Here is a 115,343-nt window from a genome sequence, read left to right on the forward strand (position 1 = left end):
TGCTGCCACAGCGGTGAGCGCTTCTGCGGGGAGTAGTTCGGGAGCAGGAGCGCACGCGCGGCGCACTCGCGGAAGCGGGACGCGAACAGCGCCGAACCGCCGACCTCCTGGGTGACGAGCGCATCGAGCTCCTCCGGCTCGAAGACGAAGAGCTCCGCGCCCGGTGGCTCACTCTCGGTGTCGGGCAGGCGCACGATGATGCCGTCGTCGCTCGCGACAGCGGAGCCGTCGACACCGAGACGCTCCTGCACGCGCGCGCCGACCGCCAGGGCCCAGGGGGCGTGGACGCGCAGACCGTAGGGCGAGTGGAGGATGACCCGCCAGTCGCCGAGCTCGTCTCGGGAGCGTTCGACGACCAGTGTGGTGTCGTTCGGTACCACGCCCGTCGCCTCGCGTTGCTCGCGGACGTAGGAGATGAGGTTGCCGATGGCCCGTTCGTCGAGGCCCGCGGCCTCGAGCCGTGCGGTGGAGCCGGTGCCGGACGTGTCGAGTTCACGGACGAACGAGCCGATCGCACGCCCGAGCTCCGCCGGTCGGCCGATGCCGTCGCCCTTCCAGAACGGCAGTCTGCCGGGTTGGCCGAACGCCGGTGTGACGAGGACGCGGTCGTGGGTGATCTCCTGGATCCGCCAGCTCGTCGCCCCGAGCGCGAAGACGTCGCCGACCCGGGACTCGTAGACCATCTCCTCGTCGAGCTCGCCGACCCGGGCGCCCGGCCCGGACTCGCCGACCATGAACACCCCGAAGAGGCCGCGGTCGGGGATGGTGCCGCCGCTCGTCACCGCGAGCCGCTGGGCGCCGGGGCGACCCGTGATGACTCCGGCATCGCGGTCCCACACGATGCGCGGGCGCAGTTCGGCGAACTCGTCCGACGGATAGCGGCCGGCGAGGAGGTCGAGGGTCGCCTCGAAGGCGGACCGGGGGAGTGACGCGAAGGGGGCGCTCCGCTTCACCGTCTCGAACCACTCCTCGACGCCCAGCTCGTCGAGCGCGACCGCCGCCACCGTCTGCTGCGCGAGGATGTCGAGCGGGTTGGCGGGCACCTCGATCGCCTCGATGAGCCCAGCCTCCATGCGCTCGGTCGCGACGGTGGTGCTCACGAGGTCTGCGCGGTGCTTCGGGAAGAGGACGCCGCGCGAGACCTCGCCGACCTGGTGGCCCGCACGACCGACACGCTGCAGACCGCTCGCGACGCTCGGCGGCGATTCCACCTGGATGACGAGGTCGACCTCGCCCATGTCGATGCCGAGCTCGAGGCTCGACGTGGCGACGACGCATCGCAGCCGCCCCGACTTCAGATCCTCCTCGATGCCCGCCCGCTGCTCCTTCGAGACGGAGCCGTGATGCGCGCGGGCGAGAAGCGGCACCTCCTCCGCGGCATCGGAGGTGCCGGAGGCTGCGGCAGCCGCGCTCGCCGAACCACGGCTCTGTCCGCTCTGCGCCATGAGCTGAGCCGGTGGGCGTCCTGCGCCCGGCGTCACGAGTTCCGTGTCGCTCAGACGCGCTTCGTTGATCTCGTTGAGACGAGCGGTGAGCCGCTCGGCGAGGCGACGCGAATTCGCGAACACGATCGTGGACCGGTGTGCGAGCACGCGGTCGACGATGGCCTCCTCGACGTGCGGCCAGATGCTCCCTGCGCGGTCCTCACCACCACCGTCGCTGTTCGGGGTGTGCCCGGTGAAGCCACCACCGCTTCCCTCGGCGTCTGCGGCGCCGGGCTGCGCCATGCCGGCGTCGGGGTCGGTCATGTCGTCGACCGGAACCACCACCCGGAGGTCGAAGGTCTTGCTCGCCGGAGGGGAGACGATCTCGACCGGTGCCCGCCCACCGAGGAAGCGGGCGACCTCCTCCGCCGGCCGCACGGTCGCCGACAACCCGATGCGCTGGACGGGGGCGTCGAGCATCGCGTCGAGACGCTCGAGGGAGACGGCGAGGTGCGCGCCGCGTTTGGTGGACGCGACCGCGTGCACCTCGTCGATGATGACGGTGTCGACCTTCGAGAGGGTGTCGCGGGCGGCACTCGTGAGCATGAGGAAGAGCGACTCTGGAGTGGTGATGAGGATGTCGGGCGGGTCTTTGACGAGGGCACGCCGATCCGCCGACGGGGTGTCTCCGGAGCGCACACCGACGCTGATCGTCGGCGGTTCGGTGCCGAGCCTGCGTGCGGCCTGGGCGATGCCGACGAGGGGCGTGCGGAGGTTCCGTTCGACGTCGACCCCGAGGGCCTTGAGCGGGGAGATGTAGAGGACGCGCGTCCCACGGTTCCGCTTGCGTTGCGCTGCCGCAGCCTCCGCCTCATCGGCCTCGAGACCCGTGAGCGGCACGCCCGTGCGCGGGTGCGCCGCGTGCTCGGCGATGGCCTCGGAGAGCAGGCGGTCGATCGACCAGAGGAACGCGGAGAGCGTCTTACCCGAACCGGTGGGCGCGACGACGAGCGCGTTCGCACCCCGGGAGATCGCGTCCCATGCGCCGGCCTGCGCCGGGGTGGGCGCGGCGAACGCCCCCTCGAACCAGTCGCGCGTGGCGGGGGAGAAGCGCTCGAGCACCTCGGTCATGGGTTCCATCATCCTGCACCGCACCGACACTGCGCCCGCTGCGGACGAGGGGCTGACACGAGTGCCCGGTGCGGCTACCGTGGCCGCATGGACCTGCGATTCCGTGGAGCGGTCTGGTACTGGCGCGGACCAGCCCCGTTCCACTTCGTCACCGTGCCGCCCGAGGAGAGCGAGCAGATCGCACAGGTCGCGCCGCTCGTGACCTACGGCTGGGGCATGATCCCCGTCACGGTGCGGATCGGCTCGACCTCGACGACGACGTCGCTGTGGCCCAAGGACGGCGGCTACATCGTTCCGATCAAGAAACTCGTGCAGGTGGCGGAGGGCCTCGACGTGGACGACGTCGTCACCGTCGAGCTGCGCCTCGCCGTCTGAATCGCCTCAGCCTGAACCGGCGGTCGGCCCGATGCGCTAAGAAAGAACCATGAGCGTTCGCACCCCAGACCCCGAGCCTTCGCCCGATCTGCCCGGCAACACGAATCCGGGCTGGCTGTCGGACGTGGAGCTCGAGGAGATCCGCCGGCGCCTGCCACTCCTGTACGTCGAGGCGGTCCCCGTGCGGGTCGACGGCTTCGGTGTCGTGACCGAGGTCGGTGTGCTGCTGCGCGCGACGGCCCTCGGCGAGATGACGCGCACGCTCGTCTCCGGTCGGGTCATGTACGGCGAGACGATCCGCGACGCCCTCTTCCGGCACCTCGAGAAGGACCTCGGTCCGATGGCGTTCCCGCTGCTGCCGGCGTCGCCCGTGCCGTTCCAGGTGGCGGAGTACTTCCCGCTGCCCGGCCTCTCGCCCTACTCCGACGACCGCCAGCACGCCGTCGCACTCGCCTACGTCGTTCCCGTGAGCGGCACCTGCGAGCCGCGTCAGGACGCCCTCGAACTCACCTGGATGACCCCGGAGGAAGCCTCCTCCGACGCTGTCTCGGCCGAGATGGAGGGTGGCCGCGGCACCCTGCTCCGCGCCGCCCTCGCCTCGGTCGGCCGCCTGCGATAGCACGTCCGACAGGCGCAGGGACCGGCCCCGGCCGCCTGCGTCAGCGGGTGAGGCGCACCTCGTCGATGGTCTCGCCGAGGAACGGCTCGGTGCGCGCGGCGCCATCCGGACGGAATCCGTTGCGCTCGTAGAAGCGGTGTGCGCGGGGGTTGTCCGCCGCGACCCACAGGTACGCGGACTGGTCGTCGGGGATCGCCGCGTCGAAGAGCTGCTGGCCGATGCCCGTCCCGTGCCACGCGTCGAGCAGGTAGACGAAGTACAGCTCGCGCTCGCGGGGCATGTCCTCGTCGCGGCCCGGACCGGAACCGGAGAAGCCGACGATCTCGCCGTCGACGAGTGCGGCGAAGTGCGTGTACTCGGGGCCCTGGGCGGCCCAGTGGGTCCACAGCTCGGCCATGCGGCGAGGCGACAGCTTCGCGAGCGTCGCGGAGCTGATGAGGTGGTCGTAGGTCTCGTGCCAGCACGTGGCGTGGACGCGACCCAGGGACTCGGCATCGACATCGCGGATCGGGCGGACGACTGCATTGGCGTTCATGGTGGAACCGTATCCCGCGCAGGCCCGTCCAGGAAATCGGCCGCGGGATCGGGAGTGGCGTGAGTTATCCACACCCCGGTTATCTCGTCGTCTGATGTGAAAACATTTCACCGTGAAGAGTCTCAGGAACATCTCGCCCAGGTCCACCCGTCCTCGCCAAGCCGCCGCCATCAGCGCGTTCTTCTGCTGCCTTGCGGTCGTCTGGACGCTGGCGGCCCCGCCACCACCCGCCGCGGCGGCCAGCGTCGCGTCGGGCACGCATCTCGTCCAGTGCACGAGCGGCAACTTCCGCGGTGAAGCCCGTGTCCGCACGGTGTTCAACGGCGCCGACAGCTGGCATCCGTCTGCGAACAGCTGGACCGTGGCCGTCGAAAGCTATCGCATCTCGCGGTTGAACGGCCAGAGCGGCGGTAACAAGGCAAACCTCAACATGCGGTCGGTCACCCACACCGACGGAGGTTCGTCCACCTCGCAGTGGGATGTCAGCCCGGACAATCTCCGGCAGACGTCGACGTGGACGCCTCTCGAGTCCGTCGCTGTCACCACCCGAGTGGCTCTCGCCAACACCAGATGGCTCGACGCGGAACTGCAGTTCATCTTCGACAAGAGTGGGTCGGATCCGCGCTGCACCGTGAAGTTGGGTGCGGCAGCCGGTGGAACGCTCAGCGGGGTCGTCGAGACGCCGAATGCCATCGACTACGAGAATCCGCTCACGTACTGCATCGCGCTGACCGGCGGGCTCCGCTGCATCATCTCGCAGAACGTCACCACCTCGAGCAGGGTGGAGGTCGCGGGCGGCGTCCGGATCGGCTGGGTCACCGCGAGCCTCGCGAGGTCGTGGGAGGAATCGACCTCGGTCAGCATCGTGTGCACCTCGCCCGAGCTCCAGGCCGGTCAACGCTATTACGCATACCCCACAGGCACGAAGTACCGTTTCCGAACCGGGACGACGTTCTTCGGAGAATCCCTGAATGCCGCTGACGGAAGCGCGTTCCAGGTCGATGGGGGCGTCGCTTGCTCCACCGTCACGCCGGAGCAGGGGCGAGCACTGTGAGCCGCGCCCGACCGTGGTCCCGTGGGATCGCGTTCACCCTCGCCATCGCTTCCCTCGCCATCGTGTCGGCGACGGTCGTGTCCACGCCGCCCGCGCGCGCGGCTGTCGTCAGCTCATCCGGTCTGCGCACGGTCTCGTGCACCCAGGGCAACTTCCGAGGTGAGGCGCAGATCCGACCGACCTTCACCGGGACGAACAGCTGGAGTGGTTCTGGCAACACCTGGCACGCACGCGTCGAGAGCTACCGCATCACCCGGCTGAATGGGCAGAGTGGCGGGAACAAGGCGAACGCCGACGTCGCCACACATCAGGTCTCGAACGGTACACCGAAGTACTCGGCTCTCAAGTACAGCCCCGACAACCTGCGGCAAGACGGTCAATGGCATTCGTTGTCATCCCAGTCCTACACACTGCCGATCGTGATGCTCGACACGTCGTACCTCGAGGCGAGCGTTCGCTTCGTCTTCGACAAGAGTGGGAGCGATCCGCAGTGCACGGCACGGGTAGGCTTGCCCGCCGGCGGACTCGTCGACGGCATCGTCGCGCAGCGTCACGCTGTCGGCTACACGGACCCGATCGCGTACTGCAAGGTGGACACTCCGGGTCAGCGATGCACCATCACGAAGACGGACACCAAGTCCAGCACGGTGGAGGTCTCAGCCGGCGTCTCCGTCGGGTGGGTCACGGGCAGACTCACACATTCGTGGACGAATTCGGCGTCCGTCAGTGTCGGGTGCTGGTCCCAGGAACTGGAAGCGGGCCAGTCGTTCTACGCATATCCCACAGGAACGAGGTACACGTTCCGAACCGCAACGACGTTCTTCGGTGAGGCGCTGAATCCGACATCCGGGACCGCGTTCGAGGTCGACGGCGGTGTCGCCTGCTCGGTGATCACACCAGAGCAGGGCCGCGCGCTGTCCTGACGCCGGACACCACGACGAAACGCCGCCCGACACACGTGTCGGACGGCGTTTCGTCGTGGTTCTGGGTGCTACGAGTTGCTGCTGGACGCGCGACGGTTCGTGCGGGGACGCGCGGACTCGGCGGGAGCGCCGGAGTTCGAGGCGTAACCGGTGCTGTAGTGCGTGCGGCTTCCGCCTGCAGCTGCACCGGCACCGCCGGAGCGACCGCCGCCGGAACGACCTGCACCGGAGCGCTGGCCACCCTGACCGCCGTTGCCGCCGGAGCCACCGGCGGGACGACCGCCACGACGACCGCCGCCGCCCTGGCCGCCTTCGCGCTGGCCGCCCTGACCGCCTTCACGCGAGCCGCCGCGGGCGCCGTCGCGGTCGCGGTGACCGTTGCCGAGGCCGTTGCCGTCACGGGCCGCACGCTTGCGCTGGGCGTTCGCGCCCTGCGAGCGTCCGCCGCCACCCTGCTGCTGCACGGCCGCACGAGGCGCCGGCTTCACATACGCGGCGACCTCGCCGACGAGCGCGACGACCGCGGGAGAGGTCGCGGTGACCGTCTGCGGCGTCACGGTGATCTCCGCCTTGCGGAGGAGTTTCTTGAGGTCGTCCATCTGACCGGGGATCGCGATGGTGACGACGTCGCCCTCGCTGCCAGCCCGTGCCGTGCGGCCCGAGCGGTGCAGGTACGCCTTGTGCTCGGTCGGCGGGTCGACGTGGATGACGAGCTCGACGTTGTCGACGTGCACACCGCGAGCGGCGACGTCGGTGGCGACGAGCACCTTCACATCACCGGCGCCGAAGGCGGCGAGGTTGCGGTCGCGGGCCACCTGCGACAGGTTGCCGTGCAGGTCGACGGCGGGGATACCGGAGTCGGTGAGCTGCTTCGCGAGCTTCTTGGCGTGGTGCTTCGTGCGCATGAAGAGGATGCGGCGACCGGTGCCCGACGCGAGCGCCTGGACGAGGTCCTTCTTCGAGTCGACGGAGGCGGTCGTGAAGACGTGGTGCGTCATCGCGGCGACGGGCGAGTTGGCCTCGTCCACCGAGTGGAGCACCTCGTTCTGCAGGAACTTGCGGACGAGCTTGTCCACGCCGTTGTCGAGCGTCGCGGAGAACAGCAGGCGCTGTCCGCCACGAGGCGTCTTGTCGAGGATGCGCGTGACGACCGGCAGGAAGCCGAGGTCGGCCATGTGGTCTGCCTCGTCGAGGACGGTGATCTCCACGGCGTCGAGGTTCACGAAGCCCTGCTTCATGAGGTCTTCGAGGCGTCCGGGGCAGGCGATGACGATGTCGACGCCGGCCTTGAGGGCCTCTTCCTGGCGCTTCTGCGAGACGCCGCCGAAGATGGTGGTGGTCTTCAGCGAGTACGCGTCGGCGAGGGGCTGCATGACTGCCGCGATCTGCGTGGCGAGCTCACGGGTCGGCGCGAGCACGAGGCCGAGCGGACGGCCGGGACGACGCTTGCCACCGGAGAGCGCGCCGCCGAGGCGGGCCACCATCGGGATGCTGAACGCGAGGGTCTTGCCGGAGCCGGTCTTCCCGCGGCCGAGGACGTCGCGTCCGCCGAGGGTGTCCGGGAGGGTGTCGATCTGGATGGGGAAGGCGCTCGTCTTGCCGTCCTTCGCGAGGGCGGTGACGAGGGGCGCGGGAACACCGAGGGCGTCGAAGGTGACGGTGGCCTCAGTGGTGGGGGTTGCTTCGGTCATGCGGTGTGTGTCTCTTTCAGGCACGGCCACCTGCTTCGATGACGGCTGCCGGGCGCAGTGGTGCTGTGGTGGCGGGCACGGCCTGAGTGGTCACGGTGGTGACACGGCGTGCTTCCGTCGGCGTCGTCGCTGGTGGGAAGTGGCGAAGGCGCAGGTCGCGCATCCGTTCGCCGTATGAAGTGTCATCGACCCTGGAACAGGGGAGAGAGGGAGCGTTCTACGACGCAAGCGAGTGCCGCACCAGGTGGTGCGGATGCCCGCAAGTACCCTCATGCTAGCGCATCAGGCGGGGAAACGGCTGTGGAGGGTGTGTCGAGGGCTCAGAGCGCGCCCTCGGCCGTCGCCCCGACCTCGTCCTCGTCGGCACCCGGCAGGGGCGGGTCGAACGCCCAGGTCGGTGCGAGTGACTTGATCCGCGCACCCCGCCACTGCCACGTCGCCCAGAGCGGATACCAGTACAGCGGGGCGATGGCGCCGCTGATGACCAGTCGGTCGCGGTAGAGGGTCTTCGTCGGGTCGCGCTTGTCGCGGGACACCGCCATCTGGTGGTCCCAGCCGGCGAGTTTGCTGAGGGGACCGCTGATCGGGTCGCCCTGGTCGTGGAGGATGCGGGTGCCGTCGCGCCGCTCGATGAACTCGAGGTCGATGACCTGGTCGCCGATCGGGATCGCACCTGCGGCCTTGACACGGACCCGGTGGGCACCCGGCTCCCAGATCGTCGGGAAGCCGCCGGCGTCGAGGGCGTCGAGGCCCATGACCGGGCTGTACAACTCGCGGAGCACTGCGGGGGAGCGGAGCGCCCGCCAGGCCACATCGACGTCGCAGTCCAGGACGAGTTTCAGCATCACGCGCATGCCTCAGTGTCGCATGCGCGGCGTGGACGCGGCAGGGGTCGCGTGGGTAGGGAAGACTGTGCGTATGGCGATCAGGTACTGGCTCGGCGTGATCCAGCGCGACCACGTGGTCCTCGGTGTCCGCCAGGGGTTCGTCCAGGTGAACCATGGGCAGCGCGGCGGGCTCGATCAGATGCGGGAGTCGGACGGGATCGTCTACTACTCGCCGCGCGTCAGCACACCGGACGGTGAACCGCTCAAAGCGTTCACCGCGATCGGTCGGATCGCTGACGACACGATCTACCAGGCGGCTGTCCCACGTCCCGACGGTGCTGACTGGAAGCCGTGGCGTCGCCGTGTCGACTGGTTCCCCGACGCGGTCGAGACGCCGATCCGTCCGATGCTCGCGCTCCTCGACTTCACGAGCTTCACTCGGAACTGGGGCGTGCAGCTGCGTCGCGGACTCCTCGAACTCAACCGGCACGACTTCGAACTCATCCGTGAACAGATGCGGCCGCCGCACCCCGACGACCGTCGCTTCCCCTCTCCCTCACGCTGATCCTCCGTGCTGCCAGCGCGATGCGCTGGACCGGCAGCGGGTCACCGCCGCGAGCGCGGCCCTCCGGAGGCCCGCGCTCGCGCCAATGCCCCGCGCTCGGCCCGGCTTGGCCTGGCCTGGCCTGCCCGCGCTCGCGTGAGCGCCAGGTGTCGCGCAACGCAACACTCGCGGAGTGCACGCGCGCGTCTGGATACGATGAAGACGTGACCACCGCACCCACCGCGCAGCCGCCCGTCCACCCGCCGTTCGCGCAGACGAAGTACCAGGTCCGGTTCGACTGGGGCGTCACCGGTGCCGGCCGTATCGACGCGGCAGACGTCGCGGTCGTCGTCGACGTCCTCCATGCGACCACCTCGCTCGAGCAGCGGGTGTCCGCCGGTGATCGAGTGGCGCTCGCCGACATCGACGAACGCGGCGAGACGGCGCAGATCGCGGAACTGCTCGCAGGCACCGGGGCGACCGTGGTCGCAGGCTGCCTCCGCAACCGCTCGGCCGTCGCCGACTGGGTCATCGCGAAGCAGGCAGAGCTCGGTCGACGGACGAGCATCGTCGTGATCGCCGTCGGTGAGCTCGACGACGCGGCCGAGACGCGGTTCGCCGTCGAGGACCTCTTCGGGGCCGGTGCGGTCATCGAGGCACTCGGTCTCCGCGGGATCGACTTCACCTCACCTGAGGCGGCCGCTGCGGCAGCGGCGTACGAAGGGCTCCGCAACGGCGTCGGCCACCTGTTGTCAGCCTCGTCCACCGCCCAGCAGCTCGCCCAAGCGGGGAGCCCGCAGCATGTGCAGACGGCACGGGAGGTCGACGTGTCAAGCGTCGTCCCCGTCCTGGACGGCGGGGTCTTCCGAGCGTAGTCTCGGCGCATGCGCGCACTCCTCGGAACCACCGTCCTCGCCGAAGCACCCGAAGCAGAGCTGGTCAAGATCGAGGGCAACTGGTACTTCCCGCCCTCCAGTCTCAACCGTGAGCTGTTCGTCGAGTCCAACACCCCGTACACCTGCCCGTGGAAGGGCGAGGCCCAGTACTGGAACGCGAAGGTCGGCGACGAGGTCACGACCGACGTCGCCTGGTCCTACCCGAACCCCTATCCCACGGCGTTCGACCGTGTGGGCAAGGACTTCGCCGGATACGTCGCGTTCGGGAACGAGGTCGAGGTCGGCGCCTGATGGCCGACTGGGCTGACCGGCCGCAACCGCCCGAGCGTGGTGGCGAGCGGGAGACGATCGAGGGCTTCCTGGACTTCCAGCGGGCCTCCATCGTGTGGAAGGCGCGCGGTCTGAGCGACGAGCTCGCTGCGAAGCCGTTGCTGGCGAGCATCACGACGGTGTCGGGCATCATCCGGCACCTCGCCGATGTCGAGCGCAGCTGGTTCCGGACGGACATGGACGGTGAGGTCGACGTCCCGGCCCGCTGGACGGAGGAGGACCCCGACGGTGAGTGGCGGGTGAGCGCCGCCGACAGCCTCGACGGCATCATCGCCGACTACGAGGCCGCCTGCCAGGAATCGCGCGACGTCGCGGCCCGCTACGACCTCGACGACGTGTGCCGGGGGAACGGGCAGCGCTTCACGCTCCGCTGGATCGAGTTGCACATGACCGAGGAGACGGCTCGCCATCTCGGTCACATCGACATCCTCCGAGAGCTCCTCGACGGCCGAACCGGCGAGTGACGTTCCCTGGGCCAGCGCACCGCGCTGGCCAACGGTCGGTTCAGGCAGGACAGGCGGCGGGTCAGGGGAGGAGCTTGCGGAGGGTCCGCAGGTTTCGCGTGGTGACGTGGGGTTTGAATCGAGCCTTCGCGGACTGCTTGGCGAACGCCGTGTCGACGCTCGAGCCCTTCGGGACCTCCCAGTAGAGGACGGCGTCGCCTGCAGCCACCCGGTCGGGCTCATCGTGCAGGCCGTGGGCGTAGGCCAGCAGCTCGTCGAGCGACGACTGCTCGGAGGAGAACATGACGTACGGCTGCAGCTCCGCTTCCTCCGACCACGGGTAGGCGTCGACGATCTCGGAGAGCGCACGCTGGGTGGTCAAGACGATCCACGCCTCGTAGCCGAACGCGGAACCGAGCGCCTGCTCGATGCGCCCCTTCAGCGCGGAACGGTCGGCCCTCGACGCCGTCGCGGGAGCGAGCTCGGGATCGGCGAACACGACGTTCCCGCTCGCGAGGACCGTCCGCACCTCGGTGAGCCCGAGAGCCCGGAACGCGGCGGCGAGCTCCGACGAACGGATGGTGATCCCGCCGACGTTCACACCCCGGAGCAGGGCGACCCAGCGTCCGTCCTCACTCACGAGCCGACCGCAGCGCCGCCGCCGACCGGACCGCTGCCGTCGAACGCAGCCGCCCGCCGGCGCATGGCCGGGGTGACCTCGCGGTGTATCCAGCTGAGGACGAAGCGCTGGTCGAAGGAGCGCGAGCACTTGCCGCACGAGGTGGTGCGACTCGGCCGACGGTGCCGGTACAGCACGTGACCTGACGGGCAGGTGCCGACCCAGGGTGCCAGCTCGTCGGCCGTCTGCCCGTCGTGGAGGCGCGAACCCTCGTATCCGAGGTCAGCGGCGATGCGTCGCCACTTGGGCCCGTGGCCTGCCCGCGACCCCGCGAGTGCGTGGGCGACCTCGTGCAGGAGGATCTGGTGGATCTCGTCGTCGTCGTACCGGGCGGCCAGGTAGCGCGAGACCGTGATGCGCTTCGTCGTGAAGTTGCAGAGCCCTGCTCGCCGCTTCGCGTTGTCGAAGCCGAAGCTCCACACCGCCGGATCGAGGTGCAGCACGATGAGCGCCTGTGCCCATGCGGTGACCCGGCTGAGTTCTGCCATGACGCGATGGTACCCCCGGCCACCGACAATCCCCGGTGCCCCCGCAGCGCGCCGGAGGTCGAGCATCCGCTCAGCGAGGCGGCAGCGGCGCGACCGGCAGTTCCACGATGCGGTCGTCGTCGGCGCCCGGTGTGCCTCGGCCGTCGGTGTTGTTCGTGAGGATCCACACGGTCCCCGGCGGCCCGGCGATCACGTCTCGGATGCGCCCGAACACTCCGACGAGGTATGGCACGGCGTCGATGGTGTCGACGAGTGCGCTGCTGCCGGCCGGGACGTGCACCCCGTCCGTGATGCCGTAGAGGCGCTCGCCGCGGAGGGAGGCCATGAAGATCGTGTCGTCGACGATCGCGAGGCCGCTCGGGCTGGCGTCGTCGGTCGTCCACTGCGCCACGGGGTCGATCATGCCGGGGAGGCCCGCGATGCCCTCGGCGACCGGCCAGCCGTAGTTCCCGCCGGCCTCGATGCGGTTGAGTTCGTCCCAGGTGTCCTGTCCGAATTCGCTCGCCCAGAGTCCACCATCGCGATCCCAGGCGATCCCCTGAGGGTTCCGGTGTCCGAAGGAGTACACGACCGAACCGGGGAACGGGTTGTCGGCGGGCACGGCGCCCTCGGGCGTCATGCGGAGGATCTTGCCACCGAGGCTGTCGCCGCGCTGCGCGAGTGTCCGCTCTCCGGCATCACCGGCGGTCGCGTACAGCAGGCCGTCGGGACCGAACGCGATGCGGCCGCCGTTGTGGTTCCCGGCTCGGGGGATGCCGGTGAGGACGTCCTCGAGCGGCCCGAGGGCGTATGAGCCGGGGCCGCCGGTGAGTGGGAAGCGCACGATCCGGTTGTCGGTGGCCGTCGTGAGGTAGGCGTACAGCCAGGCCTCGCCGACCGTCGCCTCATCCGGTGTCAGCACCGCGATGCCGAGGAGCCCGCCTTCACCGCCTGCGGCGACACCCGGCACGACGCCGAGCTGTCGGACGACGCCGCCGCTCACGACCTCGATCACGTCCCCAGCGTCGCGCTGGCTCACGAGTGTGCTCCCGGAATCGAGGCGCACCATCGACCACGGCGCGTCGAGTCCGGTGGCGACGGTGGTCGACGCGCCTGTCGGTGCGACCGGACCGACCGTGCCGGCGGGTGAAGCAGCGGGGCTCCGGGGCGGCGACGGCGAGACGGTCGCCGTCGTGAGCGTGTTCGGTGACGCGTCCGTGCAGGACGCGAGGAGGAGCGCCGCGAGCACGGACAGTGCCGAGCCGGTCAGGCGCGCACGCAGGCCGCGTCTCATCGTTGCCTGCGTGGTCGTCATGGTCAGCCCTTGGTCTGGAAGATGCCCTGGCCGGGGTTCGGGGACGGCACCGCGGTGTCGTCGGTCACCACCTGGGCGCCGGCGACGAACGCGCGGAGCTCCTGGCCGGCGACGGCCTTCGCGGGGTGCGGGCCCGCGGCGAGGAGCCGGGGGAGGAAGTCGAGTGGCAACGGGGTGTTCGAGCCGACGAGGACGACGTTGCCGAACCGACGACCCTTGAGGATCTGTGTCTCCGCGAGCGCGGCGACGTGCGCGACCGAGGCTGCGAGCGTCGCCGCCTGGCCGCGCGCGAAGGCCAGGCCGCGACCGTCCGCGACGTTCACGACGATGATCCCGGTCGGCGACAGCAGCTCCACCGCCGAAGCGTAGAACTCGGTGCTCGTGACATGCGCTGGCGTGTTCGCGCCGCTGAAGATGTCGACGACGACGAGGTCGACGGTCCCGCGGAGTCCGGGCGGCAGCTTCGCCACGATCTCCCGGGCATCGCCGTAGCGCACGCGGATCTGGGCGCGCTTCGACCACGGCAGGTGTTCGCGGACGAGGTCGATGAGTTCGCGTTCGAGTTCGACGACCTGCTGACGGGAACCGGGCCGCGTCGCCTCGACGTAGCGCGGAAGCGTCAGTGCGCCGGCGCCGAGGTGCACGGCGGTGATCGGCTGACCGGGATCGCCGATCTCGTCGATGATGTGCCCGATGCGCTGGACGTACTCGAAGAACAGTTCGTCGGGGGCGTCGAGGTTCACATGCGACTGGGGGGTGCCGTCGACGACGAGCTGATACGTGCCCGGCACGAAGCGGTCGGCCTCGATCTTCGCCAGGTACCCGCTGACCCCGAGTCGTACCTGTGCCTCGTCCATGCCCCCAGCCTAGACTTCCCGAGGCGGGACAAGCCCGCGCAGGCGCCGTGGTGGCTGCCGGGCCACAGCCTGACGACAGTCGGAGGACGGGACGTGATCGTGATGGACGCTGCGGCGGACGGCGCCGTCCGGGTCGACCTCAACAGCGACCTCGGCGAGGTGTGGCGAGGGACGCCGATGGCCGATGACGATGCGATGTTCGGCATCGTCACGAGCGCGAACGTCGCGTGCGGGTTCCACGCGGGCGACGCTGCGTCGATGCGCACCGCCGTGCGCCGAGCCGCCGAGAACGGGGTGTCCCTCGGTGCGCATCCCTCCTACCGTGATGAGGAGGGCTTCGGTCGTCGTGCCCGCGACGTCGACTCCGACGAGCTCGAAGCCGACGTCCTCGAGCAGGTGCTCGCGCTCCAGGCGGCGGTGACGGAGCTCGCACAGGCTGGCGGACGGACGGCACCGGTCGCCTATGTGAAGCCGCACGGCGCCCTCTACAACCGCATCGCCGTCGACGCCGTGCAGGCGGGCGCGGTGGTGCGTGCGGTGCTCGAGGCATCCGGACGCATCGGGCGAGAGCTGCCGATCCTCGGACTCGCGGGGACCGTGGTCGAGGAGCGCACCCGTGCTGCCGGTCTCCGCTTCGTCTCCGAGGCCTTCGTCGATCGCGCGTATCGGAGGGACGGCTCGCTCGTGCCGCGCGGCGAGCCTGGATCGGTCGTCGACGACCGGGCGCAGGCGGTCGAGCGGGCCGTCCGGATGGTCACCGGGCACCAGGTCGTCGCCGTCGACGGTACGGTCCTCGACCTCGCACCGGACTCCCTGTGCGTCCACGGCGACACCGCGGGAGCGGTCCAGCTCGCCGGAGCCGTGCGAGCGGCGCTGATCGACGCCGGCGTCCGACTCGCACCACCGTGGTGAGCGGCCGCCAGGGCGCAGTGCTCCGTCCGATGGGGGAGCACGCCGTCCTCCTCGAACTCGCCTCCCTCGACGAGGTGCTGCGCGTCCACCGGGCGCTCGACGAGTCCAGGCCGCGCGGCCTCGTCGACCTCGTGCCAGCAGCTGCCACCGTGCTCGCGGTCTCCGGCCCGGACGGGCCTGCACTCGCCGCCATCGGTTCATGGCTGCTCACGACGGCGGAACAGGTGCTCGCAGCACACGCAGAGGCCCCGCCTGTGGCGTCGGACGACGACGTCGTGATCCCCGTGCGATACGACGGTCAAGACCTCGACGACACCGCGGAGCTCCTCGGCCTCGGGGTCGACGCGCTCGTCGCCCTCCACACCTCGTCCGTGTGGACGGTCGGCTTCAGCGGCTTCGCCCCGGGCTTCGGCTACCTCGTCACCGACCACGAACGCCTCGTCGTGCCGCGCCTGCGTGTGCCGCGCACGGTCGTCCCGGCCGGCTCAGTGGCGCTCGCCGGAGCGTTCAGCGGCGTGTACCCGCGTGCGTCGCCGGGTGGATGGCGGCTCATCGGCACCACGGACGCCGTCCTGTGGGACGCCGCTGCCGAACGACCCGCCCTCCTCGCCCCTGGCCTCCGGGTCCGCTTCGAGGCGGTCGCCGGATGATGGGCGGTGGCCTGCTCGTGCTCACGGCGGGGCCCGCGACGACGATCCAGGACCTCGGCCGCCCGGGCTCCGCGGCGATCGGGGTCAGCCCGTCCGGGACGCTCGACCGGGGTGCGCTGCGGCTGGCCAACCGCCTCGTCGGCAACCCGGAGTCGCGGGCGGGACTCGAGATCGTGCTCGGGGGCTTCGCCGCCGTCCCGGAGGTCGACCTGTGGATCGCTGTGACCGGTGCGTGGGGGACGATCACGGTGGACGGCCGCGTGGTCGACGGCCATCGAGCCGTGCTGGTACCCGCCGGAGCCACGATCGAGATCGGCCAGGCGTGCAGCGGCCTCCGCTACCTCCTCGCAGTGCGCGGCGGGCTGGACGCCCCGGTCCTCCTCGGCTCGCGCGCCACCGACACGCTCTCGGGGCTCGGCCCGGCTGCCGTCGCCGACGGGGACCTGCTCACCGTGCTGCCGACGCCCCGGCGGCGGGTGCCGGCCCTCGACATCTTCCCGTGGACGCCGCCGAGCGCCGCCGAGCAGGTTGTGGCGATCACGCCGGGACCCCGGGTCGATTGGTTCGACGAGACCTCGCGCCGGCGGTTCCTCGAGGAGCCGTGGACGGTCTCCGCCGACAGTGACCGGATCGGCATGCGCCTGGTCGGCGAACCCCTCCTTCGCGTGGACGGGGCGCGGGAGCTGCCGAGCGAGGGCATGGTCGCCGGCGCCGTGCAGGTGCCGCCGAGCGGGCTGCCCACGATCCTCCTCGCAGACCACCCGGTCACCGGCGGCTACCCCGTGATCGCGGTCGTCCGGACGGCAGCGCTCGACCGGTTGGCGCAGATGCGGCCTGGGCAGCGGCTGCGATTCGGTCGGATCTGACGGGAAGATCCGAGACCGACGCGTGGTTATACCGGAAAGTTGAAAACTCGTCAAGGAAAGACTGGACACGGCGCGTCCTCCGGCATATAGTTGTTCTTTGCGCTCCCAGAATCTCTATGCCTTCATATTGCGGTCGGCTGGTGTGTGCGGGTCCAACCCGCCACGTACTCCTTTCTGGTGAGTAACTCCACTGACGACCAGTAACTCGGCCCCCAACAGGCCTCCGGAGGTTATCCCCTTGGCTGCTGCGCGCAACGCAACCACCAACTCACCCAAGAACGGCCGCGGAGCATCCCGCCTCTCGTTCGCGAAGATCACCGACACGCTGACGGTTCCAGACCTCCTGGCTCTGCAGACCGAAAGCTTCGACTGGCTGGTCGGCAACGACGTGTGGAAGGCACGCGTCGCAGAAGCCACCCAGGCCGGCCGACAGGACCTGCCCACGAAGAGCGGCCTCGACGAGATCTTCGAGGAGATCTCACCCATCGAGGACCTCGGCGAGACGATGCAGCTGTCCTTCGCCAACCCGTACCTCGAGCCCGAGAAGTACTCGATCGACGAGTGCAAGGAGCGCGGCAAGACGTACGCGGCCCCGCTCTACGTCGAGGCCGAGTTCATGAACCACCTCACCGGTGAGATCAAGACGCAGACGGTCTTCATGGGCGACTTCCCGCTCATGACCGAGCGCGGTACCTTCATCATCAACGGCACCGAGCGTGTCGTCGTCTCGCAGCTCGTCCGCAGCCCGGGCGTGTACTTCGAGTCGGCTCAGGAGAAGACCTCCGACAAGGACATCTTCTCCGCTCGCGTCATCCCGAGCCGCGGTGCCTGGCTCGAGTTCGAGATCGACAAGCGCGACCAGGTCGGTGTCCGCATCGACCGCAAGCGCAAGCAGTCCGTCACCGTGTTCCTCAAGGCACTCGGCATGACGAGCGAGGAGATCCTCGAGGAGTTCAAGGGCTACGAGTCGATCGAGCTCACCCTCGAGAAGGACACGATCCTCACGAAGGAAGATGCGCTCCGCGACATCTACCGCAAGCTCCGTCCGGGCGAGCAGGTCGCTGCCGAGGCTGCGCGTGCGCTCCTCGACAACTTCTACTTCAACTCCAAGCGCTACGACCTCGCGAAGGTCGGCCGCTACAAGATCAACAACAAGCTCGGCCTCGACAAGCCGCTGAACGACTCGGTCCTGACCGTCGACGACATCGTCGCCACGATCAAGTACCTCGTCGCGCTGCACCGTGGCACCACCACCCTCCCGGGTGTGCGCAACGGCAAGCCCGTCGACCTCCGTCTCGACACGGACGACATCGACAACTTCGGCAACCGTCGTATCCGCGCCGTCGGCGAGCTCATCCAAAACCAGGTCCGCACCGGTCTGTCCCGCATGGAGCGCGTCGTCCGCGAGCGCATGACCACGCAGGACATCGAGGCGATCACGCCGCAGACCCTGATTAACGTGCGTCCCGTCGTCGCCGCGATCAAGGAGTTCTTCGGAACCTCGCAGCTGTCGCAGTTCATGGACCAGAACAACCCGCTCGCGGGTCTGACCCACAAGCGTCGTCTGTCGGCGCTCGGCCCCGGTGGTCTGTCGCGTGAGCGTGCAGGCGTCGAGGTGCGAGACGTCCACCCCTCGCACTACGGCCGCATGTGCCCGATCGAGACCCCGGAAGGCCCGAACATCGGCCTGATCGGTTCGCTCGCATCGTTCGCGCGGATCAACTCGTTCGGGTTCATCGAGACCCCGTACCGTCGCGTCGTCGACGGCCGGGTCACCGAGGACATCGACTACCTCACGGCGATGGAAGAGGACAACTACATCGTCGCGCAGGCCAACGCTCCGCTGAAGAGCGACGGCCACTTCCAGGAGGACCGCGTCCTCGCTCGGAAGAAGGGCGGCGAGGTCGACCTGATCCCCGCCGAGGAGATCGGCTACATGGACGTCTCCCCGCGCCAGATGGTGTCGGTCGCGACGTCGCTCATCCCGTTCCTCGAGCACGACGACGCGAACCGCGCACTCATGGGTGCGAACATGCAGCGTCAGGCCGTCCCGCTCCTCATGTCGGACTCGCCGCTCGTCGGTACCGGCATGGAGGGCTATGCAGCCATCGACGCCGGTGACGTGGTCACGGCCGACAAGGCCGGCGTCGTGCAGGAGGTGTCGGCAGAGTCCGTCACCGTCCAGCTCGACGAGGGCGGCACGCAGACCTACTACCTGCGCAAGTTCGACCGCTCCAACCAGGGCACGAGCTACAACAACCGCGTCATCGTCTCCGAGGGCGAGCGCATCGAGGCCGGCGAGGTCATCGCAGACGGCCCCGCCACGGAGAACGGCGAGCTCGCGCTCGGCAAGAACCTCCTCGTCGCCTTCATGACGTGGGAGGGTCACAACTTCGAGGACGCGATCATCCTCAGCCAGAACCTGGTGAAGGACGACGTCCTCTCCTCGATCCACATCGAGGAGTACGAGGTCGACGCGCGCGACACCAAGCTCGGCAAGGAGGAGATCACCCGCGATCTCCCGAACGTCAGCCCGGAGCTGCTCAAGGACCTCGACGAGCGCGGCATCATCCGCATCGGTGCCGAGGTCCGCCCCGGCGACATCCTCGTCGGCAAGGTCACGCCGAAGGGTGAGACCGAGCTCTCCGCCGAGGAGCGCCTGCTCCGCGCGATCTTCAACGAGAAGAGCCGCGAAGTGCGCGACACCTCGCTGAAGGTTCCCCACGGTGAAGCCGGCACGATCATCGCCGTCAAGGTGTTCGACGCACAGGACGGCGACGACGAGCTCGGCTCAGGCGTCAACCAGCGTGTGGTCGTCTACATCGCCCAGAAGCGCAAGATCACCGAGGGCGACAAGCTCGCCGGCCGTCACGGCAACAAGGGTGTCATCGCGAAGATCCTGCCCGTCGAGGACATGCCGTTCCTCGAGGACGGCACGCCGGTCGACGTCATCCTCAACCCGCTCGGTATCCCCGGTCGAATGAACTTCGGTCAGGTCCTGGAGATCCACCTCGGTTGGATCGCCAAGCAGGGCTGGAACGTCGAGGGCAAGCCCAGCTGGGCCAAGAAGCTCCCGGCTGCCGCGCACTCGGCTGAGCCGAACACCAAGGTCGCGACCCCGGTGTTCGACGGCGCCTCCGAGGAGGAGATCGCCGGTCTGCTCGACTCGACCACGGTCACGCGCGACGGCGACCGCCTCATCGGGTCCTCCGGTAAGGCACGTCTGTTCGACGGCCGCTCCGGCGAGCCGTTCCCGGCGCCCGTCTCGGTCGGCTACATGTACATCCTCAAGCTGCACCACCTGGTGGACGACAAGATCCACGCGCGTTCGACGGGTCCGTACTCGATGATCACGCAGCAGCCGCTCGGTGGTAAGGCTCAGTTCGGTGGACAGCGCTTCGGTGAGATGGAGGTGTGGGCCCTCGAGGCCTACGGTGCGGCATACGCCCTCCAGGAACTCCTCACGATCAAGTCCGACGACATCCTCGGCCGCGTCAAGGTGTACGAGGCGATCGTCAAGGGCGAGAACATCCAGGAGCCGGGCATCCCCGAGAGCTTCAAGGTGCTCATCAAGGAAATGCAGTCGCTGTGCTTGAACGTCGAGGTCCTCTCGGCCGACGGCACCGCGGTGAGCCTGCGCGACACCGACGACGACGCGTTCCGCGCCGCCGAGGAGCTCGGGATCAACATTTCCTCCAGGTTCGAGTCGTCGTCGATCGACGAGATCTAAGCCTGACCACTGTAGAGACTGACGAAACCTTTCATAGGAGATACATTGCTCGACGTCACAACTTTTGACGAGCTTCGCATTGGTCTGGCCACCGCAGACGACATCCGTGCCTGGTCGCACGGAGAGGTCAAGAAGCCCGAGACCATCAACTACCGCACCCTCAAGCCCGAGAAGGACGGTCTGTTCGGTGAGCAGATCTTCGGTCCATCGCGGGACTGGGAGTGTGCCTGCGGCAAGTACAAGCGTGTCCGCTTCAAGGGCATCGTGTGCGAGCGCTGCGGTGTCGAGGTCACGAAGTCGTCGGTGCGCCGTGAGCGCATGGGCCACATCGAACTCGCCGCCCCGGTCACGCACATCTGGTACTTCAAGGGTGTCCCCTCGCGCCTCGGCTACCTGCTGGACATGGCGCCCAAGGACCTCGAGAAGGTCATCTACTTCGCGGCCTACATGGTCATCGACGTGGACGAGGACGCACGCCACCAGGACATGCCCGGCCTTGAGAACGAGCTCCGCCTCGAGATCAAGACGCTCGGCGACCAGCGCGACTCGCGCATCGCAGACCGCCTGAAGAAGCTCGAGGACGACCTCGTCGCCCTCGAAGAGGAAGGCGCGAAGAGCGAGCAGAAGCGTCGCACCAAGGACGCCGCTGAGAAGGAGATGAGCCAGACCCGCAAGTCCTACGACGAGCAGATCGCTCACCTCGAGCGCGTCTGGGAGGACTTCCGCAACCTCAAGGTCGGCGACCTGAAGCCCGAGGACTCCGTGTTCCACGAGCTGCAGGACCGCTTCGGCCTGTACTTCGAGGCCTACATGGGTGCCGAGGCGGTCAAGAAGCGCCTCGAGTCCTTCGACCTCGCCGCCGAGTCCGAGCTGCTCCACCACCAGATCGCGGAGGGCAAGGGTCAGAAGAAGATCCGCGCCATCAAGCGTCTGCGCGTGGTCAACTCGTTCCTCATCACCGGCAACTCGCCGGCCGCGATGGTGCTCGACGTGGTCCCCGTGATCCCGCCGGAACTCCGCCCGATGGTGCAGCTCGACGGTGGCCGCTTCGCGACCTCCGACCTCAACGACCTCTACCGTCGTGTGATCAACCGCAACAACCGTCTGCGTCGTCTGCTCGACCTCGGTGCTCCCGAGATCATCGTCAACAACGAGAAGCGGATGCTGCAGGAGGCCGTCGACGCACTGTTCGACAACGGTCGTCGTGGTCGCCCCGTCACGGGTACCGGCAACCGGGCTCTGAAGTCCCTCAGCGACATGCTGAAGGGAAAGCAGGGTCGTTTCCGCCAGAACCTGCTCGGAAAGCGCGTCGACTACTCCGGCCGTTCGGTCATCATCGTCGGCCCGCAGCTGAAGCTGCACCAGTGTGGTCTGCCCAAGCAGATGGCGCTGGAACTCTTCAAGCCGTTCGTCATCAAGCGCCTGATCGACCTGAGCCACGCTCAGAACATCAAGGCCGCGAAGCGCATGGTCGAGCGCAGCCGCCCCGAGGTCTGGGACGTGCTCGAGGAGATCATCCGTGAGCGCCCCGTGCTGCTGAACCGTGCACCAACCCTGCACCGTCTCGGCATCCAGGCGTTCGAGCCTCAGCTCGTCGAGGGCAAGGCCATCCAGCTGCACCCGCTCGTGTGTGCTGCGTTCAACGCAGACTTCGACGGCGACCAGATGGCTGTCCACCTGCCGCTGTCCGTCGAGGCCCAGGCCGAGGCGCGCATCCTGATGCTCGCGTCGAACAACATCCTGAAGCCCTCCGACGGTCGCCCGGTCACCCTGCCCACGCAGGACATGATCATCGGCCTCCACCACCTCACCACCCTCAAGGAGGGTGTCGAGGGTGAGGGTCGTGCCTTCTCCTCCGTCGCCGAGGCGATCCTCGCGAAGGACCAGGGCACGCTCGACCTCAACGCCAAGGTGCGCATCCGTCTCCACGACGTGACGTTCGCCGAGGGTACGGGTCCCGAGGGCTACGAGGGTTCCGGCGTCGCGCTGGTCTCGACCACGCTCGGTCGCGCACTCTTCAACGAGGCGCTGCCGGCGGACTACCCCTACGTCGAGGACGTGGCGGACAAGGGCAAGCTGTCCTCGATCGTCAACGACCTCGCGGAGCGGTACCCGAAGACGGTCGTGGCCGCCACGCTCGACAACATCAAGGACGCCGGTTTCCACTGGGCGACCCGTTCCGGTGTGACCGTCGCGCTCAGCGACGTCCTCACGCCGCCGAACAAGCGCGAGATCGTCGCCGGCTACGAGAAGCAGGCCGCGAAGGTCCAGGGCCAGTTCGACAAGGGTCTGACCACGGACGCCGAGCGTCGCCAGGAGCTCATCAAGATCTGGACGGAGGCCACCGAGAAGGTTGCAGAGGCCATGCGTGCGAACTTCCCGGCGGACAACACCATCAACCGCATGGTGTCCTCGGGTGCTCGTGGTAACTGGCTGCAGATCCGCAACATCGCGGGTATGCGAGGCCTGGTGAACAACCCGAAGGGTGAGATCATCCCTCGCCCGATCATCTCGTCCTACCGCGAGGGCCTGTCGGTCGCCGAGTACTTCATCGCGACCCACGGTGCCCGTAAGGGTCTGGCCGACACCGCTCTGCGTACCGCAGACTCCGGGTACCTCACGCGTCGTCTCGTCGACGTCTCGCAGGATGTCATCATCCGCGAAGACGACTGCGGCACGACCAAGGGTCTCGAGCTCGCGATCGCGAACGTCGACAGCTCTGGCGAGCTCGTGCGCGACCCGAACGTGGAGAACTCCGTGTTCGCCCGTTCGCTCGCTGCCGCCGCGGTGAACCCGCAGGGCACCGTCGTGGCCGAGGCCGGTGAGGACGTCGGTGACGTGCTCATCGACAAGCTCGTCTCCGCGGGCGTCGAGAACATCAAGGTGCGCTCGGTCCTCACCTGCGAGTCCACCGTCGGTGTGTGTGCAGCCTGCTACGGCCGCTCGCTCGCCACGGGCAAGCTCGTCGACATCGGCGAGGCCGTCGGCATCATCGCGGCCCAGTCGATCGGTGAGCCCGGTACCCAGCTGACGATGCGTACCTTCCACACCGGTGGTTCCGCGTCTGCAGACGACATCACGCAGGGTCTTCCCCGCGTGCAGGAGCTGTTCGAGGCCCGTACCCCCAAGGGTGCGACCCCGATCGCCGAGGCCGCCGGTCGCATCACGATCGACGAGAACGACAAGGCTCGCAAGGTCATCCTGACGCCGGACAACGGCGACGAGCCGGTCATCTACCCGGTGCTGAAGCGTGCGGTCCTCCTCGTCGAGGACGGTCAGCACGTGGAGCTCGGTCAGAAGATCCACGTCGGTGCTGTCGACCCGAAGGAGGTCCTGCGCGTGCAGGGTGTCCGTGAGGTTCAGAAGCACCTCGTCGGCGGCGTCCAGGGCGTCTACCGCTCGCAGGGTGTCCCGATCCACGACAAGCACATCGAGGTCATCGTGCGCCAGATGCTGCGGAAGGTGACCGTCGTCGACCACGGCGACACCGACCTGCTGCCCGGCGAGCTCGTCGACCGCCTGCGCTACGCCGAGCTCAACCGCTCGGCCGTGTCGGAGGGTCGTCGCACCGCGTCTGCTCGCCAGGAGGTCATGGGTATCACCAAGGCGTCCCTCGCGACCGAGTCGTGGCTGTCGGCCGCTTCCTTCCAGGAGACCACGCGTGTGCTCACGCAGGCCGCCATGGAAGGCAAGAGCGACCCGCTGGTCGGCCTCAAGGAGAACGTCATCATCGGTAAGCTCATCCCGGCCGGTACCGGCCTGGCGCGCTACCGCAACGTGACGGTCGAGGCGACCGAGGAGGCGAAGGCGGAGCGTTACCCGAACCGCATCTTCGGTGAGGACGGCGCGTTCAACGAGTCCGACCTGAGCTTCGTCGACTTCGACAGCTTCAGCTCCGACGACTTCACCCCCGGGAACTACAACTAGGGCTGAACGACTCACCCGGAAGGCCCGTCCTGCACACGCAGGGCGGGCCTTCCGCATACCCGTCGCCGTGGAGAGTTGTGCAGCGACCCGACTGGCGACATCCTGGGGGAATGACCGATCAGCCCGGCGGACCGACAGACCCGCGACAGCAGCCCGAACAGCCGTCCGGGCAGTTCCAGCCGCTGCAGCCGGGAGCCGTTCCCGCGGATCCCGCGTATCCGCCGCCTCCGCAGCCGCAGGCGAGGGTCCAGTACGGGCCGCCCGCTGCGAAGCGGAAGCGGAACCCGACGGTCATCTGGCTGAGTGTCGTCGCCGGTCTCCTCGCGATCGCGTTGATCGTCGTCATCGGTCTGCTGGCGTTCGGTTCCGGTGGCGCGCCGTCGGCAGGACCGAGCGCGTCCGCGAGTGCGACGTCCACCCCGACTCCATCGGCGTCAGGGCCACCCGCCACGAGTGCGCCGACACAGGCGCCCCCGGTGCGTCCAGCCGATTGCGCCGCGCTGTTCCCGCCCGGATACATCGATTCGCTGACCGACGGCGGAATTCTGGCGTTGAACCCGAGCTGGACCGACGACACGATCGACACGGAGTTCATCGGTTCGAACGACGGCGTGCTGCAGGACTTCCTCGCGATGTCGGAGGACCGGCTGAACTGTGCGCTCGTGAAGGCGAGTGGCGGGGGCGACCTCGGGATCATCACGAACGTCGCGTGGGTCGACGCGGATCGGCAGTCGGCCGCGATCGCGCGGATGAACGAGGCGGGGTTCACCTGCTCGGAGGAGTCGGGCGGCACGATGTGCTTCACCGAGTCGAGCACGGATGCCGGCGACTCCGGCGAGCGTCACTTCCTGAGGGACGGGACCTGGGTGGCGACCCGCTGGGCCAACACGGCGATCACGGGCTGGACCCAGACGATCGTCGCGACCCTGTTCCCTGCCTAGTCGGTTCGCACGTCAGGACGCCTGGGCCGTGTTCCGCCTGCGGACGCGCGGACCGGGATGTCGCGCCGGGCGTCCCCTGACGTGTGAACGTCCTGGATGGTGAACCGTGGAGGGCTAGGCGATGCTCCAGTAGTACACGGAGGCACCCGGGTGGATGACGGTGATGGCCTCGTCCACCGTCCGGTAGTCGGTGTCGTCGGTGTGGCCGGCGTAGGAGATCACGATGCCCGCGTCCGTCTGCTCCACCTTCGACACGATGCCGGTGTGGTCCCGATCCCCGCTGTTGTCCCAGTCGAACTGGACGATGTCGCCGACCTTCACCTGGGCGCGCTGGGTGTCGTCGAGGGCGGTGGCGAGCTCGGGGTGATCCTCGGCGTAGGACATGAAGTACGTGGAACTCACCCACGCCTTCGAGAAGTCGAAGGCGTCACCCGTGCCCTCGGCCCACCAATCGTCTGTCATGGTCCAGCCGCGGGCGAGCAGGCTCTGGCTGGCGAAGTTCGCGCAGTCGGTGTCGTAGAGCGAACCGAACTCGTCGAGGTTGTAGTCGTTCCAGTGCTCGAACACGTAGGCCATCTGGGCATCGACCGGGCTCACGATGTCGTAGCTGTAGCTGAGGGCGGCGTCGTCGACGCGGAGGTCGTCCGCGAACACCGAGACACCGACCTGAGCAGGCGAGAAGCTCGTCGCGGGCGGCACGGCGACCGTGAGCTCGGTGCTCGTCGCGGACACGATCTGGGCGTCCTGCTCGCCGAACACCACCCTCGTTACGTTGTCGACGTCGACTCCGCTGACCGTGAGGGTCGTCCCACCGGCCACGGAGCCCGCTGCGGACGACAGGGACGTGACGGCGGTCGCGTTCACCGTCGACTGTGTGGTCGTCGTGGGCGTCGGCGTCGCTGCCTGCGCGGCCGGCTCGGATCCGGCCGCGTCGGCCGCGTTCACGACGACTGGAGTCACGACACCCACGACCAGCAGCAGTGCGGCACCGGCGGCGACACCGCCGATCATGCGCCGACGCGCGAGGGGCAACCCGCGGAAGCGACGCGAGAGCCTCCCGAGAGGTCCGGGATCCCGTCGATGGTTCGGGGTGCGCGGCGCAGCGGGGGTCTCGTGCGGGCTGGAATCGAAGAGGTGCTGAGGCAAGGGGGCCTTTCCGGGGGTTCCGCCGTCGGGGGAGCGGCGTCGCGGGATCGGCTGTGATCCAACAGATGTCGTTGTGTGGTCTCCACTCAAGCGGTCAGAGCTGGGGGGACCGTTTCGTTCTTCTATGAATCGGATAAGAATGCGGGTGCACGGATGCGAGCGACGCGTCGGACTGCTAGCCGCAGAGTCCACGGTTCCCGGCGAGGTTGCCGAGGTTCCGGGCAGTGGCTTGCTAGCGTGACCAGCGGAGTGTCGAGCGGACACTCCTCGACAGGCTGCCGCCGAAGGAGCACGCGATGAGCACCCAGAACCCTGAGCACGGATCGACCACCGACCCGAGCGTTCCGGCGGATGCCCCCTCCGTTCCCGAGCAGAGCGCGTCCACCGCGTCGACTCCCGCCGCTGAGCCGGACCACGTCGTCCTCGAGCGCGACATCCTCAGCGAGGACACCGTGCAGCAGGCGACGGTGACCTCGGCGGCCGACCCCGCGCCGGCCGTGTCGCGCGAGGTCCCGGTCGTCGCAGACACCGCCACCGAGCAGCCGACCCGCAGCTACGCACCGCACACGCCGCAGCGTGCCTACTCCGCCGTCGACGAGGACACCACCGGTGTCGTGCAGCAGCAGGCCGACACCGGAGCGCACCCGTACCCGGCGGCCGCGTACGCCCCCGTCGGCCTCGAGACCGCCACGGCGACCGCCCCCGAGCAGCAGCAGGCGGCCTTCCCGCTCTACATCCAGGCTCCGTCCGCACCCGATGTCCGTGGCAACCGCGGCTTCGGCATCCTCATCGGTCTGCTCGGGACGATCATCTTCGCCGCACTGTACGCGGCAGCGGTCGCCGGGCTCCAGCTGCTCTTCGAGGACGACGGCACCTTCGTCGAGAACATCATCCAGATCTCGACGAGCTGGCCCTTCATCCTCGCGACGACCGGGTTCTTCCTGGCCTGGGTGGTCACCGCGACCATCGTGAACCGTTCAGGCTGGGTGCACTGGGTCCTCGGTGGTTTCATCATCGGCCTCGTCGCCTTCCTCGCCTGGGTCGGCGGCTTCCTCATCCAGGAGCGCGCCTGGACCCTCAGCGTCGACGAGATCCTCGCCGAGGCCACGGGTGTCGCCTTCACCTTCGGTCCCGTGCTCGCCTTCGTGGTCGCCCGCGAGATCCCGGTGTGGCTCGGCGGCTGGATCGCCTCCCGTGGTCGCAAGGTGCGCGACGCGAACCTCGAGGCGCAGGCCGAGTACGAGCGCGTGCTCGAGGCCGGCCCGACCACCGCGCGCTGACGATGAGCGAGCGGCCGGACGAGGGCCGTGGCCCCTGGTGGGTCGCTCCGTTCGCCGCGGTCACCTATGTCGCACTCGTCGTGTGCGCGTTCGGCTTCATCAGTCTGTTCGCCGACCTCGATGTCGTCGCCGACCCGGAGGCCGGTCCGCTCACCGGACCGCTCATGGTCGTGGTGGCGACGATCGTGGTGGCATGGGTGATCGTCCGCGAGACACGACGGCTGCCGCTGCGGGTGTCGATCGGAACCGCCCTGCTCGCCGGGCTCCTCGCCTGGTTCGGGTACGGGGTGAGCGGCGGGGTGTTCGCCGCGATCGCGGCTCGTGACCTGGCAGGGGCCGCCGTGTTCGCCGCGTCGACCCTCGTCGCTCCGTTCTCGATCACGGCGGGTCTGCTCGCGGTGGCGGTCGTCCTCGGCGCGTCGACCGTCGCTGCGTCATCGCTCGGGCATCCGTCCCGACCGCGCTGGCCGTGGGAGCGCGACGAATCGTGAGGCGCGATCGGCGACACGCGCTCGCGGGCGACGGGACCGTGCGGGATAATCGTGCGGACGCCGCTCGCGCTCCCGGACGACGGCGTCGGGGGAGGAACGACCGATGAGAGCCAGCGACCCGACGGACACCGGACTCGAGCTCGATGTCGCGGGTAGCGCAGACGACGTCGTCGCGCTCATCCAGCGTGCCGTCGAGCGGTCGGGTGCGGAGGCCGGGACCACACGGCACTATGTGGCGATCGACGGTGGCACGAGCGCCGACATCCGGCTGCGGGTCGCCTCCATCGACGACCAGGCGCCGCTCCTGTCGTTCGCCATCACGACCGCGAGGTCGGCGAAGGGCACCGCTGCGGCGTCGTTCATCCTCCAGCACAGCCTGACGGGCCGTCGACGCCAGCGCGCGCTCGTCGGCGAGGAGCACTTCGTCGCGTTCCTCCGCTCACTCGCCGGGATCGCAGTTGATGACGACCCTGCCGCGGTCGCGACGCTGCGGGTCCAGGGCGCGCGCACGCTGCTCGGGCCGCAGGGTGCCGCGACCGCTCCGCCGGTCGAATCCGCGCCACGGGCCGAGCAGGCTCCCTCCCTCGAGCCCCAGCTCGTGGCTCAGCCGCAGCCGGTGCCGTCGGAGCCGACCGTGCCGTCCGGTATCGCCGCGCAGGGCACGCCACCAGTGCCGGCGACGGTGCCCGAGACCCCACCCACCGCGCCGGCCGCGTCCAACCTCCAGGCTCCTGGGCACACCCCTGCCCTCCCCGTCGTCTCCGCAGCCCCGGTGGTCCCCGTGGCGGTCGACCGTCCGACCGTGGTCGCGGCTCCGGCGGCGAGCACGCCGACAGCGGCGCCTCCGGTGGTCCCCGCACCCCCGGCTTCGTCCGCGGTCGGCCCGGAGTTGCAGATCACCGTGCCACCTGGGCTGATCGCCGCGCAGCCCGACGCCGATCCGGCCGCCTCGGCGCCACAGCACACTGCAGCGCCGGCTCCCGCCCCGCACCCCACCCCGTCGACGGAACCCACCCGTCACGCCGCGGTGGACGCGACGGTGCTCTCCGGCGCGCTCCGTGACGTCGAACACTCGCTCGAACTGCCCGGTGGCGAGCAGATCCCGTTGCGAGGCGCAGTGCTCCTCGGTCGCAACCCGGCAGCTCGTCCGGAGCATGCCGGCGCGGAACTGCGTGCCATCGTCGACCCACGGATGTCGGTGTCCAAGACGCACACGGCGATCGTCCCCGGCCGCCGAACGATCCGCGTCACCGACCTGCACTCGACGAACGGCACCACCGTCACGGATACGTCGGGCGCCGTCACCGTCTGCGTGCCCGGCGAGAGTTACACCGTCGAGGCCGGATGGACGATCGGCATCGGCGATTTCCCGATCCGTGTGGTGCGTTGAGCCGGGAGGAACGGGATGGGGACTGCTCCCCATCGTCCCTCCGAAGCGCCTCGGATACGCTGAACGACTGACGGGTGCGGAAGCATCCTGGACGAGCCGGCCGCCCCACGCGGTCGGATGAAGGGGAGTCATGAGCGAGCAATCACTCGTCGTCAACGGCGATCAGATCCTGGCGTTGTCGGCGCCGGTCGGGACGAGCGGCGCAGGGCTGCCGCAGAACGTCCCGCTCGACTTCTCAGGCAGCTGCAGCAGCACCGTCACCGCCGCGGCCGAGAGCTTCGCGATGTGGGTGTCGGTGCACGTCGCGCTCGCGGGCGGTGCGATGGTCGCGGCCGGTCAAGCCGCCAGCGACACCGTCTCGACGTGGGAAGCGACGGATGCGGCGATGCAGGCGGCGCAGAGCTGATGGCGAACTGGACAGCCGAGGACCCCGGGCGCATCGAGTCGGGTTCCCTCGCGACGACGGCGAGCGGGATGCAGACCACGGAGACGGCCCTCACCGATGCGGCGACCGTCGCGCTCGCCGCGCAGCAGGGCGTGACGGCGGACGTGTGGACCGGCGACGCGGCGACGGCGTGGACGATGTCGCTCTCGACGCCCATCGGGAAGATCAACGCGGTCGTGCCCGAGATGACCGCTGTGCGCACGGCCATCGAGACCTACACGACGACGGTCGACGGCATCCGCAGCCGTGCAGCGACGTACACGGAACTCATCTTCCAGGCGAACCTCACCGCCAACCAGAGCTACCTGGATCCGGCAGGCGGCCCGGACCCGCAGGAACAGCAGCGACGCGACATCGTGCACCAGAACGCGATCTCCGACCGCAGCTCCGCGCAGAGCTCGCTCGACGCCCTCTCGGAGGAGCGCGAGCAGGCCGATGCGGCCCTCGCTTCGGCCCTGTCGTCGCCCGGCGGTGACGCTTGGGACCGCCAGCAGGCGGCGCTCGCGGCCATCGGTATCACCTCGGCCGGCGACCTCACGCCCACGGCGATCGCCCAGGGCATGGCCGAAATGGCACGGGAGCTCGGGCAGGGCGGCTTCGAGACCGATCTCGCGGCCCAACTGCAGTCGCTCTACGGGCTGTACGGTGACGACCCGACCGTCATGGCACAGATGAACCTCGCACTCGGCGGCGAAGACCTCATGGCGCTCATCAGCCGGATCGATGACGCCGGCGCCAACGGGTGGCTGGACGCGGGAGCCGCGCTCCTGCTCGCGCAGTCCGTCCGAGGCGGTCTGTCGACCGGTTCGCAGCGCTGGACGTGGGCGACGGGTCAGAACTTCGCGAAGGAACTGTGGAGTGGCTCGGCGAAGGAGTACGGCACCGGGAGCTGGACCGGCCTGGCGTTCCTCTTCGGCGACGAACAGGACAATCCGATCGGTGAGTCGACCGCGGTCGGCATGGCAGACCTCGCGGACGAGTACGAGCGGGGCCTGCCGGGCATCACGGGCGAGTACCCGGGGCCCGGCCAGGGCATCCTCGGCCCCGACGGGTTCCTGGCGATGGCCGAGGCCGATCAGGCCGGCTACGACATCAACCGCCTGGGCGACTGGACTGCGCGGGTGTTCTCGACGCTCGGCGAGTACCCGGAAGCGGCGATGGACTGGCTCACGTCGACCCGGGACGACCCGTACCGGGACGCGCCGATGTACCCCGACGAGCCGTACGCCTCGGACGAGCTCGGTGCGAACCGTATCGAGTACTGGTTCGGCCGACGCGACTCGAGCATCGAAGGTTTCGAGGGTGTCCTGGCGCTCTGGGAGGGTGCCCAGTCGATCCCCGGCGGTCCGACCGACGGGAACTTCTACCTCCCCGAGGCCTGGGATCAGGCGTCGACGCTCAGCCACGACGTCATCTACCGGTTGATCGGCGAGCCGCGGACGAGCGAGGACGCCGCGGAATTCGTCGCCGGCAACGAGCACTTCTCGAGCGACAGCATCAGCGAGCTCGGCAGCGTCAAGCTGGTGCAGGCACTCGCCCCACAGCTGCCGGGCCTCGTCGAGCACCCCATGGTGGCGCTCACCGGTGACGCGCCGTCCACGGCGGATCCGACCGCTCCGATCAACCCCTTCGGAATCGAGGGAGACCCGCGTGTCTATGCGAACCTGTCGCCGGAGTCGGTGGCGCGGATCCTTGGAATAGCAGGGAGCAGCAGCGGAGGTGCCGAGGCGCTCCAGTCGGTCGTCACCGACTACCAGAACACCGTCCTCGGAGCGGCGGAGCTCGGGCTGTACAACCCGGCCGACGCAGCGACCCGAGTGGCGATCCTCCAGTCCGTGCTCGACGGCAGCACTGCGGGCGTCGACCTCGGCGCTGCGACCAGGCACGATGAGGCCGTCGAAGCGGCGATCGGCGTCGTCGAGACCGGCGTCGGCATGCTCCCGATCCCAGGGCTCGACAAGCTGGTCGGGACCCTCGGCGACGCGGTGATGGAGAAGATCGCGGATGAGGGCATCGGATACATCCGAGGCCAGCTCACGGACGCCGCCACCGGGGCGGCAGGAGACACCTGGGCCGGTTCGCACGACGGGCTGCTCGCAGAGCTCGAGAACGGCGGGGAAGCACGGGTGCGGGCGACACAGATCAACGTCGCTCAGATGCTCATGGAGCTCTCACCGCCTGAAGGGCTGGAACCGCCGGCGACGGACGACGCTGACGCCTGGTGGGACTGGATCCAGACGAACCGCGATGCGATCGATGACATCATCGATCCTTCGCCGGGGAGCACCCGGACCCTCGCGGGCCTCAGCACGCAGGCTTCGAACGCCTTCGACGCGTACCAGGTGGATGCCGAGGGGTGACCGGAGGGCGGTCGCCTCGATCGCCCTCGCACTGACGGTCCTTCTGACGGCCTCGGCGTGTGCGCCGCAGGAACCGGAGCAGCCGACGCCCGTACCGACGGCCGTCTGGGCGTCCGGCGCACCCACCGGACCGCTCGAGAGCGATGCGTGGGTGATCGCGACACGCGCCTCCCTCGAAGCGCAGGCGAATGCGATGAACCGGAACGACTTCGCGCTGCCCGAGCTCGGGGAGACGACGGGTTACGACCTTCGGACACGGCTGTTCGGGGCGGCTCGCGACCGCGTCCTGAACGCCGGCAGCACGCAGGTGTCCGCAGGACCGCTGCCCTTCGCGCCGATCGAGGTGGAGGAGGCGCCGGCCGGGGACTCCGCATCGGTGCGCGGTTGCGTGGCGACGGAGTGGGCGAGCGAAGACGGCTCCGCGCCGAACCCGCTGTCTGGTCGGGGGATCGAGTACCGCCTGGAGATCGACGGCGACGCGACCCGCGTGACATCGACCCTCAACCTTCCCGACCTCGACTGCTCTTCGGTCAGCCTGCCCGTGGCCCTGTTCGATCCCGCACCGACCGCCTCGACGGTGACCGAACCGTCCGAGATCATCCGTCCGGTGCAGGACGGCGGCGACTGAACGTCGCTCGTCGGTAGGCTGATCGCGGTCGCGTCCAGCGGCCGGACTGACCAAGGGGATCCATGCGCATCAAGCTGACGTTGACCAGGCCCTCCGGGACAGCGTCCGACATCGTCGTGACGACGGACGCCGCGGCGAGCATCGCCGAGGTCGCTTCGACGATCGCGCGGGTCGACCCGCAGGGCCCGGACTCCGCGAACGCGGAGTTCACGCTGCACGCCCGACTGCCCGGATCGAACGAGACCCTCCCGCTGCCCCCGGAGGCGCCGATCGGCGAAGCCTGGGTGGGCTCCGGCGCGGTCATCGAGCTCGCGGACGCCGGCGTCTACTATCGCTCCGCCCGCACCGGCCAGGCGCCGGCGGTCGCGGTCGTGCGGGTGCTCCAGGGTGCTGACGCGGGACGCGAGTTCACCCTCCCGATCGGCAGCTGGACGATCGGTCGAGAGGCTGATTGCGACGTGGTCCTCAGCGACCCGCTCGTCTCGAAGCGCCACGCGCGGCTCGAGGTCGGCGCCGAGCTCGAACTGGTCGACCTGGGAGCCGCGAACGGCATCGTGGTCGACGGCGGCCTCGTTCCACGACTGAAGATCACCCAGCGCGAACGGGTCCTCATCGGCGACACCGAGGTCGAGATCGGTTACGCGGACTCCGTCGGACGCGCCGGAGTCGTCCCGAAGGCCGGCCCCGTGTTCTTCAACCGGTCGCCGCGAGTCGAGCACCGGTACGCGGGACAGACGTTCCCCGCCCCTGAGCCGCCGTCCGAGAAGGAGGCCCAGCCCTTCCCGCTCCTCGCGATGCTGACGCCGGTGCTCCTCGGCGGTGCGATGTACACGATCACCCACAACCCGATCTCGCTCCTGTTCATCGCGATGACCCCGCTCATGCTCATCGGCAACTACTTCACGGGCCGTGGACGAAACAAGCGCATGCTCAAGAAGCAGATCGCGCTCTTCGACGAGCGCCTCGAATCGCTCGGCACCCTGCTCGCCGCCGAACGCGAGATCGAGCACGACGTGCGCATGCGAGAGGCTCCCTCCACCTCCGAGGCGCTGCAGCAGGCCCTCACCCGTGGTCCGCTGCTCTGGACGAGACGTCCCGAGCACTGGTCGTTCCTCAACCTCCGCCTGGGCGTCGGCACCATGCCGTCCCGCAACGAGGTCTCCGGCAAGGAACGCGACGGCTTCCTCCCGGAGTTCCAGGAACGGCTCGACGCACTCAAGGAGCAGTACGCGACCGTCGCCGACGTCCCGATCATCGACAACCTCTACGACGCTGGTGCGCTCGGGATCGCCGGCTCGCCCGAGACGGCGGGTGGCGCGGTCAACGGCATCCTCGTGCAGTTGACGGCCCTGCACTCGCCCTCGGAACTCGTGCTCGCGTCGATCGTGTCGCCCGCCTGGTCGAACGCCCTGTCCTGGGTGAAGTGGCTGCCGCACGCCTCCTCGCCCGACAGCCCGCTCGACGTCGGCCACCTCGCCGACAGCGTCTCGAGCGGCAATCTGCTGCTCTCCGCGATCGAGGAGCTCGTGCAGACGCGCCTCGCCGCAGCCCGCGCTGGAGCGTCTCGTCGTGGTGCCCTCGCCGAGAAGCAGGCGGCACTCGAGCGTGGCGCGGAAGTCGGGACGAAGTCCACGAACGACACCGGCACGAAATCGCCGATCCCAGCCGTGGTGCTCGTCATCTCGGACGACGTCGGCGTCGACCGTGCACGTCTCGTGCAGCTGGCCGAGATCGCTGCCGACGCCGGCGTGTTCCCGATCTGGATCGGCCGAGACGTCACGGCTCTGCCCGCAGCCTGCCGGACCTTCCTCCAGGTGCCCGAGCTCGGCTCGGGGGTCGACGCCCCGGCCACCGTCGGCATGGTCCGACTGGGCTACGCGATCGAGGACGCCCGCCCGGAGTTCGTGGACCCGTCAACCGCGCTCGACTACGCCAGACGCATGGCCTCGGTGATCGATGCCGGTGCGCTCGTCGCCGACTCGAGCGACCTGCCGCGGTCGGTCTCCATGATCACCCTCCTGGGTTCCGAACTCGCCACGTCGAGCGACGCCGTCGTGGACCGCTGGCGGCAGAACTCCTCGATCCACGACCGCACGCCGGGTCTCACGCCGAAGCCCCGCCGCGCCGGTCAACTGCGTGCGACCGTGGGGTCCGGCGGTGTCGACGCGATGCACCTCGACCTCCGAGCACAGGGTCCGCACGCGCTCGTCGGTGGGACGACCGGTGCCGGGAAGAGCGAGTTCCTGCAGGCCTGGGTCCTCGGCATGGCCGCCGAGTACAGCCCCGACCGGGTCTCGTTCCTGTTCGTCGACTACAAGGGAGGCTCCGCCTTCGCCGACTGCGTGACCCTGCCGCACTGCGTCGGCCTCGTGACCGACCTCAGCCCGCACCTCGTGCGTCGTGCGCTCACGAGCCTGCGCGCCGAGCTGCACTTCCGCGAGCACCTCCTCAATCGCAAGAAGGCCAAGGATCTGCTCGAACTCGAGAAGCGCGGAGACCCCGACTCCCCGCCGGCACTGGTGCTCGTGATCGACGAGTTCGCGGCGCTCGTCGGAGAGGTCCCGGAGTTCGTCGACGGCGTCGTCGACATCGCGCAGCGCGGCCGTTCGCTCGGGATCCACCTCATCATGGCGACCCAGCGCCCCGCCGGTGTCATCAAGGACAACCTGCGCGCGAACACGAACCTCCGGGTGGCGCTCCGTATGGCCGACGAGTCGGACAGCCAGGACGTGGTCGGCGTGAAGGACGCGGCGCACTTCGACCCGGCGGTCCCCGGTCGAGGCATCGCGAAGACCGGACCGGGCCGTCTGAGCGTGTTCCAGTCCGGCTACGCGGGTGGGTGGACGAGCGACGAGCCCGAGCGGAGCGACATCGAGGTGCGCGAACTGCGCTTCGGCGGCGAGACCCGCTGGGAGGAACCGCGTGCTGCAGACGCCGCGGAGGAGCGCGATCCCGGACCGACGGACCAGCAGCGGCTCGTCACGAGCATCATCGCTGCAGCCGAACGTGCCTCGATCCCGGCCCCTCGCCGACCGTGGCTCGACGAGCTCGCCCCCGTCTACGACCTCAGTCGTCTGCGGCAGCGCACCGACGCAGAGCTGTTGATCGGCGTCGCAGACCTCCCCGACTCGCAGGAGCAGCGCCCGGTGTACTTCAGGCCGGACGTCGACGGGCACATCGCCGTGTTCGGCACCGGCGGCTCCGGCAAGAGCACCGTCCTCCGCACGCTCGCCACCGCCGCAGGCATCACCCCGCGAGGTGGCCCGGTGGAGGTGTACGGCCTCGACTTCGGTGCGGGGAGCCTCCGCATGCTCGAAGCGCTCCCGCACGTCGGGTCGATCATCCCCGGTGACGATCAGGAGCGCGTCATCCGCCTGCTGCGCCGCCTGAAGGACCTCATCGACGAGCGCAGCGTCCGCTACGCCGAGGCCAACGCCTCGTCGATCACCGACTACCGTCGCGTCACGGGGGCCACGGACGAACGTCGGGTCCTCCTCCTCGTCGACGGATTCCAGTCCTTCCGCCAGGAGTACGAGACGACGCTCGGCCTGTCGACCTGGTACACGCTCTTCCAGCAGCTCATCACCGACGGTCGGCAGCTGGGCCTGAACATCGCGTTCTCCGCGGACCGCCCGGGTTCCGTGCCCACGAACATCAGCTCGGGCGTGCAGCGCCGCGTCGTGCTGCGCTTGGCGGACGAGGCGAGCTACCAACTGCTGGGAGTCCCGAAGGACATCCTCGGGCCGGAATCGGTCCCCGGTCGGGCGATCGTCGACGGCCTCGAGGTGCAGGTCGCGATCCTCGGCGGGACGACCGTGCTCGCCGAGCAGTCCGCGGCCACCGTCCGCCTCGCCGAGGCGATGTCACGGGCAGGGGCGACCGTCGTGGCACCGCCTGTCGGTGCACTGCCCAAGGAGATCACCGCCGCAGAGCTCCCCGATCGCGTCGGGGAGCGTCCGACCCTCGGGATCGGCGACACCGACCTCGAAGCGATCGGCTTCGACCCGTCCGGTGCGTTCCTCGTCGGTGGCCCTCCCGGGAGCGGGCGGACGAACGCGGTGGCCGCCCTCGTCGGGGCGATGCGACGGTTCGACCCCACGACGCGCTTCATCTACTTCGGCTCGAAGCGCTCGGACCTCCTGCGCGAGCTACGGTTCGACGAGTCCGCCGTCACTCCGGAGACGATCGCCGAGCAGGCCAAGGCGCTCTCGGCGGCCATCGCCGCCGAGACGGTGCCAGCGCGGACCGTCGTCGTCATCGAGACCATCTCGGACTACCTCAACGGCATCGCCGATCCGCCGCTCGTGGAACTCATCAAGGCGATCAAGCGCAGCGACCACCTGGTCATCGCCGAGAACGAGGTGTCCGGCTGGGCATCGTCGTGGCCCCTGATGGGTGAGATGAAGAGCGCCCGGCGCGGCCTCCTGCTGCAGCCGGAGCAGATGGAGGGCGACCTCGTGCTGCGCACCACCTTCCCGAGGCTCGCGCGCAAGGACTTCCCGCCGGGACGCGGCATGTACGCGGCTCGCGGGGCCCTCACGAGGGTTCAGCTCCCCATCGCACCAGAGTTCCCGATCGACTGATCCACGGCTCGCGCGACCCGTCTCCACACGGGTCCGGCCGGTCATGGGGACTGCTCCCCATGGGCAGCCCGCCACCCGTGTGGTTACCATGATGACGGCACCGACGGTGCCGGTGTCGACTACGAAGGAGCACGAGCAATGGCAAACATCAACGTCAACTACAGCGAGATCAAGCAGGCCGCCGTCAACCTGACGACCGGCAAGAGCGAGGTCGAGACGACCCTCAACCGTCTGCAGACCCTCATCAACAACCTCGTCTCCTCCGGGTTCCAGACCGACACCGCGTCCGGCACCTTCAACGAGACGTACACGGCCTTCACGCAGAGCGCGACCGTGACCATCGGTCACCTCGACAAGCTCTCGGGCTACCTCAACAACGCCGTCTCCACGCTCGAGCAGACCGACGCTGCGCTCGCAGCCGGCGCCGGCCAGTAGTCCCCGTTCCCAGATCGCGCCCGGGCGCCGATCGTGCCGCGCGCACGACGGCTTCCCGGGCGGACCGGGTGAACCGGGCAGTGCCGCCCGCGGCGGATGACGAAGGACGCAGGTCAGCATGCACGTGATCGACACGGCGCGGTCGACGCACACCCTGCGCAGCGAGGGCCGGACCGACACCGGACGGATCCGGCGCCTCAACGAGGACTCCTACTACGCGGGCGCCCCGGCGTTCGTCGTGGCCGACGGGATGGGCGGGCACGAGCGGGGCGACGTCGCCAGCCGTGAACTGTCCACCGCCATCGCGCGTGGCATCCCCCTCGACACACCGACGACGACCGAGGCCGTCGTGACGACGATCGTCGCCGCGAACGCCGCCATCAGGAGCGTCCCCACCCAGGGTGGGATCATCGGGACCACCGTCGCCGGTCTCGCGCTCGTGGCGCTCAGCCCGCAGACGGACCTGCACTGGATGGTGTTCAACGTGGGCGACTCGCGGGTCTACACGTGGACGGACGGGGTGCTGCGCCGCATCACCGTCGACCACTCCGCGGTGCAGGAGCTGATCGATGCCGGTGAGATCACCGAGCTCGAGGCGAGGGACCACCCCGAACGCAACATCGTGACGAAGGCCATCGGCGTCGAGGCCGACATCGACCCCGACGTCTGGCTCCTGCCCGCGGTCGGGCGACAGCGCTTCCTCCTCTGCTCCGACGGCCTGACCGGTGAGCTGTCCGACGATGGCATCGCGCAGGTGCTCTCCGAGGGCTTCGAGGGCGCCGCCGACCGCCTGGTCGACCTCGCGCTCCTCGCGGGAGGACGCGACAACGTGACGGCGTTGGTCGTCGACGCCGTGTCCACGTCGCTCATGTCCGCCGGACCCGGATACGATGACGCGGGGCATCTCGGGTATCTTGAAGAGACGTTGCCGCGAGGCTAGGAGGGTGGCCGTGTACTCGTACGAAACGGAACCGGCCGAGGTCCGACGCTGGCTCGCCATCGCGGCACCGGGCAGACTCGTCCTCGTCGACGCCCAGGGCGACGAGGTCGCCGCCGCAGCCTTCGCCGCCGCGCTGCCGGCCGACGCACCGCTCTCGGTCGTCCTCGACCGGCTCGCCGCCGGTGGTCTCGCGAGCACGCCCGCCTTCGCGGCCGCCTCGTGGGACGATTCCGGACTCACGGTCATCGTGCGCGGGCTCGCTGCCGCGGTCGTGTCATCCGCACAGGGTTCGAGCACCGTCGCCGGCGCGCGCGCCACCACCTGGGTGGAGGAGCACCACGCGGCGGCTGAGACCGTCACGCTGCGGAGCGATCACCCGAATCCCACGGGTGTCCGGCTCCCCATCGTCGCCGGCGCGGTCTGGACCACCTCCATCAGCGCGTCGCTCGATGCCACGACGGCACTGCCCGGGCCCACCTCTTCGTCCGCGGTTCCGGCCGCGGTGGATCCGTCGCTCCCGACGATCGCTCCGACGGCCGCGGAGCAGCTCGCCGCGCCGCCGATCGCGGCCCCGGTGGCGACCGCCTCGAGCGAGGCCGGTGAAGCGGACGAGCCCGCCGCACCCATCCCGTTGCCATCGGTGCTCGACACCCAGTTCTTCCACGACGAGGACGACCAGGCGGTCGAACAGGACGTCGTCACCGAACCCGCCGCCGACGAGGGCTACGACTTCCTCTTCGGACAGACCGTGCTCCGCCCGGTCGGCGCCGCTGCGGTCGAGGAGCCAGGCGACGACGAGGAGTCGTCGGCGCCCGCGGTCGGCGTCCGGACGGCGACCGAAGCCCCGGCGCCAGCGCTCGATTCCGCCGACGACGCGCTCGACGACCTCGGTGACCACGACGGCCACACGATCTTCGCGGAGGACCTCGCGGCCCTTCGCGCGCGTCGTGAGGCCGAGGGCCGACCGGCACCCGTCGCCACACCGAAGGCGGCTCCGCTGCTCTTCCTCGAACTGCCCGGCGGCACCCGTCAGTCGCTCGCCTCACCCGTTGTCCTCGGGCGTGCGCCGACGGTGTCGCAGGTTCCCGCTTCCGTCGTACCGACGCTCGTGACCCTCACCGGCGACGACATCTCCCGCAGCCACATCCGCGTCGCGGTCGAGGGTGGCACGGTCGTCGTCACGGACCTGCACTCGCGCAACGGAACCCAGGTCGTGCTGCCCGGTCAGGCACCGCAGACGCTCCGCGCAGGCGAGCCGACGCCGGTGATCGTCGGGACCGTGATCGATCTCGGCGGCGATGTCGCGCTCCGCGTGCGAGAGGGCTGACGTGCGTCGAGCCCCATCCGTGCCGCCCGCCATCCCGGGGCTGCGTTTCGAGCGCCAGCTGGGGGCAGGCGGGTTCTCCGACGTCTTCCTCTACGAGCAGCAGCTGCCCAGGCGTCGAGTCGCGGTGAAGGTCCTCCTCGCCGAGCACCTCAGCGAGCAGACGCGCGAGGCGTTCGTCGCCGAGGCGAACCTCATGGCGCAGCTGTCCGCGCACCCGTACATCGTCACGATCTACACGGCCGACGTCGCGCCCGACGGCCGCCCCTACCTCGCGATGGAGTACTGCGAGGGCCCGAGCCTGGCCGAGCAGGCCAAGCTCCGGACCTTCGCGGTCGCCGACGCGCTCCGCACAGGGGTGCGACTCGCGAGCGCGGTGGGTACCGCGCACGCCGCGGGCATCCTGCACCGCGACATCAAGCCGGCGAACGTCCTGACGAACGCCTACGGTTGGCCGGCGCTCACCGACTTCGGCATCTCGCAGGCCGTCGAGCTCGACGTCGCTCCGTCGGCGGCAGCCGGCGAGGCCTCCGAGGTGGGGACGACCGGCGCCTCGGGCACGCAGACGGTCGGGCTGTCGATCCCGTGGTCGCCTCCCGAGATGTTCGAGGACGAACCGCGGCCCGACGTCCGATCGGACGTGTTCTCGCTCGCTGCGACCGTCTACACGCTGCTCGCCGGTCGCACGCCGTTCGAGATCCCCGGACAGTCCAACGGCGCCGCAGACCTCATCAGCAGGATCGAGCGCGGTACCGTCACCCCGCTCGGCCGGGACGACGTCCCGGCCTCCCTGGTGGCGACGCTGCAGAAGGGGCTCGCGAAGGACCGTGCGAGTCGCTTCGACTCCGCGGTCGACTTCGCGCGGGCACTGCAGCGCGTCGAGATGGAGCTCGCCTACGCACCGACGCCCATCGACCTCCCGAACCTCGCTCAGCCGCAGCGACGCGAGACGCCGTCGAGCGCCTCCGAGGAGACGCGTGTCCGTCAGGTGACGACCGTCGACGCGCAACCGGCTCAGCTCGCCCCCGTCGCCGGGCCGTCGGCGGACGAGACCGTCGTCCGCCAGCCCATCCAGACGGTCCAGCCGAGCTCGGCGGACTCCTCGGCGACGATCCGCCGGGAGCTGCCGAAGCCGGCGGTCGTCACAGCCCCGACCACACCGTCGACCGCACCGGACACGGACGCCGGCAGGAAGCGTCGGCGCCGACTCACCGCCGTGCTCGTCGCGTGCGCTGCGGTCCTCGTCGTCGGTGGCGGCGTGACCGCGGGCATCCTCTTGCAGGGGGCCGACCCGACGTCGACCCCGACGACGGCGTCGACGGGCGCACCCATCCAGCTCGACCAGGTGCCGACGCCCGAGCCGGTCAGCGTGCAACCGAGCGCGGACGGCACCTCCGTCGTCTTCACCTGGCAGAACCCGAAGCCGGCCGACGGCGACCAGTACATCTGGCAACGCACCGACGGCCCGAGCGACGCGCCGAAGGTGCCGACCAACGATCAGGCCGCCTCGGTCGACCTGCCCTCGCCCAGCGCGAACGTCTGCATCTCGGTCGTCGTGCTGCGGGGCGGCGTCACCTCGGCGAAGCCGCTCGAGATGTGCGCGCAGGGGTAATGCGCGAGAGAACACCGCACCATCCGGGGGAGAACATGACAGACGACGAGACGACCGACACCGCGAGCAGCACGGTGGTACGCGTGGAGTTCTGCGGCGAGCAGTACGCAGTGGACGCGACCCAGCCGTTCCTGATCGGGCGCGAGGGCGACCTCGTCGTCGACGAGAACCCGTTCCTGCACCGCACCTTCTTGAGCATCACGTTCGAGGCGGGGCTCTGGTGGCTGACGAACATCGGCAACACCCTCTCAGCCACGGTGACCGACACGACCGGGAACGTCCAGGCGTGGCTGGCGCCCGGAGCGCGCCTGCCGATCGTCTTCCCGGAGCTCCTCGTGCTGTTCAGCGCGGGCGCGACCACCTACGACTTCACGATCACCTCCGACCTCGAGTACTACTCGCCCTCGCAACTGTCGACGACGACGGCCGGGACGACGACGGTCGGCCCGATCCACCTGACCAGCAGCCAGCGGCTCCTCATCGTCGCCCTCGCCGAGGACGTGCTCCGGCAGGCGACGCCCGGCCGAGGGGAGATCCCCGCTTCCGCTGCGGCGGCCGCTCGGCTCGGATGGAGCCAGACGACCTTCAACCGCAAGCTCGACAACGTCTGCGACAAGCTCGACAAGTTCGGCGTGCAGGGTCTCCGGGGTGGTCCCGGGAAGCTCGCCACGGGACGCCGTGCACGGCTCGTCGAGTACGCGGTGTCCACCCGTCTCGTCGACACGAGCGACCTGCCGCTCCTCGACCACGCAGATCAACTCGACGCTGTGGGAGGGTCGCGCCCGGCCTGAGGTCGAGGGTCAACCCTGACAGGGCCACCCCCTGATGCGGGTCAGGTGTTGTGCAAGTTTGTTAGAGTGTCTGCGCGTCGGCGGCCAGTACCACCCGCCGCGCCGAAATCACCTGGGGGATCGTGAGCAACTGGAGCGCCTGGCTGCGGAAACGGAAGACCGCCGCCTCGATCACCGCGCTGTCGGTGCTCGTCGCCGTGCCCGTGACCGCTGCCCTGATCCATCAGGGGTTCCCGGTCACCGAGGTGGACCTGGAATCGCGCGACGTGTGGGTGACGAACGGCGAGTCGCTCCTCGCCGGTCGCCTCAACAAGCAGATCTCCGAACTCGACGGCGCCGTCTCGACCGCGTCGAACAACGCCGACGTGCTCCAGAACGGCGACGACGTCTTCCTGCAGGACAAGGCGCTGTCCTCGCTGGAACGCATCGATCCGGCGTTCACGAGCCTCGTCCAACGCATCACGCTGCCGAGCGGCGCGACCGTGGACTACGGCGGCGACCGTCTCGCCGTCGTCGCGGGCGAGACGGGAAAGCTCTGGTCGCTCGACGCGGCCGGTGAGCTGCGGTTCGACCCGACCGAGACGAAACCGCTCCTGTCGATCGGCAAGACCGGCCAAGCCGTCGTCACCTCGACCGGTACCGTGCTCGCGGTCTCACCGAGCAAGCAACTGCTCTTCCGCATCGCACCCGACGGGAAGACGACCCAGTCGAAACTCCCGAAGCTCGAGGACTACCAGCTGAGCGCCGCGGGCGAGCAGGCCGTCATCCTCGACCTGACGAACGGCGACCTCGTCAAGCAGGACGGGTCCGTCACCGAACTCCCCGGCGAGCCCTTGAAGATCCAGGAGCCCTCTGCGGCCGACGACTCGGTCGTCGTCGCGACGGGGGACTCGCTCGTCCGACTCCCGCTCGGCGGCGGCGATCCGATCGTGCTCGACGCCGACGTCCTGACCGCCGCCGTCTCACCCGACGAGGTCACCGCGCCCGTCTATCTCGACGGCTGCATGCACGGTGCCTGGGCGGGCTCCAGCCGGTACGCCGCGGAGTGCGCCGACGGCAAGCCGATCGTGTCCGACATCACCCCGGAGACGCTCGGCCAGCAGCTGGTCTTCCGGGTGAACCGCTCCGTGATCGCGCTCAACAACATCCAGACCGGTAACGCGTGGCTCGTGCAGGAGAACATGCGCCTCGTCGACAACTGGGACGAGGTGACGCCGCCTCAGGAGGAGGACGGCGAGGAGGGCGACGAGAAGGCGTCCGAGCAGTCGTTCGAGGACACGCTCGCCGAACGCACCGAGGAGAACCGCGTACCCGTGGCCCGCGACGACACCTTCGGGGTCCGTCCCGGCCGCGCGACGGTCCTGCCGCTGCTCGACAACGACTCGGACCCGGACGGCGACGTCCTCACCATCCAGAACTTCACCGACATCGCCGAGGAGTCCGGCACGCTGTCGTACATCGACGGCGGTCGAGCGTTGCAGTTCACACCAGCCGAGGGCTTCGTCGCCGGCACGACGTCGTTCCGCTACTCGGTCAACGACGGCCGCCCGGGTGGTGTCGCCGAGGCATCCGTCAGTATCGCGATCAAGCCGCCGGAGGTGAACGAGCCGCCCACGTCGCATCGAGAGGCGGCGGTCTCCGTCGAAGCGGGGCAGACGGTCACCTACAACGTCCTGGCCGACTGGCGTGACCCCGACGGCGACGACATCTTCCTGCAGTCCGCGTCCCCGGCCTCCGGCGACCTGGTCCGCTTCACCCCCGACGGCTTCGTCACCTTCACGCACGCCTCGCCGGAGATGGGTCCCCGCGACGTCAAGTTCGTGGTCTCGGACGGCACGGCGTCGGCCGAGGGCACGCTCACCGTCGACGTGCAGCCGGCCGGCGCGCTGAGTCCGGTCGGCACGCCCGACTTCGTCTCCACCTTCGTGGGGGAGTCTGCGCTCGTCATGCCGCTCGCCAACGATCAGTCGCCGAGCGGCGCGCCACTCGGCCTGATCGGCGTCGAGGCCTTGCAGGGCGGTCTCGCCACGTCGCCGAGCCTCGAGAAGCAGTCGGTCACGGTGTCGGCGAGCGAGCCGGGCACCTACTACCTGAAGTACACCCTCGGCGCAGGCATCGCGTCGAGCATCGGACTGATCCGCGTCGACGTGCTCGAGAAGCCGGACGCGGTCGTCCCACCGGTCGCCGTCAAGGACAACGGCTACCTGCGTCCCAACGAGACGATCACGATCCCCGTGCTCGCGAACGACGAGTCGCCGAGCGGGCAGGTGCTCGCCGTGCAGTCGATCACCCTCCCGGACGAGTCGGCCTCCCTCTCGGTGGAGATCCTCGACAGCGCCGTCATCCGCGTCTCCTCCTCGGCACCGCTCGAACAACAGCTGCAGTTCACGTACACGGTGTCGGACGGTACCTCGACGGCCGACGCCGCAGTGACGGTCATCCCCGTGCCGCCGTTGCCCAAGCACCAGGCACCCGTCGCGACCGATGACGCGGCGGTCGTCCGCGCCGGCGACATCGCGAACGTGGCCGTGCTCGACAACGACTACCACCCGGACGCCGCGGTCATGCTCGTCGATCGCACGCTCGTCGACGAGCCGACGGCTGGGCTCGCGTTCGTCGACGACGACCAGGTCAGGTTCCAGGCGCCGAACGAACCGGGCACCTACACGACGACCTACCGTGTGTACGACACCTTCGGGGAAGCGGACACCGCGACGGTCACCTTCAACGTGGTCGGCGAGGACAAGAAGAACAACCAACCGCCCGTGCCGCAGCTGCTGACGTCTCGGGTCTTCGCGGGTGCCACCGTGCGCGTCGATGTGCCGCTCGACGGCCTCGACCCGAACGGCGACTCCGTCGTCGTCGACGACATCGCCTCGGCACCGCTGCTCGGTCGGGTGATCGAGCAGGGCAGTACCTGGTTCGTCTACGAGGCGGCACCCGACTCCTCCGGGACCGACATCTTCCAGTACCGGGTGAAGGACACCTACGGTGCGGTCGCCGTCGGAACGATCAAGATCGGCGTCATCGGGCGCCCCGAGGTCGACGGTCAGCCGAATGCGGTCGACGACTACGTGGAGGTGCTCCCGGGCAAGGTCGCCTCGGTGCCGGTGCTCGGGAACGACTCCGACCCGAACGGCTACACGCTGAAGCTCTCACCCAAGCTGCTCTCCGTCGACGACGGCATCACGGCCGAGGTCAGCAAGAGCCGTGTCGTCGTGGAGGCCCCGGATGACGAGGGCTTCTTCGCGGTGCGCTACGGGATCACCAACGGCAAGGGCGGCATCGACAGCGCCTACATCCAGGTGAAGGTCACGAAGGACGCCAAGCCGCAGTACCCGGAGGCCGATGACCACGTGCTCGAGGACGCCGACATCGTCGGCAAGGCCACGGTCGACATCGACGTGTTGGACGGTGCCCAGAACCCCGGCGGTCTCGTCGACGACCTCCAGGCCACCCTCGAGGGAGCGAACGCCGGTTCCGGTGAGGTGCGCGACGGCAACACGATCCGGGTGACGCTGACGGATCGTCGTCAGGCCATCGCCTACCGGCTCACCGACCCGGTCACGCAGCTGAGTGGTGCGGCGTTCATCATCGTGCCGGCCGCGACAGACGGCGAACCGCCGCGGATGAAGAACCCGCTGCCCGAGCAGATCGTGAAGGTCAACGAGACCCGCACCTGGAAGCTCTCGGAGATCGCCGAGGCGCCCTCCGGTAAGCCGGTGACGATCGGCGACAAGGGCAGCGTCGTGAACTTCCGGAGCAACGGGACGTCGAGCTACGTCGACGACGAGACGATCACCTTCACGCCCGCCAAGGACTACCGCGGTCCAGCCTCGGTGAGTTTCGAGGCGACCGACGGCCGGGAGAGCAAGCTCCTCACCCTGCCGATCACCGTCGGCGACCCGGACCTGGAAGACGTCGCGCCCACCTTCACGCCGGTGACCATCCCGATCGAGGCGGGCGAGGCGCCGACCGTCGTCGATCTGCGAGCGTCCAGCGACCACCCGAACCCGAAGATCCTCGCGGCCCTCACCTACCAGGGTCTCGCCGGCACCACCGCTGGCGTCCAGGGCAGCCTGTCCGGGTCGCAACTGACCATCTCCGCCCCGCAGGGCACGCAGCCCGGCACCGCGGCGACGCTCACCTTCACCGTCAACTACAAGGAGTACTCCGTCGCGGGCTCGGTCAACGTGCGCGTGGTCTCATCGACCCGCCCGCTCCCGCGTGCCGTCGACGACCGTGTCGAGGAGGGCCGCAAGAACAAGGCCGAATCGATCAACGTCCTGGCGAACGACTACAACCCGTTCCCCGACACCCCGCTGACCATCCTCGACGCCACGGTGGAGAGCGCTCCGGCCGGTGGGGCGACCGCGACGTTCTCCGGCGGCACGGTGACAGTGACGCCCGGTTCGTCGAAGAGCGGCACCGTGAGTGTGCTCTACACGATCCGGGATGCGACGAAGGACCCGAACCGGCAGGTGCAGGGTCGCATCACCGTCATCGTGAAGGACGTCCCCGATCCACCAGGCAAACCCGGGAGCTCTTTCGGAGACCGCTCGATCACGATCACCGTCAGTGGGTCGCCCGCGAGTAACGGCGCACCGATCGACTTCCACGAGATCCGGTCGAGCGCGGGGGAGACCAAACAGTGCGCACCCGGTTCGGCGTGCACCTTCGCGTCGGAGAACGGTCGTGCTTACACCTTCACGGTCTACGCTCACAACAGCGTCGGGTACAGCGAACCTTCCGAATCGGTGACCGAGACGTCGTACGGCCTGCCGAGCGAGCCACAGGGCCCGTCCCTCTCGAAGGGCGGCGACGCGCCGACGAAGCTCTCCGCCTCCTGGAACCAGCCGGGCAACACGGGCGGACGGATCGACCGCTACGAGTGGCGGATCGTCCACGCCAACACCGACACCAACTACGACAGCGGTTCGACCACGGGAACCTCGGCGAGCAGTGGCGGCGCGCCGGCTGGCGGCTATCAGCTCAAGGTCAAGGCGTGCGGGCCGGTCGGCTGCGGCCCCGAGTCCACGTCGAACGCGGTGACGGTGAACGACCCGCCCCCGCCGAAGCCGAGTGGATCGCTGTTCAAGTCGAACGGTCCGCACGCCTGCCAGAGCGGCGGGACCGGCTGCTACGACGTCGGTGTGCGGTACGACAACGTGCCGAACGGCAACTACGACGTGCAGATCCAGCGCAACGGGTCCGCGGTCGGCTCGACGTCCAACGTCAACGCCAGCGGGTCCGGCAGCTTCACCCACAACAACCACCTGGGCGTCATGCCCGCCGGCGAGACCATCACCGCGTTCTTCCGGAACACCTCCACCGGCGAGACGTTCAGCATCGGCTCGACGTCCGGCGCCGCGTGGAACGCGATGTAACGCGCTGACTCCCTTCCCCTCCGACCCGAAAGCACCCACCCCAATGACTGTCACGCAGGAACAGGCCGACTGGTTCGCCGACGCGTTCGGCAAGCTCGTCGACAACGTCGAGCAGGCGATCCTCGGCAAGGAGCACGTCATCAAGCTCGTCGTCACGGCGATGCTCTCCGAGGGCCACGTGCTCCTCGAGGACTACCCGGGCACGGGCAAGACGGTGCTCGCTAAGGCGCTCGCGAACACGCTCGACGGCACGAGTTCGCGCATCCAGTTCACCCCGGACCTCCTGCCGTCGGACGTCACGGGTGTGACGATCTACGACCAGGGCAAGGGGATCTTCGAGTTCCACAAGGGCCCGATCTTCGCCTCGATCGTCCTCGCCGACGAGATCAACCGCGCCTCGCCGAAGACGCAGTCGGCGCTGCTGGAGGTCATGGAGGAGGGCATCGTCACGATCGACGGTACGAGCTACGAGGCCGGCAAGCCGTTCATGGTGATCGCCACGCAGAACCCGATCGAGCAGGCCGGGACGTACAAGCTGCCCGAGGCGCAGCTCGACCGCTTCCTCATCAAGACGACCCTCGGCTACCCCGACCGCCAGACCTCGGTGAACCTCCTCCTGGACGCCTCGAACCGGGCGCGCGCGACGAAGGTGCACCCGATCATCGCGTCCAGCTCGGTCACGACGATGGCGCAGCTCGCCTCGGAGGTGCACGTCGACGGCAGCATCCTCGAGTACGTGGCGGACGTCGTCGCGGCCACTCGCGACGACAAGGACGTCGCCCTCGGCGTCAGCATGCGCGGAGCCCTCGCCCTCGTGCGGGCGGTCAAGACGTGGGCGATCTCCCAGGGCCGCACCTACGTGACGCCGGACGACGTCGCCGAGCTCGCTCAGGCCGTGCTCGCGCACCGCATCATCATCGACCCCGAGTCGGACTTCGCGGGTGTGACGGCCCAGGACGTCGTCGCCCGCGTCCTCGTCAGCATCGCGCCTCCGGCCTACCGCGCCGCATGAGCGAGACCCTCGAGCAGCGCGCAACGGCAGCGCCGGACGGATCCGAGCAGATCCCGACGGCGCCGTCCGACGTGCGTGCCGAGGGTGATCCAGGCGTCTCGCCCGTCGCGGCGGAGCGCCAACATCCGGTGCGCGCTGCCTGGCAGGGCGTCACAGCGGTCGTCGGGCCGTGGGCGCGGTTCGTCTGGGCCGCCGTCCGTCCCGTCACCGACGTCGTCAGTGCACTCGGCTGGGTCGTCCTCGGGATCGGGGTGCTCGCCACCGTCGCCGGGTTCATCCTCGGCTGGTCGGAGCTCGTCTTCCTGGGGTTCGTACCGCTCGCGGCCATCCTCATCTCCGTCGCCTTCCTGTTCGGGCGTTCGACGTTCCGGATCTCGATCCACCTGAACCCGAGCCGGGTGACCGTGGGGGAGCGGGCGATCGGTCAGGTGCTCATCGCCAACCCGGGCAACCGCGCGACGACGCCGACCCGCCTCGAGGTTCCAGTGGGGTTCGGCCTCGCGGAGTTCGCGCTGCCGGCGATCCCGAAGGACGGCGAGCACGAGGAGCTGTTCGCCGTGCCGACGAACCGTCGCGCGGTCATCCCCGCCGGTCCCGCGGTCTCGGTGCGAGGCGACCAGCTCGGCCTGCTGCGTCGAGAGGTGCGTTGGACGGAACCCGTCGAGCTGTTCGTGCACCCCGAGACGACGCGGCTGCATCCCACGGCCGCCGGGCTCATCCGCGACCTCGAAGGCCTCGTCACGAAGACGATCACGAACAACGACATCTCCTTCCACGCGCTCCGCGGCTACGTCGCGGGTGACGACCGTCGGTACATCCACTGGAAGTCGTCGGCGAAGACCGGACAGCTGATGGTGCGGCAGTTCGAGGAGACGAGACGCTCCCAGCTCACGATGGTGATGACGACCGACTCCCGGTACTACGGAGACGAGGACGAGTTCGAGCTCGCCGTGTCCCTCACCGCCTCGATCGCGACGCAGGTCATCATCGACCAGGTGCCGATCGCGGTGGTCACCGACCGGCTCGCCCTCCGGACGCACACCGTGACCTCCTTCCTCGACGACAGCTGCCGGCTGCAGCTCGCCGAGGGCACCTTCGACACCCCGCGCACCTTCGCCCGCGAGACGACCAAGCGCCTGCCGGCCCCGAGCGTCGTCATCATCGTCGCCGGGTCAGGGCTCGAGGCACAGGAGTACCGGGGCATCCAGCGACTGTTCGGACCCGACGTCAACGTGTTCGGTATCCGGGTGGAGCGCGGAGCGCGCGCCAGCATCAAGGATGTCGCCGGCATGAGCGTCATGACGGTGGGGGCGCTCGGCGACCTCGCCAAGGTCATGTCGAGGGCGCTGTGAGCGGCGGCGGTGTCGACGAACGGACGACCGTCCGTCCTGCACCTGTCGACGGTGCGCGCGCAGCGGCCGACGTCGACGTCCAGGGCATCGTCCCCACCTTCGATGCGCCGTGGCCGTTGCCGGGGCGCTCCTGGATCGACCTCGCGGTCGTCTTCGTGCTCGCCGCCCTCGGGCTCCTGGGCTTCGGCGCCGCACTGAGCGGCACCGGCTTCCTGCTCGCGGGGCTCGGGGGGCTCGCCCTTGGCCTTGCCACCGGGGTCGCGTCGCACGCGCTGCGACTGAACGCGATCCTGACCGGGCTGTCGACTGTCGTCGTCTTCTTCCTCTTCGGCAGCGCGCTCGCGATGCCCTCGGCCGCGACCCTCGGTTTCCTGCCGAACCTGCGGACCCTCGGCGGCATCAGCGTCGGCGCGGTGTTCGGCTGGAAGGACTTCGTCACCCTCCAGACGCCGCTGAGCGCACCGGCTTACATCATGACCCTCCCGTACGTCGCGGGCCTGGTCGTCGGCGTGGTCGCCGCCATCCTCGCCGTCCGCTGGCTGCCGCGTCGTCCGCAGGCGGCCGTTCGCTGCGCCGTCGTGCTGACGGGCCCGATCGTGCTCTACGCCGTCGGCGTGCTGCTCGGCACCTCGACGCCGTTCCTCGCCGCCGTCCGGGGGATCGCGTTCGCGCTCATCGCGCTCCTCTGGCTGGGCTGGCGTCCAGCCGCGGGTCGGGGTGAGAACGCCGCCGCTTCCACCACGGCCGTCCTGCGTCGGAAGAAGCTCGTCGGCACCGCCGTCCTCGCCGCGTTCGCGGTGGTCGCCGGCGGTGGCGCGGCGATCGTCGCGACGCCCGCAGCGGACTCCCGGTTCGTCCTGCGCGAGGTCGTCACGCCGCCGTTCGATCCGTTCGAGTACCCGAGTCCCCTGGCCGGCTTCCGGCAGTACACGAAGGATCTCGACGAGACGAAGCTCTTCACCGCAACGGGGTTGAAGCCCGGCGACCGCATCCGTCTCGCAGCCATGGACAGCTACGACGGGCGCCTCTGGACCGTGTCCGGTCCGTCGACCGCCACCGACGGTTCTGGTGCCTTCGAGCTGGTCGGCGATCAGCTGCCGGCGCCGAAGCTGTTGACCGAGGGGCCGGGGCGCACGGTGTCGATCGACATCACGGGCTACGACGACATCTGGGTGCCGGGGGTCGGCTACCCGTCCGCGCTCAGCTTCGACGGCTCGGCCGCCGAGCGCTCCGAGGACGTCCGCTACAACGCGCAGAGCGGTGCCGCCGTGCTCACGACGGGACTGAGCAGCGGTGACGGCTACGACGAGGTCTCCGTGACCCAGGCCGTTCCCGACGACACGCTCCTGGCGACCACCCCGACGGCCGAGGTCGAGCTGCCGCCGGTCACGAACATCCCCGACATCGTCGTCGCGAAGGCGTCGGAGCTCGTGGGCACCGAGACGACGCCGATGGGGCAGTTGCGCGCCATCGAGCAGACCCTCCGGACAACAGGGTTCCTGAGTCACGGGCTCGCCTCCGACAGCACGCCGTCCCGTGCGGGCCACGGAGCCGACCGGATGGCCGAGCTGTTCACGCGGACGCCGATGGTCGGCGACGAGGAGCAGTACGCCTCGGCGTTCGCCCTGATGGCGCGCTCGCTCGGCTATCCTGCCCGCGTGGTCATGGGCTTCGCCCCGGAGATCACCGCTGGACAGAGCTCGGTCGAGGTGACGGGCCACGACGTGACCGCGTGGGTCGAGGTGCCGTTCGAGGGGTACGGCTGGGTCGCCTTCTCGCCGACGCCGGATGAGACCGAGATCCCGCAGGATCAGGACCCGAAGCCGAAGACCGAGCCGCAGCCGCAGGTCCGTCAGCCCCCGCGGAGCGACAACCTCGACGACAGCCTGCTGACCGAGGCGTCGATCGACGACGGGGACGACGACGACAAGGACGACCAGTTCGTCATCCCCGAGTGGGTCTGGTGGGTGGCCGTCATCGTCGGTGTCCCGCTGTCGCTGTACTTCATCCCGCTCCTCGCGATCGCCGGCGCGAAGCGTCGTCGCGTCGGTCGTCGTCGTGTTGGCAGCGGCGACCATCGCGCCGCAGGGGCATGGGAGGAACTCGTGGACCGCTACGCGGAGTTCGGCTACGAGGTTCCCGCCGCAGCGACGCGCACGCGCACCGCTTCGGCTCTCGACGCACAGCTCGACGGCGCTCCGTCGCAACTGGCCTCACTCGCGGTGCTGGCCGACGACGCCGTGTTCTCCGGGCAGGAGATCGATCGCGAGCGCTCCGAGGAGCTCTGGACGCAGTCGATGGCCGAGTCCGACCGGGCCCGCGGGGCACTCGGATGGTTCGAGCGCCAGCGGAGCCGGTTCCGCTACCGTGCACGCCGTGGGCTCGTGGAGCGACTGCAACCGCCGGCCGCCGCTCGTCCGCGTCGTCCGAAGGGATAGCCTGCCACCCGCAAGAGTCGTCGAGGCGAGCGGTCGGTCCGTGACGCACGAAGCGGTCCGGCGACGGGTCGCGCCGTCGCCGGACCGCTTCAGCCCACGTGATCGCAGCGTGCGATCACCCCTTCGCGGCGTACACGGTCCAGATGGAGTCGTCCAGAGCGGGCAGCTTGCCCAGCTCGGCCTTCGTCTCGGCCGAGAGCGGCAGTTCCCAAGCGGCGAAGTGCGGTGCGAGGTCGTGTCCGGCTTTGGCTGACGCTGCACGGGCGAAGTCGTCGACCGAAGCCGACGCAGCACCCGAGGCGCGGTGCTCCTGGATCAGCTCGGTGACGAAGTCGTCGCCGAAGGCCCAGTCGAGTTGCTCGAACACGAGCCCACCGGTGTTGAGTCCTGCGGAACCACGAACCCAGCTGCTGTACGACGCGTAGGCGTGATAGCTCTCCTTGCGCAGCGTCTCCGCGTTCTTCTGGTGGGACGCGGAGCTGAAGCCGTTGAATCCGGCGGAGCCGTCGAGGGCCGCACCGCTGCGGGCCATTTGGGTGCCGATGGGTGCGTTCCAGGCGAACAGCGACGTGCCGTAGGTGTCGGCGACGGCCGACCACAGCGCGCGGTTCGTCACGGGGTCGAGGAGCTGCGAGTGACCGACGTTGCTGCTCGGCGACTTCAGGTATCCGTCCCAGGCGGCGACCGCACCGTGAGCGGGCGCACCGGCGTGGCTCGGCGCGACGATGTGGACGCGGTGCGCGGTCGCGGCGGCGTCCAGGCCGAAGTACTCGTCGTTCAGGACGACGCCGGCGTCCCAACTCGCGACGCGGGCGTCGAGGTCGATGCCCGCCAGGGCGGCTTCGTTGGAGAAGCTCGAGCCCGCGAAGGAAGCGGCGCGCTGGAAGTCGGCGAGGACGCGGTCACCGACGAGGGTGAACATCGGTGCGTTCCACTCGGCCAGCTGCGCGTCGAACTCGTCGCGGCTGGTTTCGCCGGCGATGAAGGTCGGGACGGGCGACCCGCCCGTGACCGTGACGTCCGCCGTCGTACCCGTGCCGGTGTGCTGGAGGTAGACGAGGCCGTCGTGGGGTGCGACGATCTCGGTGCTGCCGGGTGTGAGCTCGGTCAGCTGCATTCCGACGTCGATGCACCGGTTGATGTCCCAGTAGTTGCCGTGGAGGCCCACGGCAGCCTGGAGTCCGGTGGCGCCCTCGGGGACGACGACGGTGATCCGTTCGCCGGCGGTCACGAACCGTCCGGTCGGCTGGAGGTCGGTGTGCGGGCTCGCGAGGTCGTTCTGCGCGGCGATCGTCCGAGCGTCGCCGAGTGCCTGGACGCTGACGAGCGAGCGGTGCGCGTCGATGGACAGACCGAGGGGCGGCTGCTGAGCGTCGCCGGGGACGTCGACGGGGAGCTCCTCGCCGGCGTCGCCGGCGCCCTGCTCGGAGGCGTCCTCGGAGCCCTCGACGGGAGCCGGGGCGTCGTCGGTCGAGCAGCCGGTGATCGGCTGGCCGTTGACGTCGCACGCCTCGGGGGAGAGGGCGACGGTGCCGTTGCCCGCGATCCCGAAGGAGACGACCGCGCTCGCGCCGACGGCGAGGGGGTGCTGCGAGGACACGACGACCTGGCTGTCGTCGACCGCGGTGTCGGTCATCCAGGCTGCGTTGTTCGCGAAGGTGCCGTTCGGCACGTTCAGCCGGATCGACCAGTCTGACGGCGCATCCGAGTCGTTCGAGACGGTGAAGGAGCCGCTCTGGTACCAGTTGCTCGCGGCATTCATGGTCAGTTCGGCCGAGACGCCGGCCGGAGTCGCGGCCGCAGCGGGGGCGGCGACGAGCCCGCCGACGCCGATGGCGGCGACCGTGGCGGTGAGCAGGCACGTGGTGGAGCGTCGGCGGAATGCCGAGCGTTTGGGAGTTGAGAGGTTCATACCGGGGTCTTTCCTGTTGGACATGGAGCAGACAGGCTAGCATGTGATATATCTGAAGTCCATCATGTGTTGCTCGTCCAACCCGACGCGGATCGGCCGAGACCCGCTACTCTCGGGGAGTATGGAGCGCTCGCTCGAGACGACGGTGGCCCAGGCGGTGGAGTCCTGGCTCCGCTGGTTGCCGCGCTGGCATCCCGCGGCGCATCGCGGCCGGACCCGCGTCTGTCGGCGGTGCATCGGCTCGCCCGTGCTCACTGCCGCAGGCCTCGTGACGGATGTCCCGCATCAGGTGCAGCACGGGCTCGCGACCCGCATGAAGACGATCGTCGACGCCGTCGTCGCGGAGTACACCGAGCAGAACCTCCCGCTGCTCCGAGCAGAACTCCGTGACGCAGAACTCCGTGAAGCGCAGCGCGCGTACCGGCCGGGGGAGGGCCTGGATCCCGAGTTCGACGGTCTCCAGCTCGATCCCGACCCCGATCCCGAGCAGCCGTACCTCTTCACGCTCGCCGAGCTCGGTGACTCGCACGCGAGGGCGGTGCCGCCACCTCCGCCGCTGTCCGAGGAGGCGAAGGAGGCGTTGCGCACCGAGATCGCCCTGGCCGACCAGTGCGCGAACGAGACCGGTCGTCGGATCTGCGAGCTGTTGATCGGGCATCGTCGGGCGATCCACGATGCCGTCGAGCGGTACGTGGAACCCCAGGTCGCCGCGCTCCTCGACGACCTCGCACTCGAACTCGATTCGCCCCGTTCACCCTGGTGAGCGCCGTCGAGCTGCGTCTGGTGGGTTCGGGTTGTCCCCGAACAGGACGGGGAGATGTCCCCATCGTGGTGGACACGGGCCGTCACTATACTTCCAATCAAACACTCGACGCATATTGCATGCTCACCTGGGGGCTTTTCACATGACGAACACCGGCGACCCGAACCAGCAGCCCCAGCAGCCGAATCAGTACGGCCAGCCGACACCCGAGCAGCAGCAGTGGCAGCAGCAGAATCCGGCCGCTCAGCAGCCGACGGGCGAGCAACCGCAGTGGCAGCCGCAGGACACGACCGGGCAGCACGGTCAGAGCCCGACGGGGCAGTACGGCCAGAACCCGACGGGCCAGTACGGTCAGCAGAACCCGTCCGGCCAGCCGGGGCAGCAGCCGTACGGCCAGGCGCCGGATCAGCAGCCCACCGAGCAGTTCGGCCAGCAGCAGACGGGGCCGTACAACCAGCAGACGGGTTCCTACGGACAGCCGCCGGTCGCGCCCTACGCCCAGCAGCCGACCGAGCAGTACGGCCAGGCGCCGACCGCGGCCTACGGTCAGCAGGCCTACGGTCAGGGTCCCTACGCGACGGCGCAGCAGCAGCCGCCCAAGAAGAAGCTCTCGAAGAAGGCGCTCACCGGCATCATCGCCGGTGGCAGCGCCCTCGTCCTCATCATCGTCGGCGGCATCGTCGGTGTGAGCGTCGGCAACGCGCTCCACGCGCCGGAGGTCACGGTGAAGGCCTACCTCGACGCCCTCAAGGCGGGGAAGGCCGAGCAGGCCCTGGCGCTCGCGGGCACCGAGGTGTCCGCCGCTGACGTCCTGCTCACCGACGAGGCCTACGACGCGGCGTCCGGCAAGGTCTCCGGCTACACGATCGGGCGGACCACGACGAGCGGCGACACCGCTACCGTCCAGGCACGTCTGACGCAGGGCGGCGAGAGCATCGATCAGGAGTTCACGCTCACCAAGGTCGGCAAGGACGCCGTGATCTTCGACAAGTGGAAGCTCGAATCACCCGAGCTCAGCACCGTCCAGGTCGACGTCCTGGCCCCCGCGGACGCCGTCGCAACGGTCGGCGGCGTGGAGCTCACGGACGTCGAGCCGATCGCTGAGGGGTCGTACCAGCTGCGCGCCCTGCCAGGAACGTACGACATCGCCCTCAGTGAGAGCGAGTGGTACTCGGCGGAGGAGATGACGGCGACCGCGCTCGGCTTCGGTCAGGCGGCCGAGCCGGCGAGCCTCGCAGTGTCGCTCACCGATGCCGGCACGACCGCGATCGAGGAGGCTGTGAACGCCTACATCGACGGTTGCGGCGCGTCGACCGTCCTCGCTCCGGAGGGCTGCCCGTTCGAGATCCGCAACGACACCGGATACACGCCGTCAGGCGTCACGTGGACGTTCGACACCCGTCCGACCTTCACCGTCGGCGAGTTCTCGGGCGGCACCTGGGCCGTCGACTCCGACACGGTCGGCCGCATGTCGATGACCTGCACGCTCACGGACCCGGCCACCGGCCAGACCGGCCCGGGCTACAGCATCAACCCCGTCGACTTCATCGTCGGCGGCACCGTCGAGGGCTTCACGGACGACGGCGCGACGTTCGTCCCGTTCCCGTAATCGGCACGGCTGGGCGGCCCCGGGGAGCACTGCTCCTCGGGGCCGTCGTCGTTTGACCGCGGGGCACCCAGCGGCTATTCTTGTTTGGGTGTGCGCGCTGTCGTGCCCTCTCGTGCTGTCCAGGTTCTCCGGAGCCAGGTGCGCGGGGCGAATGACAGTCAGCACCACTGGGCCGTCCAGGCCGGGCCTGTCCCGGCAGCGGAGAGCCCCCACGGCATACCCACCACTCACGCACCGCGCATTCGCGCGGCGCCGGTGGGTCCATACGACCTCGTGATCCAGAACACCGGAACACGAATGCTGCAGTACCACTGTCACCGTGCAGTCATCATCAAGGAGCAAGTAGTGCCAACCATTCAGCAGTTGGTTCGGAAGGGCCGCAGCCCCAAGGTCACCAAGACCAAGGCGCCCGCCCTGAAGAGCAACCCCCAGCAGGCAGGTGTGTGCACCCGCGTGTACACCACCACCCCGAAGAAGCCGAACTCGGCGATGCGCAAGGTCGCCCGCGTGAAGCTGCGCAACGGCACCGAGGTCACCGCGTACATCCCCGGTGAGGGTCACAACCTCCAGGAGCACTCGCTGGTCCTGGTCCGTGGCGGTCGTGTGAAGGACCTCCCGGGTGTCCGTTACAAGATCGTCCGTGGCGCCCTCGACACGCAGGCCGTCAAGAACCGCAAGCAGGCTCGCAGCCGCTACGGCGCGAAGATGGAGAAGAAGTAATGCCTCGCAAGGGTCCAGCTCCGAAGCGCCCCGTTGTCGCCGATCCCGTCTACGGCGCCCCCATCGTCAGCCAGCTCGTCAACAAGATCCTGCTGGACGGCAAGAAGGGCCTCGCTGAGCGCATCGTCTACGATGCACTCGAAGGCGTGACCGCCAAGAACCAGCAGGATGCCGTCGTCACGCTCAAGAAGGCGCTCGACAACGTCCGTCCGACCCTCGAGGTGCGTTCGCGCCGCGTCGGTGGTTCCACCTACCAGGTCCCGGTCGAGGTCAAGCCTCACCGTGCCAACACCCTCGCCCTGCGCTGGCTCGTGAGCTACGCGAAGGGTCGCCGCGAGAAGACGATGACCGAGCGTCTCCAGAACGAGATCCTCGACGCATCGAACGGTCTCGGTGCAGCCGTCAAGCGTCGTGAAGACACGCACAAGATGGCCGAGTCGAACAAGGCGTTCGCGCACTACCGCTGGTAGTCGCCGCCTGACGCGAGGGCGGGCCACTCGCCCGCCCTCGCGTCACCGAGTGAACAAGCTCACCTATACCTATCCCCGGAGGACCCCGTGGCACAAGACGTGCTCACCGACCTGAACAAGGTCCGCAACATCGGCATCATGGCCCACATCGATGCCGGCAAGACCACCACCACTGAGCGCATCCTGTTCTACACGGGCGTGAACCACAAGATCGGCGAGACCCACGACGGCGCCTCGACGATGGACTGGATGGCACAGGAGCAGGAGCGTGGTATCACCATCACGTCCGCTGCGACGACCTGCTTCTGGAACAAGAACCAGATCAACATCATCGACACCCCCGGCCACGTCGACTTCACGGTCGAGGTCGAGCGTTCGCTCCGCGTCCTCGACGGCGCTGTCGCCGTCTTCGACGGCAAGGAGGGCGTCGAGCCCCAGTCCGAGACCGTCTGGCGTCAGGCCGACAAGTACGACGTCCCGCGCATCTGTTTCGTCAACAAGATGGACAAGCTCGGCGCCGACTTCTACTTCACGGTCGACACCATCATCAGCCGCCTCGGCGCCAAGCCGCTGGTCATCCAGCTGCCCATCGGTGCGGAGTCCAACTTCGAGGGTGTCGTCGACCTGGTCGAGATGCGCGCACTCACCTGGCGTGGAGACGCCAAGGGTGACGTCGAGATGGGCGCCAAGTACGCCATCGAGGAGATCCCGGAAGACCTCAAGGAGAAGGCTGCAGAGTACCGCACCGCCCTCCTCGAGGCTGTCGCCGAGACCGACGACGCACTCATGGAGAAGTACTTCGGTGGCGAGGAGCTGACCGTCGCCGAGATCAAGGCCGCGATCCGCAAGCTCACCATCACGAGCACCATGTACCCGGTCCTCTGCGGCTCGGCGTTCAAGAACCGCGGCGTGCAGCCCATGCTCGACGCCGTCATCGACTACCTCCCCTCGCCCCTCGACGTCCCCGCCATCGAGGCGCACGACGCTCGCGACGAGGAGAAGGTCGTCGAGCGTCACCCCGACTCCACCGAGCCCTTCACGGCGCTCGCGTTCAAGGTCGCGGTGCACCCGTTCTTCGGTCGTCTCACCTACGTCCGCGTCTACTCGGGTCGTCTCGACTCCGGTGCGCAGATCATCAACTCGACCAAGGGCAAGAAGGAGCGCATCGGGAAGATCTTCCAGATGCACGCCAACAAGGAGAACCCGGTCGACTTCGTCACCGCCGGTCACATCTACGCGGTCATCGGCCTGAAGGACACCACCACCGGTGACACCCTCTCCGACCCGCAGAACCAGGTCGTCCTCGAGTCGATGAGCTTCCCGGAGCCCGTCATCGAGGTCGCGATCGAGCCGAAGACCAAGGCCGACCAGGAGAAGCTGGGCACCGCGATCCAGAAGCTGGCCGAAGAGGACCCGACGTTCCGCACCGAGCAGAACACCGAGACCGGCCAGACCGTCATCAAGGGCATGGGCGAGCTCCACCTCGACATCCTGGTCGACCGCATGAAGCGTGAGTTCAACGTCGAGGCCAACGTGGGCAAGCCCCAGGTCGCGTACCGCGAGACGATCAAGCGCAAGGTCGAGAAGTACGGCTACACGCACAAGAAGCAGACCGGTGGTTCGGGTCAGTTCGCGAAGATCCAGTTCGATCTGGAGCCGATGGACGTCACTCCGGAGACGACCTACGAGTTCGTGAACGCCGTGACCGGTGGTCGTATCCCGCGCGAGTACATCCCGTCGATCGACGCCGGTTTCCAGGACGCCCTGCAGGTCGGTGGCCTCGCCGGCTACCCGGTCGTCGGTGTCAAGGCGATCATCACCGATGGTGCGGCGCACGACGTCGACTCCTCGGAGATGGCGTTCAAGATCGCCGGCTCGATGGGTCTCAAGGAGGCCTACTCGCGTGCCAACCCCGTCCTCCTCGAGCCGCTCATGGCGGTCGAGGTGCGTACTCCTGAGGAGTACATGGGCGACGTCATCGGAGACCTCAACTCGCGCCGCGGACAGATCCAGTCCATGGACGACGCCACCGGCGTCAAGGTCATCCGTGCGAACGTGCCGCTCTCCGAGATGTTCGGTTACATCGGCGACCTCCGGTCGAAGACCTCTGGTCGTGCCGTGTACTCGATGACGTTCGAGAGCTACGCGGAGGTCCCGAAGGCTGTTGCCGACGAGATCATCCAGAAGAACAAGGGCGAGTAGCAACTCACTCTTTCCCGCGGTCCGGCCGGGTGTGCGAACACCCAGCCGGATCGCGTAACATGAATACACATCCCCTGCAGTGCGTCGGCCATCGAATGGTGCCCTGGCGCCCCGCACAACGTCCTGAGGAGGACCCACAGTGGCAAAGGCCAAGTTCGAGCGGACCAAGCCGCACGTCAACATCGGAACGATCGGTCACGTCGACCACGGCAAGACCACGCTCACCGCAGCGATCTCGAAGGTCCTGGCGGACAAGTTCCCGTCCGCGACCAACGTGCAGCGCGACTTCGCGTCGATCGACTCGGCGCCGGAAGAGCGTCAGCGTGGTATCACGATCAACATCTCGCACGTCGAGTACGAGACCCCGAAGCGCCACTACGCGCACGTTGACGCCCCGGGTCACGCCGACTACATCAAGAACATGATCACCGGTGCTGCGCAGATGGACGGCGCGATCCTGGTCGTCGCCGCCACTGACGGCCCGATGGCTCAAACCCGTGAGCACGTCCTGCTCGCCAAGCAGGTCGGCGTGCCGTACCTGCTCGTCGCGCTCAACAAGTCCGACATGGTCGACGACGAGGAGATCCTGGAGCTCGTCGAGCTCGAGGTCTCCGAGCTGCTCGCCTCGCAGGGCTTCGCTGAGGACGCTCCGGTCGTTCGCGTCTCGGGCCTCAAGGCTCTCGAGGGCGACGAGAAGTGGGTGCAGAGCATCCTCGACCTCATGGACGCCGTGGACGCCAACGTCCCCGACCCCGTGCGCGACAAGGACAAGCCCTTCCTCATGCCGATCGAGGACGTCTTCACGATCACCGGTCGTGGAACCGTCGTCACGGGCCGCGCCGAGCGTGGCACGCTCGCGATCAACTCCGAGGTCGAGATCGTCGGCATCCGCCCGACGCAGAAGACCATCGTCACGGGTATCGAGATGTTCCACAAGCAGCTCGACGAGGCATGGGCCGGCGAGAACTGTGGTCTCCTGCTCCGTGGCACGAAGCGCGAGGATGTCGAGCGCGGCCAGGTCGTCGTCAAGCCGGGTTCGGTCACGCCGCACACGAACTTCGAGGGCACCGCGTACATCCTGTCCAAGGATGAGGGTGGGCGTCACAACCCGTTCTACGCGAACTACCGTCCGCAGTTCTACTTCCGCACCACCGACGTCACCGGCGTCATCACGCTGCCCGAGGGCACCGAGATGGTCATGCCCGGCGACACCACCGACATGACCGTTGAGCTGATCCAGCCCATCGCCATGGAGGTCGGCCTCGGCTACGCCATCCGTGAGGGTGGCCGCACCGTCGGCGCCGGTACCGTCACCAAGGTGCTCGCGTAACCAGTTCCTGACCGACTGCTCGCAGTCGATACGGTTCAACTCGAAGGGCCCGGAGCATTGCTCCGGGCCCTTCGTCGTGCGTGGACGCAGGCGATTCACAGGATGAGCAACTAATATTTCACCTGCCTGGATTTCACCAGGCGTCATCCGACCGCTCGATCCGCCCGAGGTGCCCGTGTCCCGTCCTGCTTTCGCCCGAACCGTTGGTCGCGCCCGTCGGCGTCCGCGTGCCCGCGTCGTGATCCCGTGCCTGGTCGGCGGTGCTGCTCTGGCTGCGACCGCGATGCTCACCGTCTCTGCCGTGGCACAGGCACAGGCCGTCCGGACGGAACTCCTGGCCGCTGTGCCGCAGGTCCAGGAGCTCCGGGAGGGCATCGAGACCGGCCAAGGGCTGCGCCCGGTCGATCTCGCCGGGGTGGACGGCCTGGGGGAGGCCACCCGTCGCGCGGTCGACCACACCGCGGGCTTCGACTGGTGGGTCGCCGAGCGCCTCCCCGTCGCGGGGGCGAACTTCGAGGCGGTGCGCACGGCCGCCGAAGCCGCCGATGTCGTCGTCCGTGACGTACTCGCGCCGGTCGTCGCGCTGCCGGTCGACGGTCTCGTCACCGACGGACGTCTCGACGTCTCGAAGGTGGGTACGCACGCGCGCACGGCCGCCACCGCGCTCGAGACGCTCGAAAGCCAGGTCGTGCGGTTGCAGCGCCTGGATCGTTCCGCGCTCCTCCCGCAGGTCGCAGAGGCGCTCACCACCGTCGACGAACCGTTGCAGGAGGCGGCGAGTGCGAGCTCAGCACTCACCCCGCTGCTCCGCGCGCTGCCGGGCATCCTCGGCGAGGACGGCCCTCGCGACGTCGTCGTCCTGTTCCAGAACTCGGCCGAAGCCCGTGGGCTCGGCGGAATCGCCGGCGCATCCGTGCTGATCAGTCTGGAGGATGGTCGGTTGACCGTGGCCCAGACGCTCTCAGGGGCCGACTTCACCGCGCACGCGGACCCGATCGTCCCGCTCCCGGCGGACGCCGATGCGCTCTATCGGAGCGACGGCTACGCGATCGCCGGGACGAGCATCCACGAGGTCACGACACGACCGGACTTCGTCGACGGAGCGCGCGCCGCTGCGGCCCACTGGCAGGAGAGCCAGGGGGTGACTCCGGACGTGGTGCTGGCGGTCGACCCGCGGGCCCTGTCGTCGCTGATGCGCGCGACCGGCCCGGTGACGCTCGCCACTGGTGAGCAGCTCACTGCGGAGACGGTCGTCGACCGACTCGTGAACGGCGTGTACCGCGAATTCGCGGGACTCACCGATGCGGCGAACCAGGCGCAGGACGCGTACTTCGCGGAGGTCGTCGGTGCAGTCGTGTCCAGTGTGCAGAACGGCTCGGTCGACCTCCCAGGCCTGCTCGCGGCGGCGGCGCAGTCCGTCGAGGAGCGACGGTTGCTGGCATGGAGCGCCGACCGGGTCGAGCAGCGTGGTCTGGTCCAGGCGGGCGTGGCGGGCGAGTTGCCCGTCGGCGGTCGAGGGGTCGCGCCATTCGGGCTGTACCTGTCGGACGCGGTGGGATCGAAGCTCGAGTACTACCTGCAGCAGGAGACCACCCTGGCGGCCGGTGCGTGCGCGGTCGACGGATCCCGGGTGGTGTCGTTGGCGTCGCGCCTGCGGAACACCATCGACGCAGAGCCGAACCTCGCCGACGTGGAGTTCGACTACATCACCGGCCTCTATGAGCGGGAGGGGCTCGAGCGCGGCCAGATGCGTCTGCGCGTCATGGTCTACGCGCCGGAGGATTCAGACATCACCTCCGTCCGTGTGGACGGTGTGGAGACGCCGTTCACGCCCGGTTCGGACAGCGGACGCCGAGTGGCGTACGTCGTCGTCTCCGTCGCTCCCGGCGCCGAGCTCCTGCTCGAGGCGGACGCGACCCTGCGCGGATCGAAGGGCGCAGAGCTCCGGTTCGAGGGCACTCCGGGCGTGCATCCGGCGCCGGTGACGGTGACCGCTGCCCCCTGCGACTGACGTGTCTGGAACCCGCCGGGAGCGCTGAAACTGTGCGGATCCTGACCATCGCCGAGGCGCGACACGCCCGGGTTGCACGTACCGTGGATCCGTGGCAAACTAGTCCAGTTCAGTATTTCGGACGAGCGTGCCTTGAGCGTGCTCCGGCGAATCACTGCCAGGCAGTGCATAGGAGCTCCCAGACGCGGCAACGCGACGGGGATCGAGCCTAGGCCGCGGGTAGCAGAACACAATCACTTCATCGCAGTCCAGGTCGTAGCAGTGCTGCGCCCAGCGTCGGCCACAAGCCGAGGCGGAGGCCCGATGGATGACCACGGGGTCGAAACGCCACGTGGTCGTTGACAGCAGAACAGTGGTGCGACACCAGCAGTGCCCAATGCGTGGAGCAACCGAACGTTGCAAAGCGCACGATATGCGTCCAATGCGGAGCGATCCGTACGACGCGAGACAGAGAGTGAGTCACACATGGCGGGACAGAAGATCCGCATCCGACTGAAGTCGTATGACCATGAGGTCATCGACACGTCAGCTCGCAAGATCGTCGACACGGTCACCCGTGCAGGCGCAACCGTCGTCGGCCCCGTGCCGCTTCCGACGGAGAAGAACGTGGTCTGCGTGATCCGTTCGCCTCACAAGTACAAGGACAGCCGGGAGCACTTCGAAATGCGCACCCACAAGCGTCTGATCGACATCATCGACCCGACCCCGAAGGCCGTCGACTCGCTCATGCGTCTCGACCTGCCGGCGGACGTCAACATCGAGATCAAGCTCTGAGCTCGGTAGAGACGGAAGGAAGACATGTCTAACACGAAGACCAGCAAGGGTCTGCTCGGCACCAAGCTCGGCATGACCCAGGTGTGGGATGAGAACAACAAGCTCGTTCCCGTCACCGTCATCGAGATCACGCCCAACGTGGTCACGCAGGTTCGCACCCCCGAGGTCGACGGCTACGACGCCGTGCAGATCGCGTACGGCCAGATCGATCCCCGCAAGGTCAGCAAGCCTGACGCGGGTCACTTCGACAAGGCCGGCGTGACGCCGCGTCGCCACCTCACCGAGGTCCGCACCGCTGACGCATCCGAGTACTCGCTCGGCCAGGAGCTCACCGTCGACGGTGTGTTCGAGGCCGGCCAGAAGGTCGACGTCGTCGGCACTTCGAAGGGTAAGGGTTTCGCCGGTGTCATGAAGCGTCACAACTTCAAGGGTGTCGGCGCATCTCACGGTGCACACCGCAACCACCGCAAGCCGGGCTCCATCGGCGCCTCCTCGACCCCGAGCCGTGTCTTCAAGGGCATGCGCATGGCCGGTCGTATGGGTGGCGAGCGCGTCACCGTGCTGAACCTCCGGGTTCACGCGATCGACGCCGAGAAGGGCCTGCTGCTCGTCAAGGGTGCCGTTCCCGGCGCTCGTGGCCGCATCGTATTCGTCCGCACCGCAGTGAAGGGAGCGTAGTTCCATGGCTACCGCTACTCTCGACGTGCTCGACACCAAGCTCAAGAAGGCCGGCACCGTCGACCTTCCTGCCGAGGTGTTCGACGTTCAGACCAACATCCCGCTCATCCACCAGGTGGTCGTCGCGCAGCTCGCTGCCGCCCGCCAGGGGACGCACAAGACCAAGCGCCGCGGCGAAGTGTCCGGTGCAGGCCGCAAGCCGTTCAAGCAGAAGGGCACCGGTAACGCTCGTCAGGGCTCCATCCGCGCTCCTCAGATGACCGGCGGTGGCATCGTCCACGGTCCAGTGCCCCGCAACTACGCACAGCGCACCCCCAAGAAGATGATCGCCGCGGCTCTGCTCGGTGCCATCTCCGACCGCGCCCGTGGTGCACGCCTCCACGTCGTCGACTCCCTCTCGCTCGGCGAGAAGCCGTCGACGAAGGCCGCGTCCGAGTACCTGACGAACGTCGCTTCCTCGAAGCACGTCCTGATCGTCCTCCAGCGCGACGACGAGGTCAGCCTCCGCAGCGTCCGCAACCTGCAGAACGTGCACGTGCTGTCCTACGACCAGCTGAACGCATACGACGTGCTCGTCTCTGACGACATCGTCTTCACCAAGGCCGCCTTCGAGGCATTCGTCGCCAGCAAGACCGGCGCCAAGGCCGCAACCGAGGAGGTCTCGGCATGACCGCGATCAACAAGGACCCCCGCGACGTCATCTTCGCGCCGGTCGTCTCCGAGAAGAGCTACAGCCTGATCGACGAGGGCAAGTACACCTTCCTCGTCGACCCGCGCTCGAACAAGACCGAGATCAAGCTCGCCATCGAGAAGATCTTCGGTGTCCAGGTCGCTTCGATCAACACCCTGACCCGTCAGGGCAAGACCCGTCGCACCAAGTTCGGCACCGGAAAGCGCAAGGACACCAAGCGCGCGATCGTGACGCTCAAGTCCGGTTCCATCGACATCTTCACGGCTGTTGGCTAAGAGCGCCGGGAACGAAGAGGAATAAGAAATGGCTATTCGTAAGTACAAGCCCACGACTCCTGGTCGTCGCGGTTCGTCTGTCGCGGACTTCGCGGAGATCACGCGCACCACGCCGGAGAAGTCGCTGCTTCGTCCGTTGTCGAAGACCGGTGGTCGGAACAACCAGGGTCGCATCACGACCCGTCACATCGGTGGTGGCCACAAGCGCCAGTACCGCGTGATCGACTTCCGTCGCAACGACAAGGACGGCGTCAACGCCAAGGTCGCTCACATCGAGTACGACCCCAACCGCACCGCTCGTATCGCTCTCCTCCACTTCGTGGACGGAACCAAGCGCTACATCCTGGCTCCCAACAAGCTGAGCCAGGGCGACGTCGTCGAGTCGGGTGCCGGCGCTGACATCAAGCCCGGAAACAACCTGCCGCTGAAGAACATCCCCACCGGTACGGTCATCCACGCGATCGAGCTCCGTCCCGGCGGCGGCGCGAAGATGGCCCGCTCCGCGGGTGCATCGGTGCGTCTCGTCGCAAAGGACGGCCCGTACGCGCAGCTCCGTCTCCCGTCCGGCGAGATCCGCAACGTCGACCTGCGCTGCCGCGCAACGATCGGCGAGGTCGGCAACGCCGAGCAGTCGAACATCAACTGGGGTAAGGCCGGCCGTAAGCGCTGGCTGGGCGTTCGCCCGACCGTCCGTGGTGTCGCGATGAACCCGATCGACCACCCGCACGGTGGTGGTGAGGGCAAGACCTCCGGTGGACGCCACCCGGTCAGCCCGTGGGGCCAGAAGGAAGGCCGCACGCGCCACCCCAACAAGGAAAGCGACAAGCTCATCGTTCGTCGTCGTACCGCCGGCAAGAAGCGTAAGTAGGAGTAAGAGAAGATGCCACGCAGTCTCAAGAAGGGCCCCTTCGTCGACGACCACCTGCTCCGCAAGGTTGTCACGGCGAACGAGGCCAACAACAAGAACGTGATCAAGACCTGGTCGCGTCGATCGATGATCATCCCGGCCATGCTGGGTCACACCATCGCTGTCCACGACGGTCGCAAGCACATCCCGGTGTTCGTCACCGAGACGATGGTCGGGCACAAGCTCGGCGAGTTCGCGCCCACCCGCACCTTCCGTGGACACGTGAAGGACGACAAGAAGGGCCGTCGCCGCTAACGCGGTGACGTGAAGGAGGAAGAGAAATGGTGGAGTCGATCGCCCGCGTGCGACACATCCGCGTCACCCCCCAGAAGGCCCGTCGTGTCGTCGCGCTCATCCGTGGCAAGCAGGCTCAGGAGGCCTTGGCCATCCTGAAGTTCGCACCGCAGAGCGCCAGCGAGCCCATCTACAAGCTCGTTGCCTCGGCCATCGCGAACGCTCGCGTCACGGCCGACAAGGAGAACGTGTTCCTGGACGAGCAGGACCTGTACATCGCGAAGGCGTACGTCGATGAGGGTGCAACCCTCAAGCGTTTCCGTCCGCGTGCCCAGGGCCGCGCGTTCCGCATCCTCAAGCGCACCAGCCACATCACCGTCGAGCTCTCGACGCCTGATGAGACCGCAGGCGCTGCCAAGGCCAAGAAGGTGAGCAAGTAATGGGTCAGAAAGTCAATCCATACGGCTTCCGTCTGGGAATCACGACCGACCACGTGTCGCGTTGGTTCTCCGACAGCACGAAGAAGGGTCAGCGTTACAGCGACTTCGTCGCGGAAGACGTCAAGATCCGTCGTCTGCTGGCGACCTCGCTCGACCGTGCCGGCGTCAGCCGCATCGAGATCGAGCGCACCCGTGACCGCGTCCGCGTCGACATTCACACTGCCCGTCCGGGTATCGTGATCGGTCGTCGTGGCGCCGAGGCCGAGCGCATCCGTGCCGACCTCGAGAAGCTCACGAAGAAGCAGATCCAGCTGAACATCCTCGAGGTCAAGAACCCCGAGGCCGACGCTCAGCTCGTCGCGCAGGGCATCGCCGAGCAGCTCTCCGCACGTGTGGCCTTCCGCCGCGCGATGCGTAAGGGCCTGCAGGGCGCTCAGCGCACGTCCACCGTCAAGGGTGTCCGTATCCAGGTGTCCGGCCGTCTCGGCGGCGCTGAGATGAGCCGTTCCGAGTTCTACCGCGAAGGCCGTGTGCCGCTGCACACGCTCCGCGCGAACATCGACTACGGCTTCTACGAGGCGAAGACCACGTTCGGCCGCATCGGCGTGAAGGTCTGGATCTACAAGGGCGACATCACCAACAAGGAGCTTGCTCGCGAGCAGGCAAACCAGAAGTCGACGCGTCCGGAGCGTCGCGATGGTGGCGACCGCCCCCGTCGTAACGCCGGTTCGAACAGCGCCCCCAAGGCCGCTGTCGAGGCGCCCGCCGCCGCAGGAGTTGAGGCATAACCATGTTGATCCCACGCAGAGTCAAGCACCGGAAGCAGCACCACCCCGGTCGTTCCGGCCAGGCCACCGGTGGCACCAAGGTGTCGTTCGGTGAGTTCGGCATCCAGGCCCTGACGCCCGCTTACGTGACCAACCGTCAGATCGAGTCCGCTCGTATCGCCATGACGCGTCACATCAAGCGTGGCGGCAAGGTGTGGATCAACATCTACCCCGACCGTCCGCTGACCAAGAAGCCCGCCGAAACCCGCATGGGTTCCGGTAAGGGTTCGCCCGAGTGGTGGGTCGCGAACGTCAAGCCGGGTCGTGTGCTGTTCGAGGTCGCCGGTGTCGATGAGACCCTGGCCCGCGAGGCGCTCACCCGTGCAATCCACAAGCTGCCCCTCAAGGCACGCATCATCAAGCGCGAGGAGGGCGACGCATAATGGCGATCGGATCCAAGGAGCTCACCCCCGTCGAGCTCGACACTTTTGAAGACCAGCGCCTCGTCGAGGAGCTCCGCAAGGCCAAGGAAGAGCTGTTCAACCTGCGCTTCCAGTCGGCCACGGGGCAGCTCGAGAACCACGGCCGCCTGCGTGCCGTGAAGCGCGACATCGCTCGCATCTACACGGTCATCCGTGAGCGCGAGCTCGGCATTCGTGCCACGCCGACCGTCGAGGTCGTCGAGGCCAAGGCTGAGAAGAAGACCAAGAAGGCCAAGGCCGCACCGAAGTCCGAGGACACCGCTGCTGCTGACGCTGAGACCACGAAGGAGGCCTAGACATGGCTACCGCTACCGACAAGGCCCCTGAGGGTCACGAGTCGTCCGAGCACGACGTCAAGGACGCCAACGCTCGTGGCTACCGCAAGACCCGCCGTGGTCTGGTGACCAGCGACAAGATGGAGAAGACCATCGTCGTCGAGGTCGAGGACCGCGTGAAGCACCCGCTCTACGGCAAGGTCATCCGCCGCACCTCCAAGGTCAAGGCGCACGACGAGGCGAACTCCGCCGGCATCGGCGACCTCGTCCTCATCAGCGAGACCCGCCCGACCAGCGCCACCAAGCGCTGGCGCCTGGTCGAGATTCTCGAGAAGGCCAAGTAGGCCTCGCGGCTTACTGAGAGGAAGAGCGAACAATGCTTCAGCAAGAATCACGAGTCAAGGTCGCCGACAACACCGGTGCCAAGGAGCTCCTGACCATTCGCGTGCTCGGTGGCTCCGGCCGCCGCTACGCGGGTCTCGGTGACACCATCGTCGCGACCGTCAAGGACGCGATCCCCGGTGGCAACGTCAAGAAGGGCGACGTCGTCAAGGCGGTCATCGTCCGCACCCGCAAGCAGACCCGTCGTTCCGACGGTTCGTACATCAAGTTCGACGAGAACGCCGCTGTTATCCTGAAGGCTGACGGAGACCCCCGTGGTACCCGCATCTTCGGGCCGGTCGGCCGCGAGCTTCGTGACAAGAAGTTCATGAAGATCGTTTCGTTGGCGCCGGAGGTTATCTAAGTCATGGCAAAGATCAAGAAGGGCGACCTGGTTCAGGTCGTCTCAGGCCCGAAGCAGGACCGCGGTGGTTACCGCGGCAAGCAGGGTCGCGTCATCGAGGTCCTGGCGGACAAGAACCGGGTGATCGTGGAGGGCGTCAACTACGTCACGAAGCACACCCGCGTCGGCCAGACCCAGCGTGGAACGAAGACCGGCGGCATCGAGACCGTCGAGGCTTCGATCCACATCTCCAACGTCGCACTTGTCGACCCGGAGACCAAGGGCCCGACCAAGGTCGGCCACCGCAACGAGGAAGTCACGAAGGACGGCGTCACCAAGACGGTCCGCGTTCGTTACGCCAAGAAGTCAGGTAAGGACCTGTAATGACTGACACTGAAGTGGCGACTGGCAAAATCCAGCCCCGTCTCAAGCAGAAGTACCGCGCTGAGATCCTTCCGCAGCTGCAGAAGGACTTCGGCTTCACGAACGTGCACCAGGTGCCCGGACTCGTGAAGATCGTCGTCAACACCGGCGTCGGCGAGGCAGCTCGCGACAGCAAGGTCATCGACGGCGCTGTCTCGGATCTCACCAAGATCACCGGTCAGAAGCCGCAGGTCACCAAGGCACGCAAGTCCATCGCGCAGTTCAAGCTGCGCGAGGGCCAGCCCATCGGCGCTCACGTCACGCTTCGTGGCGACCGCGCCTGGGAGTTCCTGGACCGCCTGCTCAACCTCGCACTGCCCCGTATCCGCGACTTCCGCGGCCTCTCGGACAAGCAGTTCGACGGCAACGGCAACTACACCTTCGGCCTCACGGAGCAGTCCATGTTCCACGAGATCGACCAGGACAAGATCGACCGCGTCCGCGGTTTCGACATCACTGTCGTGACCACGGCCAAGAACGACGACGAAGGTCGCGCGCTCCTCAAGGCGCTCGGCTTCCCGTTCAAGGCGGCTGAGTCCAACTGAACATCCGCCCGGTCCTCGGTGTCATAGCCGAGGACCGGGCTTCCGCCCGTTCGGGGCAACCCTGCTCCGATCGGTTCAACCACCACAGGTCGGCACCCTTGCACAGGATGTCGAAACCTGGTGAACAAAGGAAACACCAGATATGACCATGACAGATCCGGTCGCAGACATGCTGACCAGACTGCGCAATGCGAACTCGGCGCACCACGACACCGTGTCGATGCCGCACTCCAAGCTCAAGGTGAACATCGCCGAGATCCTCAAGTCCGAGGGCTACATCTCCGGCTGGGAGGTCGCAGACGCGACCGTCGGACAGACGCTCAAGCTGAGCCTCAAGTTCGGCCCGAACCGCGAGCGTTCCATCGCCGGCATCAAGCGGGTCTCCAAGCCCGGCCTTCGCGTCTACGCGAAGTCGACGGAGATCCCCAAGGTCCTCGGCGGCCTCGGCGTCGTTATCCTGTCCACCTCCAGCGGCCTCCTCACGGACCGCCAGGCCGAGAAGAAGGGCGTGGGTGGGGAAGTCCTCGCCTACGTGTGGTAGCCAGTCATGTCTCGTATTGGAAGACTCCCCATCGACATCCCGGCCGGAGTGACCATCGACGTCACCGGCCAGGTCGTCTCCGTCAAGGGCCCGAAGGGTGAGCTCTCGCTCACCGTCGCCAGCCCCATCGAGGTCAAGCTCGAAGACGCGCAGCTGCTCGTCACGCGTCCGGACGACGAGCGCAACTCGCGTTCGCTCCACGGCCTGACCCGCACGCTCATCGCGAACCAGATCATCGGCGTCACCCAGGGCTACTCCAAGGGCCTCGAGGTCGTCGGTACCGGTTACCGCGTCGCACAGAAGGGCAGCGCGGTCGAGTTCGCGCTCGGCTTCTCGCACCCCGTCACCGTTGAGCCGCCCGTCGGCATCACGTTGACCGTCGAGGGCAACAACAAGCTCACCGTCGCCGGCATCGACAAGCAGGCCGTCGGCGAGGTCGCTGCCAACATCCGCAAGATCCGCAAGCCTGAGCCGTACAAGGGCAAGGGTGTGCGCTACGCCGGCGAGATCGTGCGTCGCAAGGCCGGAAAGGCTGGTAAGTAACCATGGCTCGTCCAACGAAGACTGCCGCACGTGGCCGCCGTCACCTGCGTCTGCGCAAGAAGATCGAGGGTACCGCGGTCCGTCCGCGTCTCGTCGTGAACCGTTCAGCCCGTCACGTGTTCGTGCAGGTTGTCGATGACACGAAGGGTCACACCCTCGTCTCCGCCTCGACCATGGAGGACACCCTCCGGACGTTCGACGGCGACAAGACCGCCAAGTCGCGCAAGGTCGGCGAGCTCATCGCCGAGCGTGCGAAGGCAGCCGGCATCGAGGATGTCGTATTTGACCGTGGAGGCAACCGCTACGCAGGTCGCGTGGCAGCAATTGCCGATGGTGCTCGAGAGGGCGGATTGAACCTGTGAGCGAAGACAACAAGCAGCAAGAGGCTGTCGCGACCGTTGCGGAGACTCCTGTGGAGACCGCGGCATCGACCGAGCCCTCGACCGACCGCGAGCCCCGCGAGGCTCGTCGTGGCGGCCGTGAGCGCAACCCGAACCGCGACCGCGGCAGCCGGGACAGCGACAAGAGCCAGTTCCTGGAGCGCGTCGTCACCATCAACCGCGTCTCGAAGGTCGTGAAGGGTGGTCGTCGCTTCAGCTTCACCGCCCTCGTGGTCGTCGGTGACGGCAACGGTCTGGTCGGCGTCGGCTACGGCAAGGCTCGCGAGGTTCCTCTCGCGATCTCCAAGGGCGTCGAGGAGGCGAAGAAGAACTTCTTCCGCGTCCCTCGTGTCGGCTCGACCATCCCGCACCCCACCCAGGGTGAGGCAGCAGCCGGTGTGGTGCTCCTGCGCCCCGCTGCCGCTGGTACCGGTGTTATCGCCGGTGGTCCCGTCCGCGCCGTCCTCGAGTGCGCCGGTATCCACGATGTGCTGAGCAAGTCGCTCGGTTCCTCGAACACCATCAACATCGTCCACGCGACCGTCACGGCGCTGAAGCAGCTCGAGGAACCTCGTGCCGTCGCAGCCCGTCGTGGTCTCGAGTTCGACCAGGTCGCTCCGGCCCGTCTGCTCCGTGCAGAGGCTGAGGCTGTTCAGGCGGCCGCCGCTGCAAAGGTAGGTGCCTGATGGGCCAGCTGAAGATCACGCAGATCAAGGGCAGAATTAGTGAGAAGCAGAACCAGCGCGACACGCTTCGCAGCCTGGGTCTCCGTCGCATCGGCGCTGTCGTCGTCCGTCCGGACAACGCTCAGAACCGCGGCTACGTGAACACTGTTGCTCACCTCGTACAGGTTGAGGAGATCGACTAATGGCTGAGAAGAACGAAACCACTGAGGAGAAGGCCCCCAAGGCCGCTGCGAAGGCAGCTCCGAAGACGGCAGCGGCCAAGGCCGAGCCGAAGGCGAAGGCAGCTCCCAAGGCTGCTGCAGCCAAGAAGGTCGCCAAGGAAGAGCCCGCGCCCAAGCGCGAGCAGGTCCTGAAGGTGCACCACCTCCGTCCCGCCGCCGGTGCCAAGAAGGCACGTATGCGCGTGGGTCGCGGTGAGGCGTCCAAGGGTAAGACGGCGGGTCGCGGTACCAAGGGTACGAAGGCTCGTTACCAGGTCAAGGTCGGCTTCGAGGGTGGGCAGATGCCGCTGCACATGCGCACCCCGAAGCTCCGCGGCTTCAAGAACCCCTTCCGCGTCGAGTACCAGGTCGTGAACCTGGAGAAGCTCGCCGAGCTGTACCCGAAGGGTGGCGACGTCACCAAGGTCGACCTCGTCGCCAAGGGTGCCGTCCGGAAGAACGAGAAGGTCAAGGTTCTCGGAAACGGTGACATTGCCGTTAAGCTGAACGTCGCGGTAGACAAGGTCTCCAGCTCGGCAGAGCAGAAGATCGTGGCAGCCGGGGGCAGCATCAAGTAGCCCTCGGCCGGCTCCGCACAGGAGCTCACTCGGGTGGCCGGCTTCACGCCGGTCACCCGGGCCGACCCCGCACCATCTCACAGGAGGCCTCTTTTGTTCAGCGCCATCGGGCGGATCTTCCGTACCCCGGATCTTCGTCGCAAGATCGGGTTCACGCTCGGAATCATCGCCATCTATCGCCTCGGGTCCTTCATCCCCGCTCCGTTCGTGAACTTCCCGAACGTGCAGCAGTGCCTGGCGAACCAGTCGGATAGCGCTTCCGGCCTCTACGAGCTCGTCAACCTCTTCAGCGGTGGCGCGCTCCTCCAACTCTCGATCTTCGCGCTCGGCATCATGCCCTACATCACCGCGTCGATCATCGTGCAGCTCCTCCGCGTGGTCATCCCGCACTTCGAGACGCTGCACAAGGAAGGCCAGTCCGGCCAGGGCAAGCTGACGCAGTACACGCGTTACCTCACGATCTTCCTGGGTGTCCTCCAGTCGACGACCCTCATCACTGTCGCCAAGAGCGGTGCGCTCTTCGGCAACCAGGGCGGCGTCTGCGCCGACCTCATCACCGCCCAGGGCGGGACCTGGTACGGCATGCTGCTCATGGTGATCACCATGACCGCCGGTACCGGCCTCGTCATGTGGATGGCCGAGCTCGTCACCGAGCGTGGCGTCGGCAACGGCATGTCCCTCCTCATCTTCACCTCCATCGCGGCGACCTTCCCCGGTTCGCTCGGCGCGATCTGGACCGCCAAGGGCCCCGAGGTCTTCCTCCTCGTGCTCGGTGTCGGGCTCGTCATCGTCGCGCTCGTCGTGTTCGTCGAGCAGTCGCAGCGGCGCATCCCGGTCCAGTACGCGAAGCGCATGGTCGGTCGTCGCACGTACGGCGGCAACAACACGTACATCCCCATCAAGGTCAACATGGCCGGTGTGGTGCCCGTCATCTTCGCGTCGTCCATCCTGTACCTGCCTGCCCTCATCGCGCAGTTCAACCAGCCGACGACCGGCACGCCGGCACCCTGGGTCCTCTGGATCCAGCAGTACCTCACCAAGGGCGATCACCCGCTCTACATGCTGATGTACTTCCTGCTCATCGTCGGATTCACGTACTTCTACGTCGCCATCACCTTCAACCCTGAAGAGGTCGCCGACAACATGAAGAAGTACGGCGGCTTCATCCCGGGTATCCGTGCCGGGCGCCCGACGGCCGAGTACCTCGACTACGTGCTCACCCGCGTCACGCTGCCGGGATCCATCTACCTCGGTTTGATCGCACTCCTCCCGCTGATAGCGCTCGCGCTCGTCGGTGCGAACGCGAACTTCCCCTTCGGTGGCGCTTCGATCCTCATCATCGTCGGCGTCGGCCTCGAGACGGTCAAGCAGATCGACTCGCAGCTCCAGCAGCGCCACTACGAAGGACTCCTGCGTTGAGCGCCGCCGGACAGCTCGGCACCTCGCTCGGGCGCAAGCCGCGTCTGCTCATCGTCGGTCCTCCAGGATCCGGCAAGGGCACGCAGGCAGCGTTCCTCGCGGAGCGCTTCGACATCCCTGCGATCTCCACGGGAGACATCTTCCGCGCGAACATCAAGGGCGGTACCGCGCTCGGCAAGCAGGTCCAGGCGATCGTCAGCGAGGGCGGCTACGTGCCCGACTCCCTCACGAACGAGATCGTCCGCGATCGACTCCACCAGCCGGACGCCATCGACGGTTTCCTGCTCGACGGCTACCCGCGCACGCCGGACCAGGTCGTCGCTCTCGACGCCCTGCTCGCCGAGAGCGACTCGACGCTGGACGCTGTCGTGCAGCTGCTCGCCGACACGGAAGAGGTCGTCGCCCGCCTGCTGAAGCGTGCTGCCGAGCAGGGGCGCACAGACGACACCGAGGAGATCATCCGCCACCGTCTCGAGCTCTATGCACAGGAGACGGCGCCGCTGATCGAGGTCTTCACGGCGCGCGGACTCGTCCTCGCCGTCGACGGCCTCGGTGACGTCTCCGAGGTCACCGCTCGCATCGATGCCGCCCTCGCAGAGCGTGGCATCATCGTGCCTGCGGTCTGAGCCTGCTGAGCCGCTCCCGGTGTTCCGCAAGTCCATCTACAAGACGCCTGAACAACTCCGGGCGATGATCGCTCCCGGTCTCGCGACGGCGGCGTCGCTCGACGCCGTCCGAACCCTCGTGGCACCGGGCGTGACGACCCTCCAGCTCGACACGGTCGCGGAGGCGGCCATCGTCGCCGCCGGTGGGCACTCGAACTTCAAACTCGTGCCCGGGTACCGGCACACGGTCTGCACCTCGGTGAACGAGGACGTCGTCCACGGCATACCGGGTTCGCGCGTGCTGCAGCCGGGAGACATCGTCTCGATCGACAGCGGCGCGGAGATCGACGGGTGGAACGGTGACTCGGCGATGACGATCGTCCTGCCGGACCCGTCGCGCCCCGAACTCGTCACCGAGCGTGAGCGGCTGTCCGCCGTCACGGAGGGATCGCTCTGGGCCGGGATCGCCGAGCTCGCGACGGCACGCCACCTCAACCAGGTGGGCGCGGCCATCGAGGAGTTCGTCGAAGAGAACTCGCCTGAGGGCCGCACATACGGCATCCTCACCGACTACGTGGGCCACGGCATCGGTCGCACCATGCACGAGGCGCCACCGGTGTTCAACTACCGCGTGCGTCAGCGGGGTCCCGAGGTGAAGCCTGGACTCGTCGTCGCCATCGAGCCGATGGTCGTCGCCGGTGACCCGGCCACCTTCGTCCGCGACGACGAGTGGACGGTCGCCACGCTCGACGGCAGCGCGGCAGCGCACTGGGAGCACAGTGTCGCGGTGCACCGGGACGGCATCTGGGTGCTGACCGCTCACGACGGCGGCGCGGCAGCCCTGGCGGCGTTCGGCGTCACCCCCGTCCGTCCTGCGTGAACGGGTTCGGTCCGTCCCGAGGGTAGAGTGCTCGACATGAGCGACCCGATCGTGTTCCTCCTCGATGCCCTGCCCGCCGACGCCTCCGTCGAGCCCGCGGCGCTGGACGCCTCGATCCATCCCGTGGGTGACGGCAGCGGTGTCCTGAGCGTCTTCGACCAGGGGCCGGCTCGAGGTGACGGCATCTTCGAGACCGTCGGCGTCGTCGGTCGCCATGCGCAGTCGGTCGACGCGCATCTGGAGCGCTTGGCCGCGTCTGCGCTGGCCCTCGACCTCCCGGCGCCGAACCTCTCGCAATGGCGCGCCGCGATCGTCCGTGCACTCGCGGCGCTTCCCGGCACCGGCCAGAGTGCGCTGCGCCTCGTGCTGACCCGGGGGAACGGTGCGTCCGGTGCGCCGACCGCGTGGATCTCCGCGACCCCTGCGACCTCCGGGTTCCCCGAGCGCGAGACGGGAGTGCGTGTGGTGCTCCTCGATCGCGGACTCGCAAGCGACGTGCAGGAGCGTTCGCCGTGGCTGCTCGCCGGCGCGAAGACACTGTCGTACGCGGTGAACATGGCGGCTCTCCGTGAGGCGCACCGTCGCGGTGCGGATGACGTCCTGTTCGTCAGCACTGACGGGTACGTGCTGGAAGGGCCGACGTCGACGCTCGTCGCTCGGTTCGGCGACGTGTTCGTGACGCCTCCGGCCTCGAGCGGGATCCTCGCCGGGACGACGCAGCTCGCACTCTGGGACCATCTCGCCGAGGCGTCGCTCGTGGGGGAGTACCGCATGCTGACGCCGCACGAGCTGCTGCAGGCCGACGCGCTGTGGCTCCTCTCCAGCGTGCGGTTGGCGGCCCCAGTCAGTTCGGTCGACGGCCACGATGTCGAGATCGACGCCGAGTTCACCGCATCGTTCAACCGCGCCCTGCTCGCCCGTCGGGATTGACCGCGGAGTGTCGCGGTCTGAGTTGGCGAAACCGCAGAACATAGCATAGGATTGATCTTTGGTGCTTTCGGCATGCCTTCAGCGAGCCGACATCCGCACCGCAATCCATCCGCACGACCAGTGCGACTCAACCTGAGCGACAGTGAGGCTATGGCCAAAAAAGACGGCGTCATCGAGATCGAGGGCCAAGTGGTCGAGGCTCTGCCCAACGCGATGTTCCGCGTTGAGCTGACCAACGGACACAAGGTACTTGCCCACATTTCGGGCAAAATGCGTCAGCACTACATCCGCATCCTCCCAGAGGACCGCGTGATCGTGGAGCTGACCCCCTACGACCTGACCCGTGGTCGGATCGTCTACCGCTACAAGTAGGTCGCGCTGTAAGTAACGGCCGGGTCCTCCGGCACGATGACAGCGAAAAGAGAGAATCATGAAGGTCAAGCCCAGCGTCAAGAAGATCTGCGACAAGTGCAAGGTCATCCGTCGCAACGGCCGCGTCATGGTCATCTGCGAGAACCCGCGCCACAAGCAGCGCCAGGGTTGATCGCAGAGGCTCATGCAGCCCTGAGCAACACCGCTACACCCCTCTAACGGCAGTTCCAGATCCCGTCCGGCAGTACGCCGGACGGGTGACACCTCGGGTCGGAGGCCCGGGCACCGGAACCGCTCCACACCTCCACAACTCCTAGGAGAAGCCACCATGGCACGTCTCGCCGGCGTAGACATCCCACGCGACAAGCGCGTGGAAGTTGCACTGACGTACATCTACGGTGTTGGCCGCACTCGGTCACTCAAGACCCTCGCCGACACCGGCATCAGCGGAGACATCCGCGTGAAGGACCTCACCGACGACCAGCTGGTCGCCCTCCGCGATTACATCGAGGGCACTTTCAAGGTCGAGGGTGACCTGCGCCGTGAGGTCGCAGCCGACATCCGCCGCAAGGTCGAGATCGGGTCCTACCAGGGCATCCGCCACCGTCGTGGACTTCCCGTCCGCGGTCAGCGCACCAAGACCAACGCGCGCACCCGCAAGGGCCCGAAGCGCACCGTCGCCGGCAAGAAGAAGGCTCGCTAGGCCCCGCCTAGTCGCCTCGTCACAGGACTTAGGAGATATTCATGGCAGCACCAAAGTCGGCCGTTCGGAAGCCGCGCAAGAAGGAAAAGAAGAACGTCGCCGTGGGCCAGGCCCACATCAAGTCGACCTTCAACAACACGATCGTCTCGATCACCGACCCCTCGGGTGCGGTCATCAGCTGGGCTTCGTCCGGTGGCGTCGGCTTCAAGGGTTCGCGCAAGTCGACCCCGTTCGCCGCACAGCTCGCCGCCGAGTCGGCCGCGCGTCAGGCGCAGGAGCACGGCATGAAGAAGGTGGACGTCTTCGTCAAGGGACCGGGTTCCGGTCGCGAGACGGCGATCCGTTCGCTGCAGGCTGCCGGCCTCGAGGTCGGTTCCATCAACGACGTCACGCCTCAGGCGCACAACGGCTGCCGCCCTCCGAAGCGTCGCCGCGTCTAATTCCTTCGGTTCACCAGCCCTGATCCGTCCGCGATGGTCGTCAGACCGTCGCGGACGGATCAGGGCATGGTCCTGGTGATCAGGGCCAGCGAACACAACTCAATACCTCGCCAACGCAAGTGTCATATAGCGGACACTTAGCCGAAAGGAATCCATAGTGCTCATCGCACAGCGCCCTACGCTCACCGAAGAATCGATCTCGGAGTTCCGCAGCCGGTTCATCATCGAGCCGCTCGAGCCAGGCTTCGGGTACACCCTCGGGAACTCCCTCCGTCGCACCCTGCTGTCGTCCATCCCGGGCGCAGCGGTCACCAGCATCCGCATCGACGGCGTGCTGCACGAGTTCAGCACGATCCCCGGTGTCAAGGAGGACGTCACCGAGATCATCCTGAACATCAAGGGTCTCGTCGTCTCCAGCGAGCACGACGAGCCGATCACGGCGTACCTCCGCAAGACCGGCGCAGGCCAGGTCACCGCGGCCGACATCTCGGCTCCGGCCGGTGTCGAGGTGCACAACCCTGATCTCGTCATCGCGACGCTCAACGACAAGGCGAAGTTCGAGCTCGAGCTCACGATCGAGCGTGGCCGCGGCTACGTGTCGGCGACGCAGAACCGCAACGAGTTCAGCGAAGCCGGTCAGATCCCGGTCGACTCGATCTACTCGCCCGTCCTCAAGGTGACCTACCGCGTCGAGGCGACTCGTGCCGGTGAGCGCACCGACTTCGACCGTCTGGTCGTCGACGTGGAGTCGAAGCCGGCGATCACGCCGCGCGACGCCATCGCGTCGGCCGGTCGCACGCTGACCGAGCTGTTCGGCCTGGCCCGCGAGCTCAACACCGCTGCTGAGGGCATCGAGATCGGCCCCGCGCCGGTCGACGCCGTCCTGCCGGGCGAGCTCTCGATCCCGATCGAGGACCTCGACCTCTCCGTGCGCTCGTACAACTGCCTGAAGCGCGAGGGCATCAACAACGTCAGCGAGCTCGTCGCGCTGTCGGAGACGCAGCTCATGAACATCCGCAACTTCGGTCAGAAGTCCGTGGATGAGGTTCGCGACAAGCTCACCGAAATGGGCCTCTCGCTGAAGGACTCGGTCCCCGGGTTCGACGGCGCCCACTTCTACAGCGGCTACGACGACGAGACCGTCTAACGGTTCCGTCCGGCTAGCCCGCGTTCCACCTACGACTTCCAACCTGAAGAGAGACAACAATGCCTACTCCCACCAAGGGACCCCGCCTCGGAGGCGGCCCGGCCCACGAGCGTCTGCTGCTCGCCAACCTCGCTGCTGCGCTGTTCACCCACAAGCGCATCCAGACCACCGAGACCAAGGCGAAGCGCCTGCGTCCGCTCGCTGAGCGCCTGATCACCTTCGCGAAGCGTGGCGACCTGCACGCTCGTCGTCGTGTGCTCGCGACCATCACCGACAAGAGCGTCGTGCACGAGCTCTTCACGGAGATCGCGCCGCTCGTCGCCGACCGTCAGGGTGGCTACACGCGCATCATCAAGACCGGTTACCGGAAGGGCGACAACGCTCCGATGGCCGTGATCGAGCTCGTCCTCGAGCCCGTCACGCCGAAGGCCAAGCCGGCCAAGTCGGCTGCGAAGCACGCTGCGGCTCCGGCCGAAGAGGCTCCGGTCGAGGAGACCGCCGTCGAGGCCGAGACCGAGGCTGCTGAGGCAGTCGAGGCGACCGAGACCGACGACGCCTCGGCCACGGCCGAGGACGCTGCTGAGGCTCCCGCGGAGGAGACCAAGTAGTCCTCCGCACCGTTTCATCGGAACCCCGCTCTCCCCTCGGAGGGCGGGGTTCCATCGTCCCGGCGCGTCTCCGTGGGGTGTTCTAGGCTGGAGACCATGAGCACCAACTCCGTCGTCCCGGCCGGTCAGCCTGCCCTCCCGCAGCATCCCGACATCGCCGTCTGGCGGGCTGCGGACCGGTCCGACATCGATGCACTCGTCGCGCTCTGCCGGGCGATGGATCCATTCGACAACCCGCACCGGGTGACGGGGCGCGACGAGATCGCCGACGAGTTCGACCACGAGTGGATCGACATGGCCTCCGACAGCCTGTTGGCGCTGTCTGCGGAGGGCGAGGTCGTGGCCTTCGCGATGGTGGTGCTCGCGCCGTCTCGCGACGTCTCGGTGTACTCCTACGTCTTCGGTGGCGTCCATCCCGCCTGGCGCGGCCGCGGTATCGGTCGGCTCGTGCTCGGTTGGTCCCTCACCCGATCCGAGCAGCAGCTCGCTTCGGTCGAGGGTTCAGCCCCCACGTCGTCTCGTGCCTACGTCGACGAGCACAACGCGAGTGGCGCGCGACTCTTCGACCGCTTCGGCTTCGAGGTGGCACGGTACTTCACGCTCATGGAGCGCGACCTCCATGCTCCGATCGACGCGATCGAGACGCCGGACGGTGTGCGTCTCGTGCAGTTCGACGAGGCGTTCGCCGAGCGGACCCGTCTGGCTCGAAACGACTCCTTCCGTGACCACTGGGGCAGCCTCGAAACGGTCCCGGCGATGTGGCAGCAGTTCGTCGGCGGCGCGCACTTCCGTGACGAGCTCTCGGTGATCGCGGTGGACGAGACGGACCGTGTCGTGGGGTTCACCCTCGCGGAGGTCGACGAGGAGAGCTGGGGCGCCCAGGGGTTCACGAGCGCGTACATCGCGCTCGTCGGAACGGTGCGTGACTGGCGTGGGCGCCGTCTGGCGCCCGCCTTGCTCGCAGCGGCACTCGAGCGGATCCAGGCCGCCGGGCTCGAGCGCGCGACCCTCGAGGTCGACACCGCGAGCCCGACGGGTGCCCTCGGCCTGTACGAGCGTCAGGGCTTCGTCGCCACGACCCGTGAGCTGGCGTACGTCCGTGAGCGCTGAGACCCTGGCGCCCGTTGCCGCTGATCCGCTGCCGACGCAGCGGTTCCGTCTGGAGATCGCCTACGACGGTACCGATTTCGCCGGGTGGGCGAAGCAGCCGGGGCTCCGCACGGTCGAGGGGGTGCTCGAAGGGGCACTGCGGTTGGTGTTGAGCAAGACCGTGCCGCCGATGCCGCGCTTCGTCGTCGCCGGTCGCACCGACACGGGGGTGCACGCGACCGGGCAGGTGGTGCACCTCGACCTCAACGAACCCCAGCTCGCGAAGATCATGCGGATGCAGGGCAAGGATGCGGAGCTGGGAGAGGAGTCGCCGAAGCTCGCGTCGCCGAGCGAACTGCTCGCGCGCCGGTTGAACGGCGTGCTCGGCATGGAACGCGACGTCGTGATCCATCGTGCGGAGCCTGCGCCAGACGGTTTCGACGCGCGCTTCTCCGCGGTCTGGCGTCACTACCGCTATCGGCTCGCCGATGCCGGTGTGCGGAAGGATCCACTGCTCCGACGGACGACCAGTTGGACGACGTCGGACCTCGACGTCGAGGTGCTCGCGGCCGCCGCCGCCTCGCTCGTCGGACTCCACGACTTCCAGGCGTACTGCAAACCTCGCCCCCGCGCGACGACCATCCGGACGCTGCAGGCGTTCTCCTGGGAACGTGATGAGACGGGCGTGCTCGTCGCGAGTCTCACCGCCGACGCGTTCTGCCACAGCATGGTGCGGTCGCTCGTCGGTGCCTGTGTCGCCGTCGGTGAGGGGCGCATGACGCTCGCCGAGGTCACCCGGCTCCGTGACGGTGGAAAACGGCAGGTCGACTTCCGGGTGATGCCGGCTCGTGGGCTGACCCTCGTGCAGGTCGGCTACCCCGAACTCGGTCTGCTGCAGGCCCGCGCCTCCGAGACCCGACAGCGTCGTCACCACGGGCACGTGGCCGCGGCCGCTGACTGAGCAGCCGCTGAGCTGAATTGACCGAAGGAGAGTCCTCGCGTAGACTCTCCCGTTGGTACCTGCACCTTCTGCGGTGTGGTACCCGAAGTTGAGCCCTCCACCTCGGGCGTTCCGATCGGAACACCCAACAGGAGCGGGATTCACGAACGACCAACTCCGACCAGAAAGCAGCACTATTGTGACGCGCACGTATTCCCCGAAGGCCAGTGAGATCACGCACGACTGGGTCGTCATCGACGCCACCGACGTGGTCCTCGGCCGCCTCGCCAGCCAGGCAGCAGCGCTCCTGCGCGGCAAGCACAAGGCGACCTTCGCACCCCACCTCGACAGTGGCGACTTCGTCATCATCGTCAACGCCGACAAGGTCGCCCTCACCGGCTCCAAGGCGCTCCAGAAGAAGGCCTACCGCCACTCCGGTTACCCGGGCGGCCTCTCGGCGGTCACCTACTCCGAGCTCCTCGAGAAGAACCCGATCCGCGCCGTCGAGAAGGCGATCCGCGGCATGCTGCCGAAGAACACCCTCGGCCGCGACCAGCTGAAGAAGCTCAAGGTCTACACCGGCAGCGAGCACCCTCACGCAGCTCAGCAGCCCAAGCCGTTCACGCTCGACCAGGTCGCCCAGTAAGCACCGGACCAAGAAAAAAGGATTTTACAGTGGCGAACATCGCAGATTCCATCGAAGAGACCCCGCAGAGCTACTCCACCGAGACGCCTGCTGAAGCAGCAGTCACCGCGCCTCGCGCCGTGCTCAGCGTCCCCGGCGCGGCTGTCGGCCGTCGCAAGCAGGCCATCGCCCGCGTGCGCCTCATCCCCGGCAACGGCACCATCACGGTCAACGGCCGCACGCTCGAGGACTACTTCCCCAACAAGCTGCACCAGCAGCTGATCAACGACCCGTTCACGGTCCTCGACCTGGCCGGCGGCTACGACGTCATCGCGCGCATCTCCGGTGGTGGCCCCTCGGGTCAGGCCGGCGCGCTGCGCCTCGGCATCGCTCGTTCGCTCAACCAGATCGACGAAGAGAACAACCGCGCCACCCTGAAGAAGGCCGGCTTCCTCTCCCGCGACGCTCGCGTCAAGGAGCGCAAGAAGGCTGGACTCAAGAAGGCCCGTAAGGCTCCGCAGTTCTCGAAGCGCTAATCGCGCTCGGATCAAGCGAAGCTACATGCCTCAGCTGTTTGGTACCGACGGTGTTCGCGGTCTCGCGAACGCCGACCTGACGGCAGACCTCGCTCTCGGCCTTGCCCAAGCCACCGCAGTGGTGCTTGGGCAAGGCCGTAGTGCTGAGGCCCGCCGTGCCGCCGGGAAGCGTCCCGTCGCCGTGCTCGCACGCGACCCCCGCATCTCCGGCGAGTTCCTGTCCGCCGCCGTCGCGGCGGGCCTGGCGTCCTCTGGCGTCGACGTGCTCGAGGCCGGCGTCCTGCCGACTCCGGCGACCGCCTTCCTCATCGCCGACATCGACGCCGACTTCGGTGTGATGATCTCCGCCTCGCACAACCCCGCCCCCGACAACGGGATCAAGATCTTCGCCCGCGGCGGCACCAAGCTCCCCGACGTCGTGGAGCAGCGCATCGAGGAGTACCTCGACCGCCCCAAGCTCAGCCCCACCGGTGCCGACGTCGGACGCATCCGACGCTTCGCCGACGCCGAGGACCGCTACGTCGTGCACCTGCTCGGCAGTCTGCCGCACCGTCTCGACGGGATCCACGTCGTGCTCGATTGCGCCCACGGTGCAGCGGCCGGCGTCTCACCCGAGACCTTCCGTGACGCAGGAGCCCGGGTCACCATCATCGGCAACGATCCCGATGGCATGAACATCAACGACGGTGTCGGTTCCACGCACCTCGACCAGCTCTCGAAGGCCGTGCTCGAGCACGGTGCCGACCTCGGCATCGCGCACGACGGCGACGCGGACCGCTGCCTCGCGGTCGACGCCGACGGCCGGATCATCGACGGCGACCAGATCATGGCGATCCTCGCCGTCTCGATGCAGGAGCGGGGCAAACTCAAGGACGACACCCTCGTCGCCACGGTGATGAGCAACCTCGGACTCCATGTCGCCATGCGCGAGCACGGGATCCGGGTCATCCAGACGAGTGTCGGCGACCGCTACGTGCTCGAGTCCATGAACGAGCACGGGTACTCGCTCGGTGGCGAGCAGTCCGGACACGTGATCATGGCCGAGTACGCGACGACCGGTGACGGCATCCTCACCGGGCTTCACCTGGTGAGCGAGATGGCTCGCACGGGGAAGACGCTCGCCGAACTCGCATCGGTCATGCAGGTGTACCCGCAGATCCTGGTGAACGTCACCGGTGTCGACCGCAACCGACTCGTCGGAGACGAGGTCGTCGACGCCGCTGTGCGTGCCGCGGAAGCGGAGCTCGGTGACGAGGGCCGTGTGCTGCTGCGTCCGTCGGGGACCGAGCCGCTCGTCCGCGTGATGGTGGAGGCCGCAGACCAGCCGACGGCCGACCGCCTGGCGCATCAGCTCGCAGACGTCGTCCGGGCCCGCCTCGCCATCTGAGGCACCCCGGCCGTTCAGCTGTGGAAGAGTGATCGCATGACTTCGACGACTGGTGCCCCGTCCGGGCAGGCGACGCCCTACGTGGAGATCGACCGCGCGGAATGGGCGAGACTCGCTCCGGCGATGGCCACCCCGCTGAGCGAGACCGAGGTCGTGCAGATCCGTGGCCTCGGCGACCGACTGGACATGCGTGAGGTGGAAGAGGTCTACGTGCCGCTCAGCAAGCTGCTGAGCCTCTACGCGAAAGGCACGCAGGACCTCGGGCGATCGACGAGTCAGTTCATCGGCGACCAGGCGTTGCGGACGCCGTTCGTCATCGGCGTCGCCGGTTCGGTGGCCGTGGGGAAGTCGACGATCGCGCGGCTGCTCCGAGAGCTCCTGTCGCGCTGGCCCGACACCCCACGGGTCGAACTCGTCACCACCGACGGATTCCTGTACCCGAACGAGGAGCTCGAGCGTCGGGGCATCATGGACCGCAAAGGCTTCCCGGAGTCCTACGACCGCCGTTCCCTCCTCCGGTTCATCACCGAGGTGAAGAGCGGAGCCGCCGAGGTCCGGGCACCGTTCTATTCGCACCTGCGGTACGACATCATCCCGACCGCGCAGGTGGTCGTGCGCCGACCCGACGTCCTCATCGTCGAGGGACTGAACGTGCTGCAGCCGGCCGCCACGGCGAGCGGACTCGCGATCAGCGACCTGTTCGACTTCAGCATCTACGTGGACGCCCGCACACGCGACATCGAGTCCTGGTACGTCGACCGCTTCATGGCGCTGAAACGGGGCGCGTTCTCGAACCCGAACTCCTTCTTCAACGTGTTCGCGGACCTGTCCGACGAGGAGGCCGCCGATCAGGCGCGCGGTTTCTGGCGGTCGATCAACGAGCCGAACCTGCTCGAGAACATCCGACCGACCCGCTCCCGGGCGAAGCTCGTCCTCCGCAAGGACTCCGACCACACGGTCTCCTCCGTCCTGCTCAGGAAACTCTGACGCAGGACCTCGGCCGTTCGCCACGACGACGCCCTCCGGCCGGACATCCGGGCGGAGGGCGTCGTCGTGGCGAACAGGCTGGAGGCTATCCGACACCCTCGAGCTGGTCGGTCTCGGTGTTGCCGATGTTCCGGATGACCTCCGGCCGACGCTTCGCGAGGTACGCGTACCAGGCGATCGCGACCGCGAGGGTGGCGAGGAACAGGTAGGGGATGATGTTGAGCGGGAACGCGGGCACCGGGTACACGTTGGCGAAGAAGACGTAGACCATGCTCAGCACGGCGATGACCGCGCAGACCCACACGAGGCCGTTCCGCATCCCTTCGCGGCGCGTGTAGACGACGCAGGCGATCGCGACGAGCGCGTACGCGACCATGTAGCCGTACGTGCCGTAGGTGTCGACCCACACGACGATCGACATCGGGTCGACGCCGCTCGCGAGCAGGACGATGTCGAGCAGGATCGCCGTGGGGCCGGCGATGAGCAGCACCCGGTGAGGTGTGAGGTGACGGTCGTGCGTGCGACCGAAGCGTTCCGGGACCACGCCTTCCTTGCCCATCACGTAGACGATGCGGCCGACGACGTTCAGCGGGGCGACGACGACGGCGAAGAACGAGGCGCCGACGCCGAGCGTCAGGACGGGGGAGAACCAGCTCGGCATGCCGATGGCGCTCGCGATGTCCTCAAGCGGGTTGGCCGATTCGCCCAGCCCTGCGCCGAGGACGACGACCTGGGTGTATGCGGCGAAGACGTAGAGGACGCCGACGGTCACGGCGCTCCACATGATCGCACGGGGGATCGCGACGTACGGGTTGCGGGCCTCTCTGCCGAGCGCGTCCGCAGAGGAGAAGCCCACGAACCCGAGGATGCCGAGCACCATGCCGGCGGCGACTCCCTGGAACGGCACGCCCTCGAGCGAGAACTGCGCCGGATCCCAGGCGCGCGGACCTGCCCAGACGAGAGCGAGCACGAGGAGCACCAGGATGATCGTGATCGACACCAGTTCCAGCACCAGGGACACTCGTGCCGAGAGCCGGATGCCGCGGATCGTGAAGAGCGTCGCCAAGCCTCCGAGGACGACGGCGAGCACGATCCAGGCGATCGGGCCGTCGAACGGCACCCCGATGAGGACGAGGAACTGTCCGACGTAGGAGATCGATCCGCCGAGTGACCCGGCCGCGATGCCCCAACATCCGATGAGGAGGGTGATGCCGGCGAGATAGGCGCCGAACGGCCCGAGGCCCTTGGACACGTAGGTGTAGAGCGAGCCGGCGGAGGCGTGGCGTCTCGCGAACACCGCGACGCAGTAGCCGACGCTCAGGATGACGATGGTGGCGAGGACGAACGACAGGACGGTGCCGTTTCCGGCCCCGAGGTAGATCGCGGCGGCGGTGAACGCGATGACCGCGCTCGGCGCGATGTTGGCGATCGCTTGGGCGGCGAGTTCCGGGCCGCTCATCACACCGCGGCGGAGGCCGGCATCGGTCGGTCGTGCTGATGCGCCGGAGGGGGAGTCCGATGACGCGGAGGCGGTGCGAGAGGACATGGCTGGCTCTCCAATGAGTCGTGGTGCAGCTTCGGGGTGGGTGGGGTGGGTGGAACGGCGAGGCCGACACCGTGTGGGGGAGGGCGTCGACCCCGCCGGTGTGTGCCGGGCTGAGCCCGGTACCGGACGGGCCGGTGGATCAGGGGATGAGGAGGGTGCGGAGGGCGCCACCCGACTCGAGGTCGTCGAACGCTTCAGCGGCCTCGGCGAGGGGGCGCCTCGAGGAGACGAGCGGATCGAGCATGAGCTGGCCGTCCATGTACCGATCGACGAGGGCGGGGATGTCGATCGACGGGCGGACGCTGCCGTAGTTCGATCCGAGGATCCGCTGGTCGGCCTCGGCGAGGACGAGCGGCTCGAACGAGGCCTTCGCGCCGGTCGGTGGGAGACCGACGATCACTGCCGCGCCACCGAGGCCCAGCATGCGGATCGCCTGCTCCGTCGTGGTCGTGCGGCCGATCGCGTCGAACGCGTAGTCGGCGCCGTCGGGCAGGAGTTCGAAGAGCGCGTCGACCGCGTCGACCTCGGCTGCGTTGATGCGGTCCGTCGCACCGAACTGGGCGGCGAGGAGGGTCTTGTCGTCGCGGACGTCGACGGCGATGATGCGTTCGGCACCGGCGAGCTTCGCCCCCTGCACGACGTTGAGCCCGACACCGCCGCACCCGATGACCACGACGGTGGCGCCGGGCTCGACGGCCGCCGTGTTGAGCACGGCGCCGACACCGGTGGCGACCGCACAGCCGACGAGGGCCACGACGTCGAGTGGTGCGTCGTCACGGACCTTGATCGCTCCGGACGCCGGGACGACGACCTCCTCCGCGAAGGAGGAGACGCCGAGGTAGTGGTGGACCAGCTCGCCGCCCTGGGACAGGCGGGAGGTGCCGTCGAAGAGGACGCCCTTCGGAGCGACGACCGTCGCCACCTTCTGACACCGTGCCTCGTGGCCGGAGCGGCAGTAGCGGCACTCGCCGCACGGCGGGACCCAGGACAGCACCACGTGGTCGCCGACCGAGAGCGAGGTGACGCCCTCACCGAGTTCCTGGACGACGCCCGAGCCCTCGTGACCCATCACGAGCGGAGCGGCGGCATCCCACTCGCCACGCTTCACGTGCAGGTCGGAGTGGCAGACCCCGGCGGCGGCGATACGGACGCGGACCTCGCCGGCGCGCGGCGCCGAGAGGTCGACATCGGTGTACTCGATCGGCTGTTCGGGGGAACGGAAGACGACGGCTTTCATCGGGGGCCTCCTGCGGCGGTGGTGGGTCAGGGACGATGGTAGGGAGGACGCTGCATCCGTGCACTGTGCGAAAGTGTGGATCTGCGACGTCTGATCGACATCTCGTACACTGGGCCCATGGCTCGCGACCTCGACTCGATCGTCCGGATGCTCGGCGGTCGGCTGGAGGCGGGTTCCGTCCCCGGGACCGCGCCGGTCGATCAGATCGTCGACATCGAGGCGCTGGCCGTGCGTTCCCACCCTTCGTTCACGTCCATCGTGACCGGCACGCCGACCGGTATCGAGGGAGTCCTCCACGACGGAGGGGCGCGACGGGACGCGCTCGCTGCCGCCGTGGTGCTGTGCCAGGAACCGGCCTCGGGTGATGAGACGCCGTCCGAGATCGGCGCCCTCCTCGATGTCGGCGCGACCGTGCTCTGGTGCCTCGAGGACCCGTCGCTCGCGTCGCTGCGGATCGAGGCGATCCTGGCCGGCGACCAGGCGGCTGAGGACCGGCTCGTCGCCACGGGAACCCGGGTGCTCACCCAGGTCGCCCGGCGCGGCGGTGTCGGTGCCATCGTCGCCGAACTCGCGAGCCGGATAGACGGGTGGGCGGTCCTGCTCGACGACCACGGGCAGACGATCTCGAGTGCCGGTGCCGGGGCCCTGCATGTCCAGGATGCGACGGCGGTCGCCTTCAACCGGCCGATCCGCATCCGGCACCCGGGGCTCCAAGTGCATCCGATCGGGCTCGGCGAGGAGCTCGCGGCCTACCTCGTCATCTCCTCCCGGGAGGGCGGGTTCAGTCGCGTGCGGTCGCTGGCGGCCCAGGCAGCGGCTCTCCTCGACCTCGTCCTCCGGACACACGATCACTCGGTCGCCGAACGTCTCGGGCGCGACCTGCTCGTCGACACCCTGATCGACGGTGCCCCGGAGCAGATCATCGAGCTCCTCGGCCGATGGGGGGTGCGGGAGGAGCAGCTGGTCGCGTTCACGCTGTCCTCGCGATCGAAGACGGTCGATGTGGAGCGCGTCGCCAGCCGCTGGTTCGACGAACTCGGTTGCGCCCAGATCATGACGGTACGACAGGGCGTCTTGACGGGCTTCCTCCGGGAGGATCGGACGGCGGACCTCATCGACCGTGTGCAGGGCTTCGCCCAGACCGCCGCGACCCCGATCCGCCTCGGGGTGGGGGATCCTGCCCCGCTCGACGCACTCGGGCGCTCGGCGCGGCAGGCCGAGCAGGCGCACGAGGCGAGTGTCGGTGACCGGATCGTCGTCCGGTACCGGGCGCTGCCGACGATCGGGTACGTGTTCGACCGGCTCGACGCGTCGGCCACCCGCGAGCTCCGGTCCGTCCTCGATCCGCTCATGGAAGGCGGTGAGCACGGTGAGCTCACCAGGACGCTGCGCCGATATCTCGTCGATGACGGCGCTTGGGGCATCACGGCGGAGGCGCTCGGGATCCATCGGCAGACGCTGCGGAGCCGCATCGGCAGGATCGAGGAGCTCACCGGGCTCTCCATGGCCGACCCGGACGATCGCGCCGCGGCATGGTTGGCGCTCCGGGCGCTCGAACGCTGACGGTTCGCTGCAAGCGCGTATTGGTGCATGATCCTCGCAAAATCCCGCCGATTATGCTCGTCCATATGTGTGGAATCGTGGGATACGTCGGCAACGACAAGACGGTGGACGTCCTGATGGGTGGCCTCAAACGGCTCGAGTACCGGGGCTACGACTCTGCCGGCATCGCCGTGCTCGACGCCACCGGCACCCTGAACACCCGCAAGCGCGCGGGCAAGCTCGCCGTGCTCACCGAGAACCTGGCCGCCGATCCGATCGCGCCGGGCTCGACCGGAATCGGCCACACGCGGTGGGCGACCCACGGCGGACCGACCGACCGCAACGCGCACCCGCACCTGGGCGACGACGGCCGACTCGCCCTCATCCACAACGGGATCATCGAGAACTTCGCCGAGCTGCGCGCTGAACTGCTCGCCGACGGGTTCACCTTCGAGAGCGACACCGACACCGAGATCGCGGCGGTCCTGATCGGGCGCGAGTACCGCTCGACCGGCGACCTCACGGAGGCCTTCCGCCGAGTCGTCGTCCGCCTCGACGGCGCGTTCACGCTCCTCGCGATGCACCAGGATCTGCCGGGCGTCGTCATCGGAGCGCGTCGCAACTCGCCACTCGTGATCGGCTTGGGCGAGGGCGAGAACTTCCTCGGTTCCGACGTCGCCGCGTTCGTGCAGTACACGCAGCGCGCCCTTGCGATCGGTCAGGACCAGATGGTCGTGATCACCCCCGACGAGGTGACCGTCACCGACTTCTTCGGCGCTCCGGTCGAAACCTCGCCGTTCGAGATCCAGTGGGACGCTTCCGCCGCCGACAAGGGTGGCTGGTCGAGCTTCATGGCGAAGGAGATCAGTGAGGAGCCGGACGCGGTCGCGAACACGATCCGCGGACGCGTCGAGGGCGGTCAGGTCGTCATCCCCGAGCTGGAGGGACTCGACGAGCTCTTCCTCGACATCAACCGCATCGTCATCATCGCGTGCGGCACAGCGGCGTACGCCGGAACGGTCGGCACCTACGCGATCGAGCGGTGGGCCGGTATCCCTGTCACGGTGGAGCTCAGCCACGAGTTCCGCTACCGCGATCCGGTGATCGACGCCAAGACCCTCGTCATCTCGGTGAGCCAGTCGGGCGAGACGATGGACACCCTCATGGCCGTGCGGTTCGCCAGCGAGGCCGGTGCGAAGACCCTGTCCATCTGCAACACGCAGGGAGCGACGATCGCGCGCGAGTCCGACGCCGTCGTGTACACGCACGCCGGCCCGGAGGTCGCGGTCGCGTCGACGAAGGCGTTCACCGCGCAGATCACCGCGCTCTACCTCTTCGCGCTGCACCTCTCGCGGGTCCGCGGCACGCAGACCCCGACCTACCTCACGGAGCAGGTCTCCGAGCTGCAGGCCATCCCCGACAAGATCTCGAGCATCCTCGGTGCTTCGGAGAAGATCGCGCAGCTCGCCCACTGGATGGCCGATTCCAGGGCTGTGCTGTTCCTCGGTCGTCACGTCGGCTACCCGATCGCGCTCGAGGGTGCACTCAAACTCAAGGAGCTCGCGTACATCCACGCCGAGGGCTTCGCCGGCGGCGAGCTGAAGCACGGCCCGATCGCGCTCATCGAGCCCGGCCAGCCGGTCTTCGTCGTCGTTCCGAGCCCGCGTGGTTCGGCGATCCTGCACCCGAAGGTCATCTCCACCATCGAGGAGATCCGCGCCCGCGGTGCACGCGTCATCGCGATCGCCGAACAGGGCGATGCAGCCGTCCTGCCCTCGGCAGACGAGGTCATCCCGATCCCGCTCGCCGGCCCGCTCTTCGAACCGCTGCTCGCCGTCATCCCGCTCCACATCTTCGCGATGGAGCTGGCGACGGCGAAGGGTCTCGACGTCGATCAGCCGCGCAACCTCGCGAAGTCGGTCACGGTCGAGTAGTCGCGGTCCGCGCACCGCGAGGTGGCCTGCCCGGCGGGCGGGCTGCCTCGGTGCGACGGTCGTAGAGTAGAGGGATGATCATCGGCATCGGCGTGGACCTCGTGGACCTCGCCAGGTTCGAGCGGGCCATCACCCGGACGCCGAACCTGCTGGCGCGGCTGTTCGTGCCGTCGGAGCGCGAGCTGCCGCTGCGGTCGCTGGCGGGTCGGTTCGCAGCGAAGGAGGCGCTCATCAAGGCGCTCGGTTCCTCCGACGGCATCCGCTGGCAGGAGATGGCCGTCGTGAACGGCCCGGAAGGCAAGCCCGACTTCGCACTGTCCGGCGTCACGGCCGGAGTCGTGGCCGAACGCGGCATCACCCGTATGCACCTGACGATGACCCACGACGCCGGTGTCGCCGTCGCCTTCGTCGTCGCGGAGCGTGACCTCTGATGGCGCAACCGGGAACAGCAGGACGGCCGACCCGTGAGGCCGTCATCGATCTGGACGCCGTGCGGCACAACGTCCGTCGACTGCGTGAGCTGACCGGTGTCGCCGAGCTCATCGTCGTCGTGAAGGCCGACGCGTACGGACACGGTGCCGTGCCGGTGGCCCGCGCCGCCGTCGAAGCCGGAGCGGACCGGTTGGGCGTCGCCGACATCTCTGAAGGACTCGCCCTCCGAGCCGCCGGCATCACCGCACCGGTCCTGGTGTGGCTGCACGGCCCGGACGCAGACTTCGGGTCGGCCCTCGCCGCAGACCTCGACCTCGCATTGTCGTCGGAAGCGCAGCTCGCCCAGGTCATCGCCGCAGCCGCCGCCCACGGGACGCAGGCGCCCGTCGTGCAGTTCAAGCTGGAGACGGGCCTCAGCCGGAACGGTGCGGCGGAGGCTGAGTGGCCCGCGCTGTTCGCCGCCGCGGCCGCCGCCGAACGGGCCGGCCTGGTGCGCGTCGACGGGCTCTTCTCCCACGTCTCCAACACCTCTTCTGAGGAGGACGCCGCCGCAGCTGCCCGATTCCAACGGGGCGTCGCTCTTGCGCGGGCGGCCGGCCTCGCGCCACGCGTGCTGCACCTCGCGGCTTCCGCGGCAGCGCTCGGCGAGCCGGAACTCCGGTACGACGCCGTCCGGATCGGCCTCGCGGTCTACGGGCTGTCGCCGTTCGAACCGGACGCCCCGGCGGACCGCACCGCCGATGCGTTCGGGCTCCGCCCGGTGATGACGCTGCGGGCGAGCGTCGCCGCGGTGCGCAGGGTCGAACCCGGCACAGGGGTGTCGTACAACTACAGCTATCGCACGGATCGTCCGACGACCCTCGCGCTCGTGCCGCTCGGTTACGCGGACGGCATCCCTCGGAGTGCGTCGAACACGGGTCCCGTCGTGATCAACGGTCATCGATACCGTGTGTGCGGCAGGATCGCCATGGACCAGTTCGTCGTCGACGTCGGCGATGACGAGGTCACGGTCGGTGACGACGCCGTGCTGTTCGGCGACCCGGCGACGGGTGCTCCCCGGGTGGAGGAGTGGGCGGACGCCGCCGGCACGATCAACTACGAGCTCGTCACCCGCATCGGCCAGCGCGTCGTCCGAACCCCGCGGAGCGCATCGTGACGCAGAACGGCCCCATGCTCGGAGTCACGGAGATCGAGACGCCCGAAGACATGCACGAGTACGGCATCGGCTTGGGCCGGGCGCTCGGTGCAGGACAGCTGCTCGTGCTGACCGGCCCGCTCGGGGCGGGCAAGACGACGCTCACCCGCGGCATCGGCGAAGGCCTCGGCGTCCGCGGCCCGGTCACGAGCCCGACCTTCGTCCTCGCCCGAACCCATCCGAGTCTCGTCGATGGACCGCCGCTCGTGCACGTCGACGCCTACCGACTCGGGTCGGCCCTGGAACTCGACGACCTCGACATCGACTTCGCCCGCTCGGTCGTGGTCGTCGAATGGGGCGCCGGCCTGCTCGACGGTGTCGCGAGCGAGTGGTACGAACTCGTCATCGAGCGTCCGACCGGAGCTGAGACCGCGGCACACGCGCTCGAACCGGGCGAGGAGCCGATCGAGCGCCGCACGCTCACGCTCACCAGGCACACCGCCGCGGACGCCGGGTAGGCTGGACGACGTGCTGTTGGCGATCGATACATCCGCCGGTTCGAGCGTCGCCGTCGTCACGACGAGTGGCGAGGTGCTCGCCGAGCGTTCCTCCGACGACTCGATGCGGCATGCCGAGGTCGTCGGCAGCCTCATCGTCGGCTGCCTCGACGACGCCGGCGTCACCGTCGGGGAGCTGACCGGGATCGTCGCCGGCATGGGCCCCGGCCCGTTCACCGGGCTGCGTATCGGGATCGCGGCGGCGCGCGCCTTCGCCATCGGTGCAGGGCTTCCGGTGCACGCCGTCGTGAGTCACGACGCGATCGCGCTCGACGCCTACGACACCGGGGCGGTCGCACCTGACGCCACGCTGCTCGTCGTCACCGATGCGCGTCGCCGGGAGCGCTACTGGACGAGCTACGACGGGCTGGACGCCGCCGGTCTCCCGTCGCGTTCGGGCGGCCCTGCGCTGTCGAAGCCCGACGACCTGCCGGAGCACGGCGGCGTCCGTCTCGACGCGACCGTCGTCCCCGGCGGCGCCCTCGGCCGGATCGCCGCGCTCCTGCTCGCCTCGGACGGCGAGTTCGCCGGCTCGGAACCGCTCTATCTCCGCTCACCGGACGTCACCCTCTCCGCGGGTGCCAAACGGGTCACGGCATGACCTGGCTGCTCCGCCGCGCCACGAGCGCGGACACCGATGCGATCATGGCCATGGAGCGCCGGGTGTTCGCAAGCGACGCTTGGTCGGCCGACATGATGCGCTCCGAACTCGACTCACCGCACGGCTACTACCTCGTCGCCACCGACGTCGATGACGATGGCGGCCTCGACGGGACGAAACTCGCGGGCTACGCGGGTCTCTTCGCACCCTCGCGTTCGGACGACGCCGACATCCAGACGATCGCGGTCGCCGAACATGCGAGAGGTCGAGGGCTCGGCCGGCTGCTCATGCAGTCGCTCATCGAGCGGGCCCGGCAACAGGACGCCAGACAGGTGTTCCTCGAGGTGCGAGCCGACAACCCCGTCGCCATCACGCTCTACCGCAGCCTCGGCTTCGAAGAGCTCGCCATCCGGCCCGGGTACTACCAGCCGGACGACGTCGACGCACTCGTCATGCGGCTCGTCGTCGTCCCGAACACCCCGTCGCTGGCCCACGGGCAGCCCCGCGACGCCCAGCCGCGCGAGTCCCAAGCCCTCACCGACCCCGGGAGCACCGCATGAACCGCGAGGAACCGCTCGTCCTCGGCATCGAGACGAGCTGCGACGAGACGGGCGTCGGCATCGTGCGCGGGCATCGACTGCTCGCCAACACGATCGCGTCCAGCATGGACGAGCATGCCCGATACGGCGGGGTCGTGCCGGAGGTCGCAGCACGTGCCCACCTCGAAGCGCTGGAGCCCACCATCACGACGGCACTCGCCGAAGCGGGCGTCCGGCTCGCCGACCTCGACGCGGTCGCCGTGACGAGTGGCCCCGGGCTCTCCGGCGCGCTCATGGTCGGCGTCGGCGCGGCGAAGGCGCTCGCGGTCTCGCTCGGCAAGCCCCTGTACGCCGTGAACCACCTCGTCGGCCACGTCGGCGCCGACGTCCTCGACTCGGAGGACGGCACGATCGAGTACCCGACGATCGCGCTCCTGGTCTCGGGCGGACACACCTCGCTCCTCCTCGTCCGCGACCTGGTCTCCGACGTCGAGCTGCTCGGCGAGACGATCGACGACGCTGCGGGAGAGGCCTTCGACAAGGTCGCCCGCGTGCTCGGGCTGCCCTACCCTGGCGGGCCACAGATCGACCGCGTTGCGGCCGACGGCGACCCGAAGGCCATCCGGTTCCCACGCGGCCTGAGCCTGCCGAAGGACATGGAGCGGCACCGCTACGACTTCTCGTTCTCCGGTCTGAAGACCGCTGTGGCGCGCTGGGTCGAGGCCAAACAGGACGCCGGTGAGGAGGTTCCGATCGCCGACGTGGCGGCGAGCTTCCGTGAGGCGGTCGTCGACGTGCTCGTCACGAAGGCGGTCAAGGCGTGCACCGAGCTGGGGGTGCCGCGGTTGCTGCTCGGGGGCGGTGTCATCGCGAACGCCCGATTGCGCCAGGTGGCGGCCGAACGCACGGCGGCCGCCGGTATCGAGCTGCGCATCCCGCCGCTGCAGCTCTGCACCGACAACGGTGCGATGATCGCTGCGCTCGCCGCACAGCTCATCTCGGCTGGGCGTGAACCCTCCACGCTGGACTTCGGCGCTGACTCGACGTTGCCGGTCACGGAGATCCAGGTCCACTGAGTCTGCCGGGGGGAGCGCATAGGATGGGCCGGTACCCGAGCACGAGCAGAGGAGCGGTCATGACCGATCAACAGCAGCCCGACGGACGACCGCCGTACCAGCAGCAGCCACAGCAGCCGCAGCAACCGCAGGCGCAGCCGGGTCAGGGGTGGGCCCCCTCCGGTCAGCCTCAACCGCAGGCGCATCCAGGCCAGGGACAACCGCAGGGCTTCCCACCACCTGCCGCGTGGCCGCCGGCTCCCGGTACACCCGCGCAGCAGCAGGCACCCGCAGCGGCATCGCCATCGTCGCCCCCGGCTGCGTGGCAGGGCGACCACGCCACCTACCTGCAGACCGTGCCGACGGCCGTGTACCAGGCTCCCAGTCAGGGCGGGTACGCCGCCTACCAGCCGCAGCACCAGGTGCCCGCACAAGCCGTCGGCACCGGACGCAGCACCTGGTCCCTCGTCACCGGCCTCGTCGGGCTCGTCGTGTCGATCTTCGTCGGCTGGGGCTTCCCGCTGTCGATCGTCGCGATCGTGGTGGGCTTCATCGCCAGACGACGCGAACCGCAGGGACGCGGACGCGCACTCACCGGCATCGTGACCGGGTTCGTCGGGCTTGCGTGCTCGCTCGGCTGGTTCGTCTACAGCATCGTCGTCATCATCGGGTACGTCTCGGCCTAGTCGCCGACCGGCGCATCCGCAGCGGTGCTCACACGCTCGACGAGGAGCGCGGCGTGCTTCCCCGCGACACGGGTGAGGATGATGGTCGCCGATCGCTCGCCCTTGAGGGCCAGACGCCTGCGGAACGCCGCAGGGTCGACGTCCACGCCGCGCTTCTTGATCTCCAGGACGCCGATGCCACGGTCGCGCATCGTGCGCTTCAGGCTCTTCTCATCCATCGGGAGCCGCTCGAGGACGCGGAACGTCGTGGCGAACGGTGAGGTCGTCGCCGAATCCGAGGTGAGGTAGGCGATTCCCTGCCCGAGCATGCCCGCCTCGAGCTGGACTGCGAGATCGCCGATGAGCCGTGCCCGGATGACGGACCCGTCCGGCTCGTGCACGTACTCGCCGAGTTCGCGGACGGGGGCGTCGTCGGCGTCCGAGGCTCCGTGCAGCTCATGGTGGACGCCGTCGGTGATCAGGAGCGCGGAGCGTCGGATGCCGGCACGGGCGAGCAGCCCGAACCACAACGTCATCTCGACCAGCTGGCCGTCGACCGACACCCACTGCGCCTCCGCGTCGTCGGGGATGAGGGAGCGGTCGAAACCCGGGCCGAGCTTCACCCCGGCCGGGAGTCGGGCGGCGGCGGCGAATACGGTGTCGAGCGACGGCGTGTAGTCTGCGGCGCTCGTGAGCCGGCTGGTGTCCGTGTGACCCGCGGTTCTGCGGGCGGGATCGAACCAGACTGCGTCGAAGTCGTCGAGGGCGATGTCCTCGGCGGCCTCGTTCCGAACGCTGGCGGTCGGGAACGGAGCGAGGTTGTAGCTCGCGATGGCCGCGGTCACCTCGTCGATGTCGACCGCGGTCACCTCGAGGTCGAGGGAGGCCATCGCCATCGAATCGGCGCCGATGCCGCTGCCGAGGTCGGCGATGCGCCGGAGGTCGGCCTGCGCGAAGCGACCGGCGTGGAGGGCGGCGACCGAGAGCCTGGTCGCCTGTTCGAGCCCTGCCTCGGTGAAGAGCATGCGGGCGGCGAACGGACCGAACTTACCCGCCGCCTTCTGACGGAGCCGTGACTGCGTGAGCACCGCCGCGACGAGCGCGGGGGAGTGGCCCTCGTTCCTCAGCCGGGTGACGAGGCGCACAGCCTCGTCCTTCGTGGGGTACGGCGGGAGGGAATCGAGCAGACGCAGGCCGTCGGCCGTGAGGAGCTCGACGAGTTCCGGACGGTCCATGGTCAGCGGGCCTTCGGCGGAGCACTGTGCATCCGGCAACGGTACCAGTCGTCATTGGCACTCGCGTTGCGTGAGTGCCAGAACATCCCTAGACTGGAATCAGCACTCTCGCAGTGTGAGTGCTAACAACGTCTTCGTTTCAAGAAAGAGGTCAACCGTGTCGGTCTCCATCAAGCCGCTCGAGGATCGCATCGTCATCAAGCAGGTCGAGGCAGAGCAGACCACCGCGTCCGGTCTGGTCATCCCCGACACCGCCAAGGAGAAGCCCCAGGAGGGCGAGGTCGTGGCTGTCGGCCCCGGTCGCATCGACGACAACGGCAACCGCGTCCCGCTCGACGTCGCCGTCGGCGACAAGGTGATCTACTCCAAGTACGGCGGCACCGAGGTCAAGTACGCCGGCGAGGACTTCCTGGTCCTCTCCGCGCGCGACGTCCTCGCCGTCGTCGTCCGCTAGTCACCAGCGCACGAACTCCGCGGCATCACGCCGCTCCACAGCCCGAATGGCATCCGCCATTCGGGCTGTGGCTGTTTCAGGAGGGTCGCGCGTCTCGCCGCGGGTCTAGCCTGGGGAGGTGCAGAACCCCAGCGATCCAGCAGAAGTCGACGTCGAACTCACCGCTGGAGCCGCCGACGCGCGCGCAGGCGTCTCCGCCCCGCGCCAAGGGAGCCGCGCCGGGCTGCTCTCCGCGGTCGCCGCCTACTGCCTGTGGGGCGCGCTCCCGCTGTACTTCATCGCGCTCGCACCGGCCGGTGCCTTCGAGGTCGTCGCCTGGCGCATCCTCTTCTCCCTCGTCTTCTGCGGCATCCTCATCCTCGTCACCCGCTCGTGGCGGCGACTGCTCGGGATCCTCCGGCAGCGGCGCATCGTGCTGACGATGGGGCTCGCCGGGGCCCTCATCTACGTCAACTGGCAGACCTACGTGTACGGGGCGTTGAACGGCCAGGTCGTCGAAGCCTCCCTCGGGTACTTCATCAACCCGATCGTGACGGTGTTCCTCGGCGTCTTCTTCCTGCGCGAGCGGCTTCGTCCGGCGCAGTGGGCAGCCGTCGTCGTCAGCGTCATCGCGGTCCTCGTGCTCGCGATCGGTCACGGGACGGTGCCGTGGATCGCCCTCATCCTCGCCTTCTCCTTCGGACTGTACGGCTACATCAAGAAGCTCGTCGGTGGTGCGGTCGATGCGGTGTCGGGCCTCACCCTCGAGACGGCCTGGCTCGCGCCGGTCGCTGTCGCCCAACTGATTGCCGTCGGCGTCACCGGCGGTCTCACCATCGGCACCGAGGGTCTCGGCCACACGCTGCTCCTCGTCGGAGCCGGCGTCATCACGGCCGTACCGCTGCTGTTGTTCGCCGCCGCGGCCCGTCGCCTGCCGCTCACCTGGATGGGCTTCATCCAGTACTTCGCACCCATCATCCAGTTCGTCGTCGGTGTCGCCGTGCTGCACGAGGCGATGCCTCCTGAGCGCTGGTTGGGCTTCGGTCTCGTGTGGGTTGCGCTCGCTATCCTCACGATCGACATGCTGATCGCGACAGCCCGGAGCCGCAGGGGCATCGCCGCCGCGAAACGGGCGTGAGCGGGTCCCACGCGGCGGATTTCGGCGTTGGTCGCGCGACCATCGCAGGAAAACGGCGATTTCGGCCGAAACGAGGTAACGATTTGGTCGTGTTACACGCTTGTAACGTCACGGTCATTGTCCAGCGCACCTGCAACGGATAACTTGTCACAACGGCAGCCCCTGGAGCTGCCACTCTTCTGACAAGCAAGGAGTACCATGAGCGTCTTTTCGAAGGCCACGACCGCTCGCTCCCGCCCTCGCTCCATCGTCCTCGGTGGAATCGCACTCCTCGGGGCCAGCGCGCTGGTTCTGAGCGGTTGTGCCTCCAGCGGCGGCGACAGCGGCGGCAGCAGCAGCAAGCCTGCTGGCGACCTGACCCTGAAGCTCGGCACCGCGTTGCCGCAGACCGGTAACCTCGCGTTCCTCGGCCCGCCCGAGGAAGCCGGCGTCGGTTTGGCGGTCAAGGAGGTCAACGACGCGAACCTCGGCATCAAGATCGACCTGACGCTCGGTGACTCCGGTGACTCCGACAACAAGGCGTATGCGACGGAGGTGCCGCGTCTCCTCTCCGAGGGGGTCACGGCCATCATCGGTGCCGCATCGTCCGGTGTGTCGAAGCTCTTCATCGACGAGGTCACGGGCGCTGGGGTCATCCAGTTCTCCCCGGCGAACACCTCGGCCGACTTCACGACGTGGGACGACAACGGTCTCTACTGGCGGACGGCGCCGTCCGACGTGCTCCAGGGTGAGGTGCTCGGGAACCTGATCGCTGAGGACGGCAACGCCACCCTCGGCATCATCTACCTGAACGACTCCTACGGTACGGGGCTCGCGAAGTTCACGAAGGAAGCGTTCGAGAGCGCCGGTGGCGAGGTCGTCGCCGAGCAGTCCTACAACACGGGTGACACGTCGTTCGACGCGCAGATCAGTGCGGTGAAGGCCGAGAACCCTGACGCGATCGCCCTGATCGCGTTCGAGGAGACGAAGACGATCGTCCCGGGTCTCGCCGGCTTCCCGAGTGACAAGCTGTACTTCGTCGACGGGAACCTCGCCGACTACAGTGCGGACTTCGCTCCTGGCACGCTGACCGGTGCGAAGGGTACCCTCCCGGGTCTCGACACCGCCAAGCTCGGTGACTTCACGGACCGCCTGCAGGCATACGTGAAGGATGAGGGCGGCGAGCCGCTGAAGGACTACAGCTACGCGGCTGAGTCGTACGACGCGGTCATCCTGCTGGCGCTCGCTGCGCTGCAGGCGGGCTCGACGGAGGGCGCCGACATGGCGGGCCAGCTCCAGTCGGTGTCCGGTGGCAAGGACAAGGGTGAGAAGGTGACCACCTTCGAAGAGGGTGCGAAGCTCATCGCCGAGGGCAAGAAGATCGACTACGACGGCAACTCCGGTCCGATCACCTTCGATGAGAACGGTGACCCGACCGAAGCCACCATCGGCATCTACCAGTACGACGAGAACAACAAGTACGCACGTATCAACTAGTCGCGACAGCGACGGACGAGGGGCCCCGGTCATTCCGGGGTCCCTCGTTTTCGTGGCTGCTGTGGTGTGCTGCCGGCGCGGTGCGCTGGACCGAGCGCTGTCCGTTGGCGCGAGCGCGGGCCTCCAGCGCACCGCGCTCGCGCGGCCACCACGATCACCGATCGTCAAGGTGTGTACCTCGGGCGGCCAGGGGCCCGCGATCTGCATTCCCCAGAGCAGCGCGGCCGAGTAATGACTGAACACGGCGTCCTTCCGGAGGGCGAGCGCCGCGGCCTCGATCCGAGCGCGGTATTGCCCGTCTCGAGACAGGGCGCTCCAGGTCGGTTGAGGTATGTAGATCCCCTTCCTCAGCCTGACGAGGTAGCCGTCGCGGTGCGCAGCGCGCACGAGTCGTTCGGCGCCGATGCGGCGAGCGTCGCGCACGAGCAGCAGTCCATTCGAGCGGACGAGCAGTTCGAGGTCGAAGGTCTCCATCGTGCCAGCCTGCGGGCGAGCGTTTGCGGCTCGGCGCGAGCGGGTCCAGATGTGGAGAACACGCGCACTCGAGCTTCCGTGGAGGACGCTGGCACCAACACACACCACATCGGGGGAGGAGACATGCACAACTCCTCCGTCCCCGTCTCAGGAGGCCGTCTTGGTGCGACGGTGCCCCTCAGGGGAGGGAGGAGTTGTGGTTCGTTGACCGGCCGGGAAACCGGTGGCTTCAAGAAGGCGTCTGGGTGCTACCGCTCAGACGACTTCTCCGAGGGTACCGAAGCACCGCGGCGGACGCGAGCAGGGATATCCCCGATCACTCCTCGTCCTGACCGAGCGTACCGAGGTACAGCCCGATGACCTTGTCGTCGTTCAGCAGCTCACGGCCCGTGCCGGTGTACGCGTCACGACCCTGGTCGAGCACGTAGCCCCGGTCGCAGATCTGCAGACAGCGCCGCGCGTTCTGCTCGACCATGATCGTCGTGACGCCCGCCTTGTTGATGTCGGACACGCGGATGAAGGCGTCGTCCTGGCGGACCGGTGAGAGACCTGCGGACGGCTCGTCGAGCAGCAGCACGTGCGGGTCCATCATGAGCGCACGCGACATCGCGACCATCTGGCGCTCGCCACCGGACAGCGAACCCGCCCGCTGCTTGAGACGCTTCCCCAGCTCACTGAAGATGCCCGTCACGAACTCCAGTCGTTCCGTGTACTCCTTCGGCTTCTGGAACAGCCCCATCTTGAGGTTGTCCTCGATGGTGAGGCTCGGGAACACGTTGTTCGTCTGCGGCACGAATCCGACGCCGCGACCGACGAGCTTGTTCGCCTTCAGACCGGTGATGTCCTCGCCGTTCAGCGTCACACTGCCGCTGCGCACCTTCACCTGCCCGAAGATCGCCTTCAGGAGCGTCGACTTCCCGGCCCCGTTCGGACCGATGATGCCGATCAGCTCACCTTTGCGTGCGGTGAGGTTGGCGCTGTTCAGGATGTTGACACCCGGGAGGTAGCCCGCGGTGAGATCGCTGACCTCGACGACCATCTCGGCGGTGCTGACGGCCGTGCCGCCGACGGGCGCACTCTGTGCATCGCTCATTTCTGCTCCTCCTCGGGTGCGGCACCGGCCGCGAGCCGTTCTTCCTGGATCTCGGCGAGCAGCTCTTCGGCTGCCGCGCTGTCCTCACCCGCGATGCGTCCCGTGACGACCCCGAGGTCGACGTCCTGGTGGCTGCCCAGGTAGGCGTCGATGACCGCCGGGTCCTCCATGACCGTGTCCGGCGGGCCCTCGGCGACCACACTGCCCTCGGCCATCACGACCACCCAGTCGGCGATGTGTCGGACCATCTGCATGTCGTGTTCGACGAAGAGCACGGTCATCCCCTCGTCCTTGAGCGCGAGGATGTGGTCGAGCAGCGACTGGGTGAGTGCCGGGTTGACGCCGGCCATCGGCTCGTCGAGCATGACGAGCTTCGGATCGCTCATGAGGGCTCGCGCCATCTCGAGCAGCTTCCGTTGACCACCGGACAGGCTCGCCGCATAGTCGTCCCGTTTCGTGTCGAGCTTGAAGCGTCGGAGGAGGTCCATCGCCTTGACCTCGAGATCCTCCTCCTGCTTGCGCCACAGGGGCTTCACGAGGCTGGAGAAGATGCCCTCACCGGTCTGACCGGTCGCGCCGAGCTTCATGTTCTCGAGCACGGTGAGCAGTCCGAGCGCCTTCGTCAACTGGAAGGTGCGGACCTGACCCATGCGCGCCACCTTGAAGGCCGGTACACCGCTGAGGTTCTTCCCGTTGAAGTTCCACGTGCCGGTGTTCGGCTTGTCGAAACCGGTGAGGAGGTTGAACAGGGTCGTCTTGCCTGCGCCGTTCGGACCGATGAGGGCGGTAATCGCGTTGCGGGGCACCTCGAGGTGCTCCACGTTCACCGCCTGGAGGCCACCGAAGGTGCGGGTGACCTTGTCGGCGACGAGGATCGGATCGACCTTCGCGACGCCGGGGACAATCTCGCCCACGTGCAGACCGGTGGTCTTCACGGGACGCGAGGTGGGTGAGCTGTTACTTGACAAAGGTCAGCTCCTTCTTGTTTCCGAGGATGCCTTGCGGCCTGAAGATGACGATCAGCATGAGCGCCACACCCACCAGCACGTAGCGGAGGGTGGAGGCCTGCGTCGAACTCATGAACGGCAGGACGTCTGCCTTCACGAGTGCCGGGAGGACGTTCGAGAGGAACGCCATGATCACCCAGAAGATCACCGAGCCGAGCAGCGGTCCGAAGACCGTCGCGGCCCCACCGAGCAGCAGGATCGTCCAGATGAAGAAGGTGAGGCTCGTGACGTAGACGCTGGGAACCACCGCGGAGGGGAGCGCCAGCACCACTCCACCGAGGGCTCCGAAGACACCACCGACGATGAGCGCCTGCATCTTGTACGCGAAGACGTTCTTGCCGAGTGCTCGGACCGCGTCCTCGTCCTCTCGGATGCCCTTGAGCACACGGCCCCAGGGGCTCCGCATGAGGAGGAACACGAGGAGGGCGGCGATCGCGAGGAGCAGGATGCCGAAGATGCGCACCCACCACTGGTTCGCGTTCAGCTCCCACGGGCCGAAGCCGTACGTTCCCGGCGGGATCGGGTTCGCGGCCCGGAAACCCTCGTGGTAGTTGCCGAGGCCGTCGGCGGAGTTCGTGTACTCGTCGAACACCTGCGTGGTGAAGAGGAGCCGGACGATCTCCGCGGCCGCGATGGTCACGATGGCGAGGTAGTCGGCGCGCAACCGGAGGGTCGGGATGCCGAGGATGAACGCGAAGACCACCGAGGCGAGACAGCCGACGATGATGCCGACCCACCACGGGAGCCCGAAGCTCAGGATCGAGATGGCGTAGCCGTAGGCACCGAGGGCCATGAAGCCCGCCATGCCGAAGTTGAGCAGGCCGCCGTAGCCGAAGTGCACGGCGAGGCCGAGAGCGGCGAGCGCGTACGCGATCGTCTCCGGGCTGATGACCCACGCGAGCGTGTTCGAGAGGATGCTTCCCCAGTCCATGCGCTTGCCCCTAACCGATTCTCTCGCGACGTCCGAGGATGCCCTGCGGTCTCACGAGGAGCACCGCGATGAGCACCACGAGGGCGCCGACGTACTTGATGTCAGACGGGATCCAGAGCGTCGAGACTTCGACGAGGATGCCGATGATGAGGGCACCGACCATGGCGCCGAAGGCGGTTCCGAGCCCGCCGAGGGTGATGGCCGCGAAGATCAGGAGCAGCAACTGCGCGCCCATGTCCCACTTGATGCCCGGGCGGAAGTATGCCCAGAGGATGCCGGAGAGGCCGGCGAGGGTCGCCGCGAGGATCCAGACGATGCGCACGACACGGTCGACATCGATGCCGCTCGCCGCTGCGAGGCTCGGATTGTCGGAGATCGCGCGGGTCGCCTTGCCGGTCTTCGTCTTGATGAGCCACCAGGCCACACCGAGGAGCACCACCACGCTCACCGCCATGCTGATCATGTCGGTGACGCTGAGCGACACCGAACCGAACAGCTTGATGTTCTCCTCACCGGATCCGGGGAGCTGGAAGGTCCCACCGCCGATGAAGTAGAGGAACACGTAGCGGAGCGCCAGCGACAGGCCGATCGAGACGATCATGACCTGCACGATGCCGACGCCCTTGCGTCTCAACGGTCTCCAGATACCGGCGTCGAGGGCGAAGCCGAAGGCTGCGCTCAGCGCCAGTGCGATGATGATGGCCAGCCAGATCGGCCATTGCAGGAAGACGCCGAAGACGAGTGCCATGATCGCGCCGAAGGTCACCATCTCGGCATGGGCGAAGTTGCTGAGGCCGGTGGTGCCGAACACGAGTGAGGCGCCGATCGCGGCGAGGGCGAGCATGAGGCCGAAGTTCAGCCCGTTGACGAGACGTTCGGCCAGTTGATCCCAGAAGCTCACCGTGACGCGGACCCCCTCACCGAGGAAGAAGTTCACGGACTTCGACTGGGTGAGGCCGAACTCGGCTTCGATCGTGTTGCCGCCCTCAGCGACGATCACGCCCTTGGGCAGTGTCTCCTCATCCAGGGTCACCTTGTAGGTGCCCTTCTCTGGGACGCCGATCTTCCACTTGCCGTCGGCACCGGTGTCGACGTCGGCCTTGTAGCCGTTGCCGTCCACGGTGATGTTGACGCCCTCAAGCGGTTTGTCGTCGTACTTCACGTTCCCGGCGAAGTAGAAGTCGTACTCCTCGCCCACCTCGTCGGCGTGCGCGGGGACCGCGCTCAGCACCGACGAAAGGGTGATTGCCCCGAACAACAGGGCGATGAGGAGCACGAATCTCCGTGCCAGTCTCGGGTCTCGGGTTGTTCCAGTGAACTTCACTGCACCTCCAGTGCCGGGCCACATCGTGGACCGTTCTCCTGCGTCGGACAACGCTGTTCGACGATAGAACCTGATTATTGCCTACATGTTTCGCCCATGCGTATTTCTCCGCACGGTTTTGTGGAGATCGTGGAATAGGGGTGCGCTCTGCTCCGTTACGATGGAGATACCGGCAGGGCCTGCGTTTCTCCGGTTGTTTTCGTGACACTGAGAGGGACACATGGACCAGCCTGATCCGTTCGGATTCGTAGGACTCACGTATGACGACGTGCTGTTGCTCCCCGGGCACACCGATGTCATCCCGAGCGAGGCAGAGACCGCCTCCCGCCTGACCAAGCGGATCACGCTGAACACGCCGCTGCTCTCCAGCGCGATGGACACCGTGACCGAGGCGCGCATGGCGATCGCCATGGCCCGTGAGGGCGGCATCGGCATCCTGCACCGCAACCTCTCCATCTCCGATCAGGCCGAGCAGGTCGACCGCGTCAAGCGCAGCGAATCGGGCATGATCACGAACCCGATCACGACGACGGCCGACGCCACCGTGGCCGAGGTCGACGCGCTCTGCGGGCAGTTCCGCATCTCGGGCCTGCCCGTGGTCAACGGCGAAGGTGTCCTCGTCGGCATCATCACCAACCGCGACATGCGGTTCGTCTCGCCGTTCGAGAAGGCGACCACCCGTGTGAGCGAGGTCATGACGAGTACCGGTCTCATCACGGCTCCCGTCGGCACCGACCGCAACGCGGTCATGGCGCTGCTCGCGCAGCACCGCATCGAGAAGCTCCCGCTGGTCGACGAGGCAGGCAAGCTCAAGGGCCTCATCACGGTCAAGGACTTCGACAAGAGCGAGAAGTACCCGCTCGCCACCAAGGACGACACCGGCCGCCTCCGGGTCGGCGCGGCGATCGGCTTCTTCGGCGACGCGTGGTCCCGTGCGGGTCAGCTGCTCGACGCCGGCGTCGACGTCATCGTCGTCGACACGGCGAACGGTGAGAGCGCTGGCGTCCTCGACATCATCCGCAAGCTGAAGGCCGACCCGGCGTTCGCCGGCGTCGACGTCATCGGCGGCAACGTCGCCACCCGATCGGGTGCACAGGCGCTCGTCGAGGCCGGGGCAGACGCGATCAAGGTCGGCGTCGGTCCCGGCTCCATCTGCACCACGCGCGTCGTCGCCGGTGTCGGTGTGCCGCAGGTCACCGCCGTCTACGAGGCTTCGCTCGCCGCTCGTGAGGCCGGTATCCCGGTCATCGCCGACGGCGGCCTGCAGTACTCGGGCGACATCGCGAAGGCGCTCGTCGCCGGTGCGGACACGGTCATGCTCGGTTCGCTCCTCGCGGGCACCGACGAGAGCCCCGGCGACCTCGTGTTCGTCGGCGGCAAGCAGTTCAAGGCCTACCGCGGCATGGGTTCGCTCGGCGCGATGCAGACTCGCGGCGAGAAGACCTCGTACTCGAAGGACCGCTACTTCCAGGCCGACGTTCCGAGTGACGACAAGCTCATCCCAGAGGGCATCGAGGGCCAGGTGCCCTACCGCGGCCCCGTCTCCGCCGTCTCGTACCAGCTCATCGGCGGGCTGCGGCAGTCGATGTTCTATGTCGGTGCCCGCAACATCGCCGAACTGAAGTCGAAGGGCAAGTTCGTGCGCATCACGGCCGCTGGCCTCAAGGAATCGCACCCGCACGACGTGCAGATCGTCGTCGAGGCGCCCAACTACCGCAAGTAGTCACCGAGCGAGCTCGCATCGACGGCCCGGCAGGCATCCGCCCGCCGGGCCGTCGATGCATGACGCGACCGGTAGGCTGGCTGGGTGAGCATGGATATTGAGATCGGTCGGTCAAAGCGCGCCAGGCGTGCGTTCGCCTTCGACGACATCGCCGTCGTCCCGTCGCGGAGGACCCGCGACCCCGAGGACGTCTCGGTCTCGTGGGCGATCGACGCCTACCAGTTCCAGATCCCCGTTCTTGCGGCCCCCATGGACTCGGTCGTCTCGCCGACGACGGCGATCATGATGGGTCAGCTGGGTGGCGTCGGCGTGCTCGACCTCGAGGGCCTCTGGACCCGCTACGAGGACCCGGAGCCGCTGCTCGCCGAGATCCGCTCATTGCCGGTCGGTCGCGCGACCGCCCGCATGCAGGAGATCTACGCGGCACCCATCAAACCGGAGCTCGTGACGGCACGCCTCGCGGAGATCCGCGCCGCCGGGGTGACCGTCGCCGGTGCGCTCTCCCCGCAGCGCACGCAGGAACTGTACGAGACCGTCGTGGCCGCCGGGGTCGACCTCTTCGTCATCCGCGGCACCACGGTCTCCGCCGAGCACGTCTCCAAGAACCAGGAGCCGCTCAACCTCAAGAAGTTCATCTACGAACTCGACGTCCCCGTCATCGTGGGCGGAGCTGCCACGTACACCGCTGCCCTGCACCTGATGCGGACCGGTGCAGCCGGTGTCCTCGTCGGCTTCGGCGGCGGCGCAGCGTCCACCACGCGTGCCTCGCTCGGCATCCACGCCCCGATGGCCACCGCGGTCGCCGACGTCGCCGGCGCTCGCCGTGACTACCTCGACGAGTCGGGCGGACGCTACGTCCACGTGATCGCCGATGGCGGACTCGGCACCTCCGGCGACATCGTCAAGGCGGTCGCCATGGGTGCAGACGCCGTCATGCTCGGGACCGCTCTCGCTCGCGCGACCGACGCTCCTGGTGGCGGCTGGCACTGGGGCGCCGAGGCGCACCACCCCCACCTGCCGCGCGGACGCCGGGTCGAGGTCGGCACCGTCGCGTCGCTCGAGGAGATCCTCTACGGTCCGTCTCCCGTCTCCGACGGCACGGCGAACCTCATCGGCGCGCTCCGCCGCTCGATGGCGACGACGGGATACTCCGACCTCAAGGAGTTCCAGCGTGTCGAGGTCGTCGTCGCTCCCTACCAGGGCAACTGACGTCTGGACCGAGGTCTGAGCGGGCACCCGAGGCTTCACTGGCGGATGCCACGCAGACTGTCGGAACGGACTCGATGACGCAAGGCGTTGTCGGCTCGGATTGTCCGGACTAGCCTCAGAACCAGAGCCTCGCAGACGAGTGCCTGCCGCGTGCAGGACGGCCGCGAGGGTGTTTCGGAGAGCGGAGTTCGACGATGGCAACCACACCCAACAGCGTCTCGCGGTCCACCAAGCTGGGGATGGAGGAGCGCGACGCCGCGATCGAAGCGCTCAAGTCGAAAGAACTCGACGTCCTCGTCGTCGGTGGCGGGATCGTCGGCACCGGAAGTGCCCTCGACGCGGTCACGCGCGGGTTGAGCACTGGGCTGCTGGAAGCACGTGACTGGGCGAGCGGCACCTCGAGTCGATCGTCGAAGCTGGTCCACGGCGGCATCCGTTACCTCGAGCAGTTGGACTTCCGGCTCGTCCGTGAGGCGCTCATCGAGCGTGGTCTGCTGCTGCAGCGCATCGCGCCGCACCTCGTGAAGCCGGTGCGCTTCCTCTATCCCCTCAACAAGCCGGTGTTCGAGCGGTTCTACATCGGCGCCGGCATGCTGCTGTACGACCTGTTCAGCTGGACGGGTGGTCGCCCGCCCGGTGTCCCGCACCACCGGCACCTCTCGAAGCGCCAGGTCCTGACGTCCATTCCGAGCCTCAAGTCCGACGCGTTCGTCGGCGGACTCACCTACTACGACGCGCAGGTCGATGACGCGAGGTACGTCGCCTCGCTCGCCCGGACGGCGTCCGCGTACGGCGCCCATGTCGCGAGCCGCATCCGGGTCGAGGGGTTCCTCAAAGTCGGCCAGCGGGTCGTCGGTGTGAAGGCCCACGACCTCGAGACGGACGAACGCTTCGAGATCCGCGCCAAGCAGGTCGTGAACGCGACCGGCGTCTGGACCGACGACACCCAGTCGATGGTGGGGGAGCGCGGGCAGTTCAAGGTCCGCGCTTCGAAGGGCATCCACCTCGTCGTGCCGCGAGACCGCTTCCAGTCCAACATGGGACTGCTGCTGCGCACCGAGAAGAGCGTGCTGTTCGTCATCCCGTGGGGTCGCCACTGGCTCATCGGCACGACCGACACCGACTGGCACCTCGACAAGGCGCACCCGGCGGCCACGGCCGCCGACATCGACTACCTGCTCGAACACGTGAACAAGATCCTCGCGGTCCCGCTCACTCGCGAGGACGTCGAGGGCGTCTACGCCGGCCTGCGACCGCTGCTCGCCGGCGAGTCGGAGCAGACCTCGAAGCTCTCCCGTGAGCACCTCGTCGCTCACTCGGTGCCCGGGCTCGTCGTCATCGCCGGTGGCAAGTGGACGACCTATCGCGTGATGGCGAAGGACGCGATCGACGCCGCCGTGGACGCCCTGGACGGCAAGATCCCGGCGAGTGCGACCGAGAACATCGCCCTGCTGGGAGCGGAGGGCTACCAGGCTGCATGGAACAAGCGCGGCAAGATCGCGCGGGCGTTCGGTGTGCACACCGCGCGCATCGAGCACCTGCTGAACCGCTACGGCGTCCTGACCGACGAGCTGCTCGACCTCATCAAAGAGGACCCGACGCTCGCCGAGGCCCTGCCCGGTGCCGACGACTACATCGCCGCCGAGGTCGTGTACGCGACATCGCACGAGGGTGCGTTGCACCTCGATGACGTCCTCGCCCGGCGCACGCGCATCTCGATCGAGGCCTGGGACCGCGGGGTCTCGGCTGCACCGGTGGCCGCGAGGCTCATGGGCGGCGTCCTCGGCTGGGATGAAGCGCGCATCGAGAAGGAGGTCTCCTACTACTTGAAGCGGGTCGCCGCCGAGCGTGCCTCGCAGGAGCAGCCGAACGACGAAGCGGCCGATCGCGTGCGGCTCGAGGCGCCCGACATCGTCCCGGGCGCCTGAGGGACCGGGGCTGATCGCCCGCAGCACAACGGGCGAGTGCGTGCCGGGCTGGACCGGACTCAGTGGCGGATAGAATGGGAGGACTGCCACAACAAGCCTGAGGAGTACAGCCATGGTGGATGTTCGGCGGGTCAAACTTCCCGGAGTCGGTGTGCTGCACACCTTCGTCACCGACGACGGCGGCAAGGTCGGTGTCATCGCGCACCGCTCCGGACACAGCGACCTCATCACCTTCGCCGACCACGAGGACGGGGCCGACGGCGGAAAGGTGTCGCTCCGGCTGAACGAGGACGAGGCGCACACACTCGCCGAACTCCTCGGCGGCACGCAGATCACCGAGTCGCTGAGCGCCCTCGACCAGATCCCCGGCCTCAGCATCGACTGGTTCACGGTCGACTACGAAGACCACATCGCCGGTCAGCCCCTCGGCAACCCGGCTGAGAAAGGCATGGTCGGGCTCACGGTCGTCGCCGTCGTCCGTGGCGAGTCCGCGAACCCGGCCCCCGCAGCCGACTTCCGAGTCTTCCCCGGCGACACGCTCGTCGTCGCAGGCAGCCCCGAGAAGGTCGCGAAGGCGTTCGCCTACTTCCGTTCCGGTGCCCTCAAGAAGGTCGCCGTCGACGCTCCGCCCGGAGGGTAGGCATGCTGCACGCCGCCGCGACCGAAAGCTCCCACCTCGGCCAGGATCTCATCATCCTCGGCGTCCTGTTCGTCATCGCCTACATCCTCGGCCGGCTCGGCAAACTCATCGGCCTGCCGTCCATCCCCGTCTACATGCTCGTGGGTCTGCTCGCGAGTCCGTACACCGGTTGGTTCCCACTCGATTTCGCGAGTGATCAGGTCGAGCTCATCGCCGTGTTCGGCCTCATCCTGCTGTTGTTCAACCTCGGGCTGGAGTTCGATCAGGACGAGTTCTTCAGCAATGCGGGCAAGCTCATCGTCTCCGGCGGTTCCTACATCCTCGTGAACATGGCGGCAGGGCTCGTGTTCGGGTTCCTCGTCGGCTGGGGAACCCGTGAGGCCCTCATCATCGCGGGCATCACGGCGACCTCGTCGAGTGCCATCGTCACGAAGCTGCTCATCGAGCTCAAACGACTGACCAACGACGAGACACCGATGATCCTCGGTGTGACCGTCGTCGAGGACATCTTCATCGCGATCTACCTCGCGATCGTCGGCGTCGTGCTGAGCGGCGAGACGGAGGTGTGGCCGGTCATCGGAAAGCTCGCGATCGCCTTCACCTTCATCCTGGTCATGTTCGCCATCGCCCGATTCGGAGGCCGGTTCGTCTCCCGGCTGTTCCGGACGAAAGACGACGAACTCTTCACGATCCTGTTCTTCGGCCTCGCCGTCGCGTTCGGCGGCATCGGCGAACTCCTCGGCGTGACCGATGCGATCGGGGCGTTCCTCATCGGCCTCGTGCTCGGTGCAACGCGATTCCGCAACAAGATCGAACAGATCGCCATCCCGCTGCGCGACGTCTTCGGTGCCTTCTTCTTCCTGAACTTCGGTCTCGCGCTCGACGCGACGAAGTTCGGGAGCGTGCTCGTGCCCGTGCTCCTCGCGGTGCTGATGACGGTGACGCTCAACGCGGTCGCCGGTCAGTTCGTCGCCTGGCTCAACGGGCTCGGCCCACAGGCCGGAATCAACGCCGCGGTCATCCTGCAGAATCGCGGCGAGTTCGCGCTCATCCTCGCGACGCTCTCGTTGAGCGCCGGCCTGAACCCGCTCATCCAGCCGTTCGCCGGACTCTACGTGCTCATCATGGCCGTCATGGGTCCGATCGTCGCCGGTCGATCCGAGCAGATCGGCGCGTTCGTGCTGCGCACGAAACGGGTGAAAGCAGTCGCGCCGGATCGGCCCGACCCCATGCGAGACGAAGAGATCGCGCTCGTCGAGAGCACCGACACCGACCCGGATGCTCCGTCGTCTGCGACCGAGCAGGCGGCCATCGACCGTCTGGTCGAGCAGGCGATGAACGACGAGGAACCACCAGCACGAAAGCGAGAGCCCGATTACTAGCACCGTCCCACAGACACCCGGCCACCAGACCCCTCGAGGTCCGCGTCCGACGCTCCGCTCCGTGATGCTGCGTCCTCGCTGGATCGGCGTGCTCGTCCTCGCGCTCGCCGTCGCAGGCGCCTTCGCTGCGCTGAGTCAGTGGCAGCTGGCCCGCGCGTTGGAGTCCGGGCAGGTCGTCGTCGGCGACACGGAGACGGTGCGCTCGCTCGACGGACTCGTCGAGCCGGGCGTCGGGTTGCGCGAGGCCGACGCAGGTCAGCGGGTCAGTATCTCGGGCTCATGGGCGCCGAAGGACTACATCGTCGTCGGCGAGCGCGTCAACGACGGCGTCCTGGGCTATTGGGTGACCGGTCACCTGACGACGGACCGTGGGGACGCGGCAGGGCTCGCGGTGGCGCTCGGGTGGACCGAGGACCGATCGGTGGCCGAGGCGGTGGCAGACGAACTCAATGCCCGCCAGCCTGACGGTCAGGTCGACCTCGTCGGCCGGTTGAACCCGCCGGAAGGTCCCGAGGATCCGCCCGCAGACGCCGCACCGACCGACCTCAACAACATGTCGGTCGCCGCGCTGCTCAACCGATGGAACGACGCCGACGGACTGCGCGTGTACACCGCGTTCCTCGTCGATGACGAGACGGCCGACGGCCTCGAGCCGATCTCCTCGCCCGCGCCGAGCCAGGAGATCCAGCTCAACTGGTTGAACATCTTCTACGCGGCCGAATGGGTCATCTTCGCCGTCTTCGCCGTGTTCCTCTGGTTCCGGCTCGCGAAGGACGCCTGGGAACGGGAGATCGAGGAGCTGGAAGAAGCCGAGGCGGAGGGAACCGTCGCCACCGCCTGATGTCCGGGCCCGCAGGACCGGCGGGTAGGATGGATCCATGCCCCTCCAGCCGAAACCCTCGACGTTTCCCGCGATCCGGAGCGCGCTGAAGTTCTACCAGGTCGCGGCTCCCATCACCGGTGTGCTGCTCCTGTCGCTCTGCGCCGAGATGCTGATGAAATACGCGTTCGGCCTCGAACTCGAACTCGGCGGCGCCTACGGATTCCTCGCCTTCGTTCCCTCTGGTACGGCCACGGCGATCAACCTGAGCACGGGCATCCTCATCATCCACGGCTGGTTCTACGTCGTGTACCTGTTCGCCGCGTTCCGGCTCTGGAGCCTCATGCGGTGGAACGTCCTGCGTCTGCTCTGGCTTGCGCTCGGCGGCATCATCCCCTTCCTGTCCTTCTTCTTCGAGAGCCGCATCCCGCGGGAAGTGAAGGGCTACCTCTCCGGTCGCGAAGCAGCGGCGACCGCCGAACCCGTGGAGTCCATGCAGTGAGCGAAACCACCCCATCCGTCGCCGCCGAGCAGACCGCAGCGCGGCCCGTGCTGGTCGTCGACTTCGGCGCGCAGTACGCGCAGCTGATCGCGCGGCGCGTCCGCGAGGCCGGCGTCTACTCCGAGATCGTGCCCCACACGGTCTCGGCGGCCGAGGTCGCCGCGAAGAACCCCGTCGGCATCGTCCTCTCGGGCGGCCCGTCGAGCG

Annotated in this window: 110 protein-coding genes (2 of these 110 running past the window's edge); 93 read left to right on the forward strand and 17 right to left on the reverse strand. The window is 68.1% G+C overall.

The window, feature by feature from the left end; genetic code table 11:
- Positions 1-2,555, reverse strand: the 5' portion of a protein-coding gene (locus tag KXS11_RS00775; RefSeq protein ID WP_437383555.1) for an ATP-dependent helicase. It extends 2,287 nt beyond the left edge of the window; 2,555 of the gene's 4,842 nt are visible here — the first part of the coding sequence; the start codon lies at positions 2,553-2,555; its stop codon lies off the left edge, out of view.
- 87 nt (positions 2,556-2,642) lie between these two features.
- Here KXS11_RS00775 and KXS11_RS00780 point away from each other — a divergent pair, with 87 nt between their 5' ends.
- Together KXS11_RS00780 and KXS11_RS00785 are read left to right on the forward strand one after the other, a co-directional pair.
- Positions 2,643-2,930 carry a DUF1905 domain-containing protein gene (locus KXS11_RS00780; protein ID WP_437383556.1) on the forward strand — a complete coding sequence of 96 codons (288 nt, stop codon included), beginning with the start codon at positions 2,643-2,645 and terminating at the stop codon, positions 2,928-2,930.
- A gap of 49 nt (positions 2,931-2,979) precedes the next feature.
- The gene (locus KXS11_RS00785; RefSeq protein WP_437383557.1) at positions 2,980-3,549 is read left to right on the forward strand and encodes an NUDIX hydrolase family protein; all 570 of its coding nucleotides are present in this window, start codon (positions 2,980-2,982) and stop codon (positions 3,547-3,549) included.
- Positions 3,550-3,589: 40 nt separating this feature from the next.
- On the opposite strand, the gene KXS11_RS00790 is transcribed toward KXS11_RS00785, so the two are convergent.
- Positions 3,590-4,084 (reverse strand): N-acetyltransferase family protein, encoded by a 495-nt coding sequence (locus tag KXS11_RS00790; protein WP_437383558.1) that lies wholly within the window; start codon positions 4,082-4,084, stop codon positions 3,590-3,592.
- 112 nt (positions 4,085-4,196) lie between these two features.
- On the opposite strand from KXS11_RS00790, the gene KXS11_RS00795 reads away from it, so the two are divergent.
- A complete protein-coding gene (locus tag KXS11_RS00795; RefSeq protein WP_437383559.1) occupies positions 4,197-5,138 on the forward strand; it encodes a hypothetical protein in 942 nt (313 codons plus the stop codon).
- Positions 5,135-6,061: a hypothetical protein gene (locus tag KXS11_RS00800; protein WP_437383560.1), complete on the forward strand. Its 927-nt coding sequence runs from the start codon at positions 5,135-5,137 to the stop codon at positions 6,059-6,061. Before KXS11_RS00795 ends, KXS11_RS00800 begins: the two co-directional genes overlap by 4 nt.
- A gap of 68 nt (positions 6,062-6,129) precedes the next feature.
- Here the strand turns inward: KXS11_RS00800 and KXS11_RS00805 are convergent, their stop codons facing one another.
- On the reverse strand, positions 6,130-7,752 hold the full coding sequence (locus KXS11_RS00805; protein ID WP_437383561.1) for a DEAD/DEAH box helicase: 1,623 nt from the start codon (positions 7,750-7,752) through the stop codon (positions 6,130-6,132).
- A 320-nt stretch (positions 7,753-8,072) separates the two neighbouring features.
- Positions 8,073-8,597 carry a hypothetical protein gene (locus KXS11_RS00810; RefSeq protein ID WP_437383562.1) on the reverse strand — a complete coding sequence of 175 codons (525 nt, stop codon included), beginning with the start codon at positions 8,595-8,597 and terminating at the stop codon, positions 8,073-8,075.
- Between the two features lie 73 nt (positions 8,598-8,670).
- On the opposite strand from KXS11_RS00810, the gene KXS11_RS00815 reads away from it, so the two are divergent.
- The 4 genes from KXS11_RS00815 to KXS11_RS00830 all read left to right on the forward strand — a co-directional run bounded on the left by KXS11_RS00815 (position 8,671) and on the right by KXS11_RS00830 (position 10,813).
- Positions 8,671-9,144 (forward strand): EVE domain-containing protein, encoded by a 474-nt coding sequence (locus tag KXS11_RS00815; protein ID WP_437383563.1) that lies wholly within the window; start codon positions 8,671-8,673, stop codon positions 9,142-9,144.
- Positions 9,145-9,347: 203 nt separating this feature from the next.
- Positions 9,348-9,998, forward strand: a complete 651-nt coding sequence (locus KXS11_RS00820; protein WP_437383564.1) for a 2-phosphosulfolactate phosphatase — start codon at positions 9,348-9,350, stop codon at positions 9,996-9,998.
- A gap of 9 nt (positions 9,999-10,007) precedes the next feature.
- Positions 10,008-10,310: a DUF427 domain-containing protein gene (locus tag KXS11_RS00825; RefSeq protein WP_437383565.1), complete on the forward strand. Its 303-nt coding sequence runs from the start codon at positions 10,008-10,010 to the stop codon at positions 10,308-10,310.
- Complete coding sequence (locus KXS11_RS00830; protein ID WP_437383566.1) at positions 10,310-10,813, forward strand: DinB family protein; 504 nt, start codon at positions 10,310-10,312, stop codon at positions 10,811-10,813. Before KXS11_RS00825 ends, KXS11_RS00830 begins: the two co-directional genes overlap by 1 nt.
- 61 nt (positions 10,814-10,874) lie before the next feature.
- On the opposite strand, the gene KXS11_RS00835 is transcribed toward KXS11_RS00830, so the two are convergent.
- From KXS11_RS00835 to KXS11_RS00850, 4 genes are all read right to left on the reverse strand, one after another.
- Positions 10,875-11,432 (reverse strand): DUF1697 domain-containing protein, encoded by a 558-nt coding sequence (locus KXS11_RS00835; protein ID WP_437383567.1) that lies wholly within the window; start codon positions 11,430-11,432, stop codon positions 10,875-10,877.
- On the reverse strand, positions 11,429-11,959 hold the full coding sequence (locus tag KXS11_RS00840) for a SprT-like domain-containing protein (RefSeq protein WP_437383568.1): 531 nt from the start codon (positions 11,957-11,959) through the stop codon (positions 11,429-11,431). Before KXS11_RS00840 ends, KXS11_RS00835 begins: the two co-directional genes overlap by 4 nt.
- Positions 11,960-12,029: 70 nt before the next feature.
- Complete coding sequence (locus tag KXS11_RS00845; RefSeq protein WP_437383569.1) at positions 12,030-13,253, reverse strand: PQQ-dependent sugar dehydrogenase; 1,224 nt, start codon at positions 13,251-13,253, stop codon at positions 12,030-12,032.
- A gap of 2 nt (positions 13,254-13,255) precedes the next feature.
- A complete protein-coding gene (locus KXS11_RS00850) occupies positions 13,256-14,110 on the reverse strand; it encodes a spermidine synthase (RefSeq protein WP_437383570.1) in 855 nt (284 codons plus the stop codon).
- Between the two features lie 102 nt (positions 14,111-14,212).
- On the opposite strand from KXS11_RS00850, the gene KXS11_RS00855 reads away from it, so the two are divergent.
- The 6 genes from KXS11_RS00855 to KXS11_RS00880 all read left to right on the forward strand — a co-directional run bounded on the left by KXS11_RS00855 (position 14,213) and on the right by KXS11_RS00880 (position 25,136).
- The gene (locus KXS11_RS00855) at positions 14,213-15,022 is read left to right on the forward strand and encodes a LamB/YcsF family protein (protein WP_437384116.1); all 810 of its coding nucleotides are present in this window, start codon (positions 14,213-14,215) and stop codon (positions 15,020-15,022) included.
- Positions 15,019-15,672 (forward strand): 5-oxoprolinase subunit B family protein, encoded by a 654-nt coding sequence (locus KXS11_RS00860; protein ID WP_437383571.1) that lies wholly within the window; start codon positions 15,019-15,021, stop codon positions 15,670-15,672. The genes KXS11_RS00855 and KXS11_RS00860 overlap by 4 nt, the downstream gene beginning before the upstream one ends.
- On the forward strand, positions 15,669-16,538 hold the full coding sequence (locus tag KXS11_RS00865) for a biotin-dependent carboxyltransferase family protein (RefSeq protein WP_437383572.1): 870 nt from the start codon (positions 15,669-15,671) through the stop codon (positions 16,536-16,538). Before KXS11_RS00860 ends, KXS11_RS00865 begins: the two co-directional genes overlap by 4 nt.
- A 238-nt stretch (positions 16,539-16,776) precedes the next feature.
- Positions 16,777-20,268 carry a DNA-directed RNA polymerase subunit beta gene (gene rpoB / locus KXS11_RS00870; protein ID WP_437383573.1) on the forward strand — a complete coding sequence of 1,164 codons (3,492 nt, stop codon included), beginning with the start codon at positions 16,777-16,779 and terminating at the stop codon, positions 20,266-20,268.
- 45 nt (positions 20,269-20,313) lie between these two features.
- The gene (locus tag KXS11_RS00875) at positions 20,314-24,195 is read left to right on the forward strand and encodes a DNA-directed RNA polymerase subunit beta' (RefSeq protein WP_437383574.1); all 3,882 of its coding nucleotides are present in this window, start codon (positions 20,314-20,316) and stop codon (positions 24,193-24,195) included.
- 110 nt (positions 24,196-24,305) lie between these two features.
- Entirely contained in the window at positions 24,306-25,136 is an 831-nt protein-coding gene (locus KXS11_RS00880; RefSeq protein ID WP_437383575.1) for a hypothetical protein, read from the forward strand.
- A gap of 114 nt (positions 25,137-25,250) precedes the next feature.
- On the opposite strand, the gene KXS11_RS00885 is transcribed toward KXS11_RS00880, so the two are convergent.
- On the reverse strand, positions 25,251-26,147 hold the full coding sequence (locus tag KXS11_RS00885; protein WP_437383576.1) for an amidase domain-containing protein: 897 nt from the start codon (positions 26,145-26,147) through the stop codon (positions 25,251-25,253).
- Positions 26,148-26,578: 431 nt separating this feature from the next.
- Here KXS11_RS00885 and KXS11_RS00890 point away from each other — a divergent pair, with 431 nt between their 5' ends.
- The 16 genes from KXS11_RS00890 to KXS11_RS00965 all read left to right on the forward strand — a co-directional run bounded on the left by KXS11_RS00890 (position 26,579) and on the right by KXS11_RS00965 (position 52,750).
- On the forward strand, positions 26,579-27,562 hold the full coding sequence (locus tag KXS11_RS00890; protein ID WP_437383577.1) for a hypothetical protein: 984 nt from the start codon (positions 26,579-26,581) through the stop codon (positions 27,560-27,562).
- A 2-nt stretch (positions 27,563-27,564) separates the two neighbouring features.
- Positions 27,565-28,053, forward strand: coding sequence for a DUF6121 family protein (locus tag KXS11_RS00895; protein ID WP_437383578.1), 489 nt, complete (start codon positions 27,565-27,567; stop codon positions 28,051-28,053).
- 103 nt (positions 28,054-28,156) lie between these two features.
- The gene (locus tag KXS11_RS00900; protein WP_437383579.1) at positions 28,157-29,443 is read left to right on the forward strand and encodes a hypothetical protein; all 1,287 of its coding nucleotides are present in this window, start codon (positions 28,157-28,159) and stop codon (positions 29,441-29,443) included.
- Positions 29,444-29,573: 130 nt separating this feature from the next.
- The gene (locus tag KXS11_RS00905; protein ID WP_437383580.1) at positions 29,574-29,849 is read left to right on the forward strand and encodes a hypothetical protein; all 276 of its coding nucleotides are present in this window, start codon (positions 29,574-29,576) and stop codon (positions 29,847-29,849) included.
- On the forward strand, positions 29,849-32,248 hold the full coding sequence (locus tag KXS11_RS00910) for a hypothetical protein (RefSeq protein ID WP_437383581.1): 2,400 nt from the start codon (positions 29,849-29,851) through the stop codon (positions 32,246-32,248). Before KXS11_RS00905 ends, KXS11_RS00910 begins: the two co-directional genes overlap by 1 nt.
- Complete coding sequence (locus KXS11_RS00915) at positions 32,235-32,876, forward strand: hypothetical protein (protein ID WP_437383582.1); 642 nt, start codon at positions 32,235-32,237, stop codon at positions 32,874-32,876. Before KXS11_RS00910 ends, KXS11_RS00915 begins: the two co-directional genes overlap by 14 nt.
- A gap of 62 nt (positions 32,877-32,938) precedes the next feature.
- Positions 32,939-37,459, forward strand: coding sequence for an FtsK/SpoIIIE domain-containing protein (locus KXS11_RS00920; RefSeq protein WP_437383583.1), 4,521 nt, complete (start codon positions 32,939-32,941; stop codon positions 37,457-37,459).
- A gap of 138 nt (positions 37,460-37,597) precedes the next feature.
- Entirely contained in the window at positions 37,598-37,894 is a 297-nt protein-coding gene (locus tag KXS11_RS00925; RefSeq protein ID WP_437383584.1) for a WXG100 family type VII secretion target, read from the forward strand.
- A gap of 118 nt (positions 37,895-38,012) precedes the next feature.
- The gene (locus KXS11_RS00930; RefSeq protein WP_437383585.1) at positions 38,013-38,834 is read left to right on the forward strand and encodes a PP2C family protein-serine/threonine phosphatase; all 822 of its coding nucleotides are present in this window, start codon (positions 38,013-38,015) and stop codon (positions 38,832-38,834) included.
- A 10-nt stretch (positions 38,835-38,844) separates the two neighbouring features.
- Positions 38,845-40,161, forward strand: a complete 1,317-nt coding sequence (locus tag KXS11_RS00935; RefSeq protein ID WP_437383586.1) for an FHA domain-containing protein — start codon at positions 38,845-38,847, stop codon at positions 40,159-40,161.
- Between the two features lies 1 nt (position 40,162).
- A complete protein-coding gene (locus KXS11_RS00940) occupies positions 40,163-41,770 on the forward strand; it encodes a protein kinase domain-containing protein (protein ID WP_437383587.1) in 1,608 nt (535 codons plus the stop codon).
- 35 nt (positions 41,771-41,805) lie between these two features.
- Positions 41,806-42,561: a hypothetical protein gene (locus KXS11_RS00945; RefSeq protein ID WP_437383588.1), complete on the forward strand. Its 756-nt coding sequence runs from the start codon at positions 41,806-41,808 to the stop codon at positions 42,559-42,561.
- Positions 42,562-42,683: 122 nt separating this feature from the next.
- Positions 42,684-47,948 carry an Ig-like domain-containing protein gene (locus KXS11_RS00950; protein WP_437383589.1) on the forward strand — a complete coding sequence of 1,755 codons (5,265 nt, stop codon included), beginning with the start codon at positions 42,684-42,686 and terminating at the stop codon, positions 47,946-47,948.
- 43 nt (positions 47,949-47,991) lie between these two features.
- A complete protein-coding gene (locus KXS11_RS00955) occupies positions 47,992-48,960 on the forward strand; it encodes an AAA family ATPase (protein ID WP_437383590.1) in 969 nt (322 codons plus the stop codon).
- Entirely contained in the window at positions 48,957-50,312 is a 1,356-nt protein-coding gene (locus KXS11_RS00960; protein ID WP_437383591.1) for a DUF58 domain-containing protein, read from the forward strand. The genes KXS11_RS00955 and KXS11_RS00960 overlap by 4 nt, the downstream gene beginning before the upstream one ends.
- Positions 50,309-52,750, forward strand: a complete 2,442-nt coding sequence (locus KXS11_RS00965) for a transglutaminase domain-containing protein (RefSeq protein WP_437383592.1) — start codon at positions 50,309-50,311, stop codon at positions 52,748-52,750. The genes KXS11_RS00960 and KXS11_RS00965 overlap by 4 nt, the downstream gene beginning before the upstream one ends.
- A 115-nt stretch (positions 52,751-52,865) precedes the next feature.
- On the opposite strand, the gene KXS11_RS00970 is transcribed toward KXS11_RS00965, so the two are convergent.
- Positions 52,866-54,662, reverse strand: a complete 1,797-nt coding sequence (locus KXS11_RS00970) for a M60 family peptidase N-terminal accessory domain-containing protein (RefSeq protein WP_437383593.1) — start codon at positions 54,660-54,662, stop codon at positions 52,866-52,868.
- Between the two features lie 121 nt (positions 54,663-54,783).
- Between KXS11_RS00970 and KXS11_RS00975 the strand changes: the two genes are divergently transcribed.
- The 43 genes from KXS11_RS00975 to coaA all read left to right on the forward strand — a co-directional run bounded on the left by KXS11_RS00975 (position 54,784) and on the right by coaA (position 86,578).
- The gene (locus tag KXS11_RS00975; protein WP_437383594.1) at positions 54,784-55,425 is read left to right on the forward strand and encodes a spermidine/putrescine ABC transporter substrate-binding protein; all 642 of its coding nucleotides are present in this window, start codon (positions 54,784-54,786) and stop codon (positions 55,423-55,425) included.
- Positions 55,426-55,567: 142 nt separating this feature from the next.
- Entirely contained in the window at positions 55,568-57,034 is a 1,467-nt protein-coding gene (locus KXS11_RS00980) for a hypothetical protein (protein ID WP_437383595.1), read from the forward strand.
- Between the two features lie 345 nt (positions 57,035-57,379).
- A complete protein-coding gene (gene rpsL, locus KXS11_RS00985) occupies positions 57,380-57,754 on the forward strand; it encodes a 30S ribosomal protein S12 (RefSeq protein ID WP_347867121.1) in 375 nt (124 codons plus the stop codon).
- The gene (rpsG, locus tag KXS11_RS00990; protein WP_056008166.1) at positions 57,754-58,224 is read left to right on the forward strand and encodes a 30S ribosomal protein S7; all 471 of its coding nucleotides are present in this window, start codon (positions 57,754-57,756) and stop codon (positions 58,222-58,224) included. The genes rpsL and rpsG overlap by 1 nt, the downstream gene beginning before the upstream one ends.
- An 87-nt stretch (positions 58,225-58,311) precedes the next feature.
- Positions 58,312-60,426, forward strand: coding sequence for an elongation factor G (gene fusA / locus KXS11_RS00995; protein WP_437383596.1), 2,115 nt, complete (start codon positions 58,312-58,314; stop codon positions 60,424-60,426).
- Between the two features lie 139 nt (positions 60,427-60,565).
- Entirely contained in the window at positions 60,566-61,756 is a 1,191-nt protein-coding gene (gene tuf / locus KXS11_RS01000; RefSeq protein WP_064296705.1) for an elongation factor Tu, read from the forward strand.
- A 301-nt stretch (positions 61,757-62,057) separates the two neighbouring features.
- Positions 62,058-63,767, forward strand: coding sequence for a DUF4012 domain-containing protein (locus KXS11_RS01005; protein ID WP_437383597.1), 1,710 nt, complete (start codon positions 62,058-62,060; stop codon positions 63,765-63,767).
- Between the two features lie 465 nt (positions 63,768-64,232).
- Entirely contained in the window at positions 64,233-64,541 is a 309-nt protein-coding gene (rpsJ, locus tag KXS11_RS01010; RefSeq protein ID WP_005050520.1) for a 30S ribosomal protein S10, read from the forward strand.
- A 24-nt stretch (positions 64,542-64,565) separates the two neighbouring features.
- Entirely contained in the window at positions 64,566-65,219 is a 654-nt protein-coding gene (gene rplC / locus KXS11_RS01015; RefSeq protein WP_437383598.1) for a 50S ribosomal protein L3, read from the forward strand.
- 4 nt (positions 65,220-65,223) lie between these two features.
- The gene (rplD, locus tag KXS11_RS01020) at positions 65,224-65,889 is read left to right on the forward strand and encodes a 50S ribosomal protein L4 (protein ID WP_437383599.1); all 666 of its coding nucleotides are present in this window, start codon (positions 65,224-65,226) and stop codon (positions 65,887-65,889) included.
- Positions 65,886-66,185, forward strand: a complete 300-nt coding sequence (gene rplW, locus KXS11_RS01025; RefSeq protein ID WP_437383600.1) for a 50S ribosomal protein L23 — start codon at positions 65,886-65,888, stop codon at positions 66,183-66,185. The genes rplD and rplW overlap by 4 nt, the downstream gene beginning before the upstream one ends.
- A 28-nt stretch (positions 66,186-66,213) precedes the next feature.
- Positions 66,214-67,053 carry a 50S ribosomal protein L2 gene (gene rplB, locus KXS11_RS01030; protein ID WP_437383601.1) on the forward strand — a complete coding sequence of 280 codons (840 nt, stop codon included), beginning with the start codon at positions 66,214-66,216 and terminating at the stop codon, positions 67,051-67,053.
- A gap of 12 nt (positions 67,054-67,065) precedes the next feature.
- Positions 67,066-67,347 carry a 30S ribosomal protein S19 gene (gene rpsS, locus KXS11_RS01035; RefSeq protein ID WP_064296700.1) on the forward strand — a complete coding sequence of 94 codons (282 nt, stop codon included), beginning with the start codon at positions 67,066-67,068 and terminating at the stop codon, positions 67,345-67,347.
- Between the two features lie 26 nt (positions 67,348-67,373).
- Positions 67,374-67,766, forward strand: a complete 393-nt coding sequence (rplV, locus tag KXS11_RS01040; RefSeq protein ID WP_437383602.1) for a 50S ribosomal protein L22 — start codon at positions 67,374-67,376, stop codon at positions 67,764-67,766.
- Positions 67,766-68,554: a 30S ribosomal protein S3 gene (rpsC, locus tag KXS11_RS01045; RefSeq protein WP_437383603.1), complete on the forward strand. Its 789-nt coding sequence runs from the start codon at positions 67,766-67,768 to the stop codon at positions 68,552-68,554. Before rplV ends, rpsC begins: the two co-directional genes overlap by 1 nt.
- 2 nt (positions 68,555-68,556) lie before the next feature.
- Entirely contained in the window at positions 68,557-68,976 is a 420-nt protein-coding gene (gene rplP / locus KXS11_RS01050; RefSeq protein ID WP_378145191.1) for a 50S ribosomal protein L16, read from the forward strand.
- Positions 68,976-69,311, forward strand: a complete 336-nt coding sequence (rpmC, locus tag KXS11_RS01055) for a 50S ribosomal protein L29 (protein ID WP_056008128.1) — start codon at positions 68,976-68,978, stop codon at positions 69,309-69,311. The genes rplP and rpmC overlap by 1 nt, the downstream gene beginning before the upstream one ends.
- A 2-nt stretch (positions 69,312-69,313) precedes the next feature.
- On the forward strand, positions 69,314-69,634 hold the full coding sequence (rpsQ, locus tag KXS11_RS01060; protein WP_437383604.1) for a 30S ribosomal protein S17: 321 nt from the start codon (positions 69,314-69,316) through the stop codon (positions 69,632-69,634).
- Positions 69,635-69,666: 32 nt separating this feature from the next.
- Entirely contained in the window at positions 69,667-70,035 is a 369-nt protein-coding gene (gene rplN / locus KXS11_RS01065; RefSeq protein ID WP_064296696.1) for a 50S ribosomal protein L14, read from the forward strand.
- Positions 70,036-70,038: 3 nt separating this feature from the next.
- Entirely contained in the window at positions 70,039-70,398 is a 360-nt protein-coding gene (gene rplX / locus KXS11_RS01070; RefSeq protein ID WP_437383605.1) for a 50S ribosomal protein L24, read from the forward strand.
- Complete coding sequence (gene rplE, locus KXS11_RS01075; protein ID WP_437383606.1) at positions 70,398-70,982, forward strand: 50S ribosomal protein L5; 585 nt, start codon at positions 70,398-70,400, stop codon at positions 70,980-70,982. Before rplX ends, rplE begins: the two co-directional genes overlap by 1 nt.
- A gap of 142 nt (positions 70,983-71,124) precedes the next feature.
- Positions 71,125-71,523: a 30S ribosomal protein S8 gene (gene rpsH / locus KXS11_RS01080; RefSeq protein ID WP_437383607.1), complete on the forward strand. Its 399-nt coding sequence runs from the start codon at positions 71,125-71,127 to the stop codon at positions 71,521-71,523.
- Between the two features lie 6 nt (positions 71,524-71,529).
- The gene (gene rplF / locus KXS11_RS01085) at positions 71,530-72,066 is read left to right on the forward strand and encodes a 50S ribosomal protein L6 (RefSeq protein ID WP_437383608.1); all 537 of its coding nucleotides are present in this window, start codon (positions 71,530-71,532) and stop codon (positions 72,064-72,066) included.
- A gap of 2 nt (positions 72,067-72,068) precedes the next feature.
- Positions 72,069-72,428 (forward strand): 50S ribosomal protein L18, encoded by a 360-nt coding sequence (rplR, locus tag KXS11_RS01090; protein WP_437383609.1) that lies wholly within the window; start codon positions 72,069-72,071, stop codon positions 72,426-72,428.
- Positions 72,425-73,132, forward strand: a complete 708-nt coding sequence (gene rpsE / locus KXS11_RS01095; RefSeq protein ID WP_437383610.1) for a 30S ribosomal protein S5 — start codon at positions 72,425-72,427, stop codon at positions 73,130-73,132. Before rplR ends, rpsE begins: the two co-directional genes overlap by 4 nt.
- Positions 73,132-73,314, forward strand: a complete 183-nt coding sequence (gene rpmD, locus KXS11_RS01100) for a 50S ribosomal protein L30 (protein WP_437383611.1) — start codon at positions 73,132-73,134, stop codon at positions 73,312-73,314. The genes rpsE and rpmD overlap by 1 nt, the downstream gene beginning before the upstream one ends.
- Positions 73,314-73,910 (forward strand): 50S ribosomal protein L15, encoded by a 597-nt coding sequence (gene rplO / locus KXS11_RS01105; RefSeq protein ID WP_437383612.1) that lies wholly within the window; start codon positions 73,314-73,316, stop codon positions 73,908-73,910. Before rpmD ends, rplO begins: the two co-directional genes overlap by 1 nt.
- 93 nt (positions 73,911-74,003) lie before the next feature.
- Positions 74,004-75,329, forward strand: a complete 1,326-nt coding sequence (gene secY, locus KXS11_RS01110) for a preprotein translocase subunit SecY (RefSeq protein ID WP_437383613.1) — start codon at positions 74,004-74,006, stop codon at positions 75,327-75,329.
- Complete coding sequence (locus KXS11_RS01115; RefSeq protein ID WP_437383614.1) at positions 75,326-75,955, forward strand: adenylate kinase; 630 nt, start codon at positions 75,326-75,328, stop codon at positions 75,953-75,955. Before secY ends, KXS11_RS01115 begins: the two co-directional genes overlap by 4 nt.
- 19 nt (positions 75,956-75,974) lie before the next feature.
- On the forward strand, positions 75,975-76,814 hold the full coding sequence (map, locus tag KXS11_RS01120; protein WP_437383615.1) for a type I methionyl aminopeptidase: 840 nt from the start codon (positions 75,975-75,977) through the stop codon (positions 76,812-76,814).
- A gap of 36 nt (positions 76,815-76,850) precedes the next feature.
- Positions 76,851-77,744 (forward strand): aminotransferase class IV, encoded by an 894-nt coding sequence (locus KXS11_RS01125; RefSeq protein ID WP_437383616.1) that lies wholly within the window; start codon positions 76,851-76,853, stop codon positions 77,742-77,744.
- Between the two features lie 150 nt (positions 77,745-77,894).
- Entirely contained in the window at positions 77,895-78,116 is a 222-nt protein-coding gene (gene infA, locus KXS11_RS01130; protein ID WP_017885304.1) for a translation initiation factor IF-1, read from the forward strand.
- Positions 78,117-78,174: 58 nt separating this feature from the next.
- Positions 78,175-78,288: a 50S ribosomal protein L36 gene (gene rpmJ, locus KXS11_RS01135; protein WP_021759549.1), complete on the forward strand. Its 114-nt coding sequence runs from the start codon at positions 78,175-78,177 to the stop codon at positions 78,286-78,288.
- Positions 78,289-78,444: 156 nt separating this feature from the next.
- Positions 78,445-78,819, forward strand: coding sequence for a 30S ribosomal protein S13 (gene rpsM, locus KXS11_RS01140; RefSeq protein ID WP_437383617.1), 375 nt, complete (start codon positions 78,445-78,447; stop codon positions 78,817-78,819).
- A gap of 41 nt (positions 78,820-78,860) precedes the next feature.
- A complete protein-coding gene (gene rpsK / locus KXS11_RS01145; protein ID WP_437383618.1) occupies positions 78,861-79,259 on the forward strand; it encodes a 30S ribosomal protein S11 in 399 nt (132 codons plus the stop codon).
- A gap of 157 nt (positions 79,260-79,416) precedes the next feature.
- A complete protein-coding gene (locus tag KXS11_RS01150) occupies positions 79,417-80,406 on the forward strand; it encodes a DNA-directed RNA polymerase subunit alpha (RefSeq protein WP_347867143.1) in 990 nt (329 codons plus the stop codon).
- 59 nt (positions 80,407-80,465) lie between these two features.
- Positions 80,466-81,014: a 50S ribosomal protein L17 gene (gene rplQ / locus KXS11_RS01155; RefSeq protein ID WP_437383619.1), complete on the forward strand. Its 549-nt coding sequence runs from the start codon at positions 80,466-80,468 to the stop codon at positions 81,012-81,014.
- 96 nt (positions 81,015-81,110) lie between these two features.
- Entirely contained in the window at positions 81,111-82,124 is a 1,014-nt protein-coding gene (locus KXS11_RS01160; protein WP_437383620.1) for a GNAT family N-acetyltransferase, read from the forward strand.
- Positions 82,114-83,064: a tRNA pseudouridine(38-40) synthase TruA gene (truA, locus tag KXS11_RS01165; RefSeq protein ID WP_437383621.1), complete on the forward strand. Its 951-nt coding sequence runs from the start codon at positions 82,114-82,116 to the stop codon at positions 83,062-83,064. Before KXS11_RS01160 ends, truA begins: the two co-directional genes overlap by 11 nt.
- A 178-nt stretch (positions 83,065-83,242) precedes the next feature.
- Positions 83,243-83,689 (forward strand): 50S ribosomal protein L13, encoded by a 447-nt coding sequence (gene rplM, locus KXS11_RS01170; protein WP_437383622.1) that lies wholly within the window; start codon positions 83,243-83,245, stop codon positions 83,687-83,689.
- A 29-nt stretch (positions 83,690-83,718) separates the two neighbouring features.
- A complete protein-coding gene (rpsI, locus tag KXS11_RS01175) occupies positions 83,719-84,204 on the forward strand; it encodes a 30S ribosomal protein S9 (protein WP_437383623.1) in 486 nt (161 codons plus the stop codon).
- A gap of 25 nt (positions 84,205-84,229) precedes the next feature.
- Positions 84,230-85,591 (forward strand): phosphoglucosamine mutase, encoded by a 1,362-nt coding sequence (gene glmM / locus KXS11_RS01180; RefSeq protein ID WP_437383624.1) that lies wholly within the window; start codon positions 84,230-84,232, stop codon positions 85,589-85,591.
- 36 nt (positions 85,592-85,627) lie between these two features.
- Entirely contained in the window at positions 85,628-86,578 is a 951-nt protein-coding gene (gene coaA / locus KXS11_RS01185; protein WP_437383625.1) for a type I pantothenate kinase, read from the forward strand.
- A gap of 85 nt (positions 86,579-86,663) precedes the next feature.
- On the opposite strand, the gene KXS11_RS01190 is transcribed toward coaA, so the two are convergent.
- Both KXS11_RS01190 and KXS11_RS01195 read right to left on the reverse strand, forming a co-directional pair.
- Positions 86,664-88,037, reverse strand: coding sequence for an APC family permease (locus KXS11_RS01190; protein WP_437384117.1), 1,374 nt, complete (start codon positions 88,035-88,037; stop codon positions 86,664-86,666).
- A 226-nt stretch (positions 88,038-88,263) separates the two neighbouring features.
- Complete coding sequence (locus KXS11_RS01195) at positions 88,264-89,361, reverse strand: alcohol dehydrogenase catalytic domain-containing protein (protein WP_437383626.1); 1,098 nt, start codon at positions 89,359-89,361, stop codon at positions 88,264-88,266.
- A gap of 117 nt (positions 89,362-89,478) precedes the next feature.
- On the opposite strand from KXS11_RS01195, the gene KXS11_RS01200 reads away from it, so the two are divergent.
- From KXS11_RS01200 to KXS11_RS01240, 9 genes are all read left to right on the forward strand, one after another.
- A complete protein-coding gene (locus KXS11_RS01200) occupies positions 89,479-90,924 on the forward strand; it encodes a PucR family transcriptional regulator (RefSeq protein ID WP_437383627.1) in 1,446 nt (481 codons plus the stop codon).
- Between the two features lie 65 nt (positions 90,925-90,989).
- Entirely contained in the window at positions 90,990-92,837 is a 1,848-nt protein-coding gene (gene glmS / locus KXS11_RS01205; protein WP_437383628.1) for a glutamine--fructose-6-phosphate transaminase (isomerizing), read from the forward strand.
- 74 nt (positions 92,838-92,911) lie between these two features.
- Positions 92,912-93,268 (forward strand): holo-ACP synthase, encoded by a 357-nt coding sequence (locus KXS11_RS01210; protein ID WP_437383629.1) that lies wholly within the window; start codon positions 92,912-92,914, stop codon positions 93,266-93,268.
- Positions 93,268-94,425: an alanine racemase gene (alr, locus tag KXS11_RS01215; RefSeq protein WP_437383630.1), complete on the forward strand. Its 1,158-nt coding sequence runs from the start codon at positions 93,268-93,270 to the stop codon at positions 94,423-94,425. The genes KXS11_RS01210 and alr overlap by 1 nt, the downstream gene beginning before the upstream one ends.
- Before the next feature lie 14 nt (positions 94,426-94,439).
- Positions 94,440-94,922 (forward strand): tRNA (adenosine(37)-N6)-threonylcarbamoyltransferase complex ATPase subunit type 1 TsaE, encoded by a 483-nt coding sequence (gene tsaE / locus KXS11_RS01220; protein ID WP_437384118.1) that lies wholly within the window; start codon positions 94,440-94,442, stop codon positions 94,920-94,922.
- 10 nt (positions 94,923-94,932) lie between these two features.
- Positions 94,933-95,562: a tRNA (adenosine(37)-N6)-threonylcarbamoyltransferase complex dimerization subunit type 1 TsaB gene (tsaB, locus tag KXS11_RS01225; RefSeq protein WP_437383631.1), complete on the forward strand. Its 630-nt coding sequence runs from the start codon at positions 94,933-94,935 to the stop codon at positions 95,560-95,562.
- Positions 95,559-96,122 (forward strand): ribosomal protein S18-alanine N-acetyltransferase, encoded by a 564-nt coding sequence (gene rimI / locus KXS11_RS01230; RefSeq protein ID WP_437383632.1) that lies wholly within the window; start codon positions 95,559-95,561, stop codon positions 96,120-96,122. Before tsaB ends, rimI begins: the two co-directional genes overlap by 4 nt.
- The gene (gene tsaD / locus KXS11_RS01235) at positions 96,119-97,177 is read left to right on the forward strand and encodes a tRNA (adenosine(37)-N6)-threonylcarbamoyltransferase complex transferase subunit TsaD (RefSeq protein ID WP_437383633.1); all 1,059 of its coding nucleotides are present in this window, start codon (positions 96,119-96,121) and stop codon (positions 97,175-97,177) included. The genes rimI and tsaD overlap by 4 nt, the downstream gene beginning before the upstream one ends.
- A gap of 59 nt (positions 97,178-97,236) precedes the next feature.
- On the forward strand, positions 97,237-97,842 hold the full coding sequence (locus tag KXS11_RS01240; RefSeq protein WP_437383634.1) for a DUF4190 domain-containing protein: 606 nt from the start codon (positions 97,237-97,239) through the stop codon (positions 97,840-97,842).
- Here the strand turns inward: KXS11_RS01240 and KXS11_RS01245 are convergent.
- The gene (locus tag KXS11_RS01245; RefSeq protein WP_437383635.1) at positions 97,839-99,056 is read right to left on the reverse strand and encodes a class I SAM-dependent methyltransferase; all 1,218 of its coding nucleotides are present in this window, start codon (positions 99,054-99,056) and stop codon (positions 97,839-97,841) included. The two genes, KXS11_RS01240 and KXS11_RS01245, sit on opposite strands and share 4 nt — an antisense overlap.
- Positions 99,057-99,213: 157 nt before the next feature.
- On the opposite strand from KXS11_RS01245, the gene groES reads away from it, so the two are divergent.
- The 3 genes from groES to KXS11_RS01260 all read left to right on the forward strand — a co-directional run bounded on the left by groES (position 99,214) and on the right by KXS11_RS01260 (position 102,103).
- The gene (groES, locus tag KXS11_RS01250) at positions 99,214-99,510 is read left to right on the forward strand and encodes a co-chaperone GroES (RefSeq protein WP_066041091.1); all 297 of its coding nucleotides are present in this window, start codon (positions 99,214-99,216) and stop codon (positions 99,508-99,510) included.
- Between the two features lie 223 nt (positions 99,511-99,733).
- Entirely contained in the window at positions 99,734-100,627 is an 894-nt protein-coding gene (rarD, locus tag KXS11_RS01255; RefSeq protein WP_437384119.1) for an EamA family transporter RarD, read from the forward strand.
- Between the two features lie 198 nt (positions 100,628-100,825).
- Positions 100,826-102,103, forward strand: a complete 1,278-nt coding sequence (locus tag KXS11_RS01260; protein WP_437383636.1) for an ABC transporter substrate-binding protein — start codon at positions 100,826-100,828, stop codon at positions 102,101-102,103.
- Positions 102,104-102,893: 790 nt separating this feature from the next.
- Here the strand turns inward: KXS11_RS01260 and KXS11_RS01265 are convergent.
- From KXS11_RS01265 to KXS11_RS01280, 4 genes are read right to left on the reverse strand one after another with little or no spacing between them, the layout of a single operon-like run.
- Complete coding sequence (locus KXS11_RS01265; protein WP_437383637.1) at positions 102,894-103,670, reverse strand: ABC transporter ATP-binding protein; 777 nt, start codon at positions 103,668-103,670, stop codon at positions 102,894-102,896.
- Entirely contained in the window at positions 103,667-104,638 is a 972-nt protein-coding gene (locus KXS11_RS01270; RefSeq protein WP_437383638.1) for an ABC transporter ATP-binding protein, read from the reverse strand. Before KXS11_RS01270 ends, KXS11_RS01265 begins: the two co-directional genes overlap by 4 nt.
- The gene (locus tag KXS11_RS01275; RefSeq protein ID WP_437383639.1) at positions 104,628-105,608 is read right to left on the reverse strand and encodes a branched-chain amino acid ABC transporter permease; all 981 of its coding nucleotides are present in this window, start codon (positions 105,606-105,608) and stop codon (positions 104,628-104,630) included. The genes KXS11_RS01270 and KXS11_RS01275 overlap by 11 nt, the downstream gene beginning before the upstream one ends.
- A gap of 10 nt (positions 105,609-105,618) precedes the next feature.
- On the reverse strand, positions 105,619-106,875 hold the full coding sequence (locus KXS11_RS01280) for an ABC transporter permease subunit (protein WP_437384120.1): 1,257 nt from the start codon (positions 106,873-106,875) through the stop codon (positions 105,619-105,621).
- A 277-nt stretch (positions 106,876-107,152) separates the two neighbouring features.
- Here KXS11_RS01280 and guaB point away from each other — a divergent pair, with 277 nt between their 5' ends.
- The 8 genes from guaB to guaA form a co-directional block, all read left to right on the forward strand.
- Entirely contained in the window at positions 107,153-108,655 is a 1,503-nt protein-coding gene (guaB, locus tag KXS11_RS01285) for an IMP dehydrogenase (protein ID WP_437383640.1), read from the forward strand.
- 90 nt (positions 108,656-108,745) lie between these two features.
- Positions 108,746-109,864 carry a GuaB3 family IMP dehydrogenase-related protein gene (locus KXS11_RS01290; protein WP_437384121.1) on the forward strand — a complete coding sequence of 373 codons (1,119 nt, stop codon included), beginning with the start codon at positions 108,746-108,748 and terminating at the stop codon, positions 109,862-109,864.
- Between the two features lie 194 nt (positions 109,865-110,058).
- Positions 110,059-111,792, forward strand: a complete 1,734-nt coding sequence (locus tag KXS11_RS01295; protein WP_437383641.1) for a glycerol-3-phosphate dehydrogenase/oxidase — start codon at positions 110,059-110,061, stop codon at positions 111,790-111,792.
- A 112-nt stretch (positions 111,793-111,904) separates the two neighbouring features.
- Positions 111,905-112,432, forward strand: a complete 528-nt coding sequence (locus KXS11_RS01300) for a cation:proton antiporter regulatory subunit (protein WP_437383642.1) — start codon at positions 111,905-111,907, stop codon at positions 112,430-112,432.
- A gap of 2 nt (positions 112,433-112,434) precedes the next feature.
- Positions 112,435-113,814 (forward strand): cation:proton antiporter, encoded by a 1,380-nt coding sequence (locus KXS11_RS01305; RefSeq protein WP_437383643.1) that lies wholly within the window; start codon positions 112,435-112,437, stop codon positions 113,812-113,814.
- Between the two features lie 64 nt (positions 113,815-113,878).
- Complete coding sequence (locus KXS11_RS01310) at positions 113,879-114,655, forward strand: SURF1 family cytochrome oxidase biogenesis protein (protein WP_437384122.1); 777 nt, start codon at positions 113,879-113,881, stop codon at positions 114,653-114,655.
- 37 nt (positions 114,656-114,692) lie between these two features.
- A complete protein-coding gene (locus KXS11_RS01315; RefSeq protein ID WP_437383644.1) occupies positions 114,693-115,136 on the forward strand; it encodes a DUF3817 domain-containing protein in 444 nt (147 codons plus the stop codon).
- A protein-coding gene (gene guaA, locus KXS11_RS01320; RefSeq protein WP_437383645.1) for a glutamine-hydrolyzing GMP synthase crosses the window boundary here: on the forward strand, positions 115,133-115,343 show its beginning. 1,394 nt of this gene lie beyond the right edge of the window; only the first 211 of its 1,605 coding nucleotides appear in the window; it begins with the start codon at positions 115,133-115,135; its stop codon lies beyond the right edge, outside the window. Before KXS11_RS01315 ends, guaA begins: the two co-directional genes overlap by 4 nt.

Source organism: Plantibacter flavus, from assembly GCF_051487245.1.
Lineage (GTDB): Bacteria > Actinomycetota > Actinomycetes > Actinomycetales > Microbacteriaceae > Plantibacter > Plantibacter flavus_B.

Excerpts from the sequence above, each read along its gene's own strand:
- KXS11_RS00780 (WP_437383556.1), top strand. The coding sequence starts at position 2,643 with ATGGACCTGCGATTCCGTGGAGCGGTCTGGTACTGGCGCGGACCAGCC.
- KXS11_RS00785 (WP_437383557.1), top strand. The coding sequence starts at position 2,980 with ATGAGCGTTCGCACCCCAGACCCCGAGCCTTCGCCCGATCTGCCCGGC.
- KXS11_RS00790 (WP_437383558.1), bottom strand. The coding sequence starts at position 4,084 with ATGAACGCCAATGCAGTCGTCCGCCCGATCCGCGATGTCGATGCCGAG.
- KXS11_RS00805 (WP_437383561.1), bottom strand. The coding sequence starts at position 7,752 with ATGACCGAAGCAACCCCCACCACTGAGGCCACCGTCACCTTCGACGCC.
- KXS11_RS00810 (WP_437383562.1), bottom strand. The coding sequence starts at position 8,597 with ATGCTGAAACTCGTCCTGGACTGCGACGTCGATGTGGCCTGGCGGGCG.
- KXS11_RS00815 (WP_437383563.1), top strand. The coding sequence starts at position 8,671 with ATGGCGATCAGGTACTGGCTCGGCGTGATCCAGCGCGACCACGTGGTC.
- KXS11_RS00825 (WP_437383565.1), top strand. The coding sequence starts at position 10,008 with ATGCGCGCACTCCTCGGAACCACCGTCCTCGCCGAAGCACCCGAAGCA.
- KXS11_RS00830 (WP_437383566.1), top strand. The coding sequence starts at position 10,310 with ATGGCCGACTGGGCTGACCGGCCGCAACCGCCCGAGCGTGGTGGCGAG.
- KXS11_RS00840 (WP_437383568.1), bottom strand. The coding sequence starts at position 11,959 with ATGGCAGAACTCAGCCGGGTCACCGCATGGGCACAGGCGCTCATCGTG.
- KXS11_RS00845 (WP_437383569.1), bottom strand. The coding sequence starts at position 13,253 with ATGACGACCACGCAGGCAACGATGAGACGCGGCCTGCGTGCGCGCCTG.
- KXS11_RS00850 (WP_437383570.1), bottom strand. The coding sequence starts at position 14,110 with ATGGACGAGGCACAGGTACGACTCGGGGTCAGCGGGTACCTGGCGAAG.
- KXS11_RS00855 (WP_437384116.1), top strand. The coding sequence starts at position 14,213 with ATGGACGCTGCGGCGGACGGCGCCGTCCGGGTCGACCTCAACAGCGAC.
- KXS11_RS00865 (WP_437383572.1), top strand. The coding sequence starts at position 15,669 with ATGATGGGCGGTGGCCTGCTCGTGCTCACGGCGGGGCCCGCGACGACG.
- KXS11_RS00880 (WP_437383575.1), top strand. The coding sequence starts at position 24,306 with ATGACCGATCAGCCCGGCGGACCGACAGACCCGCGACAGCAGCCCGAA.
- KXS11_RS00885 (WP_437383576.1), bottom strand. The coding sequence starts at position 26,147 with ATGATCGGCGGTGTCGCCGCCGGTGCCGCACTGCTGCTGGTCGTGGGT.
- KXS11_RS00890 (WP_437383577.1), top strand. The coding sequence starts at position 26,579 with ATGAGCACCCAGAACCCTGAGCACGGATCGACCACCGACCCGAGCGTT.
- KXS11_RS00895 (WP_437383578.1), top strand. The coding sequence starts at position 27,565 with ATGAGCGAGCGGCCGGACGAGGGCCGTGGCCCCTGGTGGGTCGCTCCG.
- KXS11_RS00900 (WP_437383579.1), top strand. The coding sequence starts at position 28,157 with ATGAGAGCCAGCGACCCGACGGACACCGGACTCGAGCTCGATGTCGCG.
- KXS11_RS00905 (WP_437383580.1), top strand. The coding sequence starts at position 29,574 with ATGAGCGAGCAATCACTCGTCGTCAACGGCGATCAGATCCTGGCGTTG.
- KXS11_RS00910 (WP_437383581.1), top strand. The coding sequence starts at position 29,849 with ATGGCGAACTGGACAGCCGAGGACCCCGGGCGCATCGAGTCGGGTTCC.
- KXS11_RS00915 (WP_437383582.1), top strand. The coding sequence starts at position 32,235 with ATGCCGAGGGGTGACCGGAGGGCGGTCGCCTCGATCGCCCTCGCACTG.
- KXS11_RS00920 (WP_437383583.1), top strand. The coding sequence starts at position 32,939 with ATGCGCATCAAGCTGACGTTGACCAGGCCCTCCGGGACAGCGTCCGAC.
- KXS11_RS00925 (WP_437383584.1), top strand. The coding sequence starts at position 37,598 with ATGGCAAACATCAACGTCAACTACAGCGAGATCAAGCAGGCCGCCGTC.
- KXS11_RS00930 (WP_437383585.1), top strand. The coding sequence starts at position 38,013 with ATGCACGTGATCGACACGGCGCGGTCGACGCACACCCTGCGCAGCGAG.
- KXS11_RS00945 (WP_437383588.1), top strand. The coding sequence starts at position 41,806 with ATGACAGACGACGAGACGACCGACACCGCGAGCAGCACGGTGGTACGC.
- KXS11_RS00955 (WP_437383590.1), top strand. The coding sequence starts at position 47,992 with ATGACTGTCACGCAGGAACAGGCCGACTGGTTCGCCGACGCGTTCGGC.
- KXS11_RS00960 (WP_437383591.1), top strand. The coding sequence starts at position 48,957 with ATGAGCGAGACCCTCGAGCAGCGCGCAACGGCAGCGCCGGACGGATCC.
- KXS11_RS00970 (WP_437383593.1), bottom strand. The coding sequence starts at position 54,662 with ATGAACCTCTCAACTCCCAAACGCTCGGCATTCCGCCGACGCTCCACC.
- KXS11_RS00975 (WP_437383594.1), top strand. The coding sequence starts at position 54,784 with ATGGAGCGCTCGCTCGAGACGACGGTGGCCCAGGCGGTGGAGTCCTGG.
- KXS11_RS00980 (WP_437383595.1), top strand. The coding sequence starts at position 55,568 with ATGACGAACACCGGCGACCCGAACCAGCAGCCCCAGCAGCCGAATCAG.
- rpsG (WP_056008166.1), top strand. The coding sequence starts at position 57,754 with ATGCCTCGCAAGGGTCCAGCTCCGAAGCGCCCCGTTGTCGCCGATCCC.
- rpsJ (WP_005050520.1), top strand. The coding sequence starts at position 64,233 with ATGGCGGGACAGAAGATCCGCATCCGACTGAAGTCGTATGACCATGAG.
- rplC (WP_437383598.1), top strand. The coding sequence starts at position 64,566 with ATGTCTAACACGAAGACCAGCAAGGGTCTGCTCGGCACCAAGCTCGGC.
- rplD (WP_437383599.1), top strand. The coding sequence starts at position 65,224 with ATGGCTACCGCTACTCTCGACGTGCTCGACACCAAGCTCAAGAAGGCC.
- rplW (WP_437383600.1), top strand. The coding sequence starts at position 65,886 with ATGACCGCGATCAACAAGGACCCCCGCGACGTCATCTTCGCGCCGGTC.
- rplB (WP_437383601.1), top strand. The coding sequence starts at position 66,214 with ATGGCTATTCGTAAGTACAAGCCCACGACTCCTGGTCGTCGCGGTTCG.
- rpsS (WP_064296700.1), top strand. The coding sequence starts at position 67,066 with ATGCCACGCAGTCTCAAGAAGGGCCCCTTCGTCGACGACCACCTGCTC.
- rplV (WP_437383602.1), top strand. The coding sequence starts at position 67,374 with ATGGTGGAGTCGATCGCCCGCGTGCGACACATCCGCGTCACCCCCCAG.
- rpsC (WP_437383603.1), top strand. The coding sequence starts at position 67,766 with ATGGGTCAGAAAGTCAATCCATACGGCTTCCGTCTGGGAATCACGACC.
- rplP (WP_378145191.1), top strand. The coding sequence starts at position 68,557 with ATGTTGATCCCACGCAGAGTCAAGCACCGGAAGCAGCACCACCCCGGT.
- rpmC (WP_056008128.1), top strand. The coding sequence starts at position 68,976 with ATGGCGATCGGATCCAAGGAGCTCACCCCCGTCGAGCTCGACACTTTT.
- rpsQ (WP_437383604.1), top strand. The coding sequence starts at position 69,314 with ATGGCTACCGCTACCGACAAGGCCCCTGAGGGTCACGAGTCGTCCGAG.
- rplN (WP_064296696.1), top strand. The coding sequence starts at position 69,667 with ATGCTTCAGCAAGAATCACGAGTCAAGGTCGCCGACAACACCGGTGCC.
- rplX (WP_437383605.1), top strand. The coding sequence starts at position 70,039 with ATGGCAAAGATCAAGAAGGGCGACCTGGTTCAGGTCGTCTCAGGCCCG.
- rplE (WP_437383606.1), top strand. The coding sequence starts at position 70,398 with ATGACTGACACTGAAGTGGCGACTGGCAAAATCCAGCCCCGTCTCAAG.
- rpsH (WP_437383607.1), top strand. The coding sequence starts at position 71,125 with ATGACCATGACAGATCCGGTCGCAGACATGCTGACCAGACTGCGCAAT.
- rplF (WP_437383608.1), top strand. The coding sequence starts at position 71,530 with ATGTCTCGTATTGGAAGACTCCCCATCGACATCCCGGCCGGAGTGACC.
- rplR (WP_437383609.1), top strand. The coding sequence starts at position 72,069 with ATGGCTCGTCCAACGAAGACTGCCGCACGTGGCCGCCGTCACCTGCGT.
- rpmD (WP_437383611.1), top strand. The coding sequence starts at position 73,132 with ATGGGCCAGCTGAAGATCACGCAGATCAAGGGCAGAATTAGTGAGAAG.
- rplO (WP_437383612.1), top strand. The coding sequence starts at position 73,314 with ATGGCTGAGAAGAACGAAACCACTGAGGAGAAGGCCCCCAAGGCCGCT.
- KXS11_RS01125 (WP_437383616.1), top strand. The coding sequence starts at position 76,851 with ATGAGCGACCCGATCGTGTTCCTCCTCGATGCCCTGCCCGCCGACGCC.
- infA (WP_017885304.1), top strand. The coding sequence starts at position 77,895 with ATGGCCAAAAAAGACGGCGTCATCGAGATCGAGGGCCAAGTGGTCGAG.
- rpmJ (WP_021759549.1), top strand. The coding sequence starts at position 78,175 with ATGAAGGTCAAGCCCAGCGTCAAGAAGATCTGCGACAAGTGCAAGGTC.
- rpsM (WP_437383617.1), top strand. The coding sequence starts at position 78,445 with ATGGCACGTCTCGCCGGCGTAGACATCCCACGCGACAAGCGCGTGGAA.
- rpsK (WP_437383618.1), top strand. The coding sequence starts at position 78,861 with ATGGCAGCACCAAAGTCGGCCGTTCGGAAGCCGCGCAAGAAGGAAAAG.
- rplQ (WP_437383619.1), top strand. The coding sequence starts at position 80,466 with ATGCCTACTCCCACCAAGGGACCCCGCCTCGGAGGCGGCCCGGCCCAC.
- KXS11_RS01160 (WP_437383620.1), top strand. The coding sequence starts at position 81,111 with ATGAGCACCAACTCCGTCGTCCCGGCCGGTCAGCCTGCCCTCCCGCAG.
- glmM (WP_437383624.1), top strand. The coding sequence starts at position 84,230 with ATGCCTCAGCTGTTTGGTACCGACGGTGTTCGCGGTCTCGCGAACGCC.
- coaA (WP_437383625.1), top strand. The coding sequence starts at position 85,628 with ATGACTTCGACGACTGGTGCCCCGTCCGGGCAGGCGACGCCCTACGTG.
- KXS11_RS01190 (WP_437384117.1), bottom strand. The coding sequence starts at position 88,037 with ATGAGCGGCCCGGAACTCGCCGCCCAAGCGATCGCCAACATCGCGCCG.
- KXS11_RS01195 (WP_437383626.1), bottom strand. The coding sequence starts at position 89,361 with ATGAAAGCCGTCGTCTTCCGTTCCCCCGAACAGCCGATCGAGTACACC.
- KXS11_RS01200 (WP_437383627.1), top strand. The coding sequence starts at position 89,479 with ATGGCTCGCGACCTCGACTCGATCGTCCGGATGCTCGGCGGTCGGCTG.
- glmS (WP_437383628.1), top strand. The coding sequence starts at position 90,990 with ATGTGTGGAATCGTGGGATACGTCGGCAACGACAAGACGGTGGACGTC.
- KXS11_RS01210 (WP_437383629.1), top strand. The coding sequence starts at position 92,912 with ATGATCATCGGCATCGGCGTGGACCTCGTGGACCTCGCCAGGTTCGAG.
- alr (WP_437383630.1), top strand. The coding sequence starts at position 93,268 with ATGGCGCAACCGGGAACAGCAGGACGGCCGACCCGTGAGGCCGTCATC.
- tsaE (WP_437384118.1), top strand. The coding sequence starts at position 94,440 with ATGCTCGGAGTCACGGAGATCGAGACGCCCGAAGACATGCACGAGTAC.
- rimI (WP_437383632.1), top strand. The coding sequence starts at position 95,559 with ATGACCTGGCTGCTCCGCCGCGCCACGAGCGCGGACACCGATGCGATC.
- tsaD (WP_437383633.1), top strand. The coding sequence starts at position 96,119 with ATGAACCGCGAGGAACCGCTCGTCCTCGGCATCGAGACGAGCTGCGAC.
- KXS11_RS01240 (WP_437383634.1), top strand. The coding sequence starts at position 97,237 with ATGACCGATCAACAGCAGCCCGACGGACGACCGCCGTACCAGCAGCAG.
- KXS11_RS01245 (WP_437383635.1), bottom strand. The coding sequence starts at position 99,056 with ATGGACCGTCCGGAACTCGTCGAGCTCCTCACGGCCGACGGCCTGCGT.
- KXS11_RS01260 (WP_437383636.1), top strand. The coding sequence starts at position 100,826 with ATGAGCGTCTTTTCGAAGGCCACGACCGCTCGCTCCCGCCCTCGCTCC.
- KXS11_RS01265 (WP_437383637.1), bottom strand. The coding sequence starts at position 103,670 with ATGAGCGATGCACAGAGTGCGCCCGTCGGCGGCACGGCCGTCAGCACC.
- KXS11_RS01275 (WP_437383639.1), bottom strand. The coding sequence starts at position 105,608 with ATGGACTGGGGAAGCATCCTCTCGAACACGCTCGCGTGGGTCATCAGC.
- guaB (WP_437383640.1), top strand. The coding sequence starts at position 107,153 with ATGGACCAGCCTGATCCGTTCGGATTCGTAGGACTCACGTATGACGAC.
- KXS11_RS01290 (WP_437384121.1), top strand. The coding sequence starts at position 108,746 with ATGGATATTGAGATCGGTCGGTCAAAGCGCGCCAGGCGTGCGTTCGCC.
- KXS11_RS01295 (WP_437383641.1), top strand. The coding sequence starts at position 110,059 with ATGGCAACCACACCCAACAGCGTCTCGCGGTCCACCAAGCTGGGGATG.
- KXS11_RS01300 (WP_437383642.1), top strand. The coding sequence starts at position 111,905 with ATGGTGGATGTTCGGCGGGTCAAACTTCCCGGAGTCGGTGTGCTGCAC.
- KXS11_RS01305 (WP_437383643.1), top strand. The coding sequence starts at position 112,435 with ATGCTGCACGCCGCCGCGACCGAAAGCTCCCACCTCGGCCAGGATCTC.
- KXS11_RS01310 (WP_437384122.1), top strand. The coding sequence starts at position 113,879 with ATGCTGCGTCCTCGCTGGATCGGCGTGCTCGTCCTCGCGCTCGCCGTC.
- KXS11_RS01315 (WP_437383644.1), top strand. The coding sequence starts at position 114,693 with ATGCCCCTCCAGCCGAAACCCTCGACGTTTCCCGCGATCCGGAGCGCG.